General features: G+C 48.6%; 93 protein-coding genes, 5 tRNA genes, 1 pseudogene and 1 riboswitch (1 of these 100 running past the window's edge). Of the genes and pseudogenes, 62 read left to right on the top strand and 37 right to left on the bottom strand.

Annotation, left to right across the window (positions count from 1 at the left end; genetic code table 11):
- Window positions 1-775: the 3' portion of a DUF6057 family protein gene (locus BMX82_RS02015; RefSeq protein ID WP_143058293.1), read on the top strand. 365 nt of this gene lie to the left of the window's left edge; the window shows 775 of its 1,140 coding nt (coding positions 366-1,140); its start codon lies off the left edge, out of view; the stop codon is at window positions 773-775.
- A 35-nt stretch (window positions 776-810) separates the two neighbouring features.
- Here the strand turns inward: BMX82_RS02015 and BMX82_RS02010 are convergent, their stop codons facing one another.
- The 4 genes from BMX82_RS02010 to BMX82_RS01995 all read right to left on the bottom strand — a co-directional run bounded on the left by BMX82_RS02010 (window position 811) and on the right by BMX82_RS01995 (window position 6,714).
- A complete protein-coding gene (locus tag BMX82_RS02010; RefSeq protein ID WP_036913651.1) occupies window positions 811-2,472 on the bottom strand; it encodes an AMP-binding protein in 1,662 nt (553 codons plus the stop codon).
- Window positions 2,473-2,481: 9 nt separating this feature from the next.
- Window positions 2,482-4,140: an AMP-binding protein gene (locus BMX82_RS02005; RefSeq protein ID WP_036912655.1), complete on the bottom strand. Its 1,659-nt coding sequence runs from the start codon at window positions 4,138-4,140 to the stop codon at window positions 2,482-2,484.
- Window positions 4,141-4,267: 127 nt separating this feature from the next.
- Complete coding sequence (locus BMX82_RS02000) at window positions 4,268-5,515, bottom strand: ABC transporter permease (protein WP_091765592.1); 1,248 nt, start codon at window positions 5,513-5,515, stop codon at window positions 4,268-4,270.
- On the bottom strand, window positions 5,512-6,714 hold the full coding sequence (locus BMX82_RS01995) for a pyridoxal phosphate-dependent aminotransferase (protein ID WP_036912649.1): 1,203 nt from the start codon (window positions 6,712-6,714) through the stop codon (window positions 5,512-5,514). Before BMX82_RS01995 ends, BMX82_RS02000 begins: the two co-directional genes overlap by 4 nt.
- Before the next feature lie 133 nt (window positions 6,715-6,847).
- Here BMX82_RS01995 and BMX82_RS01990 point away from each other — a divergent pair, with 133 nt between their 5' ends.
- Genes BMX82_RS01990 through BMX82_RS01980 form a run of 3 tightly spaced genes read left to right on the top strand, consistent with a single transcriptional unit; the run spans window position 6,848 to window position 9,317 of the window.
- Entirely contained in the window at window positions 6,848-8,170 is a 1,323-nt protein-coding gene (locus tag BMX82_RS01990; RefSeq protein ID WP_036912647.1) for a serine/threonine-protein kinase, read from the top strand.
- Window positions 8,167-8,646: a DUF4494 domain-containing protein gene (locus BMX82_RS01985; RefSeq protein WP_036912645.1), complete on the top strand. Its 480-nt coding sequence runs from the start codon at window positions 8,167-8,169 to the stop codon at window positions 8,644-8,646. Before BMX82_RS01990 ends, BMX82_RS01985 begins: the two co-directional genes overlap by 4 nt.
- Window positions 8,646-9,317: a YggS family pyridoxal phosphate-dependent enzyme gene (locus BMX82_RS01980; protein ID WP_036912642.1), complete on the top strand. Its 672-nt coding sequence runs from the start codon at window positions 8,646-8,648 to the stop codon at window positions 9,315-9,317. Before BMX82_RS01985 ends, BMX82_RS01980 begins: the two co-directional genes overlap by 1 nt.
- Here the strand turns inward: BMX82_RS01980 and BMX82_RS01975 are convergent.
- Both BMX82_RS01975 and BMX82_RS01970 read right to left on the bottom strand, forming a co-directional pair.
- The gene (locus BMX82_RS01975) at window positions 9,292-10,101 is read right to left on the bottom strand and encodes an EFR1 family ferrodoxin (RefSeq protein ID WP_091765588.1); all 810 of its coding nucleotides are present in this window, start codon (window positions 10,099-10,101) and stop codon (window positions 9,292-9,294) included. The two genes, BMX82_RS01980 and BMX82_RS01975, sit on opposite strands and share 26 nt — an antisense overlap.
- Entirely contained in the window at window positions 10,098-11,381 is a 1,284-nt protein-coding gene (locus BMX82_RS01970; RefSeq protein WP_255396530.1) for an alpha/beta hydrolase, read from the bottom strand. Before BMX82_RS01970 ends, BMX82_RS01975 begins: the two co-directional genes overlap by 4 nt.
- A gap of 243 nt (window positions 11,382-11,624) precedes the next feature.
- On the opposite strand from BMX82_RS01970, the gene BMX82_RS01965 reads away from it, so the two are divergent.
- The 4 genes from BMX82_RS01965 (at window position 11,625) to BMX82_RS01950 (ending at window position 16,923) form a co-directional block, all read left to right on the top strand.
- The gene (locus BMX82_RS01965; RefSeq protein WP_091765585.1) at window positions 11,625-12,824 is read left to right on the top strand and encodes a hypothetical protein; all 1,200 of its coding nucleotides are present in this window, start codon (window positions 11,625-11,627) and stop codon (window positions 12,822-12,824) included.
- A 417-nt stretch (window positions 12,825-13,241) separates the two neighbouring features.
- The gene (truA, locus tag BMX82_RS01960; RefSeq protein ID WP_036912631.1) at window positions 13,242-13,988 is read left to right on the top strand and encodes a tRNA pseudouridine(38-40) synthase TruA; all 747 of its coding nucleotides are present in this window, start codon (window positions 13,242-13,244) and stop codon (window positions 13,986-13,988) included.
- A 3-nt stretch (window positions 13,989-13,991) separates the two neighbouring features.
- Window positions 13,992-14,909 carry a DMT family transporter gene (locus BMX82_RS01955; protein WP_036912628.1) on the top strand — a complete coding sequence of 306 codons (918 nt, stop codon included), beginning with the start codon at window positions 13,992-13,994 and terminating at the stop codon, window positions 14,907-14,909.
- Between the two features lie 532 nt (window positions 14,910-15,441).
- Window positions 15,442-16,923: a hypothetical protein gene (locus BMX82_RS01950; protein WP_091765582.1), complete on the top strand. Its 1,482-nt coding sequence runs from the start codon at window positions 15,442-15,444 to the stop codon at window positions 16,921-16,923.
- 356 nt (window positions 16,924-17,279) lie between these two features.
- On the opposite strand, the gene BMX82_RS01945 is transcribed toward BMX82_RS01950, so the two are convergent.
- Window positions 17,280-21,692, bottom strand: a complete 4,413-nt coding sequence (locus BMX82_RS01945) for a translocation/assembly module TamB domain-containing protein (protein WP_091765579.1) — start codon at window positions 21,690-21,692, stop codon at window positions 17,280-17,282.
- A gap of 124 nt (window positions 21,693-21,816) precedes the next feature.
- On the opposite strand from BMX82_RS01945, the gene BMX82_RS01940 reads away from it, so the two are divergent.
- The 20 genes and pseudogenes from BMX82_RS01940 to BMX82_RS01845 all read left to right on the top strand — a co-directional run bounded on the left by BMX82_RS01940 (window position 21,817) and on the right by BMX82_RS01845 (window position 41,555).
- On the top strand, window positions 21,817-23,163 hold the full coding sequence (locus BMX82_RS01940) for a Na(+)-translocating NADH-quinone reductase subunit A (protein WP_091765576.1): 1,347 nt from the start codon (window positions 21,817-21,819) through the stop codon (window positions 23,161-23,163).
- A gap of 27 nt (window positions 23,164-23,190) precedes the next feature.
- A complete protein-coding gene (locus BMX82_RS01935) occupies window positions 23,191-24,351 on the top strand; it encodes an NADH:ubiquinone reductase (Na(+)-transporting) subunit B (RefSeq protein WP_036912611.1) in 1,161 nt (386 codons plus the stop codon).
- A 2-nt stretch (window positions 24,352-24,353) separates the two neighbouring features.
- Window positions 24,354-25,043, top strand: coding sequence for an FMN-binding protein (locus tag BMX82_RS01930; RefSeq protein WP_091766228.1), 690 nt, complete (start codon window positions 24,354-24,356; stop codon window positions 25,041-25,043).
- Window positions 25,044-25,046: 3 nt separating this feature from the next.
- A complete protein-coding gene (locus tag BMX82_RS01925; RefSeq protein ID WP_036912608.1) occupies window positions 25,047-25,670 on the top strand; it encodes an NADH:ubiquinone reductase (Na(+)-transporting) subunit D in 624 nt (207 codons plus the stop codon).
- 3 nt (window positions 25,671-25,673) lie between these two features.
- Window positions 25,674-26,300, top strand: coding sequence for an NADH:ubiquinone reductase (Na(+)-transporting) subunit E (gene nqrE / locus BMX82_RS01920; RefSeq protein ID WP_036912607.1), 627 nt, complete (start codon window positions 25,674-25,676; stop codon window positions 26,298-26,300).
- Between the two features lie 6 nt (window positions 26,301-26,306).
- Window positions 26,307-27,575, top strand: a complete 1,269-nt coding sequence (nqrF, locus tag BMX82_RS01915; protein ID WP_091765572.1) for an NADH:ubiquinone reductase (Na(+)-transporting) subunit F — start codon at window positions 26,307-26,309, stop codon at window positions 27,573-27,575.
- 240 nt (window positions 27,576-27,815) lie between these two features.
- The gene (locus BMX82_RS01910) at window positions 27,816-29,210 is read left to right on the top strand and encodes an SLC13 family permease (protein WP_036912601.1); all 1,395 of its coding nucleotides are present in this window, start codon (window positions 27,816-27,818) and stop codon (window positions 29,208-29,210) included.
- 20 nt (window positions 29,211-29,230) lie between these two features.
- Window positions 29,231-30,208, top strand: coding sequence for a 6-phosphofructokinase (gene pfkA / locus BMX82_RS01905; RefSeq protein ID WP_091765569.1), 978 nt, complete (start codon window positions 29,231-29,233; stop codon window positions 30,206-30,208).
- 6 nt (window positions 30,209-30,214) lie between these two features.
- On the top strand, window positions 30,215-31,315 hold the full coding sequence (locus BMX82_RS01900; RefSeq protein ID WP_091765565.1) for an AAA family ATPase: 1,101 nt from the start codon (window positions 30,215-30,217) through the stop codon (window positions 31,313-31,315).
- 124 nt (window positions 31,316-31,439) lie between these two features.
- The gene (gene atpD / locus BMX82_RS01895; protein ID WP_036912593.1) at window positions 31,440-32,966 is read left to right on the top strand and encodes a F0F1 ATP synthase subunit beta; all 1,527 of its coding nucleotides are present in this window, start codon (window positions 31,440-31,442) and stop codon (window positions 32,964-32,966) included.
- A 5-nt stretch (window positions 32,967-32,971) separates the two neighbouring features.
- A complete protein-coding gene (gene atpC / locus BMX82_RS01890; protein WP_036912589.1) occupies window positions 32,972-33,214 on the top strand; it encodes an ATP synthase F1 subunit epsilon in 243 nt (80 codons plus the stop codon).
- A gap of 36 nt (window positions 33,215-33,250) precedes the next feature.
- On the top strand, window positions 33,251-33,646 hold the full coding sequence (locus BMX82_RS01885) for a hypothetical protein (protein ID WP_036912586.1): 396 nt from the start codon (window positions 33,251-33,253) through the stop codon (window positions 33,644-33,646).
- A gap of 30 nt (window positions 33,647-33,676) precedes the next feature.
- On the top strand, window positions 33,677-34,723 hold the full coding sequence (gene atpB / locus BMX82_RS01880) for a F0F1 ATP synthase subunit A (RefSeq protein ID WP_091765563.1): 1,047 nt from the start codon (window positions 33,677-33,679) through the stop codon (window positions 34,721-34,723).
- 49 nt (window positions 34,724-34,772) lie between these two features.
- On the top strand, window positions 34,773-35,012 hold the full coding sequence (gene atpE / locus BMX82_RS01875; protein ID WP_036912580.1) for an ATP synthase F0 subunit C: 240 nt from the start codon (window positions 34,773-34,775) through the stop codon (window positions 35,010-35,012).
- A gap of 46 nt (window positions 35,013-35,058) precedes the next feature.
- The gene (gene atpF, locus BMX82_RS01870) at window positions 35,059-35,571 is read left to right on the top strand and encodes a F0F1 ATP synthase subunit B (protein WP_036912577.1); all 513 of its coding nucleotides are present in this window, start codon (window positions 35,059-35,061) and stop codon (window positions 35,569-35,571) included.
- An 11-nt stretch (window positions 35,572-35,582) separates the two neighbouring features.
- On the top strand, window positions 35,583-36,119 hold the full coding sequence (locus tag BMX82_RS01865; RefSeq protein ID WP_036912574.1) for a F0F1 ATP synthase subunit delta: 537 nt from the start codon (window positions 35,583-35,585) through the stop codon (window positions 36,117-36,119).
- A 67-nt stretch (window positions 36,120-36,186) separates the two neighbouring features.
- Entirely contained in the window at window positions 36,187-37,773 is a 1,587-nt protein-coding gene (atpA, locus tag BMX82_RS01860; protein WP_091765560.1) for a F0F1 ATP synthase subunit alpha, read from the top strand.
- 6 nt (window positions 37,774-37,779) lie between these two features.
- The gene (locus tag BMX82_RS01855; RefSeq protein ID WP_091765557.1) at window positions 37,780-38,751 is read left to right on the top strand and encodes a F0F1 ATP synthase subunit gamma; all 972 of its coding nucleotides are present in this window, start codon (window positions 37,780-37,782) and stop codon (window positions 38,749-38,751) included.
- 189 nt (window positions 38,752-38,940) lie between these two features.
- Window positions 38,941-39,627, top strand: a pseudogene (locus BMX82_RS01850) (DUF2027 domain-containing protein); the annotation flags it as partial.
- A gap of 17 nt (window positions 39,628-39,644) precedes the next feature.
- A complete protein-coding gene (locus tag BMX82_RS01845; protein WP_091765552.1) occupies window positions 39,645-41,555 on the top strand; it encodes an NAD(+) synthase in 1,911 nt (636 codons plus the stop codon).
- Window positions 41,556-41,568: 13 nt separating this feature from the next.
- Here BMX82_RS01845 and BMX82_RS01840 read toward each other — a convergent pair whose 3' ends face one another.
- Complete coding sequence (locus BMX82_RS01840) at window positions 41,569-44,103, bottom strand: ATP-dependent Clp protease ATP-binding subunit (protein WP_091765549.1); 2,535 nt, start codon at window positions 44,101-44,103, stop codon at window positions 41,569-41,571.
- Between the two features lie 233 nt (window positions 44,104-44,336).
- Between BMX82_RS01840 and gyrA the strand changes: the two genes are divergently transcribed.
- From gyrA to BMX82_RS01820, 4 genes are all read left to right on the top strand, one after another.
- The gene (gyrA, locus tag BMX82_RS01835) at window positions 44,337-46,844 is read left to right on the top strand and encodes a DNA gyrase subunit A (protein ID WP_091765546.1); all 2,508 of its coding nucleotides are present in this window, start codon (window positions 44,337-44,339) and stop codon (window positions 46,842-46,844) included.
- Window positions 46,845-46,913: 69 nt separating this feature from the next.
- Window positions 46,914-48,128 (top strand): tetratricopeptide repeat protein, encoded by a 1,215-nt coding sequence (locus BMX82_RS01830; protein WP_091765543.1) that lies wholly within the window; start codon window positions 46,914-46,916, stop codon window positions 48,126-48,128.
- Window positions 48,129-48,217: 89 nt separating this feature from the next.
- A complete protein-coding gene (locus BMX82_RS01825) occupies window positions 48,218-49,408 on the top strand; it encodes a tetratricopeptide repeat protein (protein WP_091765539.1) in 1,191 nt (396 codons plus the stop codon).
- 92 nt (window positions 49,409-49,500) lie between these two features.
- A complete protein-coding gene (locus tag BMX82_RS01820; protein WP_036913647.1) occupies window positions 49,501-51,246 on the top strand; it encodes a phospho-sugar mutase in 1,746 nt (581 codons plus the stop codon).
- A gap of 244 nt (window positions 51,247-51,490) precedes the next feature.
- Window positions 51,491-51,678, bottom strand: a riboswitch (cobalamin riboswitch).
- A gap of 668 nt (window positions 51,679-52,346) precedes the next feature.
- On the opposite strand, the gene BMX82_RS01810 is transcribed toward BMX82_RS01820, so the two are convergent.
- On the bottom strand, window positions 52,347-53,795 hold the full coding sequence (locus BMX82_RS01810) for an anaerobic C4-dicarboxylate transporter (protein WP_091765533.1): 1,449 nt from the start codon (window positions 53,793-53,795) through the stop codon (window positions 52,347-52,349).
- A gap of 187 nt (window positions 53,796-53,982) precedes the next feature.
- Here BMX82_RS01810 and ileS point away from each other — a divergent pair, with 187 nt between their 5' ends.
- The 8 genes from ileS to BMX82_RS01770 are packed head-to-tail and all read left to right on the top strand — an operon-like array spanning window position 53,983 to window position 63,425.
- Entirely contained in the window at window positions 53,983-57,543 is a 3,561-nt protein-coding gene (gene ileS, locus BMX82_RS01805; protein WP_091765530.1) for an isoleucine--tRNA ligase, read from the top strand.
- 36 nt (window positions 57,544-57,579) lie between these two features.
- The gene (locus BMX82_RS01800; RefSeq protein ID WP_036912551.1) at window positions 57,580-57,960 is read left to right on the top strand and encodes a TraR/DksA family transcriptional regulator; all 381 of its coding nucleotides are present in this window, start codon (window positions 57,580-57,582) and stop codon (window positions 57,958-57,960) included.
- Window positions 57,957-58,616, top strand: a complete 660-nt coding sequence (locus BMX82_RS01795) for a lipoprotein signal peptidase (protein ID WP_374933112.1) — start codon at window positions 57,957-57,959, stop codon at window positions 58,614-58,616. Before BMX82_RS01800 ends, BMX82_RS01795 begins: the two co-directional genes overlap by 4 nt.
- A complete protein-coding gene (locus BMX82_RS01790; RefSeq protein WP_091765527.1) occupies window positions 58,613-59,566 on the top strand; it encodes a DUF4296 domain-containing protein in 954 nt (317 codons plus the stop codon). Before BMX82_RS01795 ends, BMX82_RS01790 begins: the two co-directional genes overlap by 4 nt.
- Before the next feature lie 4 nt (window positions 59,567-59,570).
- A complete protein-coding gene (locus BMX82_RS01785) occupies window positions 59,571-60,836 on the top strand; it encodes an MFS transporter (RefSeq protein ID WP_036912548.1) in 1,266 nt (421 codons plus the stop codon).
- Window positions 60,837-60,840: 4 nt separating this feature from the next.
- Window positions 60,841-61,560 (top strand): 16S rRNA (uracil(1498)-N(3))-methyltransferase, encoded by a 720-nt coding sequence (locus BMX82_RS01780; protein ID WP_036912546.1) that lies wholly within the window; start codon window positions 60,841-60,843, stop codon window positions 61,558-61,560.
- Window positions 61,561-61,605: 45 nt separating this feature from the next.
- On the top strand, window positions 61,606-62,928 hold the full coding sequence (locus BMX82_RS01775; protein ID WP_036913636.1) for a phenylacetate--CoA ligase family protein: 1,323 nt from the start codon (window positions 61,606-61,608) through the stop codon (window positions 62,926-62,928).
- Window positions 62,929-62,939: 11 nt separating this feature from the next.
- The gene (locus BMX82_RS01770; RefSeq protein WP_177171989.1) at window positions 62,940-63,425 is read left to right on the top strand and encodes a DUF3256 family protein; all 486 of its coding nucleotides are present in this window, start codon (window positions 62,940-62,942) and stop codon (window positions 63,423-63,425) included.
- Window positions 63,426-63,663: 238 nt separating this feature from the next.
- Here BMX82_RS01770 and proS read toward each other — a convergent pair whose 3' ends face one another.
- The gene (gene proS, locus BMX82_RS01765) at window positions 63,664-65,142 is read right to left on the bottom strand and encodes a proline--tRNA ligase (protein WP_036912545.1); all 1,479 of its coding nucleotides are present in this window, start codon (window positions 65,140-65,142) and stop codon (window positions 63,664-63,666) included.
- 130 nt (window positions 65,143-65,272) lie between these two features.
- On the opposite strand from proS, the gene BMX82_RS01760 reads away from it, so the two are divergent.
- Entirely contained in the window at window positions 65,273-65,974 is a 702-nt protein-coding gene (locus BMX82_RS01760; protein WP_091765524.1) for a YiaD family glycine zipper/OmpA-like lipoprotein, read from the top strand.
- 2 nt (window positions 65,975-65,976) lie between these two features.
- On the top strand, window positions 65,977-66,672 hold the full coding sequence (gene mtgA, locus BMX82_RS01755) for a monofunctional biosynthetic peptidoglycan transglycosylase (RefSeq protein WP_091765521.1): 696 nt from the start codon (window positions 65,977-65,979) through the stop codon (window positions 66,670-66,672).
- 92 nt (window positions 66,673-66,764) lie between these two features.
- Here mtgA and BMX82_RS01750 read toward each other — a convergent pair whose 3' ends face one another.
- The 3 genes from BMX82_RS01750 to BMX82_RS01740 are packed head-to-tail and all read right to left on the bottom strand — an operon-like array spanning window position 66,765 to window position 69,168.
- Window positions 66,765-67,565, bottom strand: a complete 801-nt coding sequence (locus BMX82_RS01750) for a TrmH family RNA methyltransferase (protein ID WP_091765518.1) — start codon at window positions 67,563-67,565, stop codon at window positions 66,765-66,767.
- Window positions 67,562-68,800: a M64 family metallopeptidase gene (locus BMX82_RS01745; RefSeq protein ID WP_091765515.1), complete on the bottom strand. Its 1,239-nt coding sequence runs from the start codon at window positions 68,798-68,800 to the stop codon at window positions 67,562-67,564. Before BMX82_RS01745 ends, BMX82_RS01750 begins: the two co-directional genes overlap by 4 nt.
- The gene (locus BMX82_RS01740) at window positions 68,797-69,168 is read right to left on the bottom strand and encodes a 2-amino-4-hydroxy-6-hydroxymethyldihydropteridine diphosphokinase (RefSeq protein ID WP_177171988.1); all 372 of its coding nucleotides are present in this window, start codon (window positions 69,166-69,168) and stop codon (window positions 68,797-68,799) included. Before BMX82_RS01740 ends, BMX82_RS01745 begins: the two co-directional genes overlap by 4 nt.
- Window positions 69,169-69,454: 286 nt before the next feature.
- Between BMX82_RS01740 and serC the strand changes: the two genes are divergently transcribed.
- Window positions 69,455-70,522 carry a 3-phosphoserine/phosphohydroxythreonine transaminase gene (gene serC / locus BMX82_RS01735; protein ID WP_036912535.1) on the top strand — a complete coding sequence of 356 codons (1,068 nt, stop codon included), beginning with the start codon at window positions 69,455-69,457 and terminating at the stop codon, window positions 70,520-70,522.
- 95 nt (window positions 70,523-70,617) lie between these two features.
- Window positions 70,618-71,535, top strand: a complete 918-nt coding sequence (locus BMX82_RS01730) for an NAD(P)-dependent oxidoreductase (RefSeq protein ID WP_091765509.1) — start codon at window positions 70,618-70,620, stop codon at window positions 71,533-71,535.
- A 56-nt stretch (window positions 71,536-71,591) separates the two neighbouring features.
- Here BMX82_RS01730 and BMX82_RS01725 read toward each other — a convergent pair whose 3' ends face one another.
- The gene (locus BMX82_RS01725) at window positions 71,592-73,277 is read right to left on the bottom strand and encodes a glycoside hydrolase family 5 protein (RefSeq protein WP_177171987.1); all 1,686 of its coding nucleotides are present in this window, start codon (window positions 73,275-73,277) and stop codon (window positions 71,592-71,594) included.
- Window positions 73,278-73,426: 149 nt separating this feature from the next.
- Here BMX82_RS01725 and BMX82_RS01720 point away from each other — a divergent pair, with 149 nt between their 5' ends.
- The 3 genes from BMX82_RS01720 (at window position 73,427) to BMX82_RS01710 (ending at window position 77,497) form a co-directional block, all read left to right on the top strand.
- A complete protein-coding gene (locus tag BMX82_RS01720; protein WP_091765502.1) occupies window positions 73,427-74,674 on the top strand; it encodes a DUF1015 domain-containing protein in 1,248 nt (415 codons plus the stop codon).
- 185 nt (window positions 74,675-74,859) lie between these two features.
- Window positions 74,860-77,166, top strand: a complete 2,307-nt coding sequence (locus tag BMX82_RS01715; RefSeq protein WP_177171986.1) for a SpoIIE family protein phosphatase — start codon at window positions 74,860-74,862, stop codon at window positions 77,164-77,166.
- A gap of 25 nt (window positions 77,167-77,191) precedes the next feature.
- Window positions 77,192-77,497 carry an STAS domain-containing protein gene (locus tag BMX82_RS01710; RefSeq protein ID WP_091765496.1) on the top strand — a complete coding sequence of 102 codons (306 nt, stop codon included), beginning with the start codon at window positions 77,192-77,194 and terminating at the stop codon, window positions 77,495-77,497.
- Window positions 77,498-77,517: 20 nt separating this feature from the next.
- On the opposite strand, the gene BMX82_RS01705 is transcribed toward BMX82_RS01710, so the two are convergent.
- The 4 genes from BMX82_RS01705 to BMX82_RS01690 form a co-directional block, all read right to left on the bottom strand.
- Window positions 77,518-77,605 (bottom strand) — tRNA-Ser (locus tag BMX82_RS01705).
- Window positions 77,606-77,695: 90 nt separating this feature from the next.
- Window positions 77,696-78,283 (bottom strand): IMPACT family protein, encoded by a 588-nt coding sequence (locus BMX82_RS01700; RefSeq protein WP_036912516.1) that lies wholly within the window; start codon window positions 78,281-78,283, stop codon window positions 77,696-77,698.
- Window positions 78,283-81,543, bottom strand: a complete 3,261-nt coding sequence (gene carB, locus BMX82_RS01695; protein WP_036912513.1) for a carbamoyl-phosphate synthase (glutamine-hydrolyzing) large subunit — start codon at window positions 81,541-81,543, stop codon at window positions 78,283-78,285. The genes BMX82_RS01700 and carB overlap by 1 nt, the downstream gene beginning before the upstream one ends.
- A 225-nt stretch (window positions 81,544-81,768) precedes the next feature.
- Window positions 81,769-82,278, bottom strand: a complete 510-nt coding sequence (locus tag BMX82_RS01690) for a hypothetical protein (RefSeq protein WP_036912511.1) — start codon at window positions 82,276-82,278, stop codon at window positions 81,769-81,771.
- Window positions 82,279-82,735: 457 nt separating this feature from the next.
- Here BMX82_RS01690 and BMX82_RS01685 point away from each other — a divergent pair, with 457 nt between their 5' ends.
- Window positions 82,736-85,171: an ATP-dependent helicase gene (locus tag BMX82_RS01685; RefSeq protein WP_091765495.1), complete on the top strand. Its 2,436-nt coding sequence runs from the start codon at window positions 82,736-82,738 to the stop codon at window positions 85,169-85,171.
- Window positions 85,172-85,175: 4 nt separating this feature from the next.
- Here BMX82_RS01685 and BMX82_RS01680 read toward each other — a convergent pair whose 3' ends face one another.
- The 4 genes from BMX82_RS01680 to recQ form a co-directional block, all read right to left on the bottom strand.
- The gene (locus BMX82_RS01680; RefSeq protein ID WP_036912506.1) at window positions 85,176-85,304 is read right to left on the bottom strand and encodes a hypothetical protein; all 129 of its coding nucleotides are present in this window, start codon (window positions 85,302-85,304) and stop codon (window positions 85,176-85,178) included.
- Between the two features lie 3 nt (window positions 85,305-85,307).
- On the bottom strand, window positions 85,308-86,720 hold the full coding sequence (locus BMX82_RS01675) for a DUF4270 domain-containing protein (RefSeq protein WP_177171985.1): 1,413 nt from the start codon (window positions 86,718-86,720) through the stop codon (window positions 85,308-85,310).
- 60 nt (window positions 86,721-86,780) lie between these two features.
- Window positions 86,781-87,611: a glycogen/starch synthase gene (locus BMX82_RS01670; RefSeq protein ID WP_036912501.1), complete on the bottom strand. Its 831-nt coding sequence runs from the start codon at window positions 87,609-87,611 to the stop codon at window positions 86,781-86,783.
- A gap of 146 nt (window positions 87,612-87,757) precedes the next feature.
- A complete protein-coding gene (recQ, locus tag BMX82_RS01665; protein ID WP_231622214.1) occupies window positions 87,758-89,578 on the bottom strand; it encodes a DNA helicase RecQ in 1,821 nt (606 codons plus the stop codon).
- Window positions 89,579-89,683: 105 nt separating this feature from the next.
- Here recQ and BMX82_RS01660 point away from each other — a divergent pair, with 105 nt between their 5' ends.
- The 9 genes from BMX82_RS01660 (at window position 89,684) to BMX82_RS01620 (ending at window position 98,807) form a co-directional block, all read left to right on the top strand.
- Complete coding sequence (locus BMX82_RS01660) at window positions 89,684-90,136, top strand: helix-turn-helix domain-containing protein (RefSeq protein ID WP_036912499.1); 453 nt, start codon at window positions 89,684-89,686, stop codon at window positions 90,134-90,136.
- A 14-nt stretch (window positions 90,137-90,150) separates the two neighbouring features.
- Window positions 90,151-92,103 (top strand): dipeptidyl-peptidase 3 family protein, encoded by a 1,953-nt coding sequence (locus BMX82_RS01655; protein WP_091765488.1) that lies wholly within the window; start codon window positions 90,151-90,153, stop codon window positions 92,101-92,103.
- Window positions 92,104-92,113: 10 nt separating this feature from the next.
- Window positions 92,114-92,728, top strand: coding sequence for a DNA alkylation repair protein (locus BMX82_RS01650; RefSeq protein WP_036912493.1), 615 nt, complete (start codon window positions 92,114-92,116; stop codon window positions 92,726-92,728).
- A 60-nt stretch (window positions 92,729-92,788) separates the two neighbouring features.
- On the top strand, window positions 92,789-93,307 hold the full coding sequence (locus BMX82_RS01645) for a Fur family transcriptional regulator (protein WP_036912490.1): 519 nt from the start codon (window positions 92,789-92,791) through the stop codon (window positions 93,305-93,307).
- A gap of 2 nt (window positions 93,308-93,309) precedes the next feature.
- On the top strand, window positions 93,310-94,581 hold the full coding sequence (locus BMX82_RS01640) for an adenylosuccinate synthase (RefSeq protein ID WP_036912488.1): 1,272 nt from the start codon (window positions 93,310-93,312) through the stop codon (window positions 94,579-94,581).
- Between the two features lie 3 nt (window positions 94,582-94,584).
- The gene (hisS, locus tag BMX82_RS01635) at window positions 94,585-95,949 is read left to right on the top strand and encodes a histidine--tRNA ligase (protein ID WP_091765485.1); all 1,365 of its coding nucleotides are present in this window, start codon (window positions 94,585-94,587) and stop codon (window positions 95,947-95,949) included.
- Window positions 95,946-96,770, top strand: coding sequence for a rhamnogalacturonan acetylesterase (locus tag BMX82_RS01630; protein WP_231622213.1), 825 nt, complete (start codon window positions 95,946-95,948; stop codon window positions 96,768-96,770). The genes hisS and BMX82_RS01630 overlap by 4 nt, the downstream gene beginning before the upstream one ends.
- Window positions 96,771-96,889: 119 nt before the next feature.
- Complete coding sequence (locus BMX82_RS01625) at window positions 96,890-97,447, top strand: NADH peroxidase (RefSeq protein WP_036912480.1); 558 nt, start codon at window positions 96,890-96,892, stop codon at window positions 97,445-97,447.
- Window positions 97,448-97,487: 40 nt separating this feature from the next.
- Window positions 97,488-98,807, top strand: coding sequence for a right-handed parallel beta-helix repeat-containing protein (locus tag BMX82_RS01620; protein WP_143058292.1), 1,320 nt, complete (start codon window positions 97,488-97,490; stop codon window positions 98,805-98,807).
- Here the strand turns inward: BMX82_RS01620 and BMX82_RS01615 are convergent.
- Window positions 98,804-99,277, bottom strand: coding sequence for a cytidine deaminase (locus BMX82_RS01615; protein ID WP_036912477.1), 474 nt, complete (start codon window positions 99,275-99,277; stop codon window positions 98,804-98,806). The two genes, BMX82_RS01620 and BMX82_RS01615, sit on opposite strands and share 4 nt — an antisense overlap.
- 75 nt (window positions 99,278-99,352) lie before the next feature.
- Here BMX82_RS01615 and BMX82_RS01610 point away from each other — a divergent pair, with 75 nt between their 5' ends.
- The gene (locus tag BMX82_RS01610) at window positions 99,353-100,264 is read left to right on the top strand and encodes a glucosaminidase domain-containing protein (RefSeq protein ID WP_091765478.1); all 912 of its coding nucleotides are present in this window, start codon (window positions 99,353-99,355) and stop codon (window positions 100,262-100,264) included.
- Window positions 100,265-100,597: 333 nt separating this feature from the next.
- Here the strand turns inward: BMX82_RS01610 and BMX82_RS01605 are convergent.
- The 4 genes from BMX82_RS01605 to BMX82_RS01590 form a co-directional block, all read right to left on the bottom strand.
- Window positions 100,598-100,668: transfer RNA gene (locus tag BMX82_RS01605), tRNA-Gly, on the bottom strand.
- Between the two features lie 30 nt (window positions 100,669-100,698).
- A tRNA-Thr gene (locus tag BMX82_RS01600) sits at window positions 100,699-100,771 on the bottom strand.
- Window positions 100,772-100,864: 93 nt separating this feature from the next.
- Window positions 100,865-101,623 (bottom strand): hypothetical protein, encoded by a 759-nt coding sequence (locus tag BMX82_RS01595; protein WP_091765475.1) that lies wholly within the window; start codon window positions 101,621-101,623, stop codon window positions 100,865-100,867.
- Between the two features lie 162 nt (window positions 101,624-101,785).
- A complete protein-coding gene (locus tag BMX82_RS01590; RefSeq protein ID WP_036912469.1) occupies window positions 101,786-103,087 on the bottom strand; it encodes a histidine-type phosphatase in 1,302 nt (433 codons plus the stop codon).
- Window positions 103,088-103,388: 301 nt separating this feature from the next.
- Between BMX82_RS01590 and BMX82_RS01585 the strand changes: the two genes are divergently transcribed.
- Window positions 103,389-103,751 (top strand): hypothetical protein, encoded by a 363-nt coding sequence (locus BMX82_RS01585; protein WP_036912466.1) that lies wholly within the window; start codon window positions 103,389-103,391, stop codon window positions 103,749-103,751.
- Window positions 103,752-103,827: 76 nt separating this feature from the next.
- Here BMX82_RS01585 and BMX82_RS01580 read toward each other — a convergent pair whose 3' ends face one another.
- The 6 genes from BMX82_RS01580 to BMX82_RS01555 all read right to left on the bottom strand — a co-directional run bounded on the left by BMX82_RS01580 (window position 103,828) and on the right by BMX82_RS01555 (window position 109,198).
- The gene (locus tag BMX82_RS01580; RefSeq protein ID WP_091765472.1) at window positions 103,828-104,217 is read right to left on the bottom strand and encodes a hypothetical protein; all 390 of its coding nucleotides are present in this window, start codon (window positions 104,215-104,217) and stop codon (window positions 103,828-103,830) included.
- 71 nt (window positions 104,218-104,288) lie between these two features.
- A tRNA-Lys gene (locus BMX82_RS01575) sits at window positions 104,289-104,361 on the bottom strand.
- A gap of 42 nt (window positions 104,362-104,403) precedes the next feature.
- Window positions 104,404-104,476: transfer RNA gene (locus BMX82_RS01570), tRNA-Lys, on the bottom strand.
- Between the two features lie 79 nt (window positions 104,477-104,555).
- A complete protein-coding gene (locus BMX82_RS01565) occupies window positions 104,556-106,037 on the bottom strand; it encodes a DUF5687 family protein (protein WP_091765470.1) in 1,482 nt (493 codons plus the stop codon).
- Between the two features lie 17 nt (window positions 106,038-106,054).
- Window positions 106,055-106,669, bottom strand: a complete 615-nt coding sequence (locus BMX82_RS01560) for an outer membrane lipoprotein periplasmic chaperone LolA1 (protein ID WP_255396527.1) — start codon at window positions 106,667-106,669, stop codon at window positions 106,055-106,057.
- Window positions 106,670-106,729: 60 nt separating this feature from the next.
- Window positions 106,730-109,198 carry an FtsK/SpoIIIE family DNA translocase gene (locus tag BMX82_RS01555; RefSeq protein ID WP_091766219.1) on the bottom strand — a complete coding sequence of 823 codons (2,469 nt, stop codon included), beginning with the start codon at window positions 109,196-109,198 and terminating at the stop codon, window positions 106,730-106,732.
- A gap of 95 nt (window positions 109,199-109,293) precedes the next feature.
- Here BMX82_RS01555 and BMX82_RS01550 point away from each other — a divergent pair, with 95 nt between their 5' ends.
- The 3 genes from BMX82_RS01550 (at window position 109,294) to tilS (ending at window position 112,426) form a co-directional block, all read left to right on the top strand.
- Complete coding sequence (locus tag BMX82_RS01550; protein ID WP_036912458.1) at window positions 109,294-109,956, top strand: 3'-5' exonuclease; 663 nt, start codon at window positions 109,294-109,296, stop codon at window positions 109,954-109,956.
- On the top strand, window positions 109,925-111,100 hold the full coding sequence (locus BMX82_RS01545; protein ID WP_036912456.1) for a class I SAM-dependent rRNA methyltransferase: 1,176 nt from the start codon (window positions 109,925-109,927) through the stop codon (window positions 111,098-111,100). Before BMX82_RS01550 ends, BMX82_RS01545 begins: the two co-directional genes overlap by 32 nt.
- A gap of 75 nt (window positions 111,101-111,175) precedes the next feature.
- Entirely contained in the window at window positions 111,176-112,426 is a 1,251-nt protein-coding gene (tilS, locus tag BMX82_RS01540) for a tRNA lysidine(34) synthetase TilS (protein ID WP_255396526.1), read from the top strand.
- Between the two features lie 60 nt (window positions 112,427-112,486).
- On the opposite strand, the gene BMX82_RS01535 is transcribed toward tilS, so the two are convergent.
- From BMX82_RS01535 to BMX82_RS01520, 4 genes are all read right to left on the bottom strand, one after another.
- Window positions 112,487-112,786, bottom strand: coding sequence for a HigA family addiction module antitoxin (locus BMX82_RS01535; RefSeq protein ID WP_255396525.1), 300 nt, complete (start codon window positions 112,784-112,786; stop codon window positions 112,487-112,489).
- Window positions 112,787-112,838: 52 nt separating this feature from the next.
- Entirely contained in the window at window positions 112,839-113,156 is a 318-nt protein-coding gene (locus BMX82_RS01530) for a type II toxin-antitoxin system RelE/ParE family toxin (RefSeq protein ID WP_091765465.1), read from the bottom strand.
- 84 nt (window positions 113,157-113,240) lie between these two features.
- Window positions 113,241-114,722, bottom strand: coding sequence for an Ig-like domain-containing protein (locus BMX82_RS01525; RefSeq protein WP_091765462.1), 1,482 nt, complete (start codon window positions 114,720-114,722; stop codon window positions 113,241-113,243).
- Between the two features lie 76 nt (window positions 114,723-114,798).
- A partial coding sequence (locus BMX82_RS01520; RefSeq protein WP_218142010.1) for a hypothetical protein occupies window positions 114,799-115,343 on the bottom strand: 545 nt, incomplete at its 5' end.

Raw genomic sequence — 115,343 nt, 5'->3', positions numbered from 1 at the left:
AGCCGTGTGGGTGGTCCGACAACTGCAAGGCGTGTTCCGTCCTACTGAGGTTCGTCTGTTCTCGCGTCCTGTATGGCTTAATATGCTCATCATGTCACTGCTGATGATATGCACCGTATGGATAGGTAACACCAATGCTGTGTTTCATTACCGTATGCGGGCTGAGCAATGCCTGACAGACGGAGATATGAAAGGAGCGCTTATGGTGGGGAGAAAATCGCTGGAGGGTGATGAACATCTGCTGATGCTGCGTATGTATGCGTTGGCCCGTGAGAATGCTTTGGGCGAACATCTTTTTGAATATCCGATAACGGGTAACAGCAGTCAGATGCTTCCCACAGACAGCCTTTCGTGTATGATGTTCTATCCGCAAGACAGCTTGTATAAGTTTATTGGTGCCCGTCCTGCTTCCAGAATGTCGCCTATGCGTTATCTGGAACTTGTTCAGCAGCGCGATAGTCTGCCTAATAAGACTGTGGCCGACTATCTGCTCTGTGGCTATCTGATAGACCGGCAGATAGACGATTTTGTAAAGGAGCTGGGTAAGTATTACCATATCGACGACAGCTTGCCCAAGCATTATCGTGAGGCCTTGACGCTTTACACCCATATGCGTTCCCGTCCGCTGGTAGTCTATCATCATGCTGTGATGGATGAAGACTATGATAACCTGATGCAGTTGGAGAAACAGTATCCCGACAAAAGCGAGCGCCGGGTGAAGGTAGAAGAACAGTATCGCGGAACTTATTGGTACTATTATAAATATGAGAAATAAAGAAGGCCATCCTGACAGGGTGGCCCTCTTTATGGTTATGTGTAAAGATATCGTTTGATTGATTTCTTTGGTGTCTTTTCAAACTCCTCCTCATGAATCACAATCTCACTGATCTTCTCGTAGGCGGGAATCAGCTCGTTCAGTCCGCTGAGGTTCTGATCCATGATGCTCTTCAGGTCGTCGATCGAGAATCCCATGTTCTTTGCCTCTTCCATATCGGGGTGAACCAGAGCTACGAGCTTCGTGTCTCTCTGTACAACGATGCTCTCCATCACCATCGCCATAGAGTTGAGTTTGTCTTCAATCTCCTCGGGATAGATGTTCTGTCCGTTAGGACCGAGAAGCATATTCTTTGAGCGTCCGTTGATGTAAACGTTGCCATCCTGGTCCATCGTGCCCAAGTCGCCTGTGTGATACCATCCTTCGCTGTCGATGGTCTCAGCTGTGGCTTCTGGATTCTTATAGTAGCCCAGCATCACGTTAGGTCCCTTGGTCAGAATCTCTCCGGGGATACGTCGTGGGTCGGGTGAGTCAATCTCAACCTTCTGGTTTAGGGCTGCGCGTCCGCAAGAGCCTTGTGCAAACGTGTGCCAGTCACGATAACAGATAATGGGGGCACACTCAGTAGCACCATAGCCTACAGTGTAGGGGAAGTCGATCTTCTTGAGGAAATGCTCTACCTCATGATTCAGGGCGGCACCGCCGATAATAACCTCGTACATACGGCCGCCGAAGGCTTTCAGCACTTCCTTACATATCATCTCGCGTACCTTCTTGTTGATAACGGGCATCTGAAGCAACAAGCGCATGCGGTTGTTCTGAATCTTCGGGAATACCTTCTTGCGGATAATCTTCTCGATAATCAGCGGTACGGCAATCACGATGACGGGGCGAACCTCCTGCAAGGCCTGAGCGATGATAGCTGGCGAAGGAATGCGGTTCAGGTAGTACACATGACAGCCGTACAGGAATTCGAAGATAAACTCGAAAGCCATACCGTACATGTGAGCCATCGGGAGCATCGAGATGATAGGGTCGCCCGCCTTGAGCTGCTTACCCAGAACACTCACGGCAAAGTCGTAGTTTGACCGGAGTGCACGATAGGGCAGCATGACACCTTTTGAGAAACCAGTTGTACCGCTGGTGTAATTGATGACAGCCAGCTCGTCGGGATTCTCTTCAAGATAGTAGTTCACATGTTGTTTGCGGAAGTATTTCGGGAACTTCTTACCATAGAGTTCATTCAGATGTTCGCGAGCATAGGTCAGCTTGTCTGTGCGGGAGATCATCAGCGAATAGTCGGGGTTATTGATAATACCCTCCAGCGTAGGCATAGCCTGCGGGTCGATGATCGTTGCCACATGGTCGCCTACGAAGAGCAGACGAGCCTCTGAATGATTCACGATGTTGTGTATCTGTTCCGCATTGAACTCATGTAGAATAGGTACAGCAATAGCACCATAGGTAAGCGTAGCGAGGAAGGCTACGGCCCATTGAGAGGAATTGCGGCCGCAAAGGGCAATCTTGTCTCCCTTCTGTATACCGCTGTTTTCAAAAAGAATGTGTAATTTTTCGATTTTTCTGGCAACATCGTGGAACTGCAGCGTCTGTCCCTTGAAGTCGGTCAGCGCATCACGGTCCCAATTGTCGATAATACTCTTCTGAATGAGAGCGTTAAAACTTCCTATTTGTCCCATATGCATCGATTAGATATTCTTATATAAGTAGCGTTTAATACTCTTCTTTGGTGTCTTGGCAAACTCTTCGTCCTGAAGCTCGATTGCTGAGATGCGGCTATATACGGGCAGTTGCTCGTTCAAGTCCTTACGGTTCTGCTCCATAATGTCAACAAGCTCTTCCTGGCTGAAGCTTACCACCTCGTCTTTGTCGGGATGAACCAGAGCCACGAGTTTGTCGCCACGCTGTATGACGAGACTCTCCGATACCATCGGCATCGTGTTGAGTTTGTCTTCTATTTCTTCAGGATATACGTTCTGTCCGTTAGCGCCCAGAAGCATATTCTTCAGACGTCCGCGAATGAAGATGTGGCCAGAGGGCGCCATTGTTGCCAGGTCGCCTGTGTGATACCAGCCTTCTTCGTCGATAGCCTCTTTGGTGGCCTCTTCGTTCAGATAGTAGCCCAGCATCAGGTTGGTGCCTCGGGTTACAATCTCGCCCGCAATGTTTTCCGGGTCGGCACTCAGGACCTTCACCTCCATGCGTGCTACAGGGGTGCCGCACGAACCGCCGATGAACTTCTTATGGTTGCAATACGATATCAGCGGTGCGCACTCTGTGGTGCCGTAGCCCACCGTGATGGGGAATCCGATAGAAATCAGGAACTCCTCAACCTCTTTCGAGAGTGCTGCGCCACCCACGATCACCTCATACAGGTTGCCGCCGAATGCGTTGTATACCTCTTTACATATACGTTCCTTTACCTTCTTGCTCACAATGGGCATAGACAGCAGCAAACGCATACGGTTGTTCTGTATTACGGGGAATACCTTCTTGCGGATGATCTTCTCGATAATCAGCGGTACCGTGATGACGACCGCCGGCTTCACCTCAGCGAAAGCCTCTGCGATGATGGCAGGACTCGGCAGACGGGTGAGGAAGAACAGATGGCATCCGTTACAGAATCCGAACAGGAATTCTATCGCCATACCATACATGTGGGCCATGGGTAGAATGCTCAGCATGTTGTCGCCGGGCTTTACGTGTTTTCCCAGCTCACCCATGATGAACTCAATGTTTCCCCATAATGCGCGATAGGGTAGCATCACGCCTTTCGAGAATCCTGTCGTACCGCTGGTATAGTTGATCAGCGCCAGCTCTTCTGCCTCGTCTTTGTGATAGTCTACGTGCTCAGCGCGGAAGGCTCTGGGATACTTGCTGCCAAATATCATATTGAGATGTTCGCGTGCGTAGGTTACCTTTTCTGAACGAGATATCAGCAACGAGAAATCGGGTATGTTGATAATCGCTTCAAGACCAGGCATAGCTTCCGGATCGATGGTCTTCACGGCATAGTCGCCAATGAAGAGCAGCTTCGAGCCTGAGTGGTTCACGATGTTCTGTATCTGTTCGCCGTTGAACTCATGCAGGATAGGCACGGCAACGGCTCCATAGGAGAGGGTAGCCAGGAAGGCAACAGCCCAATGGGCTGAATTGCGTCCACAGATGGCAATCTTGTCTCCTTTCTCTACGCCACTATTTTCAAACAATATATGAACCTTCTCAATCTTTCTTGCTACGTCGTGAAACTGGAGTGTGATACCCTGATAATCGGTAAGCGCATCCTGGTTCCAGTTGTTCACTATGGCCTTTTGGATGTAAGCATTAAAACTGCTGAAATTTTCCATTAAAATTGCACAATCTTTAAAATTTTGTGCAAAGGTATATTATTTCCTGCACATTTCAAAAAAAAATGTGCAATATTTTATGTTTACTTATAAAAAATAACATATTCGGGGAGATATCGAACAATAATTATTCGTATCTCATCGATTTTGCGGGGTGAATATGCGAAATCAGGTAGCTGGGTGCTATCAGCACGAAAACGCATATCAGCAGTGTTGCCACATTGATGGCAGCAACCAGCGGCAGGTTCAGTTCCATAGGTGCCTCGCTCACATAATAGGTCTGCGGGTCGAGTGTCACGAAGCCTGTATATTGCTGGAGCAGCACGATGCCTAAGCCTATCACGTTGCCCCAGAACAATCCTTGTCCGATAATGAATACCGAGAACCACAGGAATGTGTGGCGTATGGTTTTGTTTCTGGCTCCGACAGCTTTCAGGATACCGATCATCTGCGTGCGTTCCAGTATGATGATGAGCAGTCCGCTGATCATGGTGAATCCTGCCACGCAAACCATCAAGGCGAGGATAATCCATACGTTGATGTCGAGCAGTTCGAGCCAGGAGAATACCTGCGGGTAGAGCTCATAGATGGTTTCTGTCGTCAAGACGTTGCCTTGCGGATCGATGCTGCGGTTTATCTTCTCAACGAACCTGTCTTCCGTCAGTTGTAGCTGTTCAAAGTCTTTCACCTTTACCTCGACGCCCGTCACTTCGCCATTCAGCCAGCCGTTCAGTCTGCTGGCGGCATAGAGGTCGATGAAACACAGGTTCTCGTCGAAGCGTGTCATATTGGTCTGATAGATGCCGCTGACGGTATAGCGACGGGTTCTCACATCCTGTCCGTCGATGAAGTAGGCAAACACCTTGTCGCCAGCCTTCAGTCTCAGCTTGTCGGCTATCATCTTCGACATCAGCAGTTTCTGCTTGCTGGTAGAGTCGCTGAACTCGGGCATCTCTCCTTCTACGAGATGGCTCTTCAGAAACGTCATGTCGTATTCTGGTCCCACGCCCTTGAAGGCCACGCCCAGAAAGTCCTCGTCGGTCTTCAGGATGCCTTGTGTCATAGCGAATCGCTCTACGTGGCTCACGCCGTCGACGCTGCCTATCATCTGCATCATGCTGTCGTCTATGCAGACTGGATATTGGTCGCTGCCGTTATACGTCAGTACGTTGTGAACCTGGATATGGCTTCCGAATCCTACCACCTTGTCGCGGATGGTGTGCTTGAATCCTAATACCACGCTCACCGTTACGATCATCACGGCCAGTCCGATAGCCACGCCAACGGTGGCTATACGAATGGCAGGGCGACTCACTTTCCGTTTGTCGCCCTTGTCACTATAGATTTTCTTCGCTATGAATAACGGTAGGTTCATTCGTCAACTCTTCCCGGATAAGCCTCAAGTGCTTTGCGCAATACGACGAGCGCACGCTCCAGATCTGCCTTTTTCAGAACGTAGGCGATACGGACCTGATTGATACCGGCACCAGGGGTTGTATAGAAACCAGCGGCAGGAGCCATCATCACGGTCTCGCCCTCATACTCAAACTCCGACAGGCACCAACGGCAGAACTCCTCGGCATCGTCGACAGGCAGTTTTGCTACCGTGTAGAAGGCACCCATAGGGATAGGCGAGTAGACGCCGGGGATGCGGTTCAGTCCGTCGATCAGACACTTACGGCGCTCCACATATTCGTCGTACACGTCACGATAATACTCCTCGGGGGCATCGAGCGAAGCCTCGGCCACGATCTGTCCGATGAGTGGTGGTGAGAGGCGGGCCTGACAGAACTTCATCACGGCCTTTCTTACCTCAGCGTTCTTGGTGATCAGCGCACCGATACGGATACCGCACTCGCTGTAGCGCTTCGACACCGAGTCGATCAGGATCACGTTCTGCTCAATACCCTCCAGGTGGCAGGCTGAGATATAGGGCGACCCTGTGTAGATATATTCGCGATACACTTCGTCGGAGAAGAGATACAGGTCGTACTTCTTCACCAGGTCGCGTATCTGGTTCATCTCGCGGCGGGTATAAAGATAGCCGGTAGGGTTGTTGGGGTTGCAGATCATGATGGCTCGTGTGCGCTCATTGATCAGCTCCTCGAACTTCTCGACCTTAGGGAGCGAGAAACCCTCCTCGATGGTTGTCGCTATCGTGCGGATCTTAGCGCCAGCCGAGATGGCAAACGCCATATAGTTGGCATAAGCAGGCTCGGGCACGATAATCTCGTCGCCGGGGTTCAGACAGCTCAGGAATGCAAAGAGCACCGCCTCGCTACCTCCGCTGGTGATGATGATATCGTCGGCTGTTACGTTGATGTTGTATTTCGCGTAATAGTCAACGAGCTTCTCACGATAACTCAGATAGCCCTGCGACGGAGAATACTCCAGGATCTGGCGGTCTATCTGTTTCAAAGCGTCAAGGCCCACCTGTGGGGTAGGCAGGTCGGGCTGACCGATGTTCAGATGGTACACCTTCGTACCTCTCTTCTTAGCTGCGGCGGCCAGAGGTGCGAGTTTTCGGATAGGCGACTCGGGCATCTCGTGGCCACGAACTGATATTTCCGGCATCTTTTTTGTCTTTTACCTTTTTACTTTTTACAAAAATCGCTGCAAAGGTACTGTTTTTTTTTGTTAATCTGTGTAATCTGTGGCTTTTTTTTAGAAATAATGAGTACTTTTGCCCAACAAATTGAGATACGTGATGAATTTCGAGGAATTGTTGGAAACCCGCGACGCCCGTAAAACCACGAAGGTTCGTCTGCCTTACGGTTATTTCTACAAGCGTCTGATAGACGGGAAATATTCAAACTTTGTGGAGTTTCACGATGAGGTGGCCGATCATGTTGCCTTCAGCAGTTGTGTGCGCCGCGAGGCCGAGGAGATGTCGAAGCTCGACGACCGCCGCCAGCTCAAGTTCACGCCCAACGAAGGGGGCGACGGCGTCTACGCCATAGCCGTCGAGGTGGGGCATTACCTCACTTTCGAGCAGCTGCTCAATGAGAATCCAGCTATCGTGGCCCGTAAGAATTTCATCAGCTCAACGATCAGCGACCTGGTTGATCTCACCACGCAACTCAATGACAAGAACATTTTCCACGTATGCTTCGCGCCCTCTAATGTCTTAGTGCGCAAGAGTGGCGCCAACGTCCGTCTGCTGTGTCACGGTTCCTATTATATGAAGCTTGAACAGGACGTGCTCTACGACGGCGTAGAGGATTTCGTGGCTCCCGAGGTGTTTGCCGAAGGTACCGTCGATGCCCGCACCGATGTCTATTCGCTGGGCAAGTTCGTGGCCTGGCTCTACCAGTCGGGCGGCATTCCCTTCGAGCTCAAGGGTGTTCTGGCCAAGGCTACGGCTCAGTCGCCCGACGACCGCTATGCTTCTGTCAAGGACTTCCATCAGGCCCTGCTGGCCCGCCAGAGCATGCGTCGCACGGGACTCGTGGGCGTTGCAGCCCTGCTGATTGCCCTGCTGGCTGTTGGCTGCTATTTCTATCTGCTGCCCACTCCCGAAGTGATAGAGTATGTGAAGCCCGTCGACGAACCTATTCCCGACGACATGGTCGACGATGAGTCGCTGTTGCTTGATATCGGTGCCGATGCCGACTCGGCTACGATTGCCGCTGCCGTTCAGCAGCAGGCCTATCTCAACGACTCGCTGAGTGTGGATGAGCGCAAGATGCGCGAATATCAGGCCAAGGCCGAGCAGATTTTCCGCAAGCAGTTCACCCGTGCCGCTGATCAGATACTCTCGAAGATCTATAACAACGAGAAGATGAACCTCACCGAGAAGGACTTCCTGGCGCGCAGCAGGGCTATGACCGAAGAGCTGGCCAAGAAGGAGGCCGAGCTCGCCAAGGAGGCCAACCTGGGCAACGACCGTTCTCAGCGCATCGCCTCTGAGATCATCGACCAGCTCACTTCCAAGAAGATGAAGGAGCTCGATCCCGACTATATGGGCATTCACAAGAAGCCCTCCGACGACGATAAAACAATTAATACAACAGTTAAAAATAAGAAATGAGAAGTAGAACAGCAATTTGGTTTGAATGCAAGATCCGTTATGAGAAAGTGATGGAAGACGGCTTGCAGAAGAAAGTTACAGAATCTTATGTAGTCGATGCCCTCAGCTTCAGCGAGGCCGAGGAGCGCATCATCGAGGAGATGTCGTCTTATATCAGCGGCGAGTTCGACGTGGCCGATATCAAGAAGGCTCCCTATAAGGAAATATTCTTCTCTGACGACGAGATGGCCGACCGCTGGTATAAGGCAAAGCTCCAGTTCATCACCATCGACGAGAAGACCGAGAAAGAGAAGCGCAGCTCTGTCACCTATCTTGTTCAGGCAGGCACCTTCAACGGCGCTGTGAAGAACATCGACGAGGTGATGGGCGGCACCATGATCGACTATGTCATCGCTGCTGTCAACGAGACCACGATCATGGACGTCTATGAGTATGCTAAGACAAAAAAAGACGACAAACCTGAATACGAACAGTAATGTACGACGTTAAGGGAAATCTTCATCAGGTTCTTGATACATTGCCACAGGGTACGCGCCTTGTGGCAATTTCAAAGTACCATCCTGCCGAATACATCATGGCTGCCTATGATGAGGGCCAGCGTGTGTTTGGCGAGAGCCACGAGCAGGAACTGCGCCTCAAGCACGAGCAGCTGCCAAAGGATATCGAGTGGCATTTCATTGGTCATCTTCAGACCAATAAGGTGAAATATATCGCGCCTTATGTATCTATGATTGAGGCTGTTGACTCGCTAAAGCTCCTGAAAGAGATTAATAAGCAGGCCGAGAAGTGCGGGCGCGTTGTGAAAGTGCTCCTTGAGCTCCATATCGCTGAGGAGTCGACCAAGTACGGCCTGACGCTTGACGCCTGCCGCGAACTCCTTGAGGCTGGCGAGTGGCGCGAGATGAAGCATGTACGTATCTGTGGCCTGATGATGATGGCCTCGTTTGTCGATGACAAGGAACAGGTACGCCGCGAGATGCAGACCGCAGCCGACTTCTTTGATGAGGTGAAGGCGAAATATTTTGAAACTGACGACGCTTTCTGCGAACGCTCCTGGGGTATGAGCGACGACTATCTCGTAGCCCTTCAGACCCGCTCTACGATGGTCCGCATCGGTACCACTATCTTTGGTCCCCGCGTCTATTAAAGAAGTACTGTCCGCGCTTCCTGGTTGTCTTACCGTAGTTGATGGCATGCGTGGGACAGTAGTGATAACACGCCATACAGCAAGTACACCGCTCGTTGTGAATCCACTCGGGCGGTGTTCCTTTTATATTCTCCACAGGGCACACCTTGGCGCATTTGCCGCACTCGATACACTTCTCGCGGTCGACCGTGAACTTCCTGTCGTGAATCATCCGCTTGTTGAAGTAGCCGCCAATCACGTATGAGTAGAGTCGGGGGGTAGAGCCTTTCACCAGTTCCTCCACACCCGTGCGCTTCTCGCGGATGCAGTCTGCGATATGCGGCAACTGGGCTTTGGCGGCGGAGATTTTCTCCTGCTCCCTCTCCTCGGTGTCTGTGTACATGAACGGCAGACAGACATACGTCTCTGGCATCACCACCGAGAAGACGGCCGTGGCCTGTAGCGGTTTTCCGTTGGTCTTCAGATGGTCGTTGGCCGCCAGGTCCTTATTCAGTATCGTCATCGTCTCGCCCACGTTGTCGCCGCAGGTGGTCAGCGACCAGCAGAAGGTGTCTGGCTCCAGACCGTTTATCCTGAGCTTGCGGATAAAGCCTCTCACGATTCCCGGCACTTGCCATCCGTGCGTCGGGAAGCAGAATCCTATCCGCTCGCCTGGCTGTAGGGAGAACTCGTAGCTGCCTTTACTGATCAGTTCCGGGATGAACAGCAGTTCGTCGCCCACGGCCTCCGCAATCTGCGTTGCCGCCCATCTCGTGTTGCCTGTGCCTGAGAAATAGAAAATCATCGTTCGTTTCTGATCCAGTTAATGATGGTTTCGAGCACCTCGGGGGCGATGGTCTCTTCGATCTGCTGATACTCTTTGGTCAGTCCCGTCTGACAGTGCTGGAACATGTGGTTCAAGCCCTCTACCGCCACGGTCTTGGCCGAAGGCAGTCCGCTGCGCAGTGCCTCGAGGTTGGCCTTGTACTCCACCTGCATGTCCTTGGTGCCGTTCAGTGCCAGCGCGGGACACGTGATATTACCGATGAACTTCCTCGCGTCGAGCGTCATGAAATATCTCAGATAGGGATACATCAGTTGCAGCATCGTACTCTTGTAGTCCTGTTTCAGCATTGCGGGCAGGTCGCGGTTGTCTATCGACGGCACGTTCTGTCCTGCGACGCGGGCGTCGAACGCTTCATTCAGTATCTCGCAATATGCCTCGACCTCAGCCTCTGAGAAGCCTTCGTAGGGCAGCATCGTGCGGTTCTGCCACACCAGTGTCTCCTTGCCCGAGATCACCATTCCTGCCAGACTCACCACGAAGTCGGTCTTTCCCTCCGAGGCCAGCATCAGTCCGATGGTGCCGCCCTCGCTGTGGCCTATCACGCCTACGCTCTCGAACCGTTCGCGCAGCAGGTCGATGCCTGCGGCAGCGTCGTTCTTCAGGTCCTCCGTCGTACAGGTCGCCGTGTTACCCTTCGACTCCCCGAATCCGCGGTCGTCATAGCGCAGGGTGGCAATGCCCTGTCGGGCCAGTGCGTCGGCTATCACCGCAAAGGGCTTGTGCTCGAGTATCTCCTCGTCGCGGTTCTGGAATCCGCTGCCCGTCACCATGAGCAGCACGGGCGTCTTCCTGTTGCAGCCCTCAGGCAGCGTGAGCGTACCTCTCAGTATGGCGTCGCCGTTCTTGAACTCTACCTCCTCCGTGGCGTACGGGTAGGGCGGCTTGGGCGTCTGCGGACGGTTGGCTATCTTCTCGCCGGGCTTCAGCGTGAGGGGAAACGTCGTGCCGTGCTGGGTGAAGGTGCCCGTGATCTCGTCGCCTGCGAGCCGTCCCTGGTACTGACCGTTGATGGTCGGAATCTTCATCACGATACTGTCTCCTGTCGGGCGCTCCACGGTGAGCTTGATGCCTCGTGCCCCTTGTGCGGGCGAGTCGATGGTTCCTTCGCTTTCACCGATGCGGAACACCAGCTGTAGTTTCATACCCTGCACACTCAGGTCTCCCGACCATGTGCCAGTCTGTGCCATGCATGCCATAGTCGCTACGGCTGCCATGATTGTCATGATAATCTTCTTCACTTTCTTTGATTCTGATGGTTGTTTGTCTACGTGTGCAAAGGTACGAAAAATATTTGAGATATGCAAGAAAAAATGAAGATAATTTTCAAAGAAAATTATTTTTTTTCTGAAAAACTTTTTTCGCTCCCTTTTCTTGGTTGTCTGCGGAATATTTCATACCTTTGCGCCCAGAATTTTTTTTGCTGAATTAATCGGCCATAGTAAACTTATTATCATTAATCAAAAAATTAGTAGTGTAATACGATGAAGAAAAAGATTGTATTCTTGCTGTCGTGGACGCTGATGTCCATGCAGTTGTGTGCACAGGTGAACCCGAAACCGGGTTTTGTTATCACGAACAATGGCGATACCATCAGGGGCGTCATCGATTTCCGTACAAACGAGCGACTGGCGAAGCAGTGCGACTTCTGGGCTGCCGGGGAGACGAAGGGCGAGACCTACAAGCCCGGCGACATCGAGGGATTCAGGTTCGACAACGGGGGAAAGTACTTCGTGACCCGTCGACTGAATGTGACGGGTACGCCCGAGCTCTACTTCGCCGAGTTCATGGTTCAGGGCATGATGAACCTGTATTGCGTCGCCTATAATCAGGACGAGTACTTCTTCTTTGAGAGAGAGGACGGCGAGATGGCGCAGCTCACCAAGCGTGCGTTCTTCACCTCGGCGTCGATCCATGAGCAGAGCAGCAGGGTGGAGGAGCAGCGTGAACAGTACGGAAAGGTCAAGCTGCTGCTGAAGGACTCGTGGAAGGCTGCCGAGGAGATAAAGGGCGGCGATGTGTCGAGGAAACAGCTCGTGAACGCCGTGCGCGACTACCACAAGGACGTATGTACCGATGGCAGTTCGTGTATGGTGTATGAGTATAACGAGAAGTCGGATGGACCGAAGAACCATTTCAAGGCGATTGTGGGCTATTCGTACTATACGCACGAGCGTACCGCCTACCAGACGCTGGAGGACGAGAACTACTCGGGCAGCACTTTCGAGGCGGGTCTGGGCTTCGAGACCGAGCTGGAGCGCGTGACGAAGGGCGGTGCCCTGGAACTGTGTGTCGTCTACTCGCCCCAGGCCAGCTTCAAGCATCACACGATGGTGCGCGGCGGACATGAGTCGTCGTACACGATATATAAGAAGGCCCGCTGCATGGGCTCGATAGGTCTGCTTAAGCGCTACGGCAAGGGCAAGATCGTTCCTCTCATCCGTGTCGGAGGCTTTTATGTGCTGCATCTCGGCAATAAGGAGGAGCGCTATTATATGTCGAAAATGATCGTCGACAAGGACTGGGAACAGACGAACCACTTCGGTGCGTATATCGGCGGCGGCGTAGAGATGGCACTGGGCAAGCATGCGGCCCGACTGCATGCCGACCTGTTTAAGTCGCTGGAATCTTCAGGTAAAGGCAATATGATGAAGTTCGGTGTCACAGCCGAATACGTATTATAGAACAATTCGAAGCATTTTTCGGGCGTCTGCGGACGCTTTCGGTCCCCCTCAGGCGGAGGGGGACTTTCTTTTATCGAAAACCTCACTCCGCTCCGTATAAAGCTTAAGTCGCTATTAATCAGTCTTATGCTGACTATCTCTAAACCTGAAACCTGTTGATTTGTTGCAGTTGTTGCAGTGTTGCAGTTAGGATTGAGTAGCGTAAAAAGTGGAAAGAGAATTCTATATATTATATATATTATATATATATATAAATATATAGACCTTTTTTTAAAGGCGCGGGAGCCTTCAGAACAACTGCAACACTGCAACACTGCAACACGTAAAAAAGAAATTTCTGAAAAGTGCGGAATTTTAAGATTTTAGCTGGCTAAAAATTTGGTGGTCTCGATTTTTTTTCGTACCTTTGCACAGTCTATGAGATACTTCATCACTTTCACTTATGACGGAACCAACTACCACGGTTGGCAGATACAGCCCAACGGGGTGTCGGTGCAGGAAAAGCTGCAATGGGCGCTCTCTACGCTTCTCCGCGAGGAGATCGGCGTGACGGGAGCAGGGCGCACCGATGCGGGAGTGCACGCCCGCATGATGGTGGCACACTTCGACACCGAGGCGAGGTTCGAGGCCGAGGAGGGCATCAACTGCGAACAGCTGGTGTATAAGCTGAACCGTCTGCTACCACAGGACATCGCCGTAGAGAAGGCAGAGCCCGTGAGCGACGAGATGCACGCCAGGTTCTCGGCTAAGTGGCGGACGTATCACTATTACATCCACACACGGAAGAGCCCGTTTGAGCGAGCCTACAGCTGCGAGATGCACTATGAGCTCGACTTCGACAGGATGAACGAGGCGGGCAGGATTCTGACGGAATATGAGGACTTCGGAGCCTTCTGTAAGGCCGGGGCCGACGTGAAGACCACGCTCTGCAACGTGACGAAGGCCGAGTGGATACAGACATCGCCCACGACGTGGTATTTCGAGATCACGGCCAACCGCTTCCTGCGCAACATGGTGCGCGCCGTGGTGGGCACGCTGGTCGATGTGGGTCGCGGTAAGCTCTCGCTCAGCGACTTCAGGAAGGTGATCGAGGGCAAGAAGCGTTCGGATGCCGGTGAGAGCATGCCTGGCAACGCGCTGTTTTTGGAAAAGATTGTTTATTAGGATATGTGGCTGATATTAGCATTTATGTCGGCAGCTATGCTGGGCTGCTACGATTCGTTTAAGAAACATGCATTGAGAGACAACGCGGTGATTCCCGTACTGTTTCTGAACACCCTCTTCTCGAGTTTGATTTTCCTGCCGTTTATCGTGCTGAGCGGTACGACGACGGTGCTCGACGATACCCTTTTCCACACGGCCAGCGGGGGATGGGAGATGCACAAGTATATCGTGCTGAAGGCACTCATCGTGCTGTCGAGCTGGATACTGGGTTACTTCGGCATGAAGCACCTTCCGCTCACCATCGTGGGACCTATCAACGCCACGCGGCCGGTGATGGTGCTCGTGGGCGCACTACTCTTCTTCGGTGAGCGACTGAACCTGTGGCAGTGGGTCGGTGTGATGCTGGCGGTGATATCGTTTCTGATGCTGAGCCGCAGCGGTAAGAAAGAGGGGATAGACTTCAAGCACGACCACTGGATATACATGATTGTGGGTGCAGCGATGCTGGGCGCCGTGAGCGGTCTCTACGACAAGTTCCTGATGGCGCCTGTGGAGAACGGCGGCGTGGGTCTCGACCGTATGATGGTGCAGTCGTGGTATAACATCTACCAGTGTGCCATGATGGGTGTTATGCTGATGCTGCTGTGGTGGCCTAAGCACAAGGATACGACGCCGTTCCACTGGTCGTGGTCTATTCTGGGCGTGAGCGTGTTCCTGTCGACGGCCGATTTCATGTATTTCTACTCGCTGTCGTTGCCTGAGGCCATGATTTCCATCGTGTCGATGATTCGTCGCGGCAGTGTGATCGTGAGCTTCTTGTTTGGCGCCTGGTTCTTCCATGAGCGCAACCTGAAGGCCAAGGCGGTCGATCTCGCGCTGGTACTCCTCGGAATGGTGTTCCTCTACATCGGCAGCCGATAACTTTTTTTAAAGGCACGGATTAACACGGATTATTTTATTTTAGGCACGGATTACACGGCTTAATATAATTAAGACACGGCTTTTAGCATTGCAACTAAGGCCGTGCCGCCTTAAAATCCGTGTAATCCGTGTAATCCGTGCCAAAATAAGAAGCCGCGTCTTTTTTTAAAAAGCCGTGTTAATCCGTGCCTAAAAAAATATCCGCGCTAATGTTTGGTAAGTTCGATTTTTTTGTTTATCTTTGTGGCCAAATTCAACATAAACTTAAACAATGAAAACAAGAGAAGAGAAGCCTAAGTACATGAAGCCTGCAATGCAGGAGTACGAAATGAGACAGACACCACAGTTGCTGGCGGGCAGTAAACCAGACGACGAACCCGTGGAGTGGTAAACCAAAGTTATGAACCTAAAACAGGAGCACAATGAAAAGAAATCTTATCAATAGCCTGGTTGCTCATTCATAACTGCAGCCCTTGCACTGGGCAGCCTCACAGCCTGCTCTGTCGATGATATCCTGGGTCAGAAAACGATCGTGAAAGAGGCTCCCGTCTGCCGTATCACCCTTCCTGCATCCTTCGATAATGGTGCACAGACTCGCGCCGTGACCATCGGCGAAAAAAAAGCCAGGACCACGTTCGCAGAAACGGACGAAGTATATATGGTGATCGAGCATGACGGCGTCTATGCCATCGCCTATGATCCCGCCGAGAGAAAATGCGTCTCCATGACTGTTACGCCAGGTTCCAATCCCTCGGAAGCCACGCTCAGCGGTGCGCTGAAGTTCTACTATGACGATGGAGACAGAAACCCTATCGCTTTAACGCCGGCCGAGGGTGACGCCGTGTATCTGTTCTATAACATGCGCCTTCCTGATCTGAATCCGGCATATCTGAATTTCAACTATCTCTACCAGACCGGCAGCAAGGATCAGAAAGTCGCTTCTTACTGGGATTATCACTATGGCGCTACCTACCACGATTATGGAGAGGCCAAGATGAAGATTGCGGCGTTGGACGGTGATGATAGCGAGGGATACACGATGTCCCTTGTCCAGTTTGACGACCCGGACAAGAGCGACGTCACCTTCCAGAACGTCGACTCCCTGTTCCGTCAGGAACTGACTTTTAAGGACAAGAATGGCGATACCGTGACGCCCACGCTTACCCAATTCGTCGTCACGACGGCGGAGAACAATACCATTTATATGTATTATCCGCTCGCCTCCACCGAGGAGAATCGCTACATCAGAGGCCCCGTTGCCTTGGACCCCCATGACCTGTCGGATGATGGAAACATCTACTTCGCCATGATGTTCGTCGATGACATCAAGAACGAGACGCTGTACATAACGGCTGAAGATGAGGATGGCAATGTATATACGGCCTCCAAGGCCGCACCCGCCGGAGGCTTCGAGAACGGCAAATATTACTATGGCAAGTTAGAGCTGACCTGGCAGAAATGTAAGGCGCCTACCGTCACCGGCACCACTGTCAAGCCCATCTATGGAAATTACGAGCTCACAGAGAATCCTGTCAACATCACCATCAGCGGCTACAGCGAAGAGTATGAATTCAGATTGGAAAATGGTCAGGGCGGCACCTTTACCCTTGACAATTTGACGGCTTACGGCTACATATTCATCAATCAGAAGCACATCTATCCGGATCCGCAGGGAGACGTCTCTCTGGTCCTGAAAGGAGACAACTCCATTTACGCCAACGATTACTGGGGCATTCTGCTTTACGGCGGCCTCAAGATGAGCTGTATCGGAGCATCGGCTACGATCACGATCACGACTACCGCGGATAACATTTGTGGATTGTCGTGCTCCAATTATAGAAACGATGTCGATTACGACAATCCCGCATACAACCGCAATACGGACGAATCGGAGACGGACGTCACCGACCTGCTGGCCGCTCCCGGCTTCACCGTCACCCGCAGCGCGCCCACTAAAGCCTATGATTCCACCTACGGCCAGGAAATCTACACCTACACCGTGGAGAGACAGTGACCCCACCAGATACGAATTCAAGAACGGTGGCGAGTCCTATCTCAAGACTGACATGCTGATATATGAGCCGTAATGATCCACAATCTTCTAGGCACAGATAATTTTCTAGGCACGGATTACACGGATTCTTGGACGAGCCAAGCGGCAAAGCCGAGCGAACACGGATAACTTTTTTTAAAGGCACGGATTACACGGATTAACACGGATTATTTTTTTTAGGCACGAATTTCACGAATAATTTTATAGGCACGGATTACACGGCTTAATATAATTAAGACACGGCTTTTAGCATTGCAACTAAGGCCGCGTCTTTTTTTTAAAAAGCCGTGTAATCCGTGCCTAAAAATTATCCGCGACTATTTCTTGTCTTTGTGCTTGCGCTTCTTCTTGGTCGTGAAGAGGTCGCGAAGGCCGTTGAAATCCTTTTTCATGATGATACCGATGCCCTGAGTGTTCAGACTCGACTTGGTGAAATAACGGTCGTTGGTCTGGTTGTACACCTTGAGTGCCAGGTTGCCGTTGGGGTAGAGCAGATATTGCACGTCGAAGTCGCCGATGAACGACGGGTTGGCCTGAGTCGCGTTGTCGCGATAGCCGAACTGTCCGTTGAAGAGCAGACGGTTGTTCAGCATGCGGCCGTTGATGATACCTTCGTACTCGGCGTTGTGCCAGCCCTCGTTACCCGTTGAGATGTTGGCGCCGAAGTTCCAGTTGTCGTTCTTGATAAACTGGTTGAGCAGCGAGTTGATCTGTGTGGAGAGCGTGCCCGAGAGGAAACTCTGCATGGCGAGCGACGTCTGGTCGGGGCGTTCGCTGCCCGTCGCGTTGTTGTTGGCACCCTGGTTATAGAATCGTCCGATGCCGAGCAGATAGACCACCTGCTGGTTCATCTCCTGCTGTCCGTTGATGACCGAGCGCACCATCTGCTGCTCGTCGGCATTCACGGTAGGCATCTCGATGTCGAAGTCAACCTGCGGGGCGTTAGGCTGTCCGCCGATGTTCATGAGACAGTTCACACGGATGCTGTTGTTGCTAAACGAGTTGCCGATGTTGAGGTCGGAGAGGCTCACGCCGTTGACGGTATAGACGGCCTGCAGGTTGAGGGCGGCATTATAGGGGTCGCCACCGAAGACGATAGTGCCGCCACGGTTGAACGTGAAGTTCTTCTTGATGATGTTCTGGATGGTGACGCCGTAAGTGCCGTGGTCGACGGTATAGGTGCCGAACATGTTGAACGGTCCCTTGTTGTGGAACGAGGCGCGGATGGCCCCTTCGCCGTTGAGCGTGATATAGTCTTTCGTACTCTCGTCCATCAGAAGGCGCAGCGTAGCGTCGGGCGTACAGTTGATGAGGAAATTGATGTAGATATCGGTATCCGACACGCGGGAATACTGTGTGTGCGACTTGGTGGCAGTCGTGCCTGCAGGCTCTTCCCACTCAATGAACTCCTGCTTGGAGATAGCGTCGGGACTGGCGGCGTTGTAGACGAAGACGGAGCCTGGCTGTGGGGTGACGTTGCAGTCGATGGTCACGTCGTTCCGCCCGTGGATGGCCACATGGCCCGTGGCATAGACGGTGCCGTAGAACGTCGATTCGCCGAAGTCGGTGAAATCATAGCCCAGCAGGTTGTCGGCGTCGACGAAGATATCGTACGTCATATCAGTGAGATGCTTGTGGTGTACGCCGCCCGTGAGGATGCCCTGGTGGCCGTCGCGGTCGGTGACGGTCATGTTGTGCAGCATAATCTCGTCGGGAATCATGATGACGGTATCGTTGCGCAGCTGATAGGTGGTGTTGAGCGGGGTAACGGTGGCCTCACCGTCGACAACGAGCTGTCCTGTGAGGTTGATGTTGTCGAGCGTTCCTGCCACACGGGCCTCGCCGTTGGCCTGTCCCGTGATGCTGCTGAGGAACGAGCTGGTGAAGTTGTGCATGAACTCTATCGACGTGTTCTCGGCGCCGATGGCCAAGTCGATGGTGTTGTGTACGGGCGACACGAAGCCGTTGATGTGCGTCTTGGCCTCGGGACCGTCGTCGGCCACGGCGTGGATGTCAATCTGCTGGAGCTCCTGGTTCCATTCTGCCTTAGCGTGCAGCAGACCCATGCGGCCCTGCTCGAACTTGAAGTCCTCGACGGTGAGGTCGGCATTGGCGGCGAAACGCGAGAAGAGCGACGAGGCACAGGCACGGCCCGAAGCCTTTCCGCTGAACTCCACGCTGTGGAAGTTGACAAGGTCGAGGATATAGCCTACTTCGACTTCGTTCAGGTCGGCCACGAGCGAGTCGGAGGCATGTTTCGAGGCTGTTCCGTCGATGATGATGTGCTGCTGCCCGCGGTGTATGTTGAAATGGTCAACCAGCAGGTAGTTCTCGTGATAGAGAATGCTCGAGGGCTCCATGTTCCAGCTGCTGTTATTAAGAATAATGTGTGAGGGCTGTACGCGGATATGGGCCTCTGCCTGGTTGTCGAGGTTGCGGTAAAGCTGCATGATGGTGTTCAGCTGTCCGCTCATGCGCTTCTCAGAGTCGTTGTTGTCCCACGAGAGCGAGGTGTTGAGGTTGTTCTGACAGGCTCCCGCGTTTAACTTGACGCTCAGACGATGACCGTTGTCCATCAGTTTGTTGAGTTGTACGGCACACCTCATGGTGTCGGCTGGCGAGGTGATGCGGATAGAGCCGTCGGAGTAGCTGGCGCCGTTGAGCACGAAGCCGGGCAGGTCGCCGTCGAGATAGAGCTCACGGGTGAGGTCGTTGACGCGGGCCTGTAAGGCGACGGGCTGTCGCAGCGTGAGGTCGACGTTGAGGAAGCGGCGCAGCCAGTCGGTCTTGCTCAGAAGAAGTCGCAGACTGAAGTTGTTGTCGGTCTGACGGTTCAGCTTGGGCAGTCCGGGCAGGGTAGGCAGTCGGTGCCCGATGGCGTTGGCCACGCTCTGCGCCAGCGTGCTGTAGTCGAAGCGGCCTTTCAGCTCTGCGTCGGCAAAGTCGCTCTTCAGCGTGAGGAAATGTGTGCCCTCGTCATAGCCTGACGAGATGATGAGGTTGTCGAGGCGGTAGGCGGGCTGCTGCTCGGTGGCGCTGACAGAGAACTGACTGAGTCGCAGACTGCCTTGTGCATCGTTCAGCGTGCGGGCGGTGAAGTCGGCGTCGATGTCGGCTGTCATCACGGCGTCGCCGAACTGGTCGGTCAGCTTGAGCACGCCTGGGGCTATGTGGCCGATGCTGCCCTGTAGCTTCACGGTGTAGGGCTTGTGAGCGTTGGAATCGAGGATTTCATCAGTCAGTTCGCCTTCCAGATGGGCGCTGACGTTAGGGTCGTCGATGGAAAATGTTCCCGAGATGGCACCTCTGATGTAGCTGCCGTTAACGGCTATGTTGCTGTATTCATAGTCGTTGAAGCCAAACTGCGGAATGGTTCCGTTGACGGTGATGTCGGGCTTCTGACCGTCGTGCAGCTGTCCGCTGACGGCTATCTTGGTGGCAAGACTGCCAAACTTGCTGTCGGCCAGCAGTTGGTGCAGACTGATGCCCTCGGTCGTGATGTTACCGCTGAATTCCTGAGCGGCATTCATGTCGAACCGCATATCGATGTCGCCGGCACCAGAGCGGATCAGCGCTTTGAGGGCCGACATGCTGTGAGGATTGCGGTCGCAGAAACCGTTGACTTGCAGACTGCCCAGACGGGTGAGCTCGGGGGGCAACTGCGTGAAGGTCTTGGTGAGGAAGTCGAGACTGGTCTCAGCCAGACTGAGTCTGTCAATCTGAACGTGCCAGGCAGGCTGTTTGTCCCAGTCGCTCAACCACCCGTTTAATCGGATGTCGATATCCTTCTCCTGGGTTGAGACGAGCAGGTCGGGTATATTGATACGGCTGTCTGTCCCGGAGAAGGCTGTTTCAAGGGCGATAGGACGTTGGAAGTTCTTGAATCGCTGTTCGAAACATCTTAAATCTGATGGACTTATGCTAGTTTCGTTAATCTTTCCCTTGAAGTTCAGCGTGCCAGGTTTAAGGCCCTTCTCGTCGAGCTGATAGCTGGCTTGTAGAGTGTCGATATGCAGCGTGCTGCTGGGCATCTGTAGCTGGAAATTGGCCAGACAGGCCTGTCGGCGACCGGCCTCCAGCTTAAAGGCGAGGCGTGAGAGTGTGAGGCCCGACTGCTCGCTGAATGCCAAACGCTTGACGTTGATGTTCAATGAGTCGTCGGTAAGCGTACGCAGATTGATGTTCGCGTTGAAATCGCTCACACGGAGATGGGATAAATTGAAGATTCCATCGGTCTTCGGCTGGTCGTTCTCGTCGTAGCTTACATACGTGTGGCGGATGATGAGCGAGTTGATGCGCAGATAGAGTGGTGTGTGACTTGTGGTGTCCTTAGACGCCAGAGAGTCGAGCACGAACTGGAAGTTGGGCTTCGTCTCGGCATGCTGACGGTATAATGAGAAACGGGCACCGAAAAGCTGGGCCGATGAAATGGATATTTTCCCTTCTATCAGCGGCGCGATGTCGATCTTGGCAGAAAGACGGGCTACACGAACCATCTCTTTCTTCTGCTGGTCGTAGATAAGTAAGTCGTCGATGATGACACGATTGAGGAAACCCAGATCGACGCGCCCCAATGAGACACGGGTACCCAACTTCTCCTCTACCGCATGGGCCACGATGGAGCCGATACGGCGTTGAGCAGCAGGTAAGTGGGACACGCCCATGAGCATCAGATTCAGACCTATGATGCCCCAAATCGTCCAGCTGACGAACCTTTTAAGTAATTTCACGAGGCAAAAATACGACAAATTATCGGTATTTCGGCATTTTTTTTGTATTTTTGTTTTTTATCTGCCTTTTTTTTAGTAATTTTGCCGTCGCTCTTGGCAAACTATTCAATCAAACTTTATATAAATGGCAAATGTAATTAAGTTACGCAAAGGCTTGGACATGAACCTAAAAGGGCAGGCTGAGGAGAAGAAAATCCAGCTGAAGTCAAATGGCAAGTATGCATTGGTGCCTGATGATTTCGAGGGTGTGACTCCGAAAGTCGTGGTCCGCGAGGGTGACAAGGTCAAGGCTGGTGATGCCTTGTTTGTTAACAAGCAGTATCCCGAAGTAAAGTTTGCCTCGCCAGTAAGCGGTACCGTCAGTGCCGTTGTGCGTGGTGAACGTAGAAAAGTACTCTGTGTAAAGGTGGATGCCGATGCCCAGCAGAGTTATGTGGATTTCGGCAAGAAAGAGGTTAGTAAACTTGATGGTAAAGCCGTTGTTGATGCCCTTCTCGAAGCTGGTATATTCGGTTATATCAATCAGTTACCTTATGCTGTCTCAACGAATCCTTCGGTAATGCCGAAGGCTATCTTCGTGTCGGCTCTTCGTGACAAGCCCCTGGCTGCTGACTTCGAATTTGAGGTGAAGGGTCAGGAGGAGGACTTCCAGACAGGACTCACAGCCCTCTCGAAGATTGCGAGAACCTATCTGGGCGTTGGCGTAGGCTCGTCGCTCGAAGGAATGGAGCATGTCGAGGTAAACGTGTTCGACGGTCCTTGTCCCGCAGGAAATGTCGGCGTACAGGTGAACCATATCGACCCAGTGAACAAGGGTGAGGTGGTATGGACTATCGGCGATCCTACGGTCGTTCTCTTTATCGGACGTCTGTTTAATAAAGGTCAGGTAGACCTGACACGTACCGTTTCACTCTGCGGTAGTGAGGTTAAGAATCCTGCCTATGTGGATATGCTTGTAGGCGAGGAACTCTCAACGCTGCTTTCAAACAGCTATGAGGCCGACCGCAGCGTAAGAATTATCAACGGTAACGTGCTGACAGGCATACCTACCACGAAGGAAGGTTTCCTGGGAGCCCACACCAGCGAGATCACCGTTATCCCTGAGGGTAACGACGCCGACGAGATGCTGGGATGGATTCTGCCTCGTTTCAAGCAGTTCTCTGTTAACCGCAGCTATTTCTCATGGCTCCTGGGTAAGAAGAAGGCTTATGCGCCCGATGCTCGTGTGAAGGGTGGTGAGCGCCACATGATTATGAGCGGTGAGTATGATAAGGTATTGCCGATGGATATTTATGGCGAGTATCTGATCAAGGCCATCATCGCTGGCGATATAGACCGTCAGGAGGCTCTTGGTATCTATGAGGTGGCTCCTGAGGACTTTGCCCTCGCTGAGTTCGTAGACAGCTCGAAGCTTGAATTGCAGCGCATCGTGCGTGAAGGACTGAATATCCTCCGTAAAGAGAATGCGTAAACGAAATAGTCAAATAGTCAAATACATATGAGCTTTTTAAGAAATTATCTCAATAAGATCAAGCCGAATTTCGAGGAGGGTGGCAAGCTTCATGCCTTCCGCTCGGTGTTCGACGGCTTTGAGACCTTCCTCTATGTGCCTAACGACACAGCGAAGGCTGGTGGCGTGAATATTCACGATTCCATCGACTCGAAGCGCATTATGAGTATGGTGGTGATCGCCCTGATGCCCGCCATGCTGTTTGGTATGTATAATATCGGCTACCAGAACTATGCTGCCGCCGGTACGCTCGCAAGCGCTTCGTTCTGCGAGATCTTTGCCTACGGCTTCCTGGCTGTCCTGCCAAAGATCCTGGTTAGCTACATCGTTGGTCTGGGCATCGAGTTTGCCTGGGCACAATGGAAGGGTGAGGAGATTCAGGAGGGTTACCTCGTTTCGGGTATCATCATCCCGCTGATCATTCCTATCGGCTGCCCGCTGTGGATGCTGGCTCTGGCCTGTGCCTTCTCGGTAATCTTCTGTAAGGAGATCTTCGGTGGTACAGGTATGAACATCTTCAACCCCGCTGTGGCTGCACGTATGTTCCTGTTCTTCGCTTATCCTTCGAAGATGACTGGCGATACCGTCTGGGTGGCTCAGAACTCTATCTTCGGTCTGGGTAACGACCTTCCCGACGGATTCACCGCTGCCACACCGCTCGGTCAGCTGGCACAGAACATCACTCCCGATTCGTCGATCCTCGATATGGCCCTCGGATTCATCCCTGGTTCTATCGGTGAGACCAGCCTGATAGCTATCGCCATCGGTGCTGCTATCCTGCTGTGGACGGGTATCGCCTCTTGGCGTACCATGCTCAGCGTGTTCGTTGGCGGTATCGTGCTGGCTGTACTGTTCGAGCAGACTGGTCAGGGCATGACTTGGTGGCATCACTTCGTGATGGGTGGTTTCGCTTTCGGTGCTGTGTTTATGGCTACCGACCCCGTCACCTCTTGTCGTACAACTACAGGACAGTATATCTACGGCTTCCTGATCGGTGCGATGGCCATCATCATCCGTGTGCTGAATGCCGGCTATCCCGAGGGTATGATGCTCGCCATATTCTTTGGTAATATGTTTGCTCCTACGATTGACCACTTCATCGTGGAGCGCAATATCTCGAAACGCTTAAAGAGAGGAGGTACCAAATGAAATTGAATACTAATAGCAATTCGTACATTATTATATATAGTGCGATTCTCGTAGTTATCGTGGCCTTCCTGCTGGCTTTCGTCTATCAGGCTCTGAAGCCTATGCAGGATGCTAACGTGGCACTCGATGTGAAGAAACAGATTCTCTACTCGCTCAACATCCGCGACCTCGACGGCGCTGAAGCGGAAGCCAAGTATGCCGAGGTGGTGAAGGAAGAAGCTGAGAAGGACGGTCAGAAGTATTATATGTGTGAGATCGACGGTGAGGATATCATCGTGGTTGCCCTGAAGGGTATGGGTCTCTGGGGCGGCATCAGCGGTTATATCTCTATCCATGGTGATGAGACGCCTACCGTCTATGGTGCTTACTTCAATCATGAGAGTGAGACCGCAGGTCTGGGTGCAGAGATTAAGGACTCTCAGGCCTGGCAGGAGAAGTTCATTGGCAAGAAAGTGTTTGTTGACGGCTCTGATACCCATGATGTGGCACTCTCTGTTGTCAAGAAGGTGGAAGATCCCACAACGCAGGTAGACTGTGTGACGGGTGCCACGCTGACCTCTAATGGCGTGAACGATATGATTAAGGCTGGTCTGAAGGACGCAGGTAAGAATGCCGTTGAGCTCTTCTTTAAGATGATGTGCACCGCTCCTGCTGATTCTACAGCCGTTGAACCTAAAGCAGAGGAGGAGTAAACTATGGCATTATTCAGTAAACAAAATAAGGAGGTTTTTACAAACCCGTTGAACGTTGACCATCCTATTCTTGGTCAGGTGCTGGGTATTTGCTCGGCGCTGGCTGTAACTTCACAGCTCAAGCCTGCCATCGTGATGGGACTCGCCGTTACTGTGATTACCGCATTCTCAAACGTTATCATCTCAATCATCCGCAACACGATTCCTAACCGTATCCGTATTGTGGTCCAGCTGGTGGTTGTGGCTGCGCTCGTAACCATCGTGTCGCAGATTCTGAAGGCTTTCGCCTATGATGTGAGCGTTCAGCTGAGTGTGTATGTAGGTCTGATTATCACAAACTGTATCCTGATGGGTCGCCTCGAGGCGTTCGCCATGCAGAACAAACCTTGGCCCTCTTTCCTCGATGGTGTAGGTAACGGTCTGGGCTACGCTATGATTCTGGTCATCGTTGGTGCCGTTCGTGAGTTGCTGGGACGCGGTTCGCTGCTCGGCTTCCAGCTCATCCCTGATGCCTGCTACGACTTCGGTTACGTTAACAACGGTATGATGACGATGCCCGCTATGGCGCTGATCCTCGTGGGTTGCGTGATTTGGGTTCATCGTGCTTACTTTTATAAGGAGAAATAAGATATGGAACACGCAATATCATTACTATTTAGATCGATTTTTGTCGACAATATGATCTTTGCCTTCTTCCTCGGCATGTGTTCCTACCTTGCCGTATCGAAGACTGTGAAGACGTCAATGGGTCTGGGACTCGCTGTGACCTTTGTGCTCACCGTGACTGTTCCTGTGAACTATCTGTTGCAGACCAAGGTGCTGGGCCCCGACTGCCTCGTTGAGGGAGTAGACCTGAGTTACCTCTCGTTTATTCTGTTCATCGCTGTGATTGCAGGTATGGTGCAGTTGGTTGAGATGACGGTAGAGAAATATAGCCCCTCGCTCTATGCTGCGCTGGGTATCTTCTTGCCGCTGATTGCTGTAAACTGCGCCATCATGGGTGCTTCGCTCTTCATGCAGCAGCGTATCCTGCTCGACCCAAGCAACTCTCAGGCTATCACCTCAGTATGGGATGCGGTGGTCTATGGCTTCGGTTCTGGTCTCGGTTGGACGCTCGCTATTGTGGCTATGGGTGCCATCCGTGAAAAGATGCAGTATTCAGATGTACCCAAGCCCTTGCAGGGTCTTGGCATAGTGTTTATCACCGTAGGCCTCATGGCTATGGCGATGATGTGTTTCTCTGGCTTAAATATTTAATTTGGTATGGCACAGTTTATAGCATATAGTATCGGGGTATTCCTCATCGTAATACTCTTGCTCGTGATTATCCTGTTGGTTGCTAAGAAGTATCTTTCGCCTTCAGGAAACGTGAATATTGAAATTAACGGTGATCGTACCATTTCTGTGGCTCAGGGTAACTCGCTGATGGCTACATTGAATGAGAATGGCGTATTCCTGCCTAGCGCATGCGGTGGAAAGGCTTCGTGCGGACAGTGTAAAGTTCAAGTGCTCGAAGGCGGTGGAGAGATTCTCGACTCTGAGAAGCCTCACTTCAGCCGTAAGGAAATCAAGGCTGGTTGGCGTCTGGGCTGTCAGTGTAAGGTGAAAGGTGATCTGAAGATTCATGTAGATGAAAGTATCCTTGGTGTAAAGGAATATGAGTGTACCGTTATCTCAAATAAGAATGTTGCTACGTTCATCAAGGAGTTTAAGGTACAGCTGCCTGCTGGCGCTCACATGGACTTCCTGCCTGGATCGTATGCACAGATTAAGATTCCTGCTTTCGACTGCATCGATTACGACAAGGACTTCGATAAGAGTTTGATTGGTGACGAGTATCTGTCCGCATGGGAGAAGTTCGGACTCTTCCCGCTGAAGTGTAAGAACCCAGAGCCGACAATCCGTGCTTACTCTATGGCCAACTATCCTGCCGAGGGTGATGTGTTCATGCTTACAGTCCGTATTGCAACGCCTCCGTTCAAACCTGATCGTAGCGGCTTCATGGATGTAAATCCTGGTATCGCTTCGTCATACATCTTCTCGCTGAAACCAGGCGACAAGGTGATTATGAGTGGTCCGTTCGGTGATTTCCATCCCCACTTCGACTCAAAGAAGGAAATGATCTGGGTTGGCGGTGGTGCTGGTATGGCTCCTCTGCGTGCACAGATTATGCACATGACGAAGACACTGCATACTACCGATCGCGAGATGCACTACTTCTATGGTGCGCGTGCCTTGAACGAGGTATTCTATCTCGAGGATTTCCTCGGTCTGGAGAAGGAGTATCCTAACTTCCACTTCCATCTGGCACTTGACCGTCCAGACCCGGCAGCAGACGCAGCTGGCGTGAAATATACTCCAGGTTTCGTTCATCAGGTGATGCTCAACACATACCTGAAGGATCACGAAGCCCCAGAGGATGTGGAATACTACATGTGTGGTCCTGGTCCGATGTCGGCAGCAGTCGTATCGATGCTCGACTCGCTTGGCGTTGATCCGGAATCTATCATGTATGATAACTTCGGAGGATAATATACTCTGTAAAGATAAATCAGGTCCCTGCTCTTTCTCCTTTAAGAGCAGGGATTTTTCATAAACACAATAACTGAACTTCTTGTATTGTTATTTTTGGTAAAAAGTTTGCGTAGTTCGGGAATAATTCTTATCTTTGTGGCCAAATAGGCGTCAAACTAAATGTGAGCGAGATTACTCTATATTGCGTTACTGCAGTATTGGGCTCCAACTCAAATCATTTAAGAAAAACGGGTTGAAATGACACTGATTATTGTAATATTGTTGCTGTTGGGCTATGTGGTTATCGCCACAGGGCACATGACTGGTGTAAACAAGGCAGCTATCGCTATCTTCATCGGAACAGTCGGTTGGGTGGTATATGTCTGCTATGGAACAGACTTCGTCATGGCGCGTCACGCAGAAGATTACCTGAGCTATCTTGGAGATGGTAATCATTCAAGTGAAGCGGTGAAATATTACATATATAATAATGTGTTCTTATATTGGGTTGGTAGAGCCGCAAGTATCGTGATGTTTCTCTTGGCCACAATGGGCATCGTGGAGATACTGAATAACAATGGATGTTTTGACTTTATAACGAAGTGGATTCGTACCCGTAACTCGAAGCGACTGCTTTGGACTATCACCATTGCTACATTTATCCTGTCTGCCAATCTTGACAACCTGACTACAGCAACTATGATGCTGGTGATTATGCATTCCATCGTGCAGAATCGCCGTCAGCGTATGTTAATAGGTTCTGCTATCGTCTTGGCTGCTAACTGTGGGGGCTGTTTTACTGTGATAGGTGACCCTATAGGTCTCATCATGTGGGGCGATGGGGCTGTAACGGCTACAAATTTCACATCATACATGGCATTACCCGCTCTGCTGGCTTGGGTTATACCTACGATATTGATTAATAGAGAACTGCCGGAAAGACTTGACACACAATGGTCGCCTATGCCATATCGTGGCGATGATACCAACTTGAACTACTGGCAGCGTTTTGTGATGTTCATCGTAGGTCTCGGTGGGTTGTGGTTTATCCCGACTTTCCATATTATTACAAAACTGTCGCCTTTTCTTGGTGCACTGTGTGTGCTAAGTATTCTGTGGGTTGTTAATGAATTGTTTAACAGAAAACTGATGTCTGCAGATCAGATGTCTGAACATCGTTTCTTCCCTCGTGCATTGCAGTATGGATATATTCAGCAGATACTCTTTGTGATGGGTATCATGCTTGGTATGGGGGTTGTAACGGAAACGGGCGTGTTTGCCGACGTGGCAGTCTGGATAGATGAGAATATCCACAGTGTATGGATATTGGGTATCGTGTCAGGTCTGCTCAGCGGACTGGTGGATACGTTTACAATAGCAATCAGTAATCTTTCTCTCTATCCTGTGGCGGAAAGTGGCGCAGAGAGTGAGTATATTGCTCAATTTGTTACTAATGGAGATTATTGGAAGATTATTGCATATACAACGACGATTGGCGGTTGTATGTTGAGTGTCGGTTCTGTAAGCGGATTGGCATTGATGAAGATGGAACATATTAGACTTGGCTGGTATCTGAAGAATCTGACGCCGAAGGTCTTGGCAGGCGGACTGATAGGACTATTGGTGCTTTGGATGGAGTTGAATTTTATGTAAACTATTAATATAAGGGTAATATGACTAAGATTAGGACTATTGGTATTTTGACCTCAGGAGGCGATGCTCCCGGCATGAATGCTGCTATCAGAGCTGTGACGCGTGCAGGCATTTATAACGGATTCAACATCAAAGGAATCTATCGCGGCTATGACGGACTGATACATGATGAGGTTAAGACGTTTACAACAGAGAATGTATCCGGTATCGTTACCAGAGGTGGTACAATTCTGAAAACTGCACGTTCGAAGGAATTCATGACCCCTGAAGGCAAGCAGAAAGCTTACGAGACTTGTATAAAGGAAAAGATTGACGCATTGGTCGTTATTGGCGGTAATGGCTCTCTTACAGGAGCACGCGACTTTGGTATGGAGTTCGACTTCCCTGTGATTGGTCTGCCTGGAACAATCGACAACGACCTTTACGGTACTGACTCCACAATTGGATATGACACAACAATGAACACTATCATGGAGTGTGTGGATCGTATCCGTGATACGGCAAACTCTCATGAACGCATTTTCTTTGTTGAGGTAATGGGACGTGACGCGGGCTTCCTGGCTCAGAACTCTGCTATCGCTTGTGGTGCAGAAGCCGCTATTGTTCCTGAGGAGGCTACTGATGTAGACCAGTTGGCCCAGTTCATGGGGCGTGGTATCCGTAAGTCTAAGAAATCGTGTATTGTGATTGTGTCGGAGAGTCCGAAGTGTGGTGCGCTGTTTTATGCCGATCGCGTGAAGAAAGAATTCCCCGAATTCGATGTACGTGTATCGATTCTTGGCCATTTGCAGCGTGGTGGAACGCCTTCTGCCCGTGATCGTATTCTTGCGGCTACAACAGGTGTCGGCGCTATCGAGGCAATCAAGCAGGGACAGCGTAATGTGATGGTAGGTATTCGTAATAACGAGGTGGTATATGTTCCCTTCAGTGAATGTATCCGTACGGATAAGCGCTTTGATAAACGACTGATTAAGGTGCTTGACGAGTTAAGTATTTAAGGATAGATGGCAGAGATAAAGAAGATCGTCTTAACTGGTGGTCCTTGTGCTGGTAAGACGACGGCGTTGGTGAAGATTACAGAGTACTTCTCAGGGTTTGGTTATAAGGTCTTTAATGTCCCCGAGGTCCCAACGATCTATAGTACTGCAGGCTGGAACTATCTAACGCCTAACCGTAATCTGTATTTCGAAGGAGAGCGTGCTATTCTTACTACCCAGCTTGCTCTCGAGGATCAGTTTGCCAAATTGGCCGAGGTCTGTACGAAACCTGTCCTTATCGTCTGCGATCGTGGTACGATGGACATTTCTGCCTATATGAAGCCTGAAGAATGGGATACTATAACTGGTATGGCCGGGACTAGTCCCAGTGAGCTCCGGGAACGTTATGATGCTGTGCTCCATCTGGTGTCGGCTGCTGATGGTGCTGAACAGTATTATACCACTGCAACCAATGCTACTCGATACGAACAGGCCAATGAAGAGGGATTGCGCATAGCTCGCGAACTTGATAAGAAAGTGATTAGGGCTTGGACGGGACATCCTCATCTGCGTGTGATAAATAATCATGACGATTTTGATACCAAGTTGAATCGGGTACTGAAGGAGATCTCTACTGTCGTAGGACTGCCTCAGCCTGTACACGATGAACGCATCTTCCGTGTAGAGGTAATTGGTGAAATTCCAGAGTGCTCGGTGAGTGAGATTACTCAGACTTATCTTGTGGCTGAGCCTGGTTGTGAGATAAGACTTCGTCGTAGAGAATGGAGTGGGGGTAAGGTCGTGAATGTGCATCGGTCTAAGAAGCGTATTTCTGATAAGGAGATTATCGAGACAGAGCGTCAGGTGGATAATAACCTGTATGAGCAGATGCTCCAACAGGCCGACCCTTATCGTGCGACCATCAAAAAAAAACGTCAGAGTTTTATATGGAAAGGTCAGTTCTTTGAGATAGATTCTTTTCAATCGCCTGTTGATAACCTTATCATGATGGAGATGAAAGGTCTGAGCGAACAAGAGGAAGTGAATTTCCCGCCATTCATCAAGGTTTTGGAAGATGTAACAGGCAATAGTCAATATCTTAACTATAATATTGCGTTACGGAAATAATAGGGGCTTTTTTGTATAATAAATCTAAATTTCTTCTTTCATTCACAAGAAAATGAGTATTTTTGCAATCGGCTCTAATTAAGTTGAACAATAACAAGAAAAATAACTTAAATATTCACAGCTTATGTCACAAATTGTTGGACACATTTCTCAGATCATCGGTCCTGTTATCGATGTCTATTTCGATACCGAAGGACAAGATGCAGAGAAAGTGTTGCCTAAGATTTATGATGCCCTGAAGATTGACCGTGGTGACGGGCGTGACCTGATTGTCGAGGTGCAGCAGCATATCGGCGAAGATACGGTACGCTGTGTGGCTATGGACAATACCGACGGACTGCATCGTGGATTGGAGGCAATTCCGTTGGGATCACCTATCGTGATGCCTGCCGGAGATCAGATTAAGGGTCGAATGCTGAACGTTATCGGACAGCCAATCGACGGTATGAAACAACTCGACATGGAGGGGGCTTACCCTATCCATCGCGAGGCTCCTTCGTTTGAAGAACTTTCAACAAAGAAGGAAATTCTGGCAACGGGTATCAAGGTAATCGACCTACTGGAACCTTACATGAAGGGTGGTAAGATCGGACTCTTCGGTGGCGCTGGTGTAGGTAAAACGGTGCTTATTATGGAGTTAATCAACAACATCGCCAAGGGACATAATGGATTCTCTGTATTTGCCGGTGTTGGTGAGCGTACTCGTGAAGGTAATGATTTGATTCGCGAAATGATCGAGTCTGGTGTTATCCGTTATGGTGAGAAATTCCGTGAGGCAATGGATCAGGGAAAGTGGGATTTGAGTCTCGTTGATCCAGAAGAACTGAAGAAGAGTCAAGCCACATTGGTGTATGGCCAGATGAATGAGCCTCCTGGGGCACGTGCCTCAGTGGCCTTGTCAGGTCTGACTGTAGCCGAGGGATTCCGCGATGGTGGCGGTAAAGACGGCGGTGCAGCCGATATTCTGTTCTTTATCGACAATATCTTCCGTTTCACTCAGGCTGGATCAGAGGTGTCGGCTCTATTGGGTCGTATGCCGTCAGCCGTAGGTTATCAGCCCACACTGGCATCGGAGATGGGATCGATGCAGGAGCGTATTACTTCTACAAAAACTGGTTCTATCACTTCTGTACAGGCTGTATATGTGCCTGCCGACGACTTGACCGACCCTGCTCCTGCCACGACGTTCACACACCTTGATGCTACAACAGTGCTTGATCGTAAGATTGCAGAGTTAGGTATCTATCCTGCTGTAGACCCGTTAGGCTCTACTTCACGTATTCTCGATCCGCTTATCGTGGGTAAGGCTCACTACGATTGTGCTCAAAGGGTGAAAGAGATTCTGCAGCGCTATAAGGAACTTCAGGATATCATTGCTATTTTGGGTATGGATGAACTTTCAGATGAGGACAAACTGACAGTGAACCGTGCACGTCGTGTGCAGCGTTTCCTCTCTCAGCCGTTTGCTGTGGCTTCTCAGTTTACTGGTCTGCCTGGCGTAATGGTTCCCATCGAAGAAACTATCAAGGGATTCAATGCTATTCTGGATGGTGAAGTCGACGACCTGCCTGAGCAGGCGTTCCTCAATGTGGGTACCATCGAAGATGCTAAGGAGAAAGCTAAGAAACTTCTGGAAGCAGCTAAAGGATAAGGCTTATGTTGCAACTTAAGATAGTATCTCCTGAAAAGATTGAGTTCGATGGCGCTGTTGAGAGCGTTTTCGTGCCTGGCACAATGGGACAATTCGAGATTCTCAATGATCATGCTCCAATTATTTCTACGCTTCAGAAAGGAACGGTGGAATATACCGTTGCGGACGGAAGAGTTCAGTTGGAGATACAAGGAGGTTTCGTTGAGGTACAGAAGAATGTGGTAAGTATTTGTGTTGAAATGGCTTAGGCTTATTCACATAAATGGAAATGAAGTTTAATAAATATGATAGATAATATTGATAAGTTGAGTAAAAACTACATGAAGCAGGGACTATGTCTGACTGTTGCTCTGGCTTTGCTGACTCTTTTGGTGATGCGTGTGTGGTTTCTTGACTTGTTAGCTGCAGTTATAGTCAGTGCCGCTTTTACTCTCGTTGTATGTTGGGCCATAGGCCTGATATGGCGTCGTGTGGCTAAGCATTCACCAGATAGTTTGCCTACTTTTTTTACGGCAGTTTCTGGTTTCCGCCTATTGCTGGCATTAGCTGTCATGTTTGTCTATTATCTGGTTGATAGCCAGAATTCTATGCTTCGTTTCTTCTTGGTGTTTATGGCGTTTTATTTTGCTTCGCTCATACACCATTCCATCTTCTTCGCCAGAGTGTCGAACCGCTCTTAATAAGAACGTAATAGTTTACTAATACAATAAATGAAACATTTTAAAACGATAATCCTCCTGATGATGGTAGCTTTGCTGCCGATGTCCGCTTTGGCAGAAGAAGGTGGTGATGGCGAGAAGATCAATATCCCAGAGATCGTTCTTGAACATCTGGCTGACTCTTATGAGTGGCACATTGCTACATACCAAGGTAAGCATCTGAGCATTTCATTGCCTATCATCATCCGTAGTGAGAATACCGGAGAGTGGCACTTCTGTACGGCTCATAGTCTGCCTGATGGCTTCTTTTTCAGCGAGGAGCATCATGGGAAGATTTATGAAAAGGTTGGTGACGAAGAAGTACGTCCTATAGATCTGAGTATTACTAAAAGCGTAATGCAGATTTGGATTGTGGTGGCTGTACTCATCATCGTCTTCCTCAGTTGTGCTCGCTGGTATAAGAAACACGATGCGAAGGAAGCCGCACCCGGAGGTTTCGTCGGAGCCATGGAGATGATTGTAATGATGATCCACGACGATCTGATAAAATCGTCGATAGGTGAAAAACATTACAAACCCTACGCACCTTATCTGCTCACGGTGTTCTTCTTTATTCTGACGTGTAACCTCATAGGCTTGATACCTGTATTCCCTGGTGGCGCTAACGTTACAGGAAATATTAATATCACCTTCTTCCTGGCATTATGTACGATGCTTGCCATCAACATCTTTGCCAACAAGGAGTACTGGAAGGAAATCTTCTGGCCTGAGGTGCCATTGTTCCTGAAGGCTTATCCTGCGCCGGTGATGCCGCTTATTGAGCTCTTCGGTGTATTTACGAAGCCTTTCGCTCTGATGATCCGTCTCTTTGCCAACATGATGGCAGGCCATGCCGTGATGCTTAGCTTCACGTGTGTGATATTCCTCGGTTGGTCTATGGGTGTTGGATTTGGTCTTGGTCTGAATGCTTTCAGTATCCTGATGCTTCTTTTCATGAACTTGTTGGAGTTGCTGGTTGCTTTTGTTCAGGCATATGTTTTCACGATGCTGAGCGCGGTGTTTATAGGGCTTGCTCATAAGGAACATCATGCTGAGTAATTGTTCAAAAAGAATAAATAATTAATTTAATAACTTAAAATTAAAAAATATGATTTCAGCTTTATTATTGGCCGCAGAAGGTCTGGCTCAGCTGGGCTGCGGTATCGGTGCAGGTATTGCAACAATTGGTGCAGGTTTGGGTATTGGTAAGATCGGTGGTAGCGCTATGGACGCTATTGCTCGTCAGCCCGAGGCTACTGGTAAGATTCAGACGAACATGATTCTGACATCTGCTTTCGTTGAGGGTTGTGCTCTCTTTGCTATTGCAGCTTGCGCATTCCTGATCTAATAAGTAACGATTCATTCACATTAAGTAAGACTAAAAATTACAGCGAATGGATTTCAGTAAACTGCCAGCAATCCTCACTCCTGATCTGGGACTTCTGTTCTGGATGCTTCTGGCGTTTGCCGTTGTCTTCTTTGTACTTGCGAAGTTCGGTTTCCCTGCTATTACCAATATGGTAGAGGAGCGGAAAAAGTACATTGACGAGAGCCTGCAGAAAGCTCATGAGGCTTCTGAACGACTTGAGAATATCAAGCAGGAAGGCGAGGCAATTCTCCAGGAAGCACGTGACCGTCAGACTCAGATACTGAAGGAAGCCGCCGAGTCGCGCGACGCTATCATTGAGCAGGCTCAGCAAAAGGCCCGCACAGAAGGCGTCCGTTTGCTTGAGGAGGCTAAGACAGCCATCGAGCAGGAGAAGAAAGCCGCCATTGCCGACATTCGTCAGCAGGTTGCAGCCCTTAGTGTCGAGATTGCCGAGAAGGTGCTTCGTCAGAACCTCCGTGACGATAAGTCGCAGATGGATTTGATCGACCGTATGCTGGATGATATTTCTGCTAAATAAGGTTTACGCGTATGGATATTGGAGTCATTTCAACCCGATATGCGAGAGCGCTGCTTAAGAGTGCCATTGAAGCGAAGTTAGACGGCCAGGTGTATCATGAGATGCTGGTATTGGCCAAGAACTTCATTGAGGTGCCTCAGTTGCGTCATACCATCGACAACCCCATGCTCCCCAAGGACAAGAAGCAGACCCTGCTTGAGACTGCCTCGGGCGAGAATCCCTGTCAGCTCACCAAGTCGTTTATCGCATTGGTGCTGAAGGAGGATCGTGAGAGTGTGGTTCAGTTTATGGCCAACTCGTACGTCACGCTTTACCGTAAGCAGAAGAACATCATCCGGGGCAAGCTGACTACCGCTGCTTGCGTTTCTGCCGATACTGAGCAGAAGATGCGACAGATGGTAGAAAGCCAGACTCAAGGTACTGTAGAGTTTGAGACAGAGGTGAATCCCGATATCATCGGTGGTTTTATCCTCGAATATGACACCTATCGCATGGATGCGAGTGTCAGGTCAAAACTCAACAGTATTCTCAACACCTTGAAAAAGTAAAAAGGTAAAAAAGAACACGCTTTAGCGCTTTTACGAAGCGCAGCGACTAAATGAAAAAGGTAAAACAATGTCAGATAAAATTAAACCAAGCGAAGTCAGTCAGGTGCTGCTCGACCAACTGAGAGGCATTCAGAATGCTGAACAGTTCGACGAAGTAGGTACCGTGCTGACCGTCAGCGATGGTGTGGCTCGCATCTATGGATTGCGTAATGCTGAGGCCAATGAACTTTTGGAGTTCGAGAATGGCACGATGGCTATCGTGATGAACCTTGAGGAAGACAACGTAGGTTGTGTGCTTCTGGGTACTACCTCGGGCATTAAAGAGGGCATGGTGGTGAAGCGCACCAAGCGTATCGCCTCTATCCGTGTCAATGACAATATGTTAGGTCGAGTCATTAATCCGCTGGGACAAGCAATCGACGGTAAGGGTGATATCGACCTGAGCGAGGCTTTCGAGATGCCTCTCGACCGCAAGGCTCCTGGTGTGATTTACCGTCAGCCCGTGAAGGAGCCGCTGCAGACAGGCTTGAAGGCCATTGACTCGATGATTCCTATCGGTCGTGGTCAGCGTGAGCTTATCATCGGCGACCGTCAGACGGGTAAGACCGCCATCGCCGTTGATACCATTATCAATCAGAAGAGTTTCTATGAGGCAGGCAAACCTGTCTATTGTATCTATGTCGCCATTGGTCAGAAGGCTTCTACCGTCGCAGCCCTTGTTTCTACACTGAAGGAGCACGGTGCTATGCCTTACACCATCGTGGTAGCCGCTACCGCTGCCGATCCAGCTGCTATGCAGTACTATGCTCCATTTGCCGGAGCTGCTATCGGTGAGTACTTCCGCGATCGCGGTCTGCCCGCACTCGTAGTCTACGATGACCTGTCGAAGCAGGCTGTGGCCTATCGTGAGGTATCATTGATTCTGCGTCGTCCTTCAGGTCGTGAGGCTTATCCTGGTGATGTGTTCTATCTCCACTCTCGTCTGCTTGAGCGTGCAGCCAAGATGAACGAGCAGCAGGAGGTGGCCGAGCAGATGAACGATCTGCCAGAGTGCATGAAGGGGCACGTAAAGGGTGGTGGTTCGCTCACCGCTCTGCCTATCATCGAGACTCAGGCTGGCGACGTATCGGCTTACATTCCAACTAACGTAATTTCGATTACAGACGGTCAGATATTCCTTGAGAGCGACCTCTTTAACCAAGGCTTCCGTCCTGCCATCAACGTAGGTATCTCGGTATCTCGTGTGGGTGGTTCGGCTCAGATCAAGAGTATGAAGAAGGTGGCTGGTACCTTGAAGATCGACCAGGCTCAGTATCGTGAGCTCGAGGCCTTCTCTAAGTTCTCGAGCGATATGGATGCTGTGACGGCTATGACACTTGACCGTGGTCGTAAGAATAATCAGTTGTTGATTCAGCCTCAATACAGCCCAATGCCTGTTGGCGAGCAGATTGCCATCCTCTATTGCGGTGTACACGGACTGATGCGTGAGGTGCCTATCGACAAGGTACGCGAGTGCCAGACCTCTTTCCTCGATAAGTTGCGTTCGGCTCATCCCGAGGTGATTGAAACGCTGGCAAGCGGTAAGATCGACGACGAGACTACCCAGAAAATCGAGTCAGTGATGGCCGACATCGCAGGAACCTATAAAGCCTGATAGCCTATGCCCAGCCTGAAAGAAATAAAAGGCCGCATAGCCTCAGTCAACTCTACGCGAAAGATTACGTCGGCTATGAAGATGGTGGCCTCCAGTAAACTCCATCATGCACAGGTGGCGATACAGAACATGCTGCCTTATGAGGAGATGCTGGAGCATATTCTCAAGTCGTTTCTTGCAGCCGAGGCTGAGTCGCAGACCATCTATGACCAGGAGCGTCCTGTAAAGCGTGCTGCTCTTGTAGTGTTCTCGTCGAACTCTTCGCTTTGTGGCGGATTCAACGGCAACATCATCAAACTGATGACCCATGCCGTTGAAGAGTATGCCGATACCATCGGTCGTGAGAATGTGGAGATTTATCCCATTGGTCGCAAAGTCTATGAGAAGGCTCAGAAGATGGGACTAAATGTGCAGGGTGAATATTCTGCATTGGCCGACAAACCCAACGTGCAGCAGTGTATTGAGATTGCAATGGAGTTAGGCAAGAAGTTCGCTGATGGTGAAATAGACAAGGTGGAACTCATCTATCACCACTTCAAGAGCGCAGGCTCACAGGTGCTTACTCGTAAGACTTTCCTGCCTATCGATATTGAGTCAGAGTTGCAGGCCGATCATGAGCGCGATTTGACGAGTGTCATCGCTACGAAGGAGTCGCAGGATTATCTGAAGAAGCGTGGTGAGCGTCAACAGGAACAGAAGAGGGAGCAGGTGAAACCGCTCAACGATAACTTTATCGTAGAGCCCGATATGGATTGTGTGCTCTCGCTTCTCATTCCCAAACTGGCTCACCTGATGCTCTATACCGCATTGCTTGATAGTAACGCCTCAGAGCATGCCGCCCGTATGGTTGCCATGCAGACTGCCACGGATAATGCCGACGAATTGTTGCGTCAGCTTAACCTGCAATACAACAAGAGTCGTCAGCAGGCCATCACCAATGAGTTGCTCGATATTGTTGGTGGTTCTGTCAATAACTAAGTTATCCCTCACTTCACACACTTCTTACACCTGAATAGTTCCAACTCGGGTGTAAAAAGTGTGTGACTTTTGTCTTTTGGACTTACTTTAAGGCTCTGCCCGAAGATATTCATGCTCGGAAAAATACAAATTAATTTGGTTTTTCACTTGCTTATTTGTACCTTTGTCCCCAAAAAGAGAATAAATGCGATGAAAATAGGAGATCAGGTAAGATTCCTTAGTGAAATCGGCGGCGGACGTGTGGCAGGATTTCAGGGGAAGAATATTGTACTTGTGGAAGACGAAGACGGCTTCCAGATGCCAATGCTGAAGACAGAGGTCGTGGTTGTTGGTGAAGAAGATTATGATACAAAACATGTTGTAGAAGCCAAGGCACAGTCGGCAAAGGCTGCAATGAAAGGTTCTGATGAAGAAGAGTTGGAAAACGAACCTGCCGACAAACCAATAACGTTCAAAGCCAAGCCAGAAGAGAGGGCTGGAGGCGATAAGCTCAGTGCCTACCTCGCTTTTGTTCCTATGGATATGAAGGAGTTGTCACAAACTCGTTTTGAAAGTTATCTCATCAACGATTCCAACTACTACCTGCGTTATGTCTACCTGATTGCTGAGGGTGCAGCATGGTCGGTTAGAGCCGAGGGTGAGATAGAACCCAATACCAAAGAGTATATCGAAGAGTTCGGACGAGAAGACCTGAATACCCTAGAACATTGCTGTATTCAGCTTATAGCTTACAAGCGCGACAAGCACTTCTTACTCAAGCCGACGGTCAATGCTCAGGTACGTATTGATACCGTTAAGTTCTATAAGCTCCATGCCTTTCGTGAAAACATGTTCTTCGAACAGCCTGCGCTTATTTATACAATCATCGAGAATGACGTTCAAAAAGTGAAGTTATGAAATACGGATTTGTGAATGTGGCTGCTGCCGTTCCCACGGTTAAGGTGGCCGACGTTGATTACAACGTACAGCAGGTGGAGAGCCTGATTGCCCAGGCTGAGGGCCGGGGAATTGAGGTTATCGTGTTTCCTGAACTCTGTATCACAGGCTACACGTGTCAGGATCTCTTCAAAGAGCAGCTTTTACTCGACCGTGCAGAGCAAGGTATTATTATGTTACTCGACTTTACTCGTAAGCTCGATGTGATATCTATTGTTGGTGCACCTGTGGTTATTAATGGTCTGCTTTATAATTGTGCTGTTGTCATTCAAGGTGGTAATATTTTGGGAATTGTGCCCAAAACTTATCTGCCCAATTATGCTGAGTTTTACGAGAAGCGTTGGTTTGCTTCGGCGCAAGATCTTAACCCAATCGATCTGTATTTTGCGGGAAACTCTGTTCGTGTGAGTGTCGAACCTCAGGTGTTTGTGACCAGCGACGGCATGAAGTTCGGTGTTGAGATATGTGAGGATGTGTGGGCTCCAATTCCGCCAAGTAACAATCTTGCCTTAGCTGGTGCCGATATCATTTTCAACCTTTCTGCTAGTGATGAACTTATTGGAAAGCATGCTTATCTTAAGTCGCTTCTGGCTCAGCAGAGTGCTCGCACCGTTAGCGGTTATGTCTATGCCAGCTGTGGCTTTGGAGAATCTACTCAGGATGTGGTATATGGTGGCAATGCCTTGATATATGAGAATGGTAAATTACTCGTAGAGGGTAGTCGTTTCTCTATTCAGCCCCAGATACAGATGTGTCAGATTGATATAGAGAAACTGCGTGTTGAGCGTCGTCAGAACACAACCTTCATCAATGCCCAGCGTGGTGCAGTGGCGCGTGAGATCCAGTGCCGCCTCATCACACCTCGCGACTTTGAATTGCTGCGTCAGATAGATTCACATCCATTTATTCCCAAAGAAGAGGATATGCAGAGTTCTTGCGAGGAAATATTGAATATCCAGGTGGCAGGTCTTGCCAAACGCCTTTATCATATTAATGGTACTAAGGCTGTTATTGGCATCAGTGGCGGTCTTGACTCCACTCTGGCTCTTCTGGTTACTGTTAAGGCTTTCGATAAGTTAGCTCTCGACCGTCGGGGAATTATCGGTATCACGATGCCGGGGTTTGGTACTACCGACCGTACTCATAACAATGCGATGAAGTTGATGGAGACTCTGGGAGTCACTATCCGTGAGATTAATATAGCCAAAGCTGTTACCCAACATTTTGAGGATATCGGTCAGAGTGCTAAGGTTCACGATGTGACTTATGAGAATTCTCAGGCCCGTGAACGTACGCAGATATTGATGGACGTAGCCAATAAGGAAAATGCGATTGTCGTTGGTACGGGCGATCTCTCAGAACTCGCTCTTGGCTGGGCCACCTATAATGGCGACCATATGTCGATGTACGGTGTCAATGCGGGTATTCCCAAGACGCTCATTCGTTTCCTTGTTAGTTATGTCGCTGGTGAGATGGCTACCGAGACGTTGCTCGATATTATTGACACACCGATCTCGCCTGAGCTGATTCCAGCAGATGAACAGGGGAATATCAAACAGAAGACCGAAGACCTTGTAGGACCTTACGAACTTCACGACTTCTTTATCTATTATTTCCTGCGCTACGGCTTTAGTCCAAAGAAGATTTTCCTTTTGGCTCAGCGAGCATTTGCCGACATTTACGACGAAGAAACTATCAAAAAGTGGCTTACGACATTCTGTCGCCGCTTTTTCAACCAGCAGTTCAAACGTTCTTGTCTGCCTGATGGTCCTAAGGTTGGTAGCGTGAGTCTGTCGCCCCGTGGCGATTGGCGTATGCCAAGCGATGCCTCGAGTTCCCTTTGGATGAAAGAATGTGAAGAGTTATAATAACAAAAATGAGTTAGCTGAATGCTAACTCATTTTTGTTTTCATTGAGTGTGATATGTATTGTAGCTCCCGGTTTTAGGTCGCCATTCACTATCAGGTCACTGATGCCGTCCTCAATGTAGTTCTGGATGGCTCGCTTCAATGGGCGGGCGCCAAACTGCACGTCATATCCCTTGGTGGCTACAAACTCCTTGGCATCGTCGGCCAGGTCAATGTGGTAACCTATCTGCTCAACGCGCTTGTAGAGGTTCTTCAGTTCAATGTCGATAATCTTTTTGATAGCCTCAAGATCCAGTTGGTCGAAAGTTATAATCTCGTCCAAGCGGTTAAGGAATTCTGGCGAGAACTGTTTCGAAAGTGCTTTCTGAACGATATTACGTGCATTGGCCTTGTCCTTCTCGTCCAGGGCTAGTCCTGTATTTGTCGAAGCACTGAAGCCAACACCACGACCGAAATCCTTCAACTGCCGTGTACCGGCGTTCGAGGTCATGATGATTACAGTATTGCGGAAATCAATGAACCGGCCATTACCATCGGTCATTCGACCTTCGTCAAGTACTTGCAGTAGCAGGTTGAACACGTTGCCATGAGCCTTTTCGATCTCGTCGAGCAACACAATAGAGTAGGGGTGACGGCGTACACGTTCTGTCAGCTGTCCGCCCTCCTCGTAGCCCACATAGCCTGGAGGGGCTCCAATCAATCGTGAGGAATTGAAACTCTCAGTATATTCGCTCATGTCAATACGGATTAATGCGTCGGGGCTTCCAAACATAAATTCTGCCAATTTCTTGGCCAGATATGTCTTACCGACACCTGTAGGACCTAAGAACATGAAGACTCCAATAGGGTGGTTTGGATCTTTCAATCCCACACGATTGCGTTGAATTGCTTTCACCATCTTGTCGATAGCAGCATCCTGCGCAATCACAGCCCCCTTCAGCTCCTGTGCCATACCTTTCAGACGGATACCTTCCTGTTCTGCCATACGCTGGGCAGGTACGCCCGTCATCATAGAGATGACTTCTGCTACTTGGTCGGCGTCGACTACCTGACGTTCCTCGTTTTCGCCTTTACTCCAACGCTCGTTCAGCTCCTTCAGATTGGTCTCTAGTTGTGTCTGACGATCGCGGTAACCAGCTGCCAGTTCAAAATTCTGATTCTTTACAGCCTGTTGCTTTTTCTCTTTCACGTGAGTAATCTCTTTTTCTATCTCAGCTATTTCTGGGGGAATCTGTGTATTACTCAGATGTACACGCGATCCTGTCTCGTCAAGTGCGTCGATAGCTTTGTCGGGCATGAAACGGTCTGTCACATAACGGTCTGACAATTTGACACATGCCATCAAGGCCTCGTCGGTATATATCACGTGGTGATGCTGCTCGTAACGGTCTTTGATGTTATGCAAAATCTGTAGCGTCTCCTCGTTAGTGGTTGGTTCTACCTGTACTTTCTGGAAACGGCGTTCAAGCGCACCGTCTTTTTCTATCGAGTTGCGATACTCATCGAGTGTCGTGGCGCCGATGCACTGGATGGTGCCTCGGGCCAAAGCGGGTTTCATGATGTTAGCTGCATCCATTGATCCCGGTGTTGAGCCTGCACCGATGATGGTGTGGATCTCGTCGATAAACACAATGATGTCGGGATTAGCCTCCAACTCCTTCATCAGGGCTTTCAGGCGCTCCTCGAATTGTCCGCGATACTTTGTGCCAGCCACAACGCCCGTCATGTCAAGTGTATAGATACGTTTACCGAAAAGCATCGGACTCGTATGGTGGTTGGCTATCAGCTGTGCCAATCCTTCTACGATGGCACTTTTACCTACGCCAGGCTCACCAATCAGTATCGGATTGTTCTTCTTTCTTCGTCCCAGAATCTCTATGATACGCTGTATCTCTTTCTCTCGACCTACACACGGATCTAGTTTGCCGTCGATGGCACCCTGTGTTAAATCAGTGCCGAAGGTGTCGAGTACAGGTGTCTTCGAGTTCTCTTTCTTTTGAGCGGTAGTGGTCGATTTACCTGTCAATCCCGACTTGCTCGAAGCATCGGTATCCTCGAATTCCTCCTCGTCTTCGTCGGGAAGTCCGATACCATTGGTTATTCCTTTATTCTGCGGAGCGAAAAGCATCGCCATCGCATCTTCGTAGTTTAAATTGTTCAACTCCAATACTTGTTTTGCCCCATTGCTCACTGCATCATGCAGTATTGCTAACAACAGGTGCTGTTCGTCTACTCTGTTGGCTCTCTGGATACGCGCCTCCAGTACGGCGAGTTTCAGAATGTTACTTGCTTTCTCGTTCAGCACAAGATCGGTTGTATGTATTGGGCTATCTATCTCGTCCTCTCTTACGCGCTGTTCCAGTTCAGTCTTCACGTTTTGCATGTTTAGGTTCAGCCTGTTGAAGAGGTCTATCACCGGTCCGTCCTTGCTTCTGAGCATACCCAATAGCAGATGTTCCGGTCCAACACTCCGGCTGGCCAGTCGTGCAGCTTCCTCACGCGAGAAAGCCAATATTTCTGATACTTTTGGCGAAAATTGACTCGTCATATTCAAACTATTCTTTTATTTCACATTGCAAATATACAAAGAAAAAGCAAAAACCGTGCCATTTAATCAAAAAAATATTCAGCTAAAATAGCTTAAAAGGTTTGGCAGGTTGGAAAAAAATGAGTACTTTTGCACAGTTAAAAACGCGTCAGCGGGCTTTAAAAGTGCCTTAAACGCGATTTCGCTTCTAAAACAGCAAGTAAGAAAGTAAAATAAATAAAAAAGTTTTTTTGATGGATCAGACATTTGACAACGACAGAATCATTAAGATCAACATCGAGGAGGAAATGAAGTCTAGCTACATCGACTATTCTATGTCGGTTATTGTGGCTCGTGCTCTTCCTGATGTTCGCGATGGATTCAAACCTGTTCACCGCCGTATTCTCTACGGTATGATGAACATCAACAACGTTTCAACACAACCTTATAAGAAATGTGCGCGCGTAGTAGGTGAGGTGCTTGGTAAGTATCACCCCCATGGCGATAGCTCTGTTTATGGAGCTCTTGTTCGTATGGCTCAGGATTGGAACATGCGCTATACGTTGGTCGACGGTCAGGGTAACTTTGGCTCAGTCGACGGTGACTCGCCCGCAGCCATGCGTTACACAGAGTGTCGCCTCTCTAAGATGGGTGAGCACATTATGGACGACCTGGAGAAGGAAACAGTTGATATGGCACCAAACTTCGACGACTCGCTCGAGGAGCCAACCGTTATGCCTACCAAGATTCCTAACCTGCTGGTTAACGGTGGTAACGGTATCGCCGTAGGTATGGCTACCAATATGCCTACCCACAACCTCGCTGAGGTCATCGACGGCTGCTGTGCCTATATCGACAATCCTGATATCGATACCGAAGGACTGATGCAGTATATCCCAGGTCCTGACTTCCCAACAGGTGCTTACATCTATGGCCTGCAGGGCGTTAAGGATGCTTACGAAACTGGTCGCGGTCGCATCGTAATGCGTGCCAAGGCTGAGATTGAGAGCGGTGAAACTCACGATAAAATTGTTGTGACCGAGATTCCTTATGGCGTGAACAAGGCCGACCTTGTGGCATATATCGCCGATTTGGCCAACCAGCATAAGATTGAGGGCGTAGCTAATGTGAACGATGAGTCAGGCCGACAGGGTATGCGTATCGTTGTAGATTGTAAGCGCGATGCAAATGCCAATGTACTGCTTAACAAGCTGTTTAAGATGACAGCGCTTCAGAGCTCATTCTCAGTTAATAACATTGCCTTGGTAAAGGGTCGCCCACGTTTGCTTACACTCAAGGAGTGTGTGAAGTACTTCGTTGAGCACCGTCACGACGTTACTATCCGTCGCACCAAGTACGATCTGCGTAAGGCTCAGGAGCGTGCTCATATTCTTGAAGGTTTGATCATTGCTGTGAACAATATCGACGAGGTTGTTCGTATCATCCGCAATAGTGAGACGCCTTCCGACGCACAGCGCAACCTTGAAAAGCGTTTCGAACTCGATGAGATCCAGTCGAAGGCTATTGTAGACATGCGCCTCAGTCAGCTTACAGGTCTGCGTGTCGATCAGCTCCATCAGGAGTTTGAAGACTTGCAGAAGCTCATTGCAGACTTGCAGGAGATTCTTGACAATCCTGAGCGTTGCAAGCAGGTGATGAAAGACGACCTGCAGGAGGTGAAGGAGAAGTATGGCGACGAGCGCCGCACCGAGATTATCCCCTTCGACCATGAGTTCAATGCCGAAGACTTCTATCCCGATGATCCTGTTGTCATCACCATCTCTCACATGGGTTACATCAAGCGCACACCACTTAGCGACTTCCACGAGCAGAGCCGTGGCGGTATGGGTTCTAAGGCAGCCCGTCATCGCGACAACGACTTCACCGAGTATATCTATCCTGCCACCATGCACAACACGCTGCTGTTCTTCACCCAGAAGGGCCGCTGCTACTGGCAGAAGTGTTACGAGATTCCTGAGGGCGACAAGAACTCTAAGGGTCGTGCCATCCAGAACATGCTCAACATCGAGCCCGACGACGCTATAAATGCAGTTCTGCGCATCAAGAACTTCAACGACGAGGAGTTCCTCAAGTCACACTTCGTGGTATTTGCTACCAAGCAGGGTATCATCAAGAAAACTTGTCTCGAGGCTTACTCACGTCCACGTGCCAACGGTGTGATTGCCATCAACATCAACGAGGGCGACCAGGTAGTAGGCGTACGCCTTACCAACGGTCACAACGAGCTGCTGCTGGCTAACCGCAACGGTCGTGCCGTTCGTTTCGACGAGAACGATGTCCGTACCATGGGTCGTGTTTCTACCGGTGTGATTGGTATGCGTCTCGACGGTGGTGATGACGAGGTTGTAGGCATGGTTTGCGTCAACGATCCTAACGAGGAGACCATCATGGTTGTCAGTGAGAATGGCTATGGTAAGCGCTCTGAGGTTGAGGACTATCGTAAGACCGCCCGTGGTGCCAAGGGTGTGAAGACCCTTGCAATCACCGAGAAAACAGGCCGTCTGGTTGCTATCAAGGTAGTCACCGACGAGAACGATCTCATGATCATCAATAAGTCGGGAGTACTTATCCGCTTGAAGGTGGCTGACGTTCGCGTTATGGGTCGTGCTACTCAAGGTGTTCGTCTCATCAATCTTGCTAAGAAGAATGACGTCATAGCCTCAGTATGTAAGGTAATGCACTCACAGGCTGAGGACGAGGATATCGAAGAGGCAGAGGTTGTGAATGAGGAGGCTGATTAAACCTTCGTGGCAGAATCACGTCAAAACAATAAATCAATTATATAACATTTCAACCAAATTTAAAGGCTTATGAAAAAAATGATGATGATGGCAATGATGCTGGTAGCCAGTGCTACCGCTTTTGCCGGTGACAGCGACGCTTTGAAGGCTATCCTCAAGGCAAAGACCTATGCAGAGGCTGATGCGCTTGTAAAGAGCAGCCTTGCTTCTCTTGCTAACGATGCCGAAAAGGCTAAGGCTTATAACAAGCTCGTTGATCTGGCCATGGACCAGTTCCTGGCTCAGAGCACTATTCAGACCGAAAATCAGCTCGCCAAGCAGATGGGCAGGGAAGAAAAGCCCGTTGATGAGAAGCTTATGGCAGAGATGGCATACAATGCACTGCTGGCTGCTCAGGAGTGTGACAGCTACGACCAGAAGCCCAATGAGAAGGGTAAGGTAAAGCCACTTTTTGCTGAGAAGAATGCTCAGCGCCTTTGGGTGGCTCCTCGTAACTCCCTCGTTAACGCAGGTCAGGAAGCTCTTACTAACAAAGATAATGCCACAGCGCGCAAGTTCTGGCAGATGTTCGCTGAGAGCGACGCATTCCCTCTGTTTAAGAACTGCGACCGTGAACAGCAGAAGCCTTACTTCGGTCAGGTTGCCCGCTTTGCTGCAGTCTTTGCTTATCAGGACAAGGATATGGAGAAGGCTCTCCAGCTCTCTGACATCGCAATGAAGGATCCTCAGGAGTATGAAAATGCCCTCAACCTGAAGCTTGAGATTCTGGGCTCAGAACTCAAGACCAAGGAAGACTCTGTAAAATATTGCAATCAGTTGAAGGATATCTATGCAGAGCATAAGGTTGACGGTGTGATGGAGAAGCTTTACAATGTTATGCAGGGTTTGGGCGACGAGGCTGCTGCCGTTAAGATCCTTGACGATGCACTCGCAGAGAATCCTAACAACTTCGTAGCTCTGGCCGACAAGGGCCTCGCTCTGTTGCAGGCTCAGAAGGCTGCTGAGGCTATCGAGTACCTGAAGAAGGCCTACGAGGTAAAGCCCGACAACGCAGTTATCGCCACCTATGCCGGTACCGCTTATAGCTTGGAGGCTCAGAATACCGAGGATCCAGCCAAGCAGAAGGCTCTCTATAAAGAGGCAGTCACCTTCTTTGACAAGGCAAAGGAACTCGATCCTGACCGTCTGCAGAGCAACTGGGGATATAACCGTTGGAGTGCCTATTACAACTACTACGGTCCTGACGCCCCTGAGACACAGCAGGCCGAGGCAGACAGCAAGTAACAGAATCTGTTAAAAAGAGAAAAATAGTTTGCAGGTGCAAAGGGAAATAATTACCTTTGCACCTGCTTATATGTCTTAAATATAACTAAATGATTAGAATCAGGAGAGCATTCACCATCATGCTGATACTGTTTGCACTGCTGCCAGTTGCAGCACAGCGTAAACAGATAGGCGAGGCAAAGACCATCTTGCTGCGTGGCAAGGACTATGCTAAGGCAGAGAAGATGATGACCGACCTGCTGAAGGATTCATCAAATCTGTACAATAAGCGCATATACGACATCTGGCTACAAGCTGTCGAGAAACAGTATGCCCAGCTGAACGAACAGATGTATCTGAAACAGAAGGTGGACACGGTGAAGCTGTTCGACTTGACAAAACGCCTGTTTACCGTTGGAGAGCGTCTCGACTCGATAGACATGATGCCAGACAAGAAAGGTAAGGTAAGCCTGGAATACCGGAAAGACAATGCTCAGCGACTGACGAATTATAGGCCGAACCTGTTCTTCGGTGGTGCTTATTACGTGAGAAAGCAGAACTTTGCTAAGGCTTTCGACCTGTTTGAGACATATATTGACTGCGACCGACAGCCGTTGTTTGACGGATACGACTTAGCAGACAAAGATCCCCGTATGGGTGAGGCGGCCTATTGGGCTACCTATTGCGGTTTTCGTTGTGCAGACCCCGTGCTGACATTACGTTATGCCGAGTTAGCGCGTCGCGACACAGCCAAACTTGAGAATACGCTGCAGCATATGGCTGAGGCGTGGCGCAAGCTGGGCGACGACTCGCTCTACAGGAAGGTGCTTTGGGAAGGCTTCTGCCTGAACGTGAAGTCTGCCTACTTCTTCCCAAGACTGATGGACAGCTACACGGTGAAGGGCAATTATAAAGATGCCAACAGGGTAGTGGATCAGGCGCTGAAAGTCGACAGTCTGAATGAGCTGTTCCTCTTTGCTAAGTCGACGGTGATGCTGAATCTGCAGCGCTATGCCGACTGTCTGCGCTATTCAGAACGACTGATAGACGTAAATCCGCAGAGTGCCGATGCTTATTACAATGCCGGTATCGCCTGTGTGAACATAGCTCAGAGCATTGACCAGCGTAAGAACAAGAAACAGGCGAAGAAGATGTATCAGCGGGCGCTGCCCTATATGGAGGCCTACAGAAGGCTTGAACCAAACGGGAAAGACAAATGGGGCCCCGCCCTCTATCGTATCTACTTCAACCTGAATATGGGTAAGCAGTTCGACGAGATAGATAAAATCTTAAAGAAATGAAAAAGTTATGGCATTGTAGTGGGAGATTCCAGAATAATGCCTAACTTTGTGATATAGAATATAATTCAAACAATCTAAACGTAGTGAAGATTATGGCAGATAATGCACAACTCATTGCCCAGTGTGAGGCAAAAGCAAAGGAATGGCTTGCTCCGGCCTTCGACGAGGAGACAAGAAAAGAAGTACAGGCTATGCTCGACAATGCTGACAAGACGGCGCTGATCGATGCCTTCTATCAGAATCTGGAATTCGGTACTGGTGGTCTGCGCGGTATCATGGGCGCAGGAACCAACCGCATGAATAAGTATATCGTGGGTATGGCCACTCAGGGCTTTGCCAACTATATTCTGAAAGCTTTCCCTGGCAAGCAGAGCTCGGTAGTCGTAGGTCACGACTGTCGTAATAACGGACGTATGTTTGCTGAGACAGTAGCCGACATCTTCTCGGCCAACGGCATCAAGGTGTATCTCTTTGAGAGCCTTCGTCCTACGCCTGAGATCTCGTTTGCCATCCGTCAGCTGGGCTGTCAGGCTGGTGTGAACGTGACGGCAAGCCACAACCCTCGTGAGTATAACGGCTACAAGGCATACTGGGACGACGGCGCTCAGGTACTTGCTCCACACGACAAGGGTATCATCGACGAAGTTAATAAGGTAAAGATTGAGGACGTTAAGTTCGAGGGTAACAAGGAGCTCATCGACATCATCGGTGGTGAGATGGACTGGGATTACCTGCAGGCAGTGAAAGAGGCTATGGTCGACCAGGACGTTATTCTTCGCCAGAAGGACCTCAATATCGTTTACTCACCGATGCACGGCACGGGTCGTGTCATCATTCCTATGGCCTTGCGCTCTTGGGGCTTCCAGAACATCCACGTGGTACCCGAGCAGATGGTCATCGACGGAAACTTCCCAACGGTTGTTTCGCCTAACCCTGAGAATGCCGAGGCTATGACGCTGGGCATGAAACTTGGTACACGTCTGAATGCCGACCTCGTAATCGCTTCCGACCCCGATGCCGACCGTCTGGCCATCGTATGCCGCAATGCCAAGGGCGAGTGGGAGATACTGAACGGAAACCAGACTTGTATGATGTTCTGCTGGTATATCATTGCCAACAAGAAGAAGCTAGGCCAGTTGAAAGGCAACGAGTTCCTCGTAAAGACCATCGTTACTACAGAGGTGATTGCTGAGATCGCCAAGAAGAACGGCGTAGAGCTTCGTGATTGCTATACGGGCTTCAAATGGATTGCCAACGAGATTCGCGTCTCTGAGGGCAAGCAGAAATATATCGGCGGTGGCGAGGAGAGCTTTGGCTTCCTGCCGTTCGATAAGGTTCGCGATAAGGACTCCCCAGCATCTATCTGTCTGATTTGTGAGATTGCCGCATGGGCTAAGGACAACGGCATGACCCTCTACGATCTGCTGATGAATATCTACGCCGAGTATGGCTTCTCAAAGGAAGTGACCATCAACGTGGTTCGTCCTGGTAAGACAGGTGCCGACGAGATTAAGCAGATGATGACTAACTTCCGTGAGAACCCTCCCAAGGAGTTGGGCGGCTCGAAGGTATGTCTGTGGAAAGACTATCAGACGCTGGAGGCCAAGAAGGCCGACGGCACGGTAGAGAAGCTAAACATGCCAGACACCTCGAACGTTCTGCAGTGGTTCTGCGAAGACGGCACCAAGGTTAGTGTCCGTCCTTCAGGCACAGAGCCCAAGATTAAGTTCTATACCGAGGTGAAGGATCCAAGCTTCAAGTGTGCCGGCTGTTATGAGCGCTGCACCAAGGCAGCCGAGGAGAAGATAGAGGCCCTGAAGAAGAGCCTGAATCTCTAAACTCCCTGTGCTTCTATGATAAAAGTAAGAGCCCTGCTAATAGGCGGGGCTCTTTTTGTGTCTCAAATTGGTACTTGAATATGCAAATGAAGGAGACGCTATCTCTCGACAGGGTCTCCTTACTACCTATATAATAATACACGTAATACACTTATACACCCCGCAGCCTTTTACGGCAGTGCGGTTAGTCTTCTCGAAAGATTTCTTCACTAGCGCCAAGACACCCTTACATCGAGGGCGGTCGGCATTTTAACCGTTAAATGGCTGGTCTTCAGACTTTGCTCCACTCCCAAGCGCCTTCTCGAGCAAATGCTCAATGGCTGTTTGTTGCCTGAGAGCCATAATGGAGTTCACTGCTGCGGGACAGTTGGAGATTCACACTCACATTCCCAATTAATCGCGGCTAAGCGAACCATCACGGGCAACACTACAAGTAGTATTGCGGTTGCAAAGATACGAATAAGTGGCATAAAATATGGTAAAGAACCCGTTGATTAACTTTCTTTTACGTTTTTTCTTTTTGATTCACATATTTAATGATTGCATTCTGATGTACGAGGTCACTAATCTCCGATGCTTCGAATGAGTAGAAGTATTCTTGGAATTGTCAAGAAAACATGCATAAAAAAGCACTTCTCAGATGGCTCATTCTAGGGCGGCGGGAGGCGCTTTTGGGGTTTCATTACGACTAACTTGGGGTTTGTCGTAATGAAACTTGGGGTTTGTCGGTAGTAAACTTAGGGTTTACTCGGCGTAAAGTCTACCTCTTTTTGAGTAAAACAAGTTGTTTTATGCGCGCTAAAGTAGTCTCCACGGGGGATGGAGATAGTCTCTTCGGGTACAAAACAAGTTGTTTTGTACCGAAAGATGACGTCTGAACGAGGGGTGGAAATGAGACTTTTCTGTAACGCTCACGTTCTCAGCGACTTACGGAAATGGCTCAAAACTCGCGTATTTGCGGCTGAAGGGCGGCTTGCTCGTAAAGATGCGATTCTTACAAGTCGCTTTGTTGCAATATTTCCGTATAAGATAAAGAGGCCTTCCCTTTGCGATTGCAGGGAAGACCTCTCTTGAAAGCTATAGTCGCTATTGTAGTTGGTTTAATAGATTATCATGCAAAGTGTGTAGGCCACGATGGTCGAGACTGTCACAGAGATAAGGCCCGGCATCATGAACGAGTGGTTGAGCAGGTATTTGCCAATCACCGTGGTGCCAGAACGGTCGAAGTTGACGGTGGCGATATCACTGGGGTAGTTGGGGATGAAGAAGTAACCGTAGACTGAAGGGAGAACACCCAGCAGCACAGGACCCTCGATGCCCAGCGAGTAGGCCAGAGGCAGCATGGCTACAACCACGGCGCCCTGAGAGTTGATGAGTACCGAGACGAGGAAGAACACCAGGGCGATAGACCACGGATAGGACTTCACGATGTCGGCCAGCATCAGCTTCATCTCAGGCAGGTAGTTTGAGAAATAGGTGTCGGCCAGCCAGGCGATGCCGTAGATGGCTACGACGGCTACCATACCCGACTGCCATACTGGTCCTGAAACGGCCTTCTTCGGCGCGGCCTTGCAGAAGATAATCATCAGGGCGGCTGCCGAGATCATGACAATCTGGATGACGATGTTCATAGCCAGCGGCTTGTCGAACCATTCCGTCATGCCGTTGACGTGGACTTTCGCCTTCACCAGCATGTCGGCCGTCAGCGTGGCGCTCGTGTCGAGTGTGAGGGGTTCGGAGCCCTTTACGGCCCGAAGTGTGTCGTATGAAGGCAGGGCGTTCTGGAAGATAGCGAAGAAAACGATGACAGCGAGAGCGCCCAGGAAGATGAACACGGCATTCTTGGCCGACTGCGGAATCTGCTTGTCGAGTGTCGTGGCGTTAGAGCCGTAGATGTACTTATACTGCTCGGGATCCTTGATCTTTGCCTGGAATCTGGGGTCTTTGTCGAGGTCGAGGCCGCGGTGATAGGAAGCGGTAGCGGCTGCCATCAGTCCACAGATACAGGCAGGGATGGAAATCATCAGTACACGAGGTATGGTGATGTCGAAGCCGTTAGCGTTGGAGATGCTGACGAAAGCCACTACGGCAGCTGCGATGGGCGAACATGTGATACCCACCTGAGAGGCAACGGAAGCCACGGCGCACGGGCGCTCAGGGCGGATGCCCTTTTTCAGGGCAATGTCGCAGATAATAGGCATCAGAGTATATACCACGTGCCCCGTACCCACAAGTACCGTGAGGAAGAAAGTGGTGAGCGGAGCCAGGAATGTGATGCGGTCGGGATGCTTACGCAAAAGGCGCTCAGCCATCTGGATGAGCCAGTCCATACCGCCCGAGGCCTGCATGATGCCAGCACAGGTGACGGCTGCGATGATGATATAGATTACGTCGGTAGGGGGAGTGCCGGGCTTGAGGCCGAATCCGAAAACAAGGATGGCCAAGCCGATACCAGAGATTGCTCCCAGGGCCAGACTGCCATAACGCGAGCCTACCCACAGCGCTCCGAGTACGATACAGAGCTGCAGAATCATAGTGAATGTAACCATAATAAAAAAGTTCTAAGTTTTTAAGTTATTAATAGAATTCTGTCTGCAAAAATAAACAAATAAATTGAAAAACAATACTTTTTTACTAGAATTATTAAAAAAAACTATTTCCTTTTGCCATATCGAATATTTTTAGTACCTTTGCGCCCCAAATAGAATAAAGGTAAAAAAGTAACAGATAAAATAGATGGCTAAACGATTTGCTGAGCATAACGGCCTGAATCTGACTCAGGTAAACAACGACATCCTCGAGATGTGGAGAGAGAAGAACGTGTTCTGGCGCTCTGTAGACGAGCGTGAGGGCTGTCCGCAGTTTGTATTCTTCGAGGGTCCTCCCTCGGCCAACGGACACCCTGGCATCCACCACGTGCTGGCTCGTACCATCAAAGACACCTTCAACCGCTATAAGACGATGAAGGGCTTCCAGGTGAAGCGTAAGGCTGGTTGGGATACCCACGGACTGCCTGTAGAGCTTGGCGTGGAGAAGGAACTTGGTATCACCAAGGCCGATATCGACAATAAGGCTTCAGAGAAGTACATCTCTACTGAAGACTATAATAAGAAGTGCCGCGAGAACGTGATGATGTTCACACAGGAGTGGCGCGACCTGACGGAGAAGATGGGTTACTTCGTTGACCTCGACAATCCGTATATCACTTACGACAACAAGTATATCGAGACGCTGTGGTGGCTGCTGCAGCAGTTCTACAAGAAGGGACTGCTCTACAAAGGCTATACCATCCAGCCGTATTCACCCGCTGCAGGTACGGGTCTGAGCTCGCATGAGCTGAACCAGCCCGGCTGCTATCGCGACGTGAAGGATACCACCGTTACCGCCCTCTTCAAGGCCCTCAATCCTAAAGAGGAGTGGACCAAGTGGGGTACGCCTTACTTCGTGGCCTGGACCACAACGCCCTGGACGCTGCCTTCTAACACTGCCCTCTGCGTAGGTCCGAAGATCGACTATGTGGCCGTGGAGACCTATAATGCCTATAATGGTGAGAAGATCACAATCATCCTGGCCGAGAGCCGACTGAATGCATATCTGGCTCCCGAGGGCAATATGACTGACGGCGAGGAAATGCCTGAATACAACAAGGGCGAGAAGTTCGTGCCTTATCGTATCATTGGTCACTATACTGGTGAGGAGCTGGTAGGACTGAAGTATCAGCAGCTGATGCCATGGGTGAAGCCTTCGGCTAAACTCGACCAGAATGCGGCCGACTACGTGAAGGCATATGCTGCAGCCCATCCCGAGAAGGTATTTACCGGCGAGAACGGTAAGGACCAGTTTGTTGAGATGGAGAGCGAGGCTTTCCGCGTTATCCCTGGTGACTATGTGACAACAGAAGACGGTGCTGGTATCGTACATATCGCGCCTACCTTCGGTGCCGACGACGCCAAGGTGGCTAAGGATGCTCACATCCCAAGCCTCTTCCTTATAAATAAGAAAGGTGAGACCCGTCCGATGGTTGACCTGCAGGGTAAGTACTACGAGATTGCAGAACTGGATGACCAGTTTGTAGCAAAGTGCTTGGACACAAAGGCTTATGCTCATCACGCAGGCGACTTCGTGAAGAACGCCTATGCACCCGAGTTCAATAAGGATGGCAAGTACGACGAGCAGGCTGCAGCTAAGGCAGAGGATCTGAACATCGTGATCTGTATGGAGATGAAGCAGGAGGGCACTGCACTCAAGATTGAGAAGCACGTGCACAACTATCCTCACTGCTGGCGTACTGATAAGCCTGTGCTCTATTATCCACTTGATTCATGGTTCATCCGCTCTACTGCTAAGAAGGATCGTATGTTCGAGCTGAACAAGACTATCAACTGGCAGCCAGAGTCAACAGGTACAGGCCGCTTCGGCAACTGGTTGGAGAATCTGAACGACTGGAACCTCTCTCGTTCACGCTTCTGGGGAACTCCGCTTCCCATCTGGCGCGATGAGGATGGTAAGGAAATCTGCATCGGCAGTGTAGAGGAGCTCTACAACGAGATCGAGAAGGCAGTTAAAGCAGGCTTCATGCAGAGCAACCCATTGAAGGATAATGGTTTCGTTCCCGGCGACATGAGCAAGGAGAACTATGATAAGATCGACCTGCACCGTCCGTATGTAGATAACATCGTGCTGGTATCAGAGAGCGGTAAGCCTATGAAGCGCGAGACCGACCTGATTGACGTATGGTTCGACTCAGGTTCTATGCCTTACGCACAGATCCACTATCCATTCGAGAATAAGGATTTGATTGACAAGGGCATTGCCTTCCCTTGCGACTTCATCAACGAGGGTGTTGACCAGACCCGTGGCTGGTTCTTCACGCTGCACGCCATCGCTACCATGATCTTCGACTCGGTAGCCTTCAAGAATGTTATTTCTTCAGGTCTGGTGCTCGATGCCAAGGGTAATAAGATGTCGAAGCACGTGGGTAACGTAGTAAACCCATTCGATATGATTGGTAAGTACGGAAGTGATGCCGTACGTCTGTATATGATGACCAACTCAGAGCCTTGGGACAACCTGAAGTTCGACCCAGAGGGCGTTGACGAGGTGCGCCGTAAGTTCTTCGGCACCTTATATAATACATATAGCTTCTTTGCGCTGTATGCCAACGTAGACGGCTTCGATCCTGAGGCTGCTCAGGTAGACTTTGATAAGCGTCCTGAGATTGACCGTTGGATTCTCTCTTGTCTGAACACACTTATCAAGGGTGTTCAGAAAGAGCTCGACGGCTATGATCCCACACGCGCAGGCCGACTGATCGACACTTTCGTGAACGACGATCTGAGCAACTGGTTCGTTCGTCTGAACCGTAAGCGCTTCTGGGGTAAGGAGATGAGCGAGGATAAGCTCTCGGCTTATCAGACTCTCTATACCTGTCTTATGACAGTAGCCAAACTGTTGGCTCCGTTTGCGCCGTTCTATGCCGACCAGCTGTATAAGGATCTGGGTGGTGAACTCGACTCAGTACATCTGGATAAGTTCCCTGTAGCCAATGAGGCTCAGATTGATAAGGATCTGGAGGCCCGTATGCAGATGGCCCAGAAGATTACCTCGATGGTACTGGCGCTTCGTCGTAAGGTGAACATCAAGGTGCGCCAGCCACTGCAGGCTATCATGATTCCTGCCGTCGACGAGGAACAGAAGAACCACATCGAAGCCGTGAAGGATCTGATCATGAACGAGGTGAACGTGAAGGAACTTCGCTTCGTAGAAGGAGCCGGCGTGCTGGTGAAGAAGGTGAAGTGTAACTTCCGTACTATGGGTAAGAAGTTCGGTAAGCTGATGAAGGGTGTGGCTGCGGCTATGGATCAGCTCTCACAGGAGCAGATTGCACAGCTGGAACAGCAGGGCACCATCAGCATCGAGGTAGAGGGGCAGCAGCTGACCGTTGAAGCTGTAGACGTTGATATCATCAGCGAGGATATTCCTGGCTGGCTGGTAGCCAACGAGGGCAACTTGACCGTAGCTCTTGAAGTAGAACTGACCGACGAACTGAAGAACGAGGGTATGGCTCGCGAGCTGATCAACCGCATTCAGAACATCCGTAAGGAGAGTGGTCTGGAGATTACCGACCGCATCAGCGTAGTGCTGGCTCCGCAAGAGGATGTAGAGAAAGCCGTAAACGGCTTTGCAGACTATATAAAGACTCAGGTGCTGGCCGATACTATCAAGGTGGAAGCCAATGACGGTCAGGAGGTTGAGTTCGATGAGTTCAAGCTGAATATCAAGGTGACAAAACAATAATTAATATCAATAACAATAGCTAACATTCCGATAATTATGGCAGAGAAGACACGCTACAATGATGAAGAACTCGAGGAGTTCCGTCAGATTATCAATGACAAACTTGCTTTGGCCAAGCGCGACTATGACCAGATGATGCGAGTACTGACTAACCAGGACTCTAATGACGTGGACGACACATCACCTACCTACAAGGCATTGGAGGAGGGTAGTGTCACCCAGTCGAAAGAAGAACTGATATCAATGGCTGCACGTCAGCAGAAGTTTATCCAGGGACTGAAGGCTGCTCTGGTGCGTATAGAGAACAAGACCTACGGCATCGACCGTATCACAGGAAAACTTATTCCCAAGGAGCGTCTTCGTGCTGTGCCCCACGCTACGCTGAGTGTAGAGTCAAAACTGAATCAGAAGAAGTGACCTTGAAACGTCCCTTTATCACTAAAGGATGGCTGGCGACACTGATAGTAGTCGCCATTCTCCTTATAGACCAGACTATTAAGATCTGGGTCAAGACATCGATGTCGCTCCATGAGAGTATTCATGTGTTCGACTGGTTCTACATCTCCTTCATAGAGAACAACGGTATGGCCTTCGGTATGCAGTTGGGCAGTAAGATTATACTGTCGGTATTCCGGGTTATCGCCATCGCTGCTCTGGGTTACTTCATCTGGTGTCAGGTTAAGAAGAATGCCCGTACGGGGTATATTGTATGCCTCGCTATGGTGCTGGCCGGAGCTGCAGGTAATCTGATTGACTGTATGTTCTATGGACTGATGTTTAACGAGTCGTCGCCTTACTACGTTTCTTATTTTGTACCCTTTGGATCGGGCTATGCCCCTTTCCTGCTGGGTAAAGTGGTTGATATGTTCTATTTCCCGCTGATAGAGACGGAGTGGCCTATGTGGATGCCTTTCGTTGGGGGAGAACATTTTGTTTTCTTCAGTCCGGTATTCAACTTTGCTGATGCCAGTATCAGTGTGAGCGTGGTATTGCTGATTCTTTTCTATCGTGAGGAAATCAGTAAGATATCGTTTTCAGAAATAGGGTCTGCAAAAGAAGAGAAGACGAAATGAAACGCGGAGGAAGACATCTGATGTTACTGGTACTGGGAATGATCTTATTCTCAGCATGTAAACCCGGTGTACCGAAGAATGTTATCCAGCCAGACGATATGGAAGATATGCTCTATGACTATCATCTGTCGCAGAGTATGGCTCAGAGGGAAAGCGGTAATAGTGACTACACCCGCAGGTTGTATTTCGAGGCTGTACTGAAGAAGTACGGGGTGACGCAGGCAGAGTTTGACTCTTCGTTGGTATATTATTATACCAGAGCCGATCGCTTATCAGAAATCTATCAGCGAGTACAGAAACGTTTGAGTGACGATGCTGTTGTGCTGGGCGCATCAGTCAGTGAGGTGAATCGGTATAATACGCAGTCTCTTTCCGGTGATACGACTGATGTATGGGAAGGTGCTCGCTTCGCAATGCTGATGCCACACAGACCCTACAATGTGATGCAGTTCTCCCAAAAAGCTGATACTTCCTATCATGCAGGAGACAGTTTCCTGATGACCTTTGGCTCTTCTTATCTCACGCAGAGTGGTAACAAAACGGCAACGTTGTATCTGGCTGTGACATACGATAACGACAGTACGGTGGCGCTGAATACGGTAGTGTCGTCGTATGGCAGCACTACGCTGAGAGTCTCACCATGTAAGGAGCGGGTGAAGAATATCAAGGGCTTCATACTGGTAGGGCAGCGTAAAGAGGGACAAACAACCGATAACATGTATCTGCTCTTCCTTGATCGCATTCAGTTGATCAGGTTCCATAATAAGATGGTTGACGAGCCGGTTGCAGTATCAACAACAGATAGTGTGAATACGGCAAAGCCCGAATCCGTAAAGGCTGATTCGGCCAAACTGCCTGTGCGACGTCGCTTAGGTGACCGCCCGCAGCCGACTATGAAGGCAGAACCTAACAGACCTAAATTGCAATTAAATAAACCAATAACTCGATAAGAATATGAATTTGAAAGTTCGTCTAGCAGTCATGAACTTCCTGGAGTTTGCAGCCTGGGGAGCTTACCTGACTTGTATGGGAGTTTATCTTGGTAATCTCGGCATGGGTGCCCATATCGGTGGCTACTTTGCCATGCAGGGTATAGTTTCAATCTTTATGCCCGCCCTGATGGGTATTGTCGCCGACAGATGGATACCTGCTCAGCGCCTGCTTGGACTTTGCCATCTGCTGGCCGGTATCTTCATGCTGGCATCTGCGTGGTATGGTCACGTAAATGGTACTGAATCTAAATATTTCGTACTTTTCTCGCTCTATAGCGTGAGTGTGGCATTCTATATGCCTACACTGGCCCTTACCAACTCGGTGGCTTATAATGCTCTGACGAAGGCTGGCATGGATACGGTGAAGGCCTTCCCGCCAATTCGTATCTTTGGTACTATCGGTTTCATTTGTACAATGTGGTTCGTTGACCTGACGGGATTCAACCAGACAGAGTATCAGTTTGTTACTTCAGGAGTGGTGAGTCTGGTGCTTTTCCTCTATTCATTTACGCTGCCAAAGTGTGAGGTGAATAAGTCTGAAGGTAAGAAGTCGTTTAGTGATGCTCTTGGCTTGCAGGCTTTCTCACTCTTCAAGCGTAAGGAAATGGCTATTTTCTTTATCTTCTCAGCCCTGCTTGGCGCCAGTCTGCAGATTACTAACGGTTTTGCAACTCCATACATCCAGCACTTCGAGACTATGGCTGAATATGCTGGTTCGTTTGGTGTAGAACATGCAACGATTCTTTATTCTATCTCGCAGATCAGTGAGACGTTCTGCATATTGCTCATACCATTTTTCATGAAACGTTATGGTATTAAGCAGGTGATGCTGATTGCCATGTTTGCATGGGTGCTTCGTTTTGGATTCCTCGGCTTAGGAAATCCAGGCGCTGGCATCTGGCTCTTCATCCTCTCGATGATTATTTATGGTATGGCATTTGATTTCTTCAATATCTCTGGCTCATTGTATGTTGACAAGGCTACTGATCCTACAATGCGTTCCAGTGCACAAGGATTGTTTATCCTGATGACAAACGGTATCGGCGCAACCGTCGGTTCGGTAGCTGCCCAGCAGGTGGTAAACGTGTTTACTCATCAAGAGACGATGAATGGCGCTATTTATACCATCGGTAATTGGGGCGCTACTTGGTCTGCATTCTCAGTATACGCATTGATCGTAGGCGTTCTCTTCGCCCTCATCTTCCATCCCAAAAAAGAAATGAAGTAGGATCATGAAGGAAGCCAGATATTTCTATGTTCCTGATGCGGCCAACCAAACGGAACTGCCTGCCGAGGAAGCTATGCATGCCTTGCGTGTGCTTCGATTGAAAGGCGGTGATGAGATTTTCCTCATGGATGGAGTAGGGAATTTTTATCGGGCACAGGTCACTATAGCTGCAACGCGCAACTGCTATTATGAAATTCTGGAGCAACTGCCTCAGGAGCGTCAATGGCAGGGAAAGGTACACCTGGCTATTGCACCAACGAAAATGCTCGACCGTATAGAATGGATGATTGAGAAAGCTACAGAGGTAGGTGTTGATGAAGTGTCGTTCTTGAACTGTCAGTTCTCTGAGCGTCGCCTCATGAAGACAACCAGACTCGACAAAATAGCAGTCTCTGCTGTCAAACAAAGCCATAAGGCGTGGAAGCCTATGCTAAACGAGATGGCGTCTTTCAAATCCTTCATTGCCCAACCTATTGAGGGACGTAAGTATATTGCCCATTGCTACGAGGAAGTGCCCCGATCTTATCTTTTTGATGAGTTGAGGAATTCATCAAATATAGAGGATGCTACAGTGTTGATTGGACCTGAAGGCGACTTCTCTATCGATGAGGTTAAGAAAGCCGTAGAAGCAGGATGGAAGTCGGTACACTTGGGAAAGAGCCGCTTGCGTACTGAAACGGCGGGCCTTACTGCTGTCATGATGATGCAGCTTGCAAAAGAATGAATCAATAACGATTAGAAAACTTAAAATATGACTGACGAGAAAATCATGTCAACCATCAAACCGGATGGTGAGTACTGGCAACCGGAAATTGAGACCATGCCAAGAGAGCAGCTGCAACAGCTGCAGGTGAAGAAACTCAAGGAGTCTATTAATGTCGCTTTAAAGTCGCCTTTTTATAAGAAACGTTTGGGCGAGTTAGGGATTACGGCAGACTCTATCAATTCGTTGGACGATCTGCGTAAGATCCCCTTCACCACAAAACAAGACCTTCGTGATAACTATCCTTTCGGATTGGTAGGCGGAGATATGGATGATGCCGTACGTATTCACTCAACAAGTGGTACCACAGGTAATCCTTGTGTCGTTATTTATTCTGAACATGACATCTGTTCATGGGCTAACATGATTGCGCGTAACCTCTATATGGTGGGATGCCGTAAGAGCGATGTGTTCCAGAATTCATCAGGCTATGGCATGTTTACTGGTGGCTTGGGCTTCCAGTATGGGGCAGAATGGCTTGGGGCAATGACTGTTCCTGCTGCTGCGGGTAACTCTAAACGTCAGATAAAGTTTATTAAGGACTTTGGTACAACTTGTCTTCACGCCATTCCATCTTACGCCATCCGTTTGGCTGAGGTGTTCAAAGAAGAGGGTGTCGACCCCTCAACCACCAAGCTGCGCACCCTTTGTATTGGTGCCGAGCCCCATACCGAGGAGCAGCGCCGCCGCATCGAGCGTATGTTGGGCGTAAAAGCCTACAACTCGTTTGGTATGACCGAGATGAATGGTCCTGGTGTAGCCTTTGAATGTAAGTATCAGGAAGGTATGCATCTGTGGGAGGATAACTATATCGTAGAGATTGTCGACCCCGATACTCTCGAGCCTGTGCCCGATGGCCAGATGGGCGAGATGGTACTTACCACACTCGACCGTAATATGATGCCTATCCTGCGCTATCGTACTCGTGACCTGACCCGTATCATTGCCGAGCCTTGTAAGTGCGGACGCACACACCGTCGTATCGACCGTATCAAGGGACGTACTGACGATATGTTTATTATTAAGGGTGTGAACGTATTCCCCATGCAGGTAGAGAAGATTCTCGTTCAGTATCCCGGTCTGGGCAGTAATTATCTGATTACCCTTGAAACCATTGACGATAATGACGTGATGACAGTAGAGGTTGAACTCGATGGATTGGAGACTGATATCTATCCAGAAATGCAGAAGATGATGAAGGATATCCAGCGTGCTTTGAAAGATGAGATCCTGTTGACGCCTCAGGTGAAACTCGTTAAGAAGGGCTCGCTGCCTCAGAGTGAGGGTAAGGCTGTCCGCGTAAAAGACTTAAGACCCAGTAGAGGATGAAGAAGTTTCTGATGGCTTTTAGCTTTTGGCTTCTGGCCCTTAGCAGTGCATCTGCCCAAGACATGAAAATGCGTGATGTCTTCAGGCAGATGCCTGATTCTCTGATGCCTTATCTTACACATAACAACCGACTTGACTTCATTGACTTTCTTGATTCCAATATGAAGGCCGAAGTCAAGAATTTACTTGGTGGCACTAGTGAGATGACCTCGTTGGCGGATGACAGTTTGTCTATACGTATGAGTGAGACATCAAAGCTTGATCTGTTGCTCTTGCCTTTGCAGCAGCCTGTTGACAGCATGACGCAGGTTGTAGTCATGATAGAGACTTTTGTGGTTGATTCTATCTATGGCGAAAGCCAGATTCGCTATTATTCGCCTCAGTGGTTACCGCTTCAGCATCAGCCAATGTTAAGTGAAGAACAAGGGAAGAGAATTAATGAACACACTTTGCAAAATATTCTAAAAAGAGACGACGAAGTACTGAACAAACGTTAAAATATCGGTACTTTTGTAATCTTTTTGGTACATACGTTAAGAATTATTCGTATCTTTGCAACTGTGTTTTTCATGGTATTAGATTATTAAGGTTAATTTAAGAATCATATTTATCGAGAGGTAAGTATCGGTTCGACCTCCATTAAAATGTTACAGGTGATTACTTGTAGAATTTTATGGTTAAAAAAAGGGGAACCTGAGAAGGTTCCCCTTTTACTTGTTATTATACGAACATTCCTTAATAACTTCTTGCTATGATGACACGAGCCTTTGAAGGCTTTCCGCTTACCATATCGATACCCTCTGTCTGTTCTACGCCAAAAGGTACACAACGGATAGTGGCCTGAGTCTCTTCCTTAATCTTTGCCTCGGTCTCTGCAGTACCGTCCCAATGGCAGAGGAAGAATCCACCATCCTTTACCTTCTCCTTGAACTCCTCGTAGTTGTCACACTCGTAGATATGAGCATCACGATAAGCCTTAGCCTTCTCGAAGATGTTCTTCTGGATGTCCTCCAAAAGCTGCTCTACATATTCTACGATACCGTCAACTGGACGGGTTTCTTTTTCGAGAGTGTCACGACGCATAACCTCAATAGTGCCATTCTCCAAATCGCGAGCACCCATAACCAGACGAACGGGAACGCCCTTTAACTCGTAGTCGGCAAACTTGAAGCCTGGACGTTTGTTGTCTGCATCATCATACTTCACGGTGATACCAGCCTTACGAAGTTCCTCGATAACCGGAGTCAGGCGTTCTGTGATATGTACGAGATCGTCGCCCTTTGAGATAGGAACGATAACAACCTGAATTGGAGCGAGCTTCGGAGGCAGAACAAGTCCGTTGTCATCAGAGTGAGTCATGATGAGGGCGCCAATCAGTCGGGTAGATACTCCCCAAGAGGTTGCCCATACGTACTCTGGCTTATTATCCTTATTAAGGTATGTTACCTCGAAAGCCTTTGCGAAGTTCTGACCCAAGAAATGAGAGGTACCACTCTGAAGAGCCTTACCGTCTTGCATCATAGCCTCGATGGTATAGGTGTCAAGTGCACCCGCGAAACGCTCTGTCTCACTCTTCACACCTTGAACCACAGGTACAGCCATCCACTCTTCTGCAAACTTGGCATATACCTTCAGCATTTTCTGTGCTTCTGCCTCAGCCTCTTCGCGAGTTGCGTGAGCTGTATGGCCTTCCTGCCACAGGAATTCTGAGGTGCGCAGGAACGGACGAGTACGCATCTCCCAACGCATGACGTTACACCACTGATTACACATCAAAGGCAGGTCGCGCCAAGAGTGGATCCAGTTTTTATACGTATTCCAGATGATAGTCTCTGACGTCGGACGTACGATCAACTCTTCTTCGAGTTTAGCTGTTGGATCAACCTCAACGCCGCTCTTGTCCTCTTTGGCACGAAGACGATAGTGGGTTACTACAGCACACTCTTTGGCGAAGCCTTCTACGTGCTCAGCCTCACGGCTCAAGAACGATTTGGGAATGAGCAGAGGGAAGTATGCGTTCTGAGCACCTGTCTCCTTGAACATCTTATCCAGCTGCTGCTGCATCTTCTCCCAGATGGCGTAACCATAGGGCTTAATTACCATGCAGCCGCGAACAGCACTCTGCTCTGCAAGGTCGGCTTTCACTACAAGGTCGTTAAACCACTGACTGTAATTATCAGCTCTTTTTGTTAGTTCTTTTAATTCTTTTGCCATTGTTTTTTTCTATTTATCAAATTTGTGTGCAAAATTACATAAAAAATATGAAACTCGCATACATTATAATAAATTAATTACTATCTTTGCAAACAAAATAAACGTTTAACGATTAAAAACTGAAAGAAAAATGAAAAGTTTAAAGTCAATTTGCGTGGCACTGTGTGCTACTTTGGTTCTAGCAGGGTGTAACATGAGTAATACGGCTAAGGGTACGGCCATCGGTGCTGGTGGCGGTGCTGCGTTAGGCGCTATCGTCGGTGCTATTGCCGGTAACACGGCCATTGGTGCTGCTGTCGGTACTGCCGTAGGTGCTGGTGCTGGTGCTATCATTGGTAAGAAGATGGATAAGGCCAAGAAGGAGGCTGAGGCAATCCAGAATGCTCAGGTAGAGGAGGTTACTGATGCCAACGGACTTGAGGCTGTTAAGATGACTTTCGATTCTGGTATTCTCTTTGCTACAGGTAAGAGCGATTTGACTTCTGCTTCAAAGGCTTCACTTCAGCAGCTGGCTACCGTTCTGAAGAATAACAGTGAATGCGATGTAGCCATCCAGGGCTATACAGACAATCAGGGTTGGAAAGGCTCTACCGCTGAGCAGAGTGCAGTGAAGAATCAGGCTCTGTCTTTGGACCGTGCCACTTCTGTGTCTTCATACCTTCAGGCTTTGAGCGTTCCCGCCACTCAGATTAAGAGTGTACAGGGCTTTGGGCAGCAGAATCCTGTTGCCGACAATTCTACTAAGGAAGGTCAGGCTCAGAATCGTCGTGTAGAGGTTTATATGTATGCCTCTCAGCAGATGATTCAGGATGCTCAGCAGCAGGCTCAGTAACAATGCATATTATCCTAAAGAAAATTGGGGCCGTCATACGCTGGATTGTGGTAGCTTTTTTGGCTTCCACAATCCTTGCGGTGGTGGCACTTCGTTTTCTCCCTGTCTATTTCACTCCTTTGATGTTTATTCGTTGTTATGAACAAGTAAAGGAGGGCAAGGAGTTGAAACTATCTCATCATTGGGTTCCCCTTGAGAAAATTTCTCCCAATCTTCCTCGTGCAGTCATGGCTAGTGAAGACGCAAACTTCCTGTCACATCACGGTTTCGACTATAAAGCCATTGAACACGCGGCCAAGCGTAATCGTGAACATCCTGAAAAACGTAGGTTGGGTGCTTCAACCATCTCACAGCAAACAGCTAAGAATGTTTTTCTATGGCCTGGACGTTCTTGGGTGCGTAAAGGCTTCGAAGTGTATTTCACGTTTATGATTGAGCTCTTCTGGTCTAAGCAACGTATCATGGAAGTTTATTTGAATTCTATCGAGACGGGTGATGGTATTTATGGTGCTGACGCTGTGGCTGAGGAACATTTCCATACAGATGCTCTTAACCTGTCTAAGGCCCAGTGTGCCCTGATTGCAGCCACTCTTCCCAATCCCCGTAAGTTCTCCAGTAAGTCTCCTTCTTCCTATATGCTCAAGCGCCAGGCTCGTATTCTGAGGGAGATGCGTTATGTGTCAGAACTTCCCAAATAACCAGGATAAATATCCTATGTGGCTTTGTGAAGGCTATTGTTTCGAGTCCTTCAGACGCCATCTTCCCACTAGTACAGACGGATTGCTCGTAATTATTTATGTACACCAGCCAGTTCCCAGAAAGCTACGGCTGCGGCAGCGGCTACGTTGAGGGAGTCGACATGGTGGTACATTGGTATGCGGACGGTATAATTGGCATTTCTGATGGTTTCGGATGGAAGTCCGTCGCCCTCGGTTCCCATAATGATGGCTAATTTTGACTGTTGCTTCAGAATGGGATCGGCGAGTGATATGGAGTTATCAGTAAGTGCCATGGCAGCAGTCTTGAATCCAAGAGCATGAAGTTGTGAATAATCATCAAGCCATGTCCATGGAACGAGGAATATCGTTCCCATTGATACACGTATTGCTCTGCGGTTCAGAGGGTCGCATGAACTTCGTGTTAGTAACACGGCATCGATGCCTAATGCTGCTGCGGAACGGAAAATCGCTCCTATGTTTGTGGTGTCGCAGACGGCATCAATGACACATACACGTTGGGTATCTCGTAATATTTCTTCAAGCGCAAGTTCTGGCTTGCGTTTCATGGCGCACAATACGCCACGAGTCAGTGTATAGCCTGTCAGTTCAGAAAGCATCTCGCGGCTTCCTGTGTAGATAGGCATATCGGGGTGGTCCTCTATGATATCCTTTGCATCGCCATCAATATGACGACGCTCGCAAAGTAATGCTATAGGCTGATAGCCGGCTTGCAAAGCTACACGTATTACTTTGGGACTCTCTGCAATAAAGATACCTTGTTGCTGGTTCAGGCGATTACGTAATTGCGCCTCAGTCATCGAGGTGAACAACTTGAGACGTTCGTCGTGTATCGATGAAATTTCGTAAATCATTCGGTATAAAACTTAATAAGACGAGTGAGGGCTTGTTGACAAACAAGACAGAACTCCGGTTCCTCATTAGTACGCATGCGGCAGTTCTCGAAGCCACGCCATACGCCATTGGTCAGATAGCCGCCACCTTCTATAAGATCTGCTTTTCCTTCTTTTACCAAGTTTTCCCATTTACCTACGAAATGTGCCTTCGTCGTCAGATTGGGCTCCCAGGGCTCTGTGTCTGCAAAATACATCGGGTCGTCGTTGCCATAGGCGTATTCGTCGCCTAGTCCTCCAAAAGAATGACCAAACTCGTGTACCACAACTGGCAGGAAGTGCTTGCCGCCTGTATAGCAGAGGTTATATGAATTGTATATACCGCCGCCCCCATAATGATCTGTATTTACGAGTATGATAATATGCTCGTAGGGAGTTCCTGCCAATATATCGTGCAGACGTTTTAGGTGCAGCGTTGTGAGATAGCGATCACTATAGAAAGTGTTGAAGTGAGAAGCCAGTGCCGTATTTTTCCATATACCTTTAGAAGGTTCGCTGGTGCCGCTCTCTTCTGATACCGACTTTACGGCCACGATGTTAAAGCGGTCTTGCATAGCCTTGAACGGCTCGTGACGGAATAGCGATTCTGATGCTTTCTTACAATCGTTTAGGAAATGCTCCATTTCATCAGCAGTATAGCCTTCAGCTACATAAGCAATATGTATGCAGTGATTGGTGTCAGCTGCCTGCTGCAGCGTTTCAAATGGTGTCACCGCTTCAGGTTTCTCTCCTGCCTTGCGTATGAGGATGTCATTTGGATCTACAGTGTGGTGCATGCTGCTGATTATCTTCCCATGGTAGTCGTATATTTCAATGGTGATCTCTACAGGAGTCTTAGGGTAGGGAATAAGAAACACGTTTTCAAATGATTTCTGGACGTGTTTGGCTTCATCGGTAGCCAGCCACTCCTGAAACAGACTAGAGAAAGAGTGACGATAGATTACGTTTCCGCTGTCTTTTGCTTTGACGATAATCTGGCCATTGCCAATGAGAGGCACTTCGGAAAGTCTTTCTCTGCGTCCATGCCAATGGGGTAGACTCACAAGTTCGTCTATGTATATCTGTTGTTGATTTACATCACCCGCAAAAATGTAATCCAAACGCAATGTGCGATCTTCAAAACAATCATCAAACTTCTGAGCTCTCGTACTAATGCATAGTAATAGTAATATGCTGAATATAAGTATTTTTTTCATAATTCATTTAATAAATCCTTTACATAATTTCTGTCCCAATCTCTTAAGTGATATCGTTCATCGTCATATGCTAACAAATCAAGGTCGATTGCCACTATACCATCCTCATTATGTGTTCTGCCTAATCGTTTCTCAACCTCTTTCAATACCTCTTCTAATAGATTGAAACTGAATGAAGTTTTAGCTTTACAGAGCTGATTGAGATATTGTTCCTGTCGGATAGAATGAATAGGCTCCGTCCAGATGGAGGAGGTAAAACATACCTCTTTAAGCAACTGTTTAAGCTGCTCTCTGGCTGCAACCATGTTGGCTTCTTGGTTATAGTTTGAGGCCAGACTGATGATGACTTGATGCTCTTTTTGATTCATAACGAATGCAAAATTACGAAAAAAAGTAAAAAGCAAGAAAACAATAAAGGAAAAAGTCATAAATATGAGGAAATCTTAGTAACTTTGCCGCTGTCTTTATAATATATATAGGTGGTTATGCAATCAGAAAAAGAAGAAATCTGATATGCAGACTTGACAATATGAAAGAAAAAAGAATATTTTCGTGAATTTCTGCTCAAATATTTGGTAGATTAAAATAAAAAGTGTAATTTCGCAGCGTTTTTCAAAAGCAAGGATATAAACCATTATTAAAATAACAATCAAAATGAAGAAGTACAACTTTAACGCCGGTCCCTCGATGCTTCCTCGCGAGGTGATTGAGAAGACCGCTCAACAGTGTCTTGATTTCAACGGTTCAGGTCTCTCACTGATGGAGATCAGCCATCGTGCAAAGGACTTTCAGCCTGTAGTTGACGAGGCTGTAGCTCTCGTAAAGGAACTCCTTAACGTTCCCGAGGGTTACTCCGTGATTTTCCTTGGTGGTGGTGCCAGTCTGGAGTTCTGTATGATTCCTTATAACTTCCTGATTAAGAAGGCTGCTTACCTGAACACTGGTGTTTGGGCTAAGAAAGCTATGAAGGAAGCAAAGCTTTTCGGTGAGGTAGTAGAGGTGGCTTCTTCAGCTGATGCCAACTATACCTTCATCCCTAAGGATTGGACTGTTCCCGCTGATGCTGACTATCTGCACATCACAACTAATAATACTATCTATGGTACTGAGATTCGTAAGGACCTTGACGTTCCCGTTCGTCTGATTGCCGATATGTCATCTGATATCTTCAGCCGTCCTATCGACGTTGCTAAGTACGATGCTATCTACGCTGGTGCTCAGAAGAACCTGGCTATGGCTGGTGTTACTATCGTGATTGTTAAGGACGACGCACTGGGTAAGGCTCCACGTGAGATCCCAACAATGCTCGACTATCGTACACACGTAGATAAGGGTTCTATGTTCAATACTCCTCCTGTAGTTCCTATTTACAGCGCTCTTGAGAATCTGCGCTGGATTAAGGCCCAGGGTGGTGTAGAGGCTATGGACAAGTTGGCTCAGCAGCGTGCCGAGATTGTTTACGGTGAGATCGACCGCAACAAGATGTTCAAGGGTACAGCTCAGGCCGAGGATCGTTCGCTGATGAATATCTGCTTCGTAATGGCCGACGAGTACAAGGAACTTGAGAAGGACTTCCTCGACTTCGCAGTATCAAAGGGTATGGTAGGTGTTAAGGGTCACCGCTCAGTTGGTGGTTTCCGTGCATCTTGCTACAACGCCCAGACTATCGAAGGTGTTAACGCCCTCGTAGCTTGCATGAAGGAGTTCGAAGCTAATCATTAATTAAGAATTAGGCACGGATTACGCGGATTAACACGGATTAATAAAAAACAGTGTGAATCCGTGTAATCCGTGCCAAAATTAAAATAAAAATAACTATGAAAGTATTAGTTGCAACAGAGAAGCCATTTGCAGCTGCTGCTGTTAATGGTATTAAGGCAGAAATTGAGGCAGCCGGCAATGAGCTGGTATTGCTCGAGAAATATACAGAAAAGGCTCAGTTCCTGGCAGCCGTTGCTGATGCCGACGCACTGATTATCCGTAGCGATAAGGTTGACGCTGAGGTGCTCGACGCTGCTAAGCAGTTGAAGATCGTGGTTCGTGCCGGTGCTGGTTACGACAACATCGATCTCGCCGCTGCCACAGCTCACAACGTAGTAGCCGAGAACACTCCTGGTCAGAACTCAAACGCTGTAGCCGAGTTGGTATTCGGTCTGCTCGTAATGGCCGTTCGTGGTTTCTACAACGGTAAGAGCGGTAGCGAGCTGCTGGGTAAGAAGCTGGGTATCCTGGCTTTCGGTAATGTAGGTCGTAACGTAGCTCGCATCGCCAAGGGCTTCGGTATGGACGTCTATGCATACGATGCTTTCTGCCCAGCAGAGGTTATCGAGGCTGCTGGTGTGCATGCTGTAGCTAATCAGGAGGCTCTGTTCGAGACCTGTGATGTTGTATCGCTCCACATTCCTGCTACTCCTGAGACTAAGCAGAGCATCAACGCTGCACTGGTTGGCAAGATGAAGAAGGGTGGTGTGCTGGTTAACACAGCCCGTAAGGAGGTTATCAACGAGCCTGAGCTGATTAAGCTGATGGCTGAGCGTGAGGACCTGAAGTTCGTGACCGACATCATGCCTGATGCCAACGACGAGTTCGCCAAGTTCGAGGGTCGTTACTTCTCAACTCCTAAGAAGATGGGTGCTCAGACAGCCGAGGCCAACATCAACGCTGGTATCGCTGCTGCCAAGCAGATCAACGCTTTCTTCAAGGATGGCGACACCAAGTTCCAGGTGAACAAATAAATTCTGAAATCAGATAGAAAAAAGAATCCCTCTCCGATTTGGAGAGGGATTCTTTTTTATTTAACTATAAACTTTTTGCCGTTTTGTATATAGATACCTTTTTGAGGCTTGGTAATGCGCTGGCCCTGTAGATTATAGATGGCACCATCAGTATAGGATTCGTTGAAGTGAATGCTTTGGATAGCTGAAGTTTTTGGTGTTGACTCGGAGGTAACGCTACATCCCCAACCAACAGAGACAGCCCCGGAAACCTCAGTACCATCGGTCTTAATCAGCTTAGCGTCATTCATCTTGGCTGTCAGTGCTGTTCCTTCAAGTGCCTGGAGTGTGATACGCAGTACAGTTGATCCTAGTACAGAGGCATCAAAGTCGAGTGTCGAAGTATTAGAGCCTGCAGTTAGAGGGATGTATTGCTCCTTGAACTTATCACTGCCATCGGTATTCTTTCCATCTTTGTCACCGTAAACCTTGATTTGCAGCTTTCCGGAATAGTCATTATCCATCTCTATGCGAACTCCTTTATATTCGGTTAATTTGAGTGTGGATGTACTGTTCCAGTCGCCATAGAGAAACAATTCTCCCCACTGACTATTGTAGTTTACCGTATATACGGTCTGAAAGTCGTTGGCTGTGGGATATTTATAACCGTCTGTACTACCATAGTATGCCTTGATAAGAGTCTGTGCAAGGTCAGCCTGATTGAAGGCAGGTAAATTACGGTTCAAACCATCCGAGAGCCCCATCCAGTAGAAAGTGCCAATACCTTCTTCCTTAGCTTTCTTGACCATATAATCCATTGCATAGAGGGCTACTTTACGATCAGTAGCATAATAATCGATGTCCGCAGGCCATGTGGTAAAGGTGGCATATTCTCCGATGATTACAGGAGCTCTGTTCAGTAGATTCGATTTGATATTACTAATCAGGTTGTCGATTTCACTCTTTGCGTTACTTTCACTCTTCCAGTTAGGATAGCTGTGCAGCTGGAAGATGATATGCCCTGTTTTTTCGGGCAACTCCAGATTCTTCATAGCGTCGGCGGTGCTGCTGGCAGAGTAGGTGTTAACCACCAAGTTACGATCCTTATTATTGCCTCCTGTATTACGAACAGTGGTTACGAAACTCTTGGCATAATCATTGATAGCCTTATAGCCATCCGTCTTGTCAGCAGGCTCGTTCCAATTGCTTTTCTCATCAAGCATTTCGTTGTAAGCCTCAAAAAGCAATTTCTGGTCGTAATCCTTGAATGTCTCGGCAATCTGTTTCCATAGATATTCGTATTTCTCCTTGTTGGCGGTGTAGCTGTTATTCGAAGCTTTCAGCCACGACTTGGAGGTGTTACTATCGGCGCCGGTATCGTGATGTACGTTCAGTATACAGTACATGCCGTTGTCTATCACGTAGTCAACCACTTCCTTCACGCGGTTCATCCATGCTTCGTTCACTTTCCCGTTGCTGTCCATTTCCTGATACCAGGTCACGGGGACACGGATGGCGCCGAAGCCTGCCTCTTTCATCATTTTCATCAACTCAGGTTTCGTTACGGGTTGTCCCCAGCAAGTCTCGTGCTGACTTGTGCTGCTCCATGTCTTCGACATGTCGTGGGCATCAAGAGTATTACCCAGATTCCAACCCACGCCCATATTCTTGACGGCGTTTTTTGCAGTTTCAAACTCGGCTGCCTGAATCTGTGTGCAGAACGTCAGGAGCAGCCCTAGGATAGGAGTAAATATTTTCTTCATGTTGTTTTGGTTTATAATTCTGCCGGCAAATTTACTGCTATTTTCTGAGGTAGCCAAGTTTAAAGATAAATATCTACAGAAAGATTTTGAAAATCCGAAGATTTTGCGTAATTTTGCACCACTGAAATTATACATTACTTATAATCAATATGGCAACAATTAAACCATTTAAAGGTATTCGTCCGCCAAAGGACTTGGTGGAGAAGGTAGAAAGCCGTCCTTATGATGTGCTTGATTCAGAAGAAGCGAGGGCAGAGGCTGGTGATAATGAACTTAGTTTATATCACATCATCAAACCCGAGATTGATTTTCCAGTAGGAACCTCGGAGTATGATCCCAGAGTCTATGAGAAGGCAGCAGAGAACTTCCAGAAGTTCCAAGACAAGGGCTGGCTGGTTCAGGATACGCGCGATCATTATTATATTTATGCGCAGACTATGAACGGTAAGACTCAGTACGGACTGGTGGTTGGTGCCTATGTAGACGATTACATGAAGGGCAATATCAAGAAGCACGAGCTTACCCGCCGTGATAAGGAGGAAGACCGTATGAAGCATGTTCGTGTGAATAATGCCAACATCGAGCCTGTATTCTTTGCCTATCCCGACAATGCAACCCTCGATCAGCTCATCATGCGTTATGCCGCTACTGAGCCCGAGTATGATTTCATAGCCCCTATTGACGGTTTCCGCCATCAGTTCTGGGTTATCAGTGATGATAAAGATATGCAGACCATCACCGATGAGTTTGCTAAGATGCCGTCACTCTATATTGCCGATGGTCATCATCGTTCGGCTGCTGCTGCTCTTGTCGGAGCAGAAAAGCAGAAGCAGAACCCCAACCACAATGGCACCGAGGAATATAACTACTTCATGGCTGTTTGTTTCCAGGCTTCACAGCTTACGATTCTTGATTACAACCGTGTTGTTAAAGACCTCAATGGGATGTCGTCTGAGGAGTTCTTGGCTGCCCTTCAGGTGAACTTTGAGGTTGAGGATAAAGGAACTGAGATTTATAAGCCACAGCAGTTGCATGAATTCTCACTCTATCTTGATGAGCACTGGTATAGTCTTAAGGCTAAACAGGGTACTTACGATAACAACGATCCTATTGGTGTGCTTGATGTTGATATCTCGAGTCGTCTGATTCTCGATGAGATTCTGAATATCGGCGATTTGCGTTCATCTCAGCGTATTGACTTCGTTGGTGGACTTCGCGGACTCGGTGAGTTGAAGCGTCGTGTAGACTCTGGCGAGATGCGTGCTGCTTTGGCGCTTTATCCCGTATCTATGCAACAGATTATGGATATTGCCGACAGTGGTAAGATTATGCCTCCCAAGGCTACATGGTTCGAGCCGAAACTCCGTTCAGGCTTGGTGATCCACAAACTCAGCTAATTTTTTATTGTTGTATTTATATAGCCGTTCTCCTGTAGAACGGCTTTTTTGTTTAACATGTATTTTTTAGTATAAAAACTTGCATATTTCGGAAATAGTGCTTATATTTGCAGTCAAAGTCTATATCTAACCAATAAGTAACGATGAAGAAGAAATCTATTGCAAATAGATTGAGTCTTAGAATTATGGCTGTGTTAATCGCTTTGTCGGCAGTCATTATGATTACAGTCTATGTGATAACTAAAGATTCTATGGCCCGTGAAGCGGAGTCACGCTACGAGGGTATTATACTTCATGCTAATGAAAAAATACGTGGTGTGCTGTCGGATGTGTATGTGGCGGCCATCAACAACGTGAATATTATTGAGCGTGATATCGATGATCCCGATAAGTTGCAGGCGCATTTGGAGCGAATGGTGAGCCAGAACATGTATATGTCGAGCTGCCGATTGATATTCGAGCCAGACGTCTATCCTGAGAAGGGACATGAGTTTGAAATCTGTGCCTGGCGTGACTCTGGAGAGATGGTGAGAGGCAGACAGATGAACGAGAACCATCCCGACTTTCAGATTCATTCGTGGTATAAGGATGCTTTCAAGAGTTCTGAGGGGGACTGGACGCCTCCTTATTTCGACAGAGAGGCGTCTCGTCAGCTGACGACGACGTATGCGACGCACATCCACGATCGTAGTGGTCGAAAAGTGGGTATGCTGGGTGCTGACGTATCGCTGGAATGGCTGCGACAGAGGCATCAGCGTGTGGATGCAGAAAACCACGAGCGTTTTGAAAAAGGTTTCAAGGAGCAGTCGTACAGTTTCATCATCGATAATGACGGTTCCTACCTGATTCATCCGGACGAGAGCCGTGTATTGAAAAAGAAATTTCAGGAGATTACTGCACAGAGTCCCGATACGCTTGACGATGTGGTAGCCCGGAAGATGCTTCAGGGCGAGAGTGGCTCCTGTAGGTTGCAAAACGACGGCATCGACTCATGGATATTCTATTCGTTTGTGAAATATGCAGAGTGGACTGTCGTGATAGTTGTGCCTGAAGCTATTATCTATCATAACGGTAACATGTTGGCGGCTATTATATTGGCAGTCCTATTCATCGGCTTGGCGATTGTCTATATGTTGTGTCATCATTTCATAAAGAAAAGTATGAGGCCGTTGAGACGCTTCGTAGTTGCTGCGGGACGAGTGGCTAAGGGACAATTCGATGTACAGTTGCCTGAGGTAAAGAGTCGCGAGATAGATGCATTACGTAGTGCTTTCAAGGATATGCAGATCTCGCTGATAGATTATGAGAAAGCGACAGCCTCGAAGGCGGCAATGGAGCAGGAATTGAAGATTGCTAGTGATATTCAGCAGCAGATGCTACCTAAGGTTTATCCTCCATTCCCAGAGCGTACCGATATAGACATCTATGGTGAGGTGGTAACTGCCAAGATGGTGGGAGGCGATCTGTTCGATTTCTTTATACGTAACGAGAGACTTTACTTTTGTATTGGCGACGTGGCTGGTAAGGGAGCTCCTGCTGCACTGGTGATGGCTATGGCGCATTCTATGTTCCGTAGTGCATCCATGGCATATGCATCGCCTAAACTCATTATTGAATATATCAACCGCTCTGTATGCGACGGCAATGACTCATGTATGTTCGTTACGTTCTTTATCGGTGTGCTTGATTTGGCTAATGGTCGCCTGTTGTATACCAATGCAGGCCATGAACCTCCTGTGCTGGTAAGAGAAGGTTATACCCGCTTCCTGTACGTAGACAACAATATTCCTCTTGGCTTGAAATCAGACTGGGAATATACTGAGCAGAAGGCGTTTATTGACAGAGGTACGACTCTGTTGCTCTACACTGATGGTCACACCGAGGCAGAAACTGTTTCCAATGAGCAGTATGGTAGAAACAGAATGCGCCAGGAAGCCAGCAGGCTGGCTCACAGGCGGCTTGATTCTCGCTCCTTCATTAAGGCCATTCAGCAGGCAGAGCAGACCTTTGTAGGAGATACTCCACAGGGGGATGATATATCACTCCTTGCCATCAATTATAAAGGGAAAACTGATATGAAACATTATCACCGAGGTTTCTCGCTTGTGAATGAAGTGCAGGAAGTGTCGGCGCTAGCTGTCTTTATGAGGAGCGTCTGTGAGGACATGCACTTTAACGAACTGACCACCGCTGGTGTGAATATCGCTATTGAGGAGGCAGTGGTCAACGTGATAAACTATGCCTATCCGAAGGGCAGTCGGGCCAATATCCTTTTAGAGGTAATGGCCGACGAAGAGAAGATTACCTTTAAGCTCTGTGATGACGGTATGCCATTCGACCCTACATCTGTTAAAAACAAAGATGTAGCCCAGCCTATTGAGAAAAGTAGTGTTGGAGGACTGGGCATTTACTTGATTCGCCACTATATGGACAGCATCAGCTATCAACGCATTGATGGACAGAATGTGCTGACGATGACAAAGAATCTTTAGAAAACCATTAAACCGAAGAGAGAGTATGAATGCAATAATCAAAAAAGAAGACGATAAACGCGTAACCCTGATACTTGACGGGCGCCTTGATGCCTCTGTGGCATCACATATAGCAAAGGAAGTGGAACCACTTTTCGACTATAGTGACTGTGAAATCGTGATAGACTGCAGCCAGTTGGATTACATATCCTCAAGTGGATTGCGATTATTGATGATTATTAATCAGCGCTGTCGTGCCAATCATTGTGAACTTTACATTAAGGGATTGCAGGAGAGGGTCCTGGATGTGTTTCAGACAACAGGTTTTGTAAACTTGTTCCAATTTAAATAGCCCCTTTTCAGGGGCTTTAGCGGAAGGTGAGGGATTCAAACCCCCGATACCCGAAAAGGGTATACCGGATTTCGAGTCCAGCGCGATCGTTCACTCTGCCAACCTTCCAAATGTATTATCGCATTTCTCCAAATGCGGATGCAAAGTTAGTGCAAAAAAATGAAATCACCAAAAGAAATGTTGGAAACTTACGAATAATTATTCGAAAGTAAGTTTTTGTAGGCGGTTTCTCAACTGCTCGGCTTCACTCTTCCTGATACCCAATTTGATTTCGCAAGTATTGTCGTAAGTCTGTGAGATGATGCGTGGCTGCATGTCCTTGACGATACGCATCACGTCGTTCATCATGGGGTAAGCAAAAGAGTAGGTGATAATCTCCTCAACCTGACGTGTTTCTATTTCAGAGTGAGCGATGGCATCGGCAGCTGCCTCACGATAAGCCACGATGAGTCCGCTGGTACCAAGGTTTACACCGCCATAGTAACGTACCACAACGATGAGGATATCGGTAAGCTCGTTGGAATTAATCTGCCCGAGAATGGGCTTGCCTGCTGTTGATGAGGGCTCGCCGTCGTCGTTAGCACGGAAGTCTGTACGCTCAGGCCCCAACATATAGGCATAGCACACGTGGCGGGCATCGTAGTACTTTTTCCGGTAACTGGCCAGCAGTTCCTTGATTTCGTCTACTGACGTTACATGATGAACGAAGGCGAGGAACTTGCTACGCTTCTCCGTGTAGTAGCCCTCGCCTTCGGTCTTTATCGTCTTGTATTCGTCGACAATCATTAGTTGTTATATTCCTGCCAAGACTTAATCTTCACATCGTCGAGGCTCATTGCTGTGAAGGCTTCGATGAATGCCTTAGCCAGACGAACGTTTGTCATCAGAGGAATATTGTGATCGATTGCTCCACGACGGATACGATAGCCGTTGGTCAGCTCGCGGCTGGTGTGGTTCTTCGGTACGTTGATAACCAATCCAACCTTGTGCTGGCTGATGAGATCCATCACGTTGTTGTCACCATCCTCATCAGGCCATGCTACAGCTTGAGCCTTTACGCCGTTGTCGTTGAAGAACTTGGCTGTACCTGATGTAGCGTAGATGGTGTAGCCTTTCTTAGCCAGCTGCTGGGCGGGCTCAAGCAGACTAACCTTTCCTTTGGCACCGCCAGAACTGATGAGAACGGCATCCTTAGGAATAGAGTAGCCTGTGGCAATGAGTGAATTGAGCAGAGCCTCATTCAAGTCATCACCCAAGCATCCAACCTCACCGGTAGAGCTCATGTCTACACCGAGTACGGGGTCGGCATTCTGCAAGCGGGCGAAAGAGAACTGAGAGGCTTTCACACCGATGCGATCGATGTCGAACTCGCTCTTCTCAGGCTTCTGGTAAGGAGCGTCGAGCATGATCTTCGTGGCAGTCTCGATGAAGTTGCGCTTCAGGATCTTTGACACGAATGGGAATGAGCGAGAAGCGCGGAGGTTACACTCAATAACCTTTACCTCACGATTCTTTGCCAGGAACTGGATGTTGAACGGACCCGAGATGTTCAGCTCGGCTGCAATCTTATGTGCAATCTTCTTTATCTGACGGATGGTAGAGAAGTAGATGTGCTGTGCGGGGAATACCATCGTGGCGTCGCCTGAGTGTACACCAGCATACTCTACGTGTTCGGAGATGGCATACTCGATAACCTCACCCTTGTCGGCTACGGCGTCGAACTCAATCTCCTTTGTCTCGGTCATGAACTTAGAAACGACTACGGGGAACTCCTTACTTACCTCTGTAGCCATGTTGAGGAAGCGATGCAGCTCCTCTTCGTCGTAGCAGACGTTCATGGCTGCACCAGAGAGTACGTATGACGGACGGACGAGGACGGGATAGCCCACCTTGTCGACGAAGTCCTTAACGTCCTCGAAGCTGGTCAGCGCTCTCCATGCCGGCTGGTCGATGCCCAACTTGTCGAGCATGGCCGAGAATTTATCGCGGTTCTCTGCACGGTCAATGTTGACAGGGCTGGTGCCCAGTACGGGAACACCCTGACGATAGAGCTTCATGGCGAGGTTGTTAGGAATCTGACCACCTACTGATACAATCACGCCGCGAGGAGACTCGAGGTCGATAACGTCGAGCACACGCTCCAGTGAGAGTTCATCGAAGTAGAGGCGGTCGCACATGTCGTAGTCGGTTGATACCGTCTCAGGGTTGTAGTTGATCATGATAGACTTGTAACCCAGCTTACGGGCGGTGTTGATGGCGTTAACCGAACACCAGTCGAATTCTACAGAAGAACCGATGCGGTAGGCACCAGAACCGAGAACTACAACCGACTTCTCGTTGTTATAGTAATTGATATCGTGTGCAGCTGTGTACTTCTCACCCTCAGGATTGCCGAAGGCTGGCGTGTGGGTGTAGGTGAAGTAGAGATAGTTGGTCAGCTCGGGATTCTCAGAAGCAACGGTTGGAATGCGCTTTACTGAAGGCATCACGCCGCGCTGCTTACGATACTTACGAACGGCCAGGTTCTCATTCTCCATGTTGCCGCCCTGGGGCTTCAGCACGAAGCGTGCAATCTGGAAGTCACTGAATCCGCAGCGCTTCACCTCAAGCAGTAACTCGTCGGGCAGTTCCTCAAGCTTGTTGTACTTCTGCAGCTCATGCTTCAGGTCAACGATGTGCTTCAGGCGCTCCAGGAACCAGACGTCGATCTTCGTGAGCTTTTCAATGCGCTCGATGGTGTAGCCCTCTTCCAAAGCCTGTGCGATGGCAAATATACGGAGATCGGTAGGATTAGCCAACTCCTCTTCAAGGTTTTCGAACTTGGTGTGGTCGTTGCCAACGAAACCGTGCATGCCCTGACCGATCATGCGGAGACCCTTTTGAATCATCTCCTCGAAAGAGCGTCCGATAGACATAATCTCACCAACAGACTTCATTGAAGAACCAATCTGACGGCTTACGCCTGCGAACTTGGTGAGGTCCCAGCGGGGAATCTTACAGATCATATAGTCGAGCTGTGGAGCAACGTATGCTGAGCTTGTGGTGCCCATCTCGCCAATCTGGTCGAGTGTGTATCCAAGAGCAATCTTGGCTGCTACGAAGGCGAGGGGATAACCGGTTGCCTTAGAGGCAAGGGCTGAAGAACGAGACAGACGGGCATTAATCTCGATGATGCGGTAGTCGTTGGTCTCAGCATTGAAAGCGAACTGAATGTTGCACTCACCAACGATGCCGAGGTGCTTCACACACTTGATGGTGATGTCCTGCAGCATCTTAACCTGGTCGTCACGGAGTGAGCAGGTAGGCGCTACAACGATTGACTCACCGGTGTGAATGCCCAGGGGATCGAAGTTCTCCATAGAGGCTACGGTGAAGCAGCGGTCATTGGCATCGCGGATGCACTCAAACTCAATCTCCTTCCATCCCTTCAGCGACTCCTCAACGAGAATCTGTGGGGCGAAGGTGAAGGCTGACTCTGCCAGCTCCTTGAACTTCTTCTCATCGGGACAGATACCTGACCCCAGACCTCCAAGTGCATAAGCCGAACGAATCATGATAGGGAATCCGATTTCGTGGGCTGCCTTCAACGCATCTTCCATCGACTCTACGGCATGCGATACGGGTACTTTCAGATTGACCTCTGCCAGCTTTTTAACAAAAAGGTCGCGGTCCTCAGTATTCATGATGGCCTCGACACTTGTTCCTAAAACTTCAACTCCGTACTCCTTAAGCGTTCCATTCAGATAAAGCTCCGTTCCGCAGTTCAATGCGGTCTGACCTCCGAATGCCAACAGAATGCCGTCGGGGCGCTCCTTCTTAATGATCTCTGTTACGAAGTGAGTATTCACTGGCTGAAAATACACCTTGTCAGCAATACCTTCACTGGTTTGGATAGTTGCGATGTTAGGGTTAACGAGAACGCTCTTAATGCCTTCTTGGCGAAGAGCTTTTAAAGCTTGTGAACCTGAGTAATCAAACTCTCCGGCTTGTCCGATTTTCAAGGCACCCGATCCGAGTACCAACACCTTTTTCAGTTCTTTTTTCATTTTTGGGCTGATTTTGATATCCTTGTTCTTAAATCGCGTGCAAAGTTACGAAGATTTTGCGAAACCACCAAAATTCTATCCCACTGAATGTGTTAAAATAGGCGGACTTTTTTAATTTGTGTCATATATGTAGGCAAATTGGTATGTTTATGCAAATTAAAAGCGGACCAGAAGGTACATTCTGATCCGCTTTGTGGCAAAGTGGGTTACACCTTATTAATATATTTACTCGTAATAGGTGAACGAACGTGTGGCTGTCATCTCCTGACCCATCATCGATGCCTTACGGCTGATCCAGTTGCCATGATCGTCGAACTTGTAGTCAGAGTAGGGGGATTCCATTACCTGGCCACCCATGTCAATGCTCTGTGATTTGATGACACCATTCTCGTCGTAGTTGAGCGTTGTCTTGATGTCCTGACCCATCATGTTGATGGTCTGGCTCTTCAGACGGCCGTTCTCCCATTCGAACTTCATGTCAACGCTCTGTCCCTGTACGTTCATCTTGGCTGACTGGAGGTAGCCTTCCGCATCGTATACAGCGTCTGACATGTCACTTGACTGCATCTTACCATCCTGCGAGAAGTTGATGGTGCGCTCGTTGCCCATCATGCTCAGCGTCATTGTCTTTACTGGACCTTTGGCCTCATTAGCCTCAACATCGTGGAATTTCGTTTGTGCCTGCATAGCTACTGTCATAGCCAGTGCAGCAACAATCATCATAATCTTTTTCATTTCGATTCTACTTTTTGGTTTATTAATTATTTAGTTGATAATAACTGGCTACAAAGGTACAGCAAAAAAATGAGACTACCAAATTTTAATCGCTCAAAAAAGTTAAATTTCGTGTCATTCTCATAAATCGGGCGTAATTGCTGCAGTTGTTGCAGTGTTGCAGTTGTTTGTAAGAGTGGCGCATCCCCAAAAGTAATGTCTATATATTATATATATTATATATATATAAATATATAGAATTAATTTTTCACTTTTCCACTTCATGATTCGAACTGCAACACTGCAACAACTGCAGCAAACGCCATTTCTGTATAGATGTAATAAAGTGATAACTGTGTGATTATTATAAGAATACGGATGAAAGCAGGAGTTTCCACGCCAGAAAGTGATACTTTCATCGGATGAAAGCCTTCTTGAGTCATTTGGTGGTTTCGAATTATTTTCGTAACTTTGCATCGTGAACACAGATATATTACAACAACTGAATGATAGCCAACGTGTTGCGGTTGAATACTGCGACGGAGCGAGTCTTGTTATTGCTGGTGCAGGGTCGGGTAAAACCCGTGTCCTGACGTATAAAATCGCGTGGCTGTTAGAGCAGGGAATGAACCCCTGGCAGATATTAGCATTGACGTTTACCAACAAGGCGGCGCGTGAAATGAAGGAGCGTATAGGCCGTTTGGTGGGCAGCGAGCAAGCCAGATATCTGCAAATGGGTACTTTTCACAGCGTTTTCGCACGCATTTTGAGGGCTGAAGCCGAGCATTTGGGTTATAATTCCAACTTTACCATCTACGACCAGAGCGACGCCCGTTCACTGGTGAAAACAATCATCAAGGAGATGGGACTCGACGATAAAGTCTATAAGCCTTCATCGGTGGCCGACCGTATCTCCATGGCAAAGAACCACTTACTGCTGCCTCAGCAGTATCAGCAGAGCTCATGGGCCAGCGATGACGCTGCTCAGAAGCGCCCTCAGGTGTCACACATATATATAAGGTACGCGGAGAGATGCCGTCAGGCTAATGCGATGGATTTCGATGATTTGTTGGTTCAGACGTGGGTTCTGTTTGAAAAACATGAGGAAATCCGCCAGAAATATGTCGAGAAGTTCCATTTTGTGCTCGTAGATGAGTATCAGGATACTAACTTTGCGCAGCAGGCCATTGTCTATCAGTTGACAAAAGAGCGCCAGCGTGTGTGCGTGGTAGGCGACGATGCCCAGAGCATCTACTCGTTCAGAGGTGCCAATATCGACAATATCCTGAACTTTCAGAGTCAGTATACCGATGCAAAACTATTCAAGCTTGAGCAGAACTATCGCTCAACGCAGTTGATTGTTCAGGCCGCCAACTCGCTGATTCGCCGTAACGAACGGCAGATTCCGAAGAACGTGTTCTCGAAAAACGAGCATGGTGAGCGCTTGCAACTGAAACCTGCCTATTCGGATAGGGAAGAAGCGCTGATCGTGACGCAGGACATTAAGCGCATCCGGCGTCAGGACGGGTGTAACTGGAGCGACTTTGCCATCCTGTATCGCACCAACTCGCAGAGCCGTAGCTTCGAGGAGCAGATGCGTAAGGATAACATCCCATATCGTATCTATGGCGGACTGAGTTTCTATCAGCGCAAGGAAATCAAGGACGTGATTGCCTATTTCCGTCTTATTGCCAATCCTAACGACGAAGAGGCTTTTAAGCGTATTGTCAACTATCCGGCACGTGGCATCGGTGATACAACGGTAGGGAAAATCATTCAGACGGCGCAGACCTATGGCGTCAGTCTGTGGCAGGTAATAAAGGAACCTGTACTCTTCCCGATGGATGTGAACAAGGGGACGATGACCAAGATTCAGGCTTTCCGCGAACTGATAGAGGGCTGGATAGGCAGACTGCAGACGGAGGATGCTTACGCTCTCGGTCACGACATCATCATGAACTCGGGCATTAGTAAGGATATCTATAGCGGTCGTAATCCTGAGGACATCTCGCGCCAGGAGAACCTTGAAGAGTTCCTCTCGGGCATGCAGGATTTCGTGGAGAGTCGCCGCGAGGAGGATATGGGTGAGCAGGTTTATCTGACTGACTTCCTGCAGGAAGTGGCTTTGTTGACCGACCTTGACAGTGATGACGGCGATTCAAATGATAAGGTGACGCTGATGACCGTCCATTCGGCTAAGGGCTTGGAATTCCCGACGGTGTTTGTGGTCGGACTAGAGGAAAACATCTTCCCCAGTCCTATGTGCACCAACTCGATGCGCGAGCTCGAGGAAGAGCGCCGACTGCTCTATGTAGCCATCACGCGAGCAGAGAAGCATTGTATACTGACATGCGCGCAGAACCGTTTCCGCTATGGCCGCATGGAGTATGACACGCCTTCACGCTTCATCCGTGATATTGACTCTGACTTGCTGGAAGTGCATTCTGAAGCGGGTGGGGGTGAAAGTATATTCGGCTCGGCTAGTCGTAAGGCTTATAACCGATATGATGGCGGTGCCTATGGTACAGGTAATACTGGCGGATATAGCAGGAATACACGAGGCTATGAGAGCGAGGCTCCTGAGTGGATGCAGAATCCGAGGCCTGTGGCTACCCAGTTCAAGGCCGATCCCAAGCCGAGAGCCGTTGCTCCCAGGCGTCCTGAGAAGCCTGTTGACCCCTTTGGCCCCAACTTCAAACGTCTGCATCAGGCTGTGGCACCGAGACCATTGGCAACAGCCCCGAGTGTCAGTGATTTGCATGAAGGATGTAGGATTGAGCATCAACGCTTTGGTATTGGAGAGGTGATAAGAATAGAAGGTACGGGCGAGAATACCAAGGCGACCGTACAATTCCGTAATGCGGGCACCAAGCAGTTGTTGCTGAAGTTTGCCAAGTTCAAGGTTATCGGATAAGAAATTAGAGCGCCTCATCAACGGGGCGCTCTAATTTCTTATTTATCTTTGGCAGATGTTTCTTCTTTCGGAGCCAGGCTTCTTTGCGTGCCTCGTACTCCTCATGATGTTTCTCTAAGAATCCGTCAGCCATATCTTATTTCTCCTTAAATCGGGCGTAAATCACTTTCATTTCGATAGGATTACCGTCACCTCCTACCAACTTCGTACTCGAAAGTCCCATCTGGTTAGCTATTGCTGTAACCGTAGGACTTCTGTTTTTGTCGTATGTGATAGTTGCAGCAAGGGGGACGAGTACGGCCTTGTTCCAATCAGGATGCTTTGCCACCCAGTTCGGATCGCTCTTCAATCCCTCTGCCTTGTTCTTAGCCATCAGGGTGATGAGATTGCCGATGTTGCTGAATGAATAGGCGTTTGCCGACAAACCAGCCATATAGGAACTGGTGTAGTTGTATATAGTCTGGGTCTCAAAGAATGTGTTCAGACTGTCTTTCTGCACCATCAGAATATAGTCAGGAGTGTTCAGCGGGTATTGTGTGCTGATGTTGCTGTTTTGTCTGTTGAAGTTAATGCTTACGGAGAGCAGTGAGTCTTTTGTATGTGCCTGACTGATCTCGTCAACTGGCAATGTAACCTCTGTGAAAATGCCTGCGGGCGCTTTCAGGTAAGTACAGCTCTTATCGTTAACCAGTCGCTGCAAGGCTGCATTGTCGTTAACCACCCTTGTGGTTCGAAGCACCTCGGGAGTCGACGAGAGGAAGAGAGAACCGTAATATACGGTGGTGTCAGCCTGATAGTGGAAATACATATTAATATCTATTTCCGAAATCTTTGCCATTACTCCAAGACCGTCGTTCACCTCGAAATAGAAGCCTGGACACACGTTGTTGACGAATGTGTATACGTTCTTGAAATACTCAGGGTGATCGTAGTAACTGCGAAGCACATAAGTGCCGTAGTTGTTGTATGTCTTGCCGCTCTTGTCGGTATAAGGATCGTTCAATCCGACAATGGAATAGTCGGTATAGCCATTGGTATTGCGCAGACTGTCTTTGACGGTAAGATTTGCCAACGAGAATGCCATGCTTTTCTTCAGTCCGTCTTCTCTGATGTAACCCTCGCTGATGGGATCGAAGTTGCTGTAGTATGTCTTCGCGTCGCTCATGGGTTTACTCAGCTCCTTGATATTGATCTTCATCGGAGTGAGTGAGTCGCCATAGCACTTTGAACGGTCGAATATCAGCCATATCTCACAAGAGTCGGCTGCGATATCACCATCGTATGAGCCGAGTATTTTACTGCGGTCAGGCATAACCATATCCTCCAGTATGTTGAACTGGGTCATGAACTCACTCTTCACATAGGCACCTGTTTCAGGGTCTTTCACCCTGCCGAAGTAGCAGTCAAAGTGCTTTGAATAGACAGAGTCGACTTGTATAGAGCGGCTGGTAGCGCTGAAAACGCCCGTCGTTACCTCTAATTTATCCGTCTCATCGGTCAGTGACTGTCCGATGCCTTCTGTATCTTCACTACAAGAGAGTATTGCCATTGCAGTAAAAGCAATCGCTGTTATCCATTTACATTTCATGTGTCGAGGTATTCTATATTTTTAATCTTCTTCTACTTCTGGCTGCTCTTCAGGAAACAGCTGGTTGTAGAAATTCTCATATGAGTCGGCAAAGTCCTCTTGATAGTCAAGTACGGGGATGTTCTTGCCAGCTGCATATTTCAGCAACTTCTGATCGACTTTCTGATCGGCTTGTATCACGCCGTCGCTGTAATCGATGGCCAGCTTGCTCAACTCGTTGAAATCGAATTCGTTCTTATAGTCCTTCAGTAACTCTGCTTTGGCCTCACGGAACTCAAGGCATTCTTTGAAATTCTCGCCAAGGTCCTTGTCGATGTTCTTCTCAAAGAGCGATGTTACAACCTTTGCTTCTGCAAACGAAGGCTCATCGTGATAAGCGGTCTTGACATAGAGAGGCACAACGGCGCTCATCCATCCCTGACAGTGAATGATATCGGGCACCCAACGCAGTTTCTTGACTGTCTCCAATACGCCACGTGCAAAGAATATAGCGCGCTCACCATTGTCAAGATAATCTTCGCCATTCTCGTCTTTTGCCATCAGACGTTTGCCGAAATAATCGTCGTTATCAATGAAATAAACCTGAATTCTGGCTGACTGAATCGATGCCACCTTAATAATCAGTGGGTGATCAGTATCATTAATGATAAGGTTCATACCTGACAGTCGGATAACTTCATGCAACTGTCCGCGACGCTCATTGATGATTCCCCATTTGGGCATGAACGTACGGATTTCATGACTCTGCTCTTGCATAGCCTGTGGAACACCCTTACCCATCAGCGACAATGAGCTGTCAGGTACATAAGGAGAGATCTCCTGATTAATGAATAATATCTTTTTCTTTGCCATCTTTGGTAATTTTGCCCTGCAAATTTACAAAATTCTCTTCACAAAACCGCTATAAATCATCAGTTTTTAGCAAAAAGTGACACTTTTAGGCTGATTTTTTAGTTTATTTTCCCCTTTTTCCATAAAACAAGGTGTAAAAAAGCACGTTAGACGTATTTCTGTATGAGTGCAACGAAACGGTTTCCATACTTCTGCTTCTTGTGTTCTCCTATGCCTGAAATATGACCGAATTGTTCAAGGGTGGTGGGCTTGATGGTGGCTAGCGAATGGAGCACTTTGTCGTTGAAAATGATGTAGGGTGGAAATCCTTCTTCATTAGCGCATGTTGCACGTAAAACACGCAGGGCTTCGAAAAGCTTAGGGTCTTCGACGCCAGTGGTTGGTGGAAGACCAGGAATGGTGATTGTGGGAATCTCCAGTTTCAGCTTTCGCTTCTTCGGTTCTTCCTTAGTACTGTGGTCGACCACGCATAGTGAGGCCTCTTTCCGTCCATAGAGCACATCGTTGCCGATATCTGTTATCTTTACCTTGTTGCCGTCGTTGTAAGCAATCTCGATGAATCCCATCTGCAGCATCTGTAACAGATAATCCTGCCAGTCGTTCAATGAGACGTCTTTCCCTACACCGAAAGTCTTTAGTTTGTCATATCCGTTGCGCTCGACAGTTGGCGAACGCATGCCTTTCAGGATCTCTATGATGGTGGCTATGCGTATCTTTTCGTCAGAGCGCTTAGCAGCGCTGAGAGCCATTTGTACATAGCGTGTGCCGTCGAATCGCTGGGGCGGATTCTCGCAAACATCGCAGTTGCCGCAGTCGTGATCGGTCTGCTCGCTGAAATAGTTTAATAAAATGCGGCGTCGGCACACATTTGATTCTGCATATTCCTGCATGCGCTTCAATTTGTCCATATTGACGTCCTGTTGCCCGCTTTGCTTGGCAAATTCGGTGAGTTGTACAATGTCTGCCAATGAGTAGAACAGAATGGTTTCTGCTGGAGCACCATCTCTGCCTGCACGCCCTATTTCCTGATAGAAACTCTCAATGCTTTTCGGCATGTTGTAATGTATCACCCAGCGCACGTTACTCTTGTCGATTCCCATGCCAAAAGCGATGGTGGCGCATACCACCAGTAACTGGTCGTTCTTGAACTGTTCCTGAGTCTGACTGCGCTCAAGTGGAGAAAGTCCTGCGTGATAAGGAGCGGCGTTGATGCCTTTCTTCCTTAAATCGGCTGCCACTTTCTCTGTAGTCTTTCTGCTCAGACAATAGATGATACCTGCATCAAAAGGACGCGCCTTGATGAAGTTTAGAATGAAATGCATCTTGTCGGCGGCTTTATAGCCTCGTTTGACGCAAAGACTCAGGTTTGGGCGGTCAAAACTTGATATGAATTCACGGGCATTCTTTAATTTGAGCTGCTCAATGATGTCATGCCTTGTGATCTTGTCGGCTGTAGCCGTAAGAGCCATGATGGGTGTGTTGGGGAACTTCTCTCTGAGAATGCCCAACTGCGTATATTCTGGTCGGAAATCGTGTCCCCACTGACTGATACAATGAGCCTCGTCAATAGCAAATAATGATACTTCTATATGGCTTATCAGGTAGTCTAATTCTGCTAAGAGCTTTTCTGGCGAAATGTAAAGAAGCTTTAGACTCCCGGCCAGGCATTTTCTTCGTATTACAAGGTCTATTGCCGGGTCGTTCCCACTGTTAAGTGCTTCAGCCTCAATTCCATTGGCCCGTAAGGTTTCAACCTGATCCTTCATGAGACTGATAAGTGGTGAGATGATAATGGCTGTACCTTTCATGGTCAATGCGGGAATCTGATAGCAGATACTTTTGCCCCCTCCAGTAGGCATGAGAACCAGAGCGTCGCAGCCATTTGTGACATGTCTGATTATTTCCTCCTGATTTTGCCTGAATGAATTATATCCGAAATAGCACCTAAGTGCTTCAAAAATGTCCATATTCTTTAATTTTTGTACAAAGTTAGTTATTTTTTTTGAAAATCCTTTGCACCTATTGGTATTTTTTGTAAATTTGCACATAAATAAATTTAAAAGCGATCACAGATGGCTAAGTACAACATTACAGAAAAGAAAGAAAAAGAGGCTGCCTACAGAAGTCTGGTTAGTCCTCACATGATGGACGAGATGCAAGAAAAGATTATGAACATCATCGTCATGCAGAAGAAGTATCGTGACAAGGAATACTCTGCAAAGAAACTGGCAGAAGATCTTGGCACCAACACAAGGTACATCTCGGCTGTTGTCAATGTGCGTTTTCATATGAACTATACTTCATTTGTCAATAAATACCGCATTGACGAAGCCATGAGTATATTGGTAGACAAGCGTTATCAGGATCTTCGTATGGAGGAGGTCAGCGATATGGTTGGCTTTGCAAACCGCCAGTCGTTCTATGCTTCGTTCTATCGTATTGTGGGCACTACACCTCGTGAGTATCGTCTGCAGCACTTGAGACAACATCCCGCTATGAAGGTTAAGAATGTCCGTAAGGGTTAAGGAGGCATTGTCGCGTGGGTTTTAATTATCAGGATGAGCGATTTGCTGATTTGCAGTTGCTCAGATACCGTTTGAACGGCTTTGAAAGACTTTCTGTTCAGCAGAAAGTCTTAGTTTATTATTTATCTCAGGCAACTTTGTATGGAAGAGATATCACTTTCGATCAGTTTGGTAAGTATAATCTCCGCATAAGGAAGTTGCTTGAAGTGGTTTATTGTGATCTTACCATTCCACATGATACCGATGAGTTCCGCGCTTTAGAGATATATCTGAAGCGTGTTTGGTTTTCAAGCGGCATCTATCATCATTATGGGTGCGAGAAGTTCAGACCAGGATTCAGCGCAGCGTATCTTCATAACGCTATACGGTGTGTAGATGCCCGTAAACTCCCTTTGAAAGAAGGGGAGAGTATTGATGAGATGTGTGAAGAGTTATTCCCTGTCATCTTTGATGAAACGGTGCTTCCTAAACGGGTCAATAAAACTGATGGTGAAGATTTGATATTGACTTCGGCCTGTCATTTTTATGATGGTGGTGTTACGCAACAGGAGGCTGAGGCTTTCTATGAGCGGATGAAACAGGAACAGGCTGATTCAAAGACACCTTCTTCTTATGGTTTGAATTCAACATTGGTTAAGGAGAATGGTGAAATAAAGGAGTTGGTGTGGTCGGCTAATGGCAGATATGCTAATGCTATTCGCCATATTGTATATTGGCTTGAAAAAGCACTATCTGTAGCGGAGAACGAACAACAGAGGAAGGTTATTTCTATACTTATAAGCTATTATAAGACAGGCGATTTACAAACTTTTAATGAATATTGCATTGAATGGTTGAAAGACCATGATTCCACGATTGATTTTATCAATGGTTTCATCGAAGTGTATGGTGATCCGCTGGGATTAAAGGGCTCATGGGAAGGTCTTGTTGAATATATCGACGAAGAGGCGACTCATCGCACCAGAACCATCAGTAATAATGCCCAGTGGTTTGAGGATCATTCACCTGTCGATGCCCGTTTCCGCAAACCTGTTGTAAAGGGTGTGTCGGCCAATGTTATTTGCGCTGCTATGCTCGGTGGTGATGAATATCCGTCAACGGCTATCGGCATCAATCTGCCTAATGCTGACTGGATACGGGCTGAATACGGCAGTAAGAGTATTACCATCAGCAATATCACTGATGCTTATAATAAAGCCGCTCATGGTAATGGCTTTAAAGAAGAGTTTGTCATCGATGCTGAGATGCTTAGCCTAATAGATAAATATGGTGACGTTTGCGATGACCTGCATACCGATTTGCATGAATGTTTAGGACACGGGAGCGGACAATTGCTTCCTGGCGTTGATCCTGATGCGTTGAAGGCCTATGGCAACACGATAGAAGAGGCGAGAGCAGACCTTTTCGGCTTGTACTATATTGCAGACAAGAAACTGGTGGAGCTTGGTCTGACGCCCGATGAGGAGGCGTATAAGTCGCAATATTATACTTATATGATGAATGGCTTGATGACACAGCTGATTCGTATCACTCCCGGTAATCAGATAGAAGAGGCTCACATGCGTAATCGTGCCTTGATCGCTCATTGGTGTTATGAGAACAGCGATGTTGTACGTCTGAAGAAACGCGACGGAAAGACCTATGTTGAAATCGTTGATTTTGAAGAACTCCGTCGTCTCTTTGCTCGTTTGTTGGCTGAAATTCAGCGTATCAAGAGCGAAGGTGACTTTGAAGCCGCTCGTCAGTTGGTGGAGCATTATGCCGTGAAGGTTGATCCCGAACTGCATCAGGAGGTTTTGGAACGCTATAAGAAACTGGGGCTGGCGCCGTATAAAGGTTTCATTAATCCTCAGATGTTGCCTGTATACGATGAAAACGGGAATATCTGTGATATTCAGTTGGACTACGGTGAGAGCTATGCCCATCAGATGCTTCGTTATAGCACAGAGTATGGTACCTTAATATAAACAATGTCAGATGGATATTAATACAACAATAAAGGAAATCAAACAATCGTTTCGTCTGATGATGGATGGAGCGGTTGCAAAGTCAATGCGTGATAAAGGCCTTGACTATAAACTCAATTGGGGAGCAACCCTGCCACGACTTCGGGAAAAAGCTGATGAAATCGGTAAGAATTACGATTTGGCTATTGCTCTGTGGAAAGAAAATGTACGCGAATGTAAGATATTGGCCACCATGATTATGCCAGCAGATCGTATGTTGTCGGAGGTCGTTGATATTTGGATGGAACAGACTCCGACCCAGGAGATTGCCGAACAGGCGGCTTTCAACCTCTATCAGTATTTGCCTTATGCTCCAGCTAAGGCATATACGTGGATGGCTTCAGAGAAAGAACTGTATCAGTTGTGTGGTTTCCATATCCTTTCTCGACTTTTTATGAATGGCCAAGAGCCCAATGAACGTGGCATAAATGAATTCATCGATCAGGCATTGGCGGCTCTTCAGGGTAGTAGCATTCCTGTTAAGAAAGCAGCGCTGTCTGCCGTTCAGAGATTCGCAGAACTTGGATTAGTATACGAAAGAATTGCAAAAAGTGCAATAAAACGAGCTAATTTAGATTTTTTATAAATAAACTCTCTTTCTTCTGACTGAAAATGAGTACCTTTGTGCGGTTTTCAAGGAAATCAGATGGCTATTAAGGGAAACAGAGATAATGTAATTGCCGCTGTAGAGCGTATTCTTGACAATTATCTTGAGATGAATCATCATCGCAAGACATCTGAGCGCTACAAGATTCTGAGAACCATCTATGGTATTAACGGGCATTTCACAATAGAGGAACTGAATGATTATCTGCAGGAATCTAATTTTCCTGTCAGTCGTGCTACGTTATATAATACGCTTAATCTGTTTCTTGAGTTGCGCTTGGTCACAAGACACCGTTTTCAGGGAACAACCAAGTATGAAGCCTGCTATGATAATAGCAGTCATTGCCATCAGATATGTACGATGTGCGGAAATGTAACTGAGGTTAAGTCTCAGGAGATCATTCGTGCGGTAGATAGTATGCATCTCAAGCGATTCCGCAAGGATGGCTTTACATTATATGTATATGGTGTTTGCAGCTCTTGTCAGTCGAAGATGAAGAAGCGCGCCAAGTTAGAGAAGTTAGAAAAACAGGAACATTTAAAACAGAACAAAAAATAGTTATGAACAAAGGTAAGGTAGATGTCCTGCTCGGATTGCAGTGGGGCGACGAAGGAAAAGGTAAGGTGGTCGATGTTCTGACCCCGAAGTACGATGTGGTTGCCCGTTTCCAGGGTGGTCCTAATGCTGGTCATACGCTGGAGTTTGAGGGGCAGAAATATGTGCTGCGCTCTATTCCTTCTGGTATTTTCCAAGGAGGAAAGGTGAACATTATCGGTAATGGCGTCGTTTTGGCCCCAGACCTCTTTATGGATGAGGCTAAGGCACTGGAGGCAAGTGGTCACGATTTGCATTCACGTCTGCATATTTCTAAAAAGGCACATCTTATCATGCCTACCCATCGTGTACTCGATGCTGCTTATGAGGCTCAGAAGGGTAAGGATAAGGTTGGTACTACTGGTAAAGGCATTGGTCCTACCTATACTGATAAGATAAGTCGTAACGGTCTGCGTGTTGGTGATATTCTCGACAACTTCGAAGAAAAATATGCTAAGGCAAAGGCGCGTCATGAGGCTATTCTGAAGTCGCTTAATTTTGAATATGATATCACTGAAGTCGAGAAAAAATGGCTTGAGGGTGTTGAGTATCTCCGCCAGTTCCCCATTGTTGACTCAGAGCATGAAATTAACAACATCCTGAAGAGTGGTAAGAGCGTACTTTGCGAAGGAGCTCAGGGTACTATGCTCGATGTCGACTTCGGTAGCTATCCTTTCGTAACTTCTTCAAACACCATTTGTGCTGGAGCATGCACAGGTCTGGGTATTGGTCCCAACAAAATTGGGGATGTGTTTGGTATTATGAAAGCTTACTGCACACGTGTTGGTGCTGGTCCTTTCCCCACAGAGCTGTTTGATGAAACAGGAAAGAAGATTCGTGATCTCGGTCATGAGTATGGTGCTGTTACAGGTCGTGAGCGCCGTTGCGGATGGATTGATCTTGTTGCACTGAAATATTCTATTATGGTGAATGGCGTTACCCAGCTTATTATGATGAAAAGCGACGTACTTGATGGCTTTGATACCATTAAGGCCTGCGTAGCCTATAAGCAGAACGGCGTTGAAATCGATTATTTCCCTTATAACATCGAGGAGGGTATCGAACCTGTCTATAAGGAACTGCCAGGATGGAAGACCGACATGACAAAGTTCACTTCAGAGGATCAGTTCCCGAAAGAGTTCAGCGATTACATTGCTTTCCTTGAGAAAGAGCTCGAGACTCCTATTAAGATTATCTCTATCGGTCCTGACCGCGACCAGACAATTGTAAGAAAGTAGTAAATGGCACAGAAACCAAGTATTCCTAAAGGAACGCGCGACTTCTCTCCAATGGAGATGGCTAAGCGCAATTATATTTTTGACACCATCAAGCAGGCCTATCAGCTCTATGGCTTTCAGCAGATAGAGACCCCCGCAATGGAAACTCTCGGTACGCTGATGGGTAAGTATGGCGAGGAAGGGGATAAGTTGCTTTTCAAAGTACTTAACAGTGGTGATTATCTTTCTAAGGTGTCCGATGAGGAACTGAAGGAACGTCATGCTCTTCACTTGGCGGCTAAACTTTGTGAAAAGGGACTTCGTTATGACCTTACCGTTCCTTTCGCACGTTATGTGGTGATGCACCGCGAAGAATTGCAACTTCCATTCAAACGTTATCAGATGCAGCCTGTGTGGCGCGCAGACCGTCCTCAGAAGGGACGATATCGCGAGTTCTGGCAGTTTGATGGTGATATTGTTGGCTCAGACTCTCTCTTGAATGAGGTAGAGCTCATGCAGATTGTAGATACCGTATTCACCCGTTTTGGTGTTCGTGTTCAGATAAAGATCAACAACCGTAAGATTCTTACAGGAATAGCCGAAGTCATCGGTGCTGCAGAGAAGATTGTGGATATTACCGTAGCTATCGATAAACTCGATAAAATCGGACTCGATAATGTGAATGCTGAGCTTCGTGAGGATGGCCTTTCCGATGATCAGATTGCTAAGCTTCAGCCAATCATCACCCTTGAAGGAAGTAACGATGAGAAACTGAACACTATTGCTGAGGTGCTTGTCTCTAGCGAGGTCGGTCTGAAGGGGGTAGATGAGCTTCGCTATATCCTTGATACGCTGAAGACATTGGGCTTGAACAATGAAATTCAGCTTGACCTCACATTGGCCCGTGGTTTGAATTACTATACGGGCGCCATTTTCGAGGTTAAGGCGCTTGATGTTCCCATGGGCTCTATCCTTGGCGGTGGCCGCTATGATAACCTGACTGGTATCTTCGGAATGCCTGGCATCTCTGGTGTTGGTATCTCGTTCGGTATTGACCGTATCTTCGATGTACTTAATGCGCTCGATGCATATCCTAAGGATGCCGTTAATGGTACGCAGCTCCTGTTTATCAATTTTGGTGAGAAGGAAACGGCTTATTGCCTCCCCGCTGTGGCTAAGGCTCGTGCTGCAGGTATCCGTACGGAGATTTTCCCCGATTCATCGAAGATGAAGAAGCAGATGTCGTATGCTAATGCCAAGCAGATACCTTTTGTTGCACTGGCTGGTGAGAACGAGATGAAGGATGGAAAACTTACATTGAAGAATATGTTGACTGGCGATCAGCAACTTGTTGATGCAGAACAGCTTATCGATATTGTAAAGCAGTGAGGTCTCTTAAGAGCGTCATCATATTGACTTGTATTGTATGTGGCTTGACAGCGGCAACTAAAGACAAGAGCACAACCATCTTCGTGATAGGCGATTCCACCGCAGCTAATAAGGATACTACGGGTGGAAAAGTGGAACGGGGTTGGGCGATGATGCTTCAAGATTGTTTCGATTCCGATTATATCGTTGTAGATAACCATGCTGTGAATGGTCGCTCTTCAAAGAGTTTCCTTGAAGAAGGACGATGGGATAAAGTGCTCGAACGCATCAAACCTGGTGACTATGTCATCATCCAATTTGGTCACAACGATGAGAAGCCGAAAGCTGATCGTCATACGGATCCTGGTTCTACCTTCGACGACAATCTGGCCAGGTATGTGAGAGAAACGCGTGAAAAGGGTGGTATTCCAGTTCTCATGAATAGTGTGGTTCGCCGTAACTTTTTCGTAAAGGCTCCAGAAAATGATGATGACGAGATACTTCGCACTTCAACTTTTCTGGATGGTACTAAGATGATTGAGGGCGATTCGCTTATTGATACTCATGGACTTTATCGTATTGCTCCGAAGATTGTAGCTCAACGTATGAATTGCCATTTCATCGATGCAAATCAGATAACCCATGATCTTGAGCAAGGACTGGGTACTGAAGCGTCAAAGAAACTTCACATGTGGTTCCGCCCAGGTGAAGAACCTTCAGAACCGCAAGGCAAACAGGACAACACGCACTATAATAAATATGGTGCAAAGGTTGTTGCCAATCTTCTGGCTGACGCTCTCTGTGAAGAAGTACCTCTGTTAAACAGATATCGTAAGAAGTAAGTTTAGACATCGTATAAATAAGAATGAATTCTACAAAATACTTGTGGAATTCATTTTTTTATTGTATATTTGCAAACAGAATTTATGAGGTTTTATTTATTAACTAAACAAATACGATTATGAAGAAAAAGTTTATTTGCGCCGTTTGTGGATATATCTATGAAGGCGATGCTGCTCCCGAGAAGTGCCCAATTTGTAAAGCTCCTGCTTCAAAGTTTTCAGAACTGAAGGAAGATGGTGAAACCACATATGCTACCGTTCATCGTATTGGTGATGGTAAGCCTGAGGGTGTGTCACAGGAGATGATAGACGATCTTCGCAACCATTTCAATGGCGAGTGCGGCGAGGTTGGTATGTATCTGGCTATGGCTCGTCAGGCTGACCGTGAGGGCTATCCTGAGATTGCCGAGGCTTTCAAGCGTTATGCGTTTGAGGAGGCTGACCATGCATCTCGTTTTGCAGAGTTGCTGGGCGAATGTGTATGGGATACTAAGACTAATCTCGAGAAGCGTGCTGCTGCTGAAGCTGGTGCTTGTGAGGACAAGTTTCGTATTGCCAAGAACGCTAAGGCTGCTGGCTTTGATGCCATTCACGATACCGTTCATGAGATGGCTAAGGATGAAGCCCGTCATGGTGCTGGCTTTGCTGGCCTGCTGAAGCGCTATTTCGGTAAGTAGTCATACAATAATTCTATAGCGAATCCGTTTTATCTATACGATGAGACGGATTTTTTATTTTCTGATTATCCTACTGCTTGTGGCTTGTGCAGACGAAGACTCGTTTTCTACAAGCTCATCACTCAAGTTGTCTTTCTCGGTTGATACCCTGAAACTCGACACCGTTTTCAGCCGTACCCCTTCTTCAACATACTCTTTCTGGGTGTATAATCGCAATAATGATGGGCTCCGTTTGCAGGCTGTACGTTTGAAGCGAGGCAATCAGTCTGGCTATCGTGTGAATGTTGATGGCGTCTATCTTGATAATGCCAATGGTTCGCAGACCAGCGATGTTGAGATTCGTAAGAATGACAGTATCCTTGTTTTCGTGGAACTGACGGCACCAGAGGCTTTTCGCGAGGAGCCGACTTTGGTAGAAGACGATTTGTTGTTTGACTTGGAGAGTGGTGTAGAGCAGAAAGTGGCTTTAAGGGCTTGGACATGGGATGCCGTGAAGCTCTATTCGCCAGTCATTACGAGAGATTCTGTAATTGATTCTCGCGTACCTTATATTATATACGGCGATATGAAAGTGATGGAAGGCGTCAAACTTACCATTCGAAATACTACACTTTATTTTCACGATGGTTCGGGTTTAGAGGTCTATGGCAGCCTGAACACAGAGAATTGTCTGATGCGAGGTGATCGCCTCGACCGTATGTTCTCTTATCTGCCTTACGATCGTGTTAGCGGTCAGTGGAAGGGAGTTCGCTTTTATGCCTCTTCCACAGACAATATACTGATTAATACCGAAATCCGTAATCCTGAAAACGGTATCGTCTGTGATTCTGAAGTTGTAGATGACACCGCCCATCTTATAATGATGCAGTGTGTGGTCCATAATTGTAAGGGCTCGGGAGTAGAGTTGAAACATACTCGTGCACTTCTGGAGAGATGTCAGCTCACAAACACCTTAGGGCCTTGTTTGTCGATATCGGGTGGTGAGGTAGATATTAAAAACTGTACTATTGGTCAGTTCTATCCTTTCTCTGCCAATCGAGGTGCAGCACTTTTCCTTTCAAATCAAGATTCGCCTTTACGTCGTTTCGCTTGTGAAGCGAGTATCATCACAGGTTATGAAGATGATGTGGTGCTGGGCTCTCAGAAAAACGATGATACGCCGTTTGTCTATCATTTCAGTAATAGTCTGCTTCGTACGCCAAAGGTAGAAGACGCGGAGCATTACGAGCAGATTATCTGGGAATCATCCAGCGACTCTATACAAGGTACGAAACATTTTGTGACAATCGACGAAGATAATCTGTATTACGATTTCCATCTCTTGCCTCAATCGCCAGCTGTAGGATTAGGATGCTATTAGAACTCAGAGAATGTGAGCGGCATCAGTTTTCTGATTCCATCAATCACATAGATGTGCTTCTGCCCGTAGAGTAAGATGCGGATAGGGCCTCCTGCACGCGTTTCCGACTCGATAATCACCTGGCGACAACTTCCACAAGGACCAACAGGCTCTTCTACTAACTTCCCATTTGTTCCTCGAGCGGCAATCGCCAGCATTCTTACAGGAACGTCTGGATATTGGGCGCCTGCGGCAAACAACGCCGTACGCTCAGCACAAAGTCCCGAGGGATAAGCAGCATTTTCCTGATTACATCCTATAATCTCCACACCGTTGTCAAGTCTGACACCAGCGCCAACGTGAAACTTTGAGTAGGGGGCATAGCTGCGGTTTGTGCCTTCAATGGCCAGCTCAATCAAATGCTGCTCTTCTTGAGTCAATTCCTCCATCTGGCAGACTTTGATGACTGATTTCAGTTCGAGTTCCTTCATAAAAATCGTTATTTTTCGGCAAATTTACGAATAATTCAAGAGAAATCACTACTTTTGCAGAGAAATATCAGGTCTATGAGGAAATTTTTTATAACTACTGCTTTATTCTTGGCCTTGGGTGCTTCTGCCCAGGTGCGATGGAATCAGGCTTATCAGCAATATATCGACCAATATAAGGATATCGCCATCGAGCAGATGCAGCGATATAAGATTCCTGCTTCTATTACGCTGGCTCAAGGTCTTCTTGAGAGTGGGGCGGGGCGTAGTGAACTTACCCGTAAGGCTAACAACCACTTTGGAATTAAGTGCCATAATGATTGGACGGGGCCAACCAGCTATCATGACGACGATGCTCGTGGTGAGTGTTTTCGAGCCTATAGCTCAGCCTATGAGTCTTACGAGGATCATTCCCGTTTCCTTGCAGGCAGTCGCCGCTATAGTCAGCTGTTCCAGCTGGGCGTTACCGATTATAAAGGGTGGGCGCGAGGTTTGAAAGCCGCAGGCTATGCTACCAATCCTCAGTATGCCAATAAACTGATAGAGATAATCCAGTTTTATAAGCTCGACCAGTACGATAATGCCAAGGGCTACGATAAGTTTATGTCGCAGCGCACTAAGGATCAGCAGATTAATGGTGCCAGTCTGCATATCATCCGTATCTTCAACAAGAACTACTATCTTGTAGCTCGTCGTGGTGACACTTTTAAGACTATAGGTCAGGAAATAGGCATCAGCTATCGTAAGATTGCCAGATACAACGAGCGAAACAGAAAGGACCAGCTTGAAGAGGGTGAGATTATCTGGCTGAAGAAGAAGCAGAAGAAAGCGCCTAAGGATTATAAGGGGCGTCTGCATTATGTTCAGCCTGGCGAGTCTATGTACTCTATCTCCCAGAAGTATGGCATCCGCCTGAAGAGCCTTTATAAGCTGAACCATTTGGAGCCCGACCATCAGATATTTGTTGGCGAAGGCCTCCGACTGAGATAACGATGGCAATCTGCCAAAGTGGGTGGTGCCCACTCGTGGTAAAACATTGCCACAATGCGACTCGGAATAATGCCGTCTTTGTAAACAGACGACTAGAAAGTCCTATCCAAACACCAGGTTTGTGACGTCTAAACTCCCAGTTAGTCGTAAGGAAACTCCTAGTTAGTCGTAAGGAAACTCCCAGTTAGTCGTAAGGAAACTGCTAGTTAGTCGTAAGGAAACTCCCAAACACCATAAAAACGCCTCTCTGTTTCTCTAGATTGAGCAGACAGAGAGGCGCTTTTTTAAGCATGCTTTCTTTACATTGTGGTTGAATCGAGCCACCCTCGGAAGAGCGGAATACGGGAATCGAACCCGCCTCCCAGGCTTGGGAAGCCCGTGCACTACCGATGTGCTAATTCCGCAATAAATAAAGTTTCTGATTATTCCTTATGAGCCGATACCCGGACTCGAACCGGGGACCCACGCATTACGAATGCGTTGCTCTACCAACTGAGCCATATCGGCAATCACCTTTAGCGGGTGCAAAAGTACTCATTTTATTTGGTACATGCAAATTTTAGACCTCTTTTTTTCGTTGAAATCTCTTTCTTTTATCGTTTACCAATCAAAATCAGGCTCATCTGGTGTTGCTGCGGTACAGATAAGAACCACTCCCGCTACTGCGGCAACGCTTAAGCATTCGCCAAGAATCGTACCCGTGGACTTGCCGCTGCGAAAGGCAAAGCAGGGCTTTGAGAACATATTGGTCTGTTGCAGTCGGCCATATTTGCTCACATAGTTGCGTGAGTCGATTCTGATGGTCTCTACATAGTCAGACACCGTAGCTCTGGTCTCAGGCTCGCCAAGTTCCTTGAAACTATATTGTATGTCGGCCCCCAGCAATAATGGTGTCCTGTTACGAGTGTAGCGACGTTTGCTCCCCTTGGTGAACTTCCTCCCTGTATCCAGAAACTTACCCTTACAGCGCTTTGAGAACCATTCGCTGGGTTTACCTATATATATCATATCAGGATTAAGCAATAGTGGCAGATGTTCCCATACATAGATTGGTGTGGTGCCGTGAGGAGCTATGGCCTGTAGACGGTTCTCGTAGAAGGGCGAAATATCCAGAGGTCTCGACATGCCGTTGACCCATGAGAACGAACGGCCTCGGTCTACGTAGATGATCTTGCTGGTAAGGTTCGAGATTTCGAGGAGGGCTGTGCCGTCTGTTGTCAGTACAATCTTCAGTCGGATATTATTGTCGGAATAGACTTCCGTTCCCTCGGCGGCCATCATGCAGTAGACGCCAACCTGACTGGCTGAGACGGTTGATGCGAAGAGCATCATGAGTAGAGTTGCAAATAGCTGTTTCATACTTTCACTGTTTGTTTTATTACTACTGCAAAGGTATTGGTTCTTCATAACACAGCCTAGGGGTATTCCCTATATGTCGATAGGAGTTCCCCTATTTGTTAAACAGAAAAGAGAGCAGTCCCGACGAGGGCTGCTCTCTTTCTTTTATCGAAGGGCTATACCTTACTTGTTTAATAGTGCCAGATAATATTCGCGAACGTCCGACCATTTGTAGTAGGGCCAGTTGTCGGTCTCGAGTGGTAGCTTTGCTTCGCGCTCGTTCAGCAATACCTTCACCAGCTTTTCGCCATCCTTATCTTTCTTGGGGCGATAGAAGATAAACTGTACGTTGCTGCCTGTAGGAATCAGATAATAGTTTCGGAACGAATTCTCGAGTTCGTCGAGATTGTCCACTGATACAGCGCTTCCGTCGAGGTCGAGCATACAAGCCAGAGGCAGCACGACGGTATCATGTCCGAATCTGAGCGAAGCCTGAACCTGGGTTACGGTGTCAGCAGTCTCGATAATGTTCTTCAGCAAGTTCTTCTGGTTCCAGGGCATCTTGTGTCCCGTCTGAGGCGCGTTGCTGTAGAGGATATACCAATAGAGGTTGTTGCTGCGCCACAAGTCGCGCAACTCTTCAGGAGTAAACAGTTCCAGCAGCGAGTCGTCGCCATCATGGCTTTGCATGTTGAGTGCAACATCAGCGATCTTACTCATCAGCGATCCCGTCTGTACATTCAGATATACCCAGTGCTGATCGTTGAAGAGCTGCTCCATCAGGCGTTCTGGATGCTTCAGGCTGTCGCTCATGGCCTGCTGCTTCTGCATAGCCCTCATGACGTTCATCTGAGGCATACCGCCACCGCCGCCACCTTGACGTGAGGGCGAATAGTTCATATAGAACATATCAGCCTTGCTGGCATCGTTGTAGATACGAGCCGAAGGGTTGGCAGCCTGAAACTCCTCACACTCTGCCATCATTGAGATGATAGCGCGGATAGAGGTTGTAGATACAGAATGTATGGGCAGGTTGGGACTCTTGAAAATCTCTGGGAAGTTCTGAGTCATACGCTTGGCGATGCCGTGATGCTGACGCTGACCAACAGCCGTCAGGTCGCCCAGACGATCCTTTGTAGTCTTCTGCATTGAGTCTAGTTTTGCCAGCACCTTGTCACCCAGAGGTGTCAGCTTGCCTGCGAACTTTGCTTTGCGCAGCGTCTGTACGGGCATGGCATAATCGTTCTCTTCGAGCAGATAGCGTGCTCCATGACGACCGTAGTGTGAGAAATAATAAGGTTCGTAACCTTTAGGGGTAGGTGTCAGCTTGCCTTTGGGCAGACGGTCGTAGTCGACCATGTTACCAGCAGCCAAGAACTTGTCTTCCGTAATTTCTTCCAAAGCTGACTTGCCCGAGAAACGGGCGATTTGTGCCGAGGCGGCAACTGTACTAGCCAATAATAGGCAGGTAATGATTTTTTTCATAAATAATAAAGTTATTCTATGTTGGTTGATTATAAGTTGTTATTTAAAACCGTGCAAAGGTAACACTTTTATTTGTAATTACCAAAGGTTTATTTGAATTTGATTAAAAAATTCTAATGATATAGGATATTTGATTTGTATCAATAAAAAGGCTGTGTTCGCACACAAACTCACAAATTGTTTGTTCAGTATCAAAAATCGTTGTACCTTTGCACCGTCAAAAGACATAAGGATAACAAATTAATTATTAAAGTAGGGCGGCTCGACACACCGTTCCGAGTAAAGAAAGAAAGGTAAAAAGATGAAAAAGATGATTTTGACAATGGTAGCAATGCTGAGTATGACAACCGCATTTGCTGAGGACGAGAAAGTAGCCGAGGTTAAGAACGCAGAGGCTTACGAGTTGAACATTAATTGCGACAAGCTCGCTCAGACCCTGAAGCTGGACGGTTTCCAGAAGGACGCTGTAGAGAACATTCACAAGACTTTCGCTTCAGAGCTGATGTTTGCTGCTCACTATGGTAACAGCGATCGCGACTCAATGGTTGAGAAGGCTATCAAGAACGATGTTAAGAGCATGCGTCGTGTACTCGATGAGGATCAGATGCACACTTACCTTCGTCTGCTGAACGCCACCATCAACAATCGTGGTCTCAACAAGTAAGAATCACAATATAATAAGGTTATTGTTGTTATTGAAATAGAGGCATTCCTTTTGGGGATGCCTCTGTTTTTTTGTATTATCTGATGGTCTGCTTTCCGAAGTATCCTGTCAGCAACAGTATCAGTGCCGAGCATGCCAGGATGCCGTCTGCTATTCCTGCAGGAATCATGAACAGCATCAGGTTCATGGTTATCACACAGTTTATCACAGAGAGGTAGAATCCCCACATTCTGTTTTTCAGTACGCCCATCGCGCCAATAACCCTTGTGATACCAAACATAACGGCCATAGGCATCATCAGCATCAGATTGTCCTTAAAGAAGTCGATGGCAAAGATAGGGGGCATTTCTGTCCCGCCAAGGCCTGAGGCGATAGAGGGCATCATCAGCAGCGAAGGAATCGCTTCAATCATAGCGCCGTGAATAATCATAAGAATTGCGGCAGCCTTCAGTTTCTTGTTAATCATACGGTTTTGATAATTTAGTAAAAAAATAGAGAGACAAGTCTTTTTAAAACTCATCTCTCTCTAACTCTTTGTACACCCGCAGAGGCTCGAACTCTGGACACCCTGATTAAGAGTCAGGTGCTCTACCAACTGAGCTACGGGTGCATCCCTTTTCATGATGAAAGGAGGTTTCTTTCCTCCCTTTTGTACACCCGCAGAGGCTCGAACTCTGGACACCCTGATTAAGAGTCAGGTGCTCTACCAACTGAGCTACGGGTGCATCATTTTTGTTTTGCGGGTGCAAAGGTACGCACTTTTTTTGATTCCACCAAACTTTTTGGCGATTTTCTTCAAAAAAGTTATTGTCTTGTGCCGTGGAAACCTTCTAAGTTCTCATATCTGCGCTCCATCATGCGCTTATAGATGTTTCTGATCCATAATTTATGTGTTGCGACGAAGGCGCCTCCGATGCCAATCATGACGAGATAAGTGTTCGTCATCCCGATGGTATAGAGTCCTATGCTCGTCAACACGATAGGTCCGATGAGAGCCGTCAGTTCGATAGCCAGCTGTCTGCCGTTCTCAAAGTTTCCTTTGGCCGTCATCTTCTGCTGAAGCGGCAGCGTCTGTTTGTTGTAGACAGCCAACTGGAAGATGATGAAGTGCAGCAGTCCTGCAGTCATCAGCATATATGCCAGCAGCATCAGCACGCTGTATTTGCCAGTAAACACGGCAGGCAGCATGATGAAGAATGGGATGACGAGTACGGCGGTATAGAACCAGTACTTAGCCTCGAGCACGGCGATGATGTTTTCGCGATGTGTCATCAGCAAGTCGATATAGTTGCCCTCCTGACCCATGATCTTCACCAAGACCGTGATGCCGTAGATAGCAAAGCAGTACATACCCCAGAAGTTCAGCGCCAGTTCCCCGTTATAGATTTCTGTATAGGCAATGATCAGCGAGAAGAAGATCACCACCGTCAGACTGATGATACAACGCGAGCGCATGGTCTTGTTGCGCATGTTCGACTTCAGTTCGATCTTCAGGTATTCTCCCACGATGCCGAAACGGTTCAGGAAACTGAACTGCGATACGTGCTTCAGTTTGCGCTCCTCCTTCTTCGAAATCTCCTCGTAGACATATTTGAACTGGAACCAGCGGTTGATGAAGAACAGCGCGACAATCAGCGCCAGAACGATAAGGATGAAGTACCAGCTTGTGCCAACCTCAATATAGGTATCGATCATTTTGTTGATCACCTTCTTGTTCATCGTGATCAGCGCAGGACTGAAGGGCAGCGCATAGAATGCGGCAGCAGGGATGAACCACAGCACGTTGCGATTGATGAGCGTGCGGAAGAAGAGATAGATCTGACTGTTGAAGATAATCAGCAGCTCTACAGTCAGCAGTTCGAGCAGCATAGGTCCGAAGCCAGCTCCGCCCACCAGGATGATGACAGAGTAGGGGATGAACATCGCCAACCACAACAGGTTGTAGGCACTCACATGCTCAGATATGAGGAAGCACTCGATGGCCGTATAGCGCGAGATAGGCTGCAGGATATACGGTTTCACCATCATGCCCGGAGTGGTCTGAACGATGAATCTCAGCATGAAGTCGATAGGCATCACAAGGGTCATGGCTGCTATCATCGTGCCAACATCGCCTTCTGCGGTCATACCGATCAGCGTTCCGTACATAATGAGATAGATGGCGAAAAAGGCGCCGCCCACATAGATAATGGCCTTGGCCCACTTGTTCTGTTCGAATGCCGGACTGCGCTTATAACTCAGGGTTGTGTTCTTACGGAGTAACTTGTATAGTTGGAATCTGTTCATATTGTCGAAGAGGGGTATTATCTGAGATCAATAACTTCTGCCTGTGGGAAATCTTTCGAGTTGAAGCGGAACTGGCTGTCGCTGATAGCCTGCTTCTTCAGGTTTGTGATGTCGAAGATGGTCCACTTCTTTCCCTGTAGCATTTTTACTTGAGTAGGCTGATACGTCGTTTTGCTGACGCTGATAAACAGTTCTTTGATTTTCTTGTCAGCAGTCGCCGCAGTAAGATGCACCACATAGTCCTTTCCCGACTTGTTCAAGGTATAGTTGTAGCCCTTCTTATAGAGGTTGATGAAGTTGTAGGGGTTGATAGCCTGCAGCTGTGCCTCTGTTGGCGTGCTGATGTTCACCTCGTCGTTATTCTTCATATAGGTCCACTGGGTCTTTCCGTCAAACCATATGGTGGCCTGTGGCGTTGTGGCGTAGAACTTCTTTCCTTTGATAGCGATCGAGCCGTTTGTCATTCCGTGCGTGCCCGACATTCTGAAGTTTGCCTTTACGCCTTCTTTTACCGTGATGCTTGCGGCAGCCTTGTCGAGCACGCTCTTAGCTGTCTGAGCCGTTGCAGTGAATAGTGAACAGTGAATGGTGAATAGCGCCATCACTGCCATCTTGATCATGTTTGTTTTCATTATCCTTATTCTTTTTACTTTTTTACCTTTTTACCTTTCACCTTTTTACCTTTTTACTTTTCACCTCAGTGCGTTGAGCAGGTTGTTCAGACTGTTCTCGTCCTGAATCATCACCTCACGCGGTTTCGAGCCCATCGCTGCGCCCACGACGCCAGCCTTCTCCAGCTGATCCATCAGTCGTCCTGCGCGGTTGTATCCGATAGCGAACTTACGCTGAATCAGCGAAGTGCTTCCGCTCTGGTTCACCACAATCAGGTGGGCAGCTTCCTCAAACAGCGGATCGAGGTGCTGCATGTCCACATCCCTTTCGCCCATGCCGCCCATATCGGCCTCTGGCATATCAGGCTCTGGCAGCTCAAACGGCATGTTGAAGCTCTGCTGCGAGGCGATGAACTCATTGATGCGCTCCACCTCTGGCGTATCCACGAAGGCACACTGCACACGGATAGGCTCTGCGCCGCCCAGGTAGAGCATATCGCCCTTACCTATCAGCTGCTGGGCACCCGTACGGTCGAGGATGGTCTTCGAGTCGATGCCCGCAGAGACCTTAAAGGCGATACGGGCCGGGAAGTTAGCCTTGATGTTACCAGTGATGATGGTCGTCGTAGGTCGCTGAGTGGCTATCACCATGTGGATACCAACCGCGCGCGCCAGCTGTGCGATACGGGCTATAGGCAGCTCGATCTCCTTTCCTGCCGTCATAATCAGGTCGCCGAACTCATCGATGATGACCACGATATACGGCATGTATCCGTGTCCGTTGCGAGGCGGAATCCTGCGCTCGATAAACTTCTTGTTGTATTCCTTGATGTTTCTCGCGCCAACCTCCTTGAGCAGGTCGTATCGTGTATCCATCAGCTTACATAGCGAGTTGAGCGTGCGCACCACCTTCGTCACGTCAGTGATGATGGGGTCGGCATCCTCGTCGGGCACCTTTGCCAGGAAGTGGTTAATCAGCGGGTTGTATATCGAGAACTCCACCTTCTTGGGGTCGACGAGCACGATCTTCAGCTCGCTCGGATGCTTCTTATATAATAAAGAGGTCACGATGGCGTTCAGTCCCACAGACTTACCCTGTCCTGTGGCACCAGCCACAAGCAAGTGGGGCGCTTTGGCCAGGTCGAACATGAATACCTCGTTGGTAATCGTCTTACCCACCGCACAAGGCAGTTCCATCTGGCTCTCCTGGAACTTCTTCGAGTTCAGGATCGACTCCATCGACACGATCGACGGTTTGGCGTTAGGCACCTCGATACCGATAGTACCCTTGCCAGGGATAGGCGCGATGATACGGATGCCCAGTGCCGAGAGGCTCAGCGCGATATCGTCTTCGAGCGAGCGTACCTTCGAGATTCTCACGCCAGGGGCCAGCGTAATCTCGTAGAGCGTGATCGTAGGACCCACGGTAGCCTTGATGCTGGCAATCTCGACGCCGAAGGTGCGCAACACCTCGACGATGCGGTTCTTGTTGGCCGTCTGCTCCGCCATGTCGATATAGGGTTTTCCGTCGTTGTCGTACTTCTTCAGCAGGTCGAGCGTCGGATACCTGTAGTTCTCCAGGTCGCGCTTGGGGTCGTAGGGCTCCATGCTGTCTGCGTCGACGAGCGTGTTGGCGTCGGCCTCTTCCTCGTCGCCCTTGGCCACCTCAACCTCCATCATCATCTCCTCGCTGTCAGCCACTCTGTGCCTTTCGGGCTTTTTGGTTCTGATGACGTTGTTGTCTTCGTTCTGATAGCCCTCGTCTATCACCACAGCGTCGCCGTTGCTCTTGAACTCCACGGTCTGCGTGGCGGGGTCGTCGTAAACCAGCTCTTCCTCCTCGTTCATCTGAGCCTCATACGACTCCACGGGCTCGTCGGGGTCGTTGTTCGTTACCTTGAACTTCACCTTGTCGATAAACTTCGACGGGTTCAGAATCTTGCGTATCACGAAGATGGTCTCAGCGCTCAGATAGGTCAGGAAGGCGATGGCCACCAGAGCCAGCAGCGCCGAAAGTCCTGGCGTACCTATGAGATTCTCGATATATTGGCTGATAAACATACCGTGGTCGCCCCCGGGGTTATAGCTTGCGTCGACGAAGAGCGGCGAGAGGAATTTAGCGAACGTCACCGAGCTCCACACCATCAGCACCATCAGCGAGAGGAACCATTTCAGCAGGTTTACGCGATAGGCCTTGATGAGATGAATGCTCAGCAGGAAGATGAACACGGGCACCAGGAAGGCCGACAGTCCGAAGCATCGCTTGATGAAGTACCACGAGACGTAGGCTCCCATGCTGCCGCATGTGTTGGCGAACTCGTGATTCTGGTTCAGCAGCTCGCCCTCCTTGGGGTCTTCGATCACGCTCTGGTCAGCCTCTCCCGTGGTGAAATACGAGATGAAGGCGAACATCATGTAGATGGCTACTGCCAGCAGCAGCACGCCAAACACGAATTTCAGTCTTTCGTTCAGGAAAATATCTTTAAAGCCCAGCACACCGCTCAGGCTGGAGCTGTTTTTGTCGTTTCTGGTTTTCTTTTTCTTGGCCATTTCCTTGTTCTTTTGCATATTTTGTTGCAAAAGTAGTTGAAAAAACTCAGATTTCATCATAAATCGCAGTTTTTTTTGTAATTTTGCACTCAGAAATGAAAAAGTTAATATATAATAAGTTCGAAAAGAGCAAGATTGCGAGCCTGCGAAGGGTGCTGTATACGGGCAAGACCGTAGTCGTTCTTTCAGCTGAGGAAGCCGAGCGCAGCGTCGATTACCTGCTGTCGCAACCTGTTCTTGGATTTGATACCGAAACACGTCCGTCTTTCCGCAAGGGCGTCCATTACAAGTGTTCGCTCCTTCAGGTTGCGAGCGACGACTGCTGCTTTCTGTTCCGTCTCAATCACATCGGACTCTCTCCAGCCATCGTTCGTCTGCTCTCCGACAAGACGGTCACCAAGGTTGGCCTGGCCTGGAACAACGATCTGATGTCGCTCCGCGAGCTGGGCGAGTTCGAGCCCGGAACGTTTGTCGACCTTCAGGATATGGCCCGCGAGCTGGGCATCGAAGACCAGAGTCTGGTGAAGCTCTACGCCAATATCTTCAATGGCCGCATCAGTAAGGCCGAGCGCCTGTCCAACTGGGAGCGCGACGTGCTGAAGGACTCTCAGAAGCACTATGCCGCCCTCGACGCGTGGGCTTGCGTGAATCTTTACCGCGAGATGCTGCGACTGAAGCAGACGGGCGATTACGAACTTGTTGTAGTAGCAGAAGAAACAAAACAGAATGATGAAACAGATATATCTGAAACGAGGTAAGGAGGAGAGTCTGCTGAGATTCCATCCCTGGGTGTTCTCTGGCGCCATTCAGCATGCCGACGAAGGCATCGCCGAGGGCGACATCGTGCGTGTAGTAACCGCTAACGGCGATTTCATCGCTGTGGGCCATTATCAGCAGGGCTCTATCGCTGTCCGCGTTCTGACGTTCAGCGACGTAGACATCGACGCCCGGTTCTGGGCTTCGCGCCTCTCGTCAGCGCTCAGGATGCGCCAGGCCATCGGCATCGCCGACAACCCTCAGAACAACACCTATCGCCTGGTTCACGGCGAGGGCGACAACCTGCCCGGACTCATCATCGACGTCTATGGCAAGACGGCCGTCATGCAGGCTCACAGCATCGGCATGCATCTCTGTCGCAAGCAGATTGCCGAGCAGCTGGTCGGCGTGATGGGTTCGCGCCTCGAGAACGTCTATTATAAGAGCGAGACCACGCTGCCCTTCATGGAAGAGATGCAGAACGGCTTCATCTATGGTGGCAGCGACGACAACGTGGCCCTCGAGAACGGCCTGAAGTTCTACGTCGACTGGCTGCGCGGGCAGAAGACGGGCTTCTTCGTCGATCAGCGCGAGAACCGTGCCTTGCTCGAGCGTTTCGCCAAGGGTAAGAGCGTGCTCAACATGTTCTGCTACACGGGCGGCTTCTCGTTCTACGCCATGCGTGGCGGCGCCCGCCTCGTCCATTCCGTCGACAGCAGCGCCAAGGCCATCGAGCTCACCAATCGCAACGTCGAGCTCAACTTCCCGGGCGACGAGCGCCACCAGGCCTATTGCGAGGATGCGTTCAAGTATCTCGAGCAGGCTGGCGACCAGTACGACCTGATCATCCTCGACCCGCCCGCCTTTGCCAAGCATCGCGGCGCGCTTCATAACGCCCTGAAGGGCTATACCCGCCTTAACAACAAGGCTTTCCAGAAGATTCAGCCAGGCGGCATCCTCTTCACGTTCAGCTGTTCTCAGGTTGTCACGAAGGACCATTTCCGCAATGCCGTCTTCACGGCAGCGGCCCAGGCTGGTCGCAAGGTCCGCATCCTGCACCAGCTTCACCAGCCAGCTGACCATCCCATCAACATCTACCACCCCGAGGGCGAATACCTCAAGGGCCTGGTGCTCTATGTAGAATAATTTTTGGAAATGAAGAGAAAAGTAGCAGGTTTCATCGCGAAGCACAGGCTTCTCGACCCCTCAGGGCTCCATCTCGTGGCGCTGAGCGGGGGAGCCGACAGCGTGGCGCTCTTGCGCGTTCTCATCGCTCTGGGCTATCGTGTCGAGGCTGCTCACTGTAATTTTCATTTACGAGGCGCTGAGAGCGACCGCGACGAGGCTTTTGTGAAGCATCTCTGCGAATCGTTCAATGTTCCGCTTCACTTAATTCATTTTGACACAGACGAATACGCCCGTGTTCATCAAGTAAGCATCGAGATGGCGGCTCGCGAGCTGCGTTATGGCTATTTCGAGCGTCTTTGTCAGGATATCGGAGCCTCTACGGTGTGCGTGGCCCATCATCGCGACGATGCCGTCGAGACCTTTCTGATGAACCTGCTCCGGGGCTCGGGCATCCACGGACTCACGGGCATCCGTCCCCGGAACGGCATCGTGGTGCGCCCGCTGCTGGGCGTGAGCCGTCAGGAAGTGCTCGAATACCTCGATTCCATCGCCCAGGATTATGTCACGGACTCTACAAACCTCGAATCCATCGTGCTGCGCAACAAGCTACGCTTGCAGGTTATCCCGCTCTTACAGCAGCTTAACCCGAAAGCGGTCGAAAACATCGATAAAACCGCCTCTTATCTCCGTGAGGCCGAGAAAGTCTACGATGCATTCATGCAGAATGCCGTCAGCACCGCCTCTTCAGCCTCTCAGACCATTTCTGCGGATGAAATTCTCCGACAACCGTCGCCCGAGTCTTTCCTCTTCGAGTGGCTGTCGCCCCATGGCTTCAATGCCTCACAGATAGAGCGCATACTGGCTGCGCTGATGGGCGAGCCGGGTAGGGAGTTCCTGTCGCCCAGTCACGTCCTGCTCATCGATCGCCGTACGCTCGTCTTAGAGCCCGTTTCCGAGCCTGTGAAGCCTCTCAGGGTGCCAGAATCAGGCAACTACCGCTTCAATGGCGAAAAACTGTTCTCTTTCAAGGAATCCGAAGAGGTATCAATTTTAAAATCAGCTGATTGCGCAACGCTCGATGCAGCAAACGTTCAGTATCCGCTGACCATCCGTCTGGTACAGGAAGGCGACGCTTTTTGTCCCTTGGGCATGGAAGGGCGCAAGCTGGTGAGCGACTACCTCACTGATCGTAAGCTGTCGCTTCTCGAGAAGCGTCGAACGCTTGTCGTCGTCAACGCCAATGGCGACATCCTCTGGCTCGTAGGCCACAGGCCCGACCATCGCTATCGAGTCACCCCCGAGACCACCCGTACCTTAAGTATTACTTTAAGCGAGAAATCTTAACAAAATAATAATCCCCGTCCTGAGCGTTCAGAGCGGGGATTGCTGTTTTTATTGCGTCCTTTAGAACACTGCTGCGATTTTGCGAATCTTCTCCAGTTTCTTCATAAACGACTTGTCTTGCTTAATCTTCTGCATGTTATAGTCTGCTTGCAGTCCTAGCCAGATGTTGGCATTAGTGCCGAGAGCAGCCTCAAGCATTAAAGCGTATTCCGTGGTTACGGGACGCTTGCCGTTAAGTATTTCGTTAAACACTGTATACGACACTCCCATCTGCTGAGCCAACTCCTTCTGAGTAAGTCCCCGTGCCATGATCTCATCCTTAATCATCTCCCCTGGATGAATCAGTTCTGAAGACGTCATTTCGTTGGCAGTTCTACCCTTTTTAATATTACGCATCTCAACCATAACCTTACTATTTATAATGATTCGACAATTCCATAATGTTGCATATAGTCACCACAGGTTCATCTTCCGTTTCCGTGATGGTGAATTCCACACGATACTGATCGTTGACTCTAACAGAGAACCTCCCTTCCTTGTCGCCGTGAAGTGCCTCGAAATGGAGCGATTTGAATGGATACAAGTCCTCTTTGCGTTGTGCCTGAATCAAGTACTTGACAGCCTTCTGGTATCCTCTGACTATTTGGGGCTGAAACCTGTATTTCTTCAGTCCTGTAACCCCTTTTCTATAGAGATTCTCCAGATAGTCTTCATTGAATGTTACAACCATGATGAATATATTTTCGGCTGCAAAGATAAACAAAAGAATTGAAATTCGCAAAATATCGAATCGATTTTTTATTGCGCTGTTGGGTTATTCTGCTGCTGCGGCGATGGTCCAGCCAGCGGGGATGCCTTTATTGCCTTTTATCCAGGGCACATTCGCATTGATCTGTGCATTATTAGCTGTTCCCTCCAGACTGCTATTCATAGCTGCTATATAATCAGAATAAGCGCTATTGATATAAATCGTCTTTGTCGTTACGGATTCATCTGTGCCAGCATCAACGAGCCAGTGAGCAAGGCACCAGCCAGCACTGAGATCCGTAGCCTTACAAGTAACGCTGGACAATTTCTTACAGCCTTGGAACATACTAGAATAGCAGCGTTCTGCCAGCGTCTCGGCGGGCAGCTCTGGCGCCGTGGTCAGGCTTTCGCAGTCTTCGAACATCGAATCATAGCAGTGTTCAGCCAGTATTGTGGCGGGCAGTTCTGGTGCTGTGGTCAGGTTTTTGCAGCCATTGAACATACTACTATAGCACGCTTTCTTCATTGTCGTGGCGGGCAGTTTGGGCGCTGTGGTCAGGTTTTCGCAGCCTTCGAACATCGAATCATAGCAGTGTTCAGCCAGCGTCTCGGCAGGCAGTTCTTCTGGCGCTGTGGTCAGGTTTTTGCAGGCCGTGAACATGCCATAATAGCACTCTTTCTTCATCACCGTGGCGGGCAGTTCTGGCGCTGCGGTCAGGTTATTGCAGTTCGAGAACATACAATAATAGCAGTCTTCTGTCAGCGTCGTGGCGGGCAGGAATATATGGTGATCAGCGTCCTTGTTCTTCAGCATATTTTGACCATTGAACAATCCCATGAAGGCATAGCCGGCTGTCAACGTCTTGTTGGTGGGGTAGTTGTCCTTGTTTATCAGACTCATCACGTTGCCATAAACGTAAGTCTCGGCTGAGAGAAAGAACTGACGACAATCGTGTAGAAATTCACTTCCGTACGCCTCATTTGTGCCTCGGAACGAGATCTTGTCGCCCGCAGCAGCCAGCGTAACGCCAGCCGCTGTCAGGTCGTCCTTCCATGTGATGCCGCCATCGAGCGAGTACTCTACGTTAGGAACGACATCGGAAAAGACTTCTTTAAGCTTAACGGTCGCCCCATCCACAGCAGCCTCGAAGGTGAGCGGTGTCTCCAGGTTGACCACCACGCTGACGTCGCATGTGGCCTTCTTGCTGCCCGCCTTGGCAGTGATGACAGCCGTTCCTGTGCCCACGGCATGAACCACACCCGCGTCGTCTACCGTGGCGACACTCTCGTCAGACGACGACCATGTGACATCAAAGTCTTCAATGTCAGCGGGACTTACCGTCGCTTCGAGCGTCACCTCTTTACCATTGCCATAAGCCATCTCAAGTGTCGTCTCGTCGAGCGTCACAGCCGTTACGGCTATTTTTGCGGGGTCGTCATCATGCGCCGGATTATCCGTTTCGCCCAACAGTTCGTCGCACGATGTCTGCATCATGGTCATTGCCACCAGCAACGCCATACAGGAAAGTTTCTTGATTGTCAGTTTCATCTTGTTTATTGTTTTTAGTTTTCCCCCAGCGCTTTCTCGACGCTGGGGGGATTGCTGTTTTTATTGCGTGGCGGGGTTATTCTGCTGCTGCGGCGGCGATGGTCCAGCCAGCAGGAATGCCGTTAATGCCTTTTTTCCAGGGCACATTCGTATTGATCTGGTCATCATCAGCTGTACCTTCCAGATTGCTATTCATAGCTGCTATATAATCAGAATAAGCGCTATTGATATAAATCGTCTTTGTCGTTACGGATTCATCCGTGCCCGCATCCTCGAGCCAGCCATTAAGGCACCAGCCAGCACTGAGATTCGTAGCCTTGCAAGTGACGCTGGATAATTTCTTACAGCCATAGAACATCCAATAATAGCACGATTCTGCCAGCGTCTTGGCGGGCAGCTCTGGCGCTGTGGTCAGGTTTTTGCAGCCCCAGAACATGCCACTATAGCACTCTTCTGCCAACGTTGTGGCGGGAAGTTTGGGTGCCGCGGTCAGGTTTATGCAGTCTTGGAACATGCCATAATAGCACCCATTAGCCAGCGTCTCGGCGGGCAGTTTGGGCGCTGTGGTCAGGCTTTCGCAGCCCGCGAACATATTATTATAGCAGTCTTCTGCCAGCGTCT

It is taken from the genome of Prevotella sp. khp7 (assembly GCF_900109055.1).
Classification (GTDB): Bacteria; Bacteroidota; Bacteroidia; order Bacteroidales; family Bacteroidaceae; genus Prevotella.
This window is presented reverse-complemented; position numbering and strand designations above follow the sequence as displayed.

What these genes read in the sequence shown, in the direction of transcription:
- BMX82_RS02010 (WP_036913651.1), bottom strand. Translation starts at nt 2,472, where the DNA reads ATGGGACAAATAGGAAGTTTTAACGCTCTCATTCAGAAGAGTATTATC.
- BMX82_RS02005 (WP_036912655.1), bottom strand. Translation starts at nt 4,140, where the DNA reads ATGGAAAATTTCAGCAGTTTTAATGCTTACATCCAAAAGGCCATAGTG.
- BMX82_RS02000 (WP_091765592.1), bottom strand. Translation starts at nt 5,515, where the DNA reads ATGAACCTACCGTTATTCATAGCGAAGAAAATCTATAGTGACAAGGGC.
- BMX82_RS01995 (WP_036912649.1), bottom strand. Translation starts at nt 6,714, where the DNA reads ATGCCGGAAATATCAGTTCGTGGCCACGAGATGCCCGAGTCGCCTATC.
- BMX82_RS01990 (WP_036912647.1), top strand. Translation starts at nt 6,848, where the DNA reads ATGAATTTCGAGGAATTGTTGGAAACCCGCGACGCCCGTAAAACCACG.
- BMX82_RS01985 (WP_036912645.1), top strand. Translation starts at nt 8,167, where the DNA reads ATGAGAAGTAGAACAGCAATTTGGTTTGAATGCAAGATCCGTTATGAG.
- BMX82_RS01980 (WP_036912642.1), top strand. Translation starts at nt 8,646, where the DNA reads ATGTACGACGTTAAGGGAAATCTTCATCAGGTTCTTGATACATTGCCA.
- BMX82_RS01975 (WP_091765588.1), bottom strand. Translation starts at nt 10,101, where the DNA reads ATGATTTTCTATTTCTCAGGCACAGGCAACACGAGATGGGCGGCAACG.
- BMX82_RS01965 (WP_091765585.1), top strand. Translation starts at nt 11,625, where the DNA reads ATGAAGAAAAAGATTGTATTCTTGCTGTCGTGGACGCTGATGTCCATG.
- truA (WP_036912631.1), top strand. Translation starts at nt 13,242, where the DNA reads ATGAGATACTTCATCACTTTCACTTATGACGGAACCAACTACCACGGT.
- BMX82_RS01955 (WP_036912628.1), top strand. Translation starts at nt 13,992, where the DNA reads ATGTGGCTGATATTAGCATTTATGTCGGCAGCTATGCTGGGCTGCTAC.
- BMX82_RS01940 (WP_091765576.1), top strand. Translation starts at nt 21,817, where the DNA reads ATGGCAAATGTAATTAAGTTACGCAAAGGCTTGGACATGAACCTAAAA.
- BMX82_RS01935 (WP_036912611.1), top strand. Translation starts at nt 23,191, where the DNA reads ATGAGCTTTTTAAGAAATTATCTCAATAAGATCAAGCCGAATTTCGAG.
- BMX82_RS01925 (WP_036912608.1), top strand. Translation starts at nt 25,047, where the DNA reads ATGGCATTATTCAGTAAACAAAATAAGGAGGTTTTTACAAACCCGTTG.
- nqrE (WP_036912607.1), top strand. Translation starts at nt 25,674, where the DNA reads ATGGAACACGCAATATCATTACTATTTAGATCGATTTTTGTCGACAAT.
- nqrF (WP_091765572.1), top strand. Translation starts at nt 26,307, where the DNA reads ATGGCACAGTTTATAGCATATAGTATCGGGGTATTCCTCATCGTAATA.
- BMX82_RS01910 (WP_036912601.1), top strand. Translation starts at nt 27,816, where the DNA reads ATGACACTGATTATTGTAATATTGTTGCTGTTGGGCTATGTGGTTATC.
- pfkA (WP_091765569.1), top strand. Translation starts at nt 29,231, where the DNA reads ATGACTAAGATTAGGACTATTGGTATTTTGACCTCAGGAGGCGATGCT.
- BMX82_RS01900 (WP_091765565.1), top strand. Translation starts at nt 30,215, where the DNA reads ATGGCAGAGATAAAGAAGATCGTCTTAACTGGTGGTCCTTGTGCTGGT.
- atpD (WP_036912593.1), top strand. Translation starts at nt 31,440, where the DNA reads ATGTCACAAATTGTTGGACACATTTCTCAGATCATCGGTCCTGTTATC.
- atpC (WP_036912589.1), top strand. Translation starts at nt 32,972, where the DNA reads ATGTTGCAACTTAAGATAGTATCTCCTGAAAAGATTGAGTTCGATGGC.
- BMX82_RS01885 (WP_036912586.1), top strand. Translation starts at nt 33,251, where the DNA reads ATGATAGATAATATTGATAAGTTGAGTAAAAACTACATGAAGCAGGGA.
- atpB (WP_091765563.1), top strand. Translation starts at nt 33,677, where the DNA reads ATGAAACATTTTAAAACGATAATCCTCCTGATGATGGTAGCTTTGCTG.
- atpE (WP_036912580.1), top strand. Translation starts at nt 34,773, where the DNA reads ATGATTTCAGCTTTATTATTGGCCGCAGAAGGTCTGGCTCAGCTGGGC.
- atpF (WP_036912577.1), top strand. Translation starts at nt 35,059, where the DNA reads ATGGATTTCAGTAAACTGCCAGCAATCCTCACTCCTGATCTGGGACTT.
- BMX82_RS01865 (WP_036912574.1), top strand. Translation starts at nt 35,583, where the DNA reads ATGGATATTGGAGTCATTTCAACCCGATATGCGAGAGCGCTGCTTAAG.
- atpA (WP_091765560.1), top strand. Translation starts at nt 36,187, where the DNA reads ATGTCAGATAAAATTAAACCAAGCGAAGTCAGTCAGGTGCTGCTCGAC.
- BMX82_RS01855 (WP_091765557.1), top strand. Translation starts at nt 37,780, where the DNA reads ATGCCCAGCCTGAAAGAAATAAAAGGCCGCATAGCCTCAGTCAACTCT.
- BMX82_RS01845 (WP_091765552.1), top strand. Translation starts at nt 39,645, where the DNA reads ATGAAATACGGATTTGTGAATGTGGCTGCTGCCGTTCCCACGGTTAAG.
- BMX82_RS01840 (WP_091765549.1), bottom strand. Translation starts at nt 44,103, where the DNA reads ATGACGAGTCAATTTTCGCCAAAAGTATCAGAAATATTGGCTTTCTCG.
- gyrA (WP_091765546.1), top strand. Translation starts at nt 44,337, where the DNA reads ATGGATCAGACATTTGACAACGACAGAATCATTAAGATCAACATCGAG.
- BMX82_RS01830 (WP_091765543.1), top strand. Translation starts at nt 46,914, where the DNA reads ATGAAAAAAATGATGATGATGGCAATGATGCTGGTAGCCAGTGCTACC.
- BMX82_RS01825 (WP_091765539.1), top strand. Translation starts at nt 48,218, where the DNA reads ATGATTAGAATCAGGAGAGCATTCACCATCATGCTGATACTGTTTGCA.
- BMX82_RS01820 (WP_036913647.1), top strand. Translation starts at nt 49,501, where the DNA reads ATGGCAGATAATGCACAACTCATTGCCCAGTGTGAGGCAAAAGCAAAG.
- BMX82_RS01810 (WP_091765533.1), bottom strand. Translation starts at nt 53,795, where the DNA reads ATGGTTACATTCACTATGATTCTGCAGCTCTGTATCGTACTCGGAGCG.
- ileS (WP_091765530.1), top strand. Translation starts at nt 53,983, where the DNA reads ATGGCTAAACGATTTGCTGAGCATAACGGCCTGAATCTGACTCAGGTA.
- BMX82_RS01800 (WP_036912551.1), top strand. Translation starts at nt 57,580, where the DNA reads ATGGCAGAGAAGACACGCTACAATGATGAAGAACTCGAGGAGTTCCGT.
- BMX82_RS01790 (WP_091765527.1), top strand. Translation starts at nt 58,613, where the DNA reads ATGAAACGCGGAGGAAGACATCTGATGTTACTGGTACTGGGAATGATC.
- BMX82_RS01785 (WP_036912548.1), top strand. Translation starts at nt 59,571, where the DNA reads ATGAATTTGAAAGTTCGTCTAGCAGTCATGAACTTCCTGGAGTTTGCA.
- BMX82_RS01780 (WP_036912546.1), top strand. Translation starts at nt 60,841, where the DNA reads ATGAAGGAAGCCAGATATTTCTATGTTCCTGATGCGGCCAACCAAACG.
- BMX82_RS01775 (WP_036913636.1), top strand. Translation starts at nt 61,606, where the DNA reads ATGTCAACCATCAAACCGGATGGTGAGTACTGGCAACCGGAAATTGAG.
- BMX82_RS01770 (WP_177171989.1), top strand. Translation starts at nt 62,940, where the DNA reads ATGGCTTTTAGCTTTTGGCTTCTGGCCCTTAGCAGTGCATCTGCCCAA.
- proS (WP_036912545.1), bottom strand. Translation starts at nt 65,142, where the DNA reads ATGGCAAAAGAATTAAAAGAACTAACAAAAAGAGCTGATAATTACAGT.
- BMX82_RS01760 (WP_091765524.1), top strand. Translation starts at nt 65,273, where the DNA reads ATGAAAAGTTTAAAGTCAATTTGCGTGGCACTGTGTGCTACTTTGGTT.
- mtgA (WP_091765521.1), top strand. Translation starts at nt 65,977, where the DNA reads ATGCATATTATCCTAAAGAAAATTGGGGCCGTCATACGCTGGATTGTG.
- BMX82_RS01750 (WP_091765518.1), bottom strand. Translation starts at nt 67,565, where the DNA reads ATGATTTACGAAATTTCATCGATACACGACGAACGTCTCAAGTTGTTC.
- BMX82_RS01745 (WP_091765515.1), bottom strand. Translation starts at nt 68,800, where the DNA reads ATGAAAAAAATACTTATATTCAGCATATTACTATTACTATGCATTAGT.
- BMX82_RS01740 (WP_177171988.1), bottom strand. Translation starts at nt 69,168, where the DNA reads ATGAATCAAAAAGAGCATCAAGTCATCATCAGTCTGGCCTCAAACTAT.
- serC (WP_036912535.1), top strand. Translation starts at nt 69,455, where the DNA reads ATGAAGAAGTACAACTTTAACGCCGGTCCCTCGATGCTTCCTCGCGAG.
- BMX82_RS01730 (WP_091765509.1), top strand. Translation starts at nt 70,618, where the DNA reads ATGAAAGTATTAGTTGCAACAGAGAAGCCATTTGCAGCTGCTGCTGTT.
- BMX82_RS01725 (WP_177171987.1), bottom strand. Translation starts at nt 73,277, where the DNA reads ATGAAGAAAATATTTACTCCTATCCTAGGGCTGCTCCTGACGTTCTGC.
- BMX82_RS01720 (WP_091765502.1), top strand. Translation starts at nt 73,427, where the DNA reads ATGGCAACAATTAAACCATTTAAAGGTATTCGTCCGCCAAAGGACTTG.
- BMX82_RS01715 (WP_177171986.1), top strand. Translation starts at nt 74,860, where the DNA reads ATGGCTGTGTTAATCGCTTTGTCGGCAGTCATTATGATTACAGTCTAT.
- BMX82_RS01710 (WP_091765496.1), top strand. Translation starts at nt 77,192, where the DNA reads ATGAATGCAATAATCAAAAAAGAAGACGATAAACGCGTAACCCTGATA.
- BMX82_RS01700 (WP_036912516.1), bottom strand. Translation starts at nt 78,283, where the DNA reads ATGATTGTCGACGAATACAAGACGATAAAGACCGAAGGCGAGGGCTAC.
- carB (WP_036912513.1), bottom strand. Translation starts at nt 81,543, where the DNA reads ATGAAAAAAGAACTGAAAAAGGTGTTGGTACTCGGATCGGGTGCCTTG.
- BMX82_RS01690 (WP_036912511.1), bottom strand. Translation starts at nt 82,278, where the DNA reads ATGAAAAAGATTATGATGATTGTTGCTGCACTGGCTATGACAGTAGCT.
- BMX82_RS01680 (WP_036912506.1), bottom strand. Translation starts at nt 85,304, where the DNA reads ATGGCTGACGGATTCTTAGAGAAACATCATGAGGAGTACGAGGCACGC.
- BMX82_RS01675 (WP_177171985.1), bottom strand. Translation starts at nt 86,720, where the DNA reads ATGGCAATACTCTCTTGTAGTGAAGATACAGAAGGCATCGGACAGTCA.
- BMX82_RS01670 (WP_036912501.1), bottom strand. Translation starts at nt 87,611, where the DNA reads ATGGCAAAGAAAAAGATATTATTCATTAATCAGGAGATCTCTCCTTAT.
- recQ (WP_231622214.1), bottom strand. Translation starts at nt 89,578, where the DNA reads ATGGACATTTTTGAAGCACTTAGGTGCTATTTCGGATATAATTCATTC.
- BMX82_RS01660 (WP_036912499.1), top strand. Translation starts at nt 89,684, where the DNA reads ATGGCTAAGTACAACATTACAGAAAAGAAAGAAAAAGAGGCTGCCTAC.
- BMX82_RS01650 (WP_036912493.1), top strand. Translation starts at nt 92,114, where the DNA reads ATGGATATTAATACAACAATAAAGGAAATCAAACAATCGTTTCGTCTG.
- BMX82_RS01645 (WP_036912490.1), top strand. Translation starts at nt 92,789, where the DNA reads ATGGCTATTAAGGGAAACAGAGATAATGTAATTGCCGCTGTAGAGCGT.
- BMX82_RS01640 (WP_036912488.1), top strand. Translation starts at nt 93,310, where the DNA reads ATGAACAAAGGTAAGGTAGATGTCCTGCTCGGATTGCAGTGGGGCGAC.
- hisS (WP_091765485.1), top strand. Translation starts at nt 94,585, where the DNA reads ATGGCACAGAAACCAAGTATTCCTAAAGGAACGCGCGACTTCTCTCCA.
- BMX82_RS01625 (WP_036912480.1), top strand. Translation starts at nt 96,890, where the DNA reads ATGAAGAAAAAGTTTATTTGCGCCGTTTGTGGATATATCTATGAAGGC.
- BMX82_RS01620 (WP_143058292.1), top strand. Translation starts at nt 97,488, where the DNA reads ATGAGACGGATTTTTTATTTTCTGATTATCCTACTGCTTGTGGCTTGT.
- BMX82_RS01615 (WP_036912477.1), bottom strand. Translation starts at nt 99,277, where the DNA reads ATGAAGGAACTCGAACTGAAATCAGTCATCAAAGTCTGCCAGATGGAG.
- BMX82_RS01610 (WP_091765478.1), top strand. Translation starts at nt 99,353, where the DNA reads ATGAGGAAATTTTTTATAACTACTGCTTTATTCTTGGCCTTGGGTGCT.
- BMX82_RS01595 (WP_091765475.1), bottom strand. Translation starts at nt 101,623, where the DNA reads ATGAAACAGCTATTTGCAACTCTACTCATGATGCTCTTCGCATCAACC.
- BMX82_RS01590 (WP_036912469.1), bottom strand. Translation starts at nt 103,087, where the DNA reads ATGAAAAAAATCATTACCTGCCTATTATTGGCTAGTACAGTTGCCGCC.
- BMX82_RS01585 (WP_036912466.1), top strand. Translation starts at nt 103,389, where the DNA reads ATGAAAAAGATGATTTTGACAATGGTAGCAATGCTGAGTATGACAACC.
- BMX82_RS01580 (WP_091765472.1), bottom strand. Translation starts at nt 104,217, where the DNA reads ATGATTAACAAGAAACTGAAGGCTGCCGCAATTCTTATGATTATTCAC.
- BMX82_RS01565 (WP_091765470.1), bottom strand. Translation starts at nt 106,037, where the DNA reads ATGAACAGATTCCAACTATACAAGTTACTCCGTAAGAACACAACCCTG.
- BMX82_RS01560 (WP_255396527.1), bottom strand. Translation starts at nt 106,669, where the DNA reads ATGAAAACAAACATGATCAAGATGGCAGTGATGGCGCTATTCACCATT.
- BMX82_RS01555 (WP_091766219.1), bottom strand. Translation starts at nt 109,198, where the DNA reads ATGGCCAAGAAAAAGAAAACCAGAAACGACAAAAACAGCTCCAGCCTG.
- BMX82_RS01550 (WP_036912458.1), top strand. Translation starts at nt 109,294, where the DNA reads ATGAAAAAGTTAATATATAATAAGTTCGAAAAGAGCAAGATTGCGAGC.
- BMX82_RS01545 (WP_036912456.1), top strand. Translation starts at nt 109,925, where the DNA reads ATGATGAAACAGATATATCTGAAACGAGGTAAGGAGGAGAGTCTGCTG.
- BMX82_RS01535 (WP_255396525.1), bottom strand. Translation starts at nt 112,786, where the DNA reads ATGACGTCTTCAGAACTGATTCATCCAGGGGAGATGATTAAGGATGAG.
- BMX82_RS01530 (WP_091765465.1), bottom strand. Translation starts at nt 113,156, where the DNA reads ATGGTTGTAACATTCAATGAAGACTATCTGGAGAATCTCTATAGAAAA.
- BMX82_RS01525 (WP_091765462.1), bottom strand. Translation starts at nt 114,722, where the DNA reads ATGAAACTGACAATCAAGAAACTTTCCTGTATGGCGTTGCTGGTGGCA.